Here is a 115,343-nt window from a genome sequence, read left to right as displayed (position 1 = left end):
ACTGCGTCTTAACATCGATATCATCAAGATTGATGGCAGCCTGGTCCGGAATCTGGATCAGGATGAAACCGCCTTCGTGGTCACCAACGGCATTGTCCAGTTCGCCAAAAGCCTTGGCATTCGGACGGTAGCGGAATTTGTACACAGCGAAGCGGTGCAGGCAAAAGTGCTCGAGCTAGGTATCGATTTTTCTCAGGGTGAGTATTTCAGTATGCCGGGGCCAAGAATTCTGGCGCAGAAATCCGGCGTTGCGCATTTGCAAGTGATCGACAACCGTTGATGACCTGCAAAACCAACGCTTACCCGGCTCAATCCGGCCAGCCATAGGGCTGGCCTTTTTTATCAGTAGCTTCTGGTTTTCCCCTCAGGACGAAATCCTGATAATCTGGTTGCCTTACAAAACCAATATTCCAATAACCGTGTTTAAAAGCGGAGAGAACACCATGGAGAACGGCACCCATTACCGCACCTGTCACTTGTGTGAGGCCATGTGCGGCGTGGCCATTGAAATGAAGGACGGGCGCATCGAGGCCATCAAGGGGGATGAGAACGACCCTCTGAGCCACGGCCACATCTGCCCCAAGGCCGTTGCACTGCAAGACCTCCATGACGATCCGGACCGCCTTAAAAAGCCCATACGCCGCACGGCCACCGGCTGGCATGAAATGGAATGGGAACACGCTTTTGATCTCGTGGCCGAGCGCCTGCATCAGGTCCGCAAGGAGCATGGCAACAATGCCATCGGGGTGTACCAGGGTAATCCGAACGTTCATAACCACGGCGCCATGGTAGCCTCATTACCCTTTCTGCGGGCTATCGGCAGCCAGAACCGTTTCTCCGCCACCTCCAACGACCAGCTCCCGCACATGCTTGCGAGCCTGGAGATGTTCGGTCACCAGGTGCTCTTCCCGATTCCGGATATTGACCGCACCGATCTGTTCATGTGCATTGGCGCCAACCCCATGGCCTCCAACGGCAGCCTGATGACGGTGCCGGATATCCGCGGCCGGCTCAAGGCGCTGAAGAACCGGGGCGGAAAACTGGTGGTGATTGATCCCCGTAGAACTGAAACCGCCAAACTGGCGGACGAGTTTCACTTTGTGCGCCCCGGCACTGATGCCCTGCTGTTGATGGCCATGGTCAACACCCTGTTTGCCGAGGACAGGGTCGACCTCGGCCACGCCGAGCCCTGGACACGGGATGTGGATCTTGTACGTCTCGCCGCCCTGCCCTTCACACCAGATGCTGTCAGTGCCCACACAGGCTTGAGCCCCGATGCCATCAGGGGGCTTGCACGCCAGCTTGCCACCACCCAGAAAGCCGCTCTATACGGTCGTATCGGCACCAGCACCCAGGCCCATGGTGGCGTCGCAACCTGGCTCATCTACGTGCTGAATATTCTCACCGGCAAGCTCGATACCACAGGCGGCGTGATGTTTACCCAGCCGGCGATTGATATGGTCGAGCTCGGAGCCATGTCCGGCCAGAAAGGCCATTTCGGTCGACGGACCAGCCGGGTCAAGGGCCTGCCAGAATTTGGCGGCGAGTACCCGTCGAGCACCATCGCGGATGAAATTCTGACGCCGGGCGAGGGGCAGATTCGTGCTTTCGTTACCGTGGCAGGCAACCCCCTGCTCTCCAGCCCCAATGGCGGCCGCCTCGAAGAAGCCTTCAGCGGGCTGGAATTCATGGTCTCGGTGGATTACTACCTCAATGAAACCACCCGCCACGCAGACATCATTCTACCGCCGACCGCCGCCCTGGAACGCAGTCATTACGATCTTATCTTCAGCATGTTTGCAGTGCGCAACATCGCCAAATACAGCGAAGCGCTGTTTGACCCTGGCCCGGATACCCGCCATGACTGGCAGATCCTGCTGGAGCTTGCGCATCGTCTGGAGAAAAAGCGCAAGGGTGGCCGGCTTACGATACGTGCTGAAGCCGGTTGGCGTGCGTTCAAACAGATCGGGCCCGATCCGCTGCTGGATATCATGCTGCGAACCGGCCCTTATGGGGCTGACCTGGGGCCAGCAAAGACACTAATGCAACCTGCCATAGACCTTATTATGGGCGTATTACCACCAGGGCACCCCCTGCGCGGCCTGGCCCGACTGAGCCCGCTGGATCGCCGCTGGCGTGACCTTCCCAAAGGGCTGTCACTCTCAGCGCTGAGAGCAAACCCCAGCGGTATCGATCTCGGCCCCCTGCGGCCCTGCCTGCCGGACCGTCTCTATACCCGGGATGGCAAGATCAATCTCGCACCCCGTCGTTACCTGCGGGATCTTGATCGCCTGCTCGCCCGTCTCGACACCCCAGTGTCCGACGAACTCCTGCTGATTGGCAGACGCCATGTGCGCAGTAATAATTCCTGGATGCATAACAGCCAGCGCCTGGTCAAAGGCAAGGACCGCTGTACCATGATGATTCATCCGAACGACGCTTCACGCTTCGGGCTTATGGAAGGTGATGCCGCCGAACTGACCACCGACGCGGGCCAGATCGTGGTGCCGGTAGAAATCACCGATGACCTTATGCCCGGGGTGATATCCGTTCCCCATGGTTGGGGACACTCCCGCAACGGTACCCGGCAGGCCGTCGCGGAAGCTCATGCAGGTGCCAGCATCAACGACATCATCCGGGATGACCAGATTGACCCGCTGAGTGGCACCTCGGTACTGAATGGCCAGCATGTTCGGGTTAAAGCATGGAAAACCGAGGGTAGTCGGAAGCGGGCCTGACAAAGCCCCCGGCGCGTCCCGGTTTGAGCAACTGACCTGAATGTCATCTGTCCTGCGGGAGACACGTAATAAACTTTGTTATGCTGACGGCCCTTAAGCGCTGTTTTTTTGAACGACACACGAGGAGTTTCTGACATGCCGGTCTGGTCGCAATGGATACTGATTTTCGCGGGTGTAGTAGCGATCGTGCTTCTGGCCCTGTTCATTAACCGCCAGACCAAAGTGCTCAAACGGGACAAGGCCACGGCTAACAAGACCAAAGTATTTCAGGACGAACGCCGAACCAGCATGATCGAGAGCATTCGCGTGCTGGCAATGGCGATTGAGCAGGACCAGATCGAGTATTCCGAAGCCTGTTTGCGGATAAAGGGATTATTGGACCATGTGGCCCCGGACCTGCTGAAGCAGACGCCGTATCGGATTTTTCTGGAAATGCACGAGCACATGGAACACATGCCCACCCATCAGGCTCGTCAGGATACGGATGCGAGGTTTGTCGAGAAAATGGACAAGGAGCGCTTTGCCCTGGAGCAGCAGCACTCTGACGCCATTCGGCGTGCGGCAACGGCCATCCGTCACCATCACTTTTAAAGCTCGCAGCAGCCCGCAGGGCCTGGCGGCGCTATTTTTGTAATTTTTTGTAATCGTAGACCGACCGCTCAAATGTGATTTCTATGTAAAATCAATCCTCTCTGGACCAATCGGTAGCATGACGTCTCAGTCAGAGATTATATGCCGCTTATAAGGCCTTATTCTTTTTCCCAGTTTGTCTAAATTAAAACCAAAGCAAGCTACTGGTTATCGTAGCATCTGGCTTGACCGAGTATATGCTGAGGGTCCGATTAAAGAATTGCTCAAAGAGTAGGTGTTTGATCTGCAACAAGCGGGTGAGCTTGCCGGCCCCAGGGCCGGCCTTTTTTGATCTTGAGCCAACACCCCGTTCCGCCCATCAGGATTGCATCATGCCCGCCATTGCCATGATGCTTGCTTTGCTCTGCACCAATTCATCGAATTGTTCTTCCACCAGCTCGCGATTCAAACCCAGTTCCACGAACATTGCATCAGGCACACTTTCCCCGACCCCGAGCGGAATACCCCGAGCGGTCAACAATTGACGGCCGAGCCAGAGTAGCTTTGGGTAGACTTGGTGCGGCCCAGCATAATCGGGGTCTTTCTGATGCCGGATTGCGGTGTTGATCTCATCCGGCATACCCCAATTGCTCATCAACTGAGCGCCAATCTGTTCCCGGGTCACACCCAGCAGATGGTGTTCGATTATGGCGGTATCAAGATGTGAATTGACCTCCCAGGCACGACAGGCCAGTTTGAAATGCGGAGGAAACACCTGAGCCAGAACCAGATAGCCAAAATTGTGAAGTAACCCGGCAAGATACGCCAGACCAAACGCCGGACGTTCGCCCCGACGCATCATGCTGGCGAGAATACCGGCGGATTGCGCCTGCCAGATGGCCTGTTGCCAGTAGCCGACATAACCTTCGGGCTGATCACTGGGCTGTTTCAGGGCGCGACCAAGAGCCAGGCCCATGGCTAGATTCATGACCAGATCAAACCCCAATACCCGGGACACCGCATCATGGACCGAGCGCACCTGGCCTGCAGCCGCATAGAATGAAGAGGAGGCCCAACTGACCACTTGGGCCGCCAGACTGGGATCACTCTCAACCACATCAACCAGGTCCCCCATAACGGCATTCGGATTAACCCGGAGATGGATGATCCGCTGGGCTGTTTCCGGTAATGGCGGCAACTCAAGAGTGTCGTCAAGGCGCTGCTGGATTCGCAAACCCGTAAAACGCTTCAGGGCTGACTGCAACTGCGACTGATCGTCTTCTGGTCTGTTCAGATTAACCGCAATATCAACCGCAGCGACACTGAAAGCACCTCGTTCAAAACCTGCCGTTAGCGCTCCGAATGCCTTACGGTCCAGGGTAAGCCGCTCTGACGTCTGACTGTCTACATAGATACAGACCGTTGACAGGTCATCGACAGCCTTATCGATGTATGAGGGCAAGCCCGTCAGGGCGGGCAGAACCGGCAAGGTTTTAATGCCAAGTCGGTCCCGTAAACGCACCTGGTGATTGATGGGCATCAAGTGGAGATCACGCCCCATTTGTTTGTTGAGGGCTGAAATGTCGAATAGGTCCTGATGACGAAAAACAACCTGAACCTGGCCCTGGTCATCGATGAGGAGCACCATCCGGAGCACATCGCTCACATCGGCACTGGCCTTTCCCAACGTCCAACCGGGCGCAGTCTCTTCCAGCAGCTGCCGGACTGAGACGGGTAATTCCATGATATCCCCCTATGGTGGCGGTCAGCATCGCGCTCGCCGGCGCCCTCCAACCAAAAGTAAATGACTGGCTACAGTCTAGCTGATACCGGCGGCAAACTCTGATGATTTACTGCTGGCTGGTCGACACTTCTGAAACCGGCGTAACCCTTACACGTCACCGTAGCGAAGGCGCTCACCCAGCCAGCGGCGAATGAGGGCATCCACGACGGTTTTATCATGCATTAACGTGGGCGCAATCCCCCGGACTGTTTCAATCCAGCCCTTGTCCCGCTCAAAATCCGCCAGTCTGAACTGCATCATGCCGGTCTGGCGGGTACCTAACACCTCGCCCGGGCCCCGGATTTCCAGGTCTTTTTCAGCAATCACAAAACCGTCCTGGCTTTCCCGCAGCGCCTGTAACCGCGCTTTGCCATTCAGGGACAGGGGCGGATGGTACATCAGCACGCAGAAACTGGCCTCCTCACCCCGCCCGACCCGCCCACGCAACTGGTGCAGCTGCGCAAGCCCGAGGCGCTCGGGGTTTTCAATAATAATCAGGGACGCGTTCGGAACATCCACGCCCACTTCGATAACGGTGGTCGCCACCAGCAGGTCCAGCTTTCCGGTCTTGAACTGGCCCATCATGTCGACTTTCTCGGCAGCCTTCAGGCGGCCATGCACCAGCCCCACGTTCAACTCTGGCAACCGGTCCGCCAGCGCCGCAGCCGTGACCTCGGCGGCCTGGCATTGCAGCGCCTCGGATTCCTCAATCAACGTACACACCCAGTAAGCCTGTCGGCCCGCCTTGCAGGCATCCCGCACGCGCTCAATGATGTCGTCCCGACGGCTGTCCGGAATCGCTATGGTTTCAATCGGTTTACGCCCGGGGGGCAGTTCATCGATGACCGAGGTGTCGAGGTCGGCATAGGCGCTCATGGCCAGTGTGCGTGGAATCGGGGTAGCGGTCATGATCAGTTGGTGCGGCGCGAGCTGACCGACTGCACCTTTATCCTTTAGTGCCAGCCGCTGGTGGACGCCAAAACGGTGTTGTTCATCGACGATCACCAGCGCCAGGCGGTCAAATATCACGTCGCCCTGAAACAGGGCGTGGGTGCCTACCATCATCCTGGCCCCGCCGCTGGCAACCGCTTCCAACGCCGCCACCCGGGCTTTGCCCTTGATCTTTCCTGACAGCCAGGCCAGCCTGATATCCAAGGGCTCCAGCCACTCCCTGAAATTATTGAAGTGTTGCTCCGCCAGAATTTCGGTCGGCGCCATCAAGGCCACCTGAGCTCCCGCTGCAATCGCCTGTAGTGCAGCCATGGCCGCAACAACGGTTTTGCCAGAACCCACATCCCCCTGAACCAGCCGCAACATGGGCAGGGGCTGGCTCAGGTCCTGACGGATTTCCCGGCACACCTGTTCCTGAGCACCCGTCAGTCTGAACGGCAGACTCTCCCGGAAGCGTTCAGGCAAATCTCCGCTGGGCAGCAACGGCAAAGCCTGTCTGGCCTGAATCTGCTCTCTTACCCGCAATAAACTGAGCTGGTGCGCGAGCAGCTCCTCCATCACGAGGCGTTGCTGCGCCGGATGACGGCCCTCCATCAACAGATAGACCGGCGCATCGGCCGGCGGCGCATGCACAAGTTCGACGGCGGCAGAGATGTCGGGCAACTGATAGTCCGCCAGCAAGGCAGGTGGCAGCCAGTCACGAATCGGGTAGCGCTTCAGATAGCCAAGAGCCTGCTGACAAAGCCCCCGGACCCTGGGCTGCTGAATACCTTCGGTCAACGGATAAACAGGGGTTAGCGTGGCTTCGCCCTGAGCGGGCATGGCAGGCGGATTGACCTGGTACTCCGGATGGTAAAATTCATACCCGGCCCGGCCGGGCCGGACCTCACCGTAACAGCGCACCCGTTGACCCTCGGCAAGCTGGCTTTTCTGGGCGGCATTGAAATGGAAAAATCGCATCACCAGAAAGCCGGAACTGTCCTTCAGCGTCACCTGCAAGCTTCGACGGCGCCCCATGACAAGGTCTGTTTTGACCACTTCTCCCTCCGCCACACCCACATCCCCGACCCGCAGACTCCCCATGGGAATAATCCGGGTACGATCTTCGTAGCGGTGGGGCAGATGGAACAGCAGGTCCTGCAGGGAATGGATACCCAGTTTCGCCAAGGTTGCGGCCAGGGCTGCACCGACACCTTTGAGAGTGGTTACCGGGATGTCGTCCAGTGACGTCATGGCATGCTCAGGCGCTGGCTTTAGCGGGGGGTTTAACTTTGCCCGATTTTTCGATAACCCGACACTGGCTGGCGGCCAGCGACAGGACGTCAATGGCTTTTGGTCGTGGGAAGGTCACCCGCCATGCCAATGCCACGGTACGAGAGGGAACCGGGGCAACAAAAGGTCGAACCACAAGGATATCCTCGTGGTACTGCATCGCGGTTGCCGCCGACAGCGGCAGTACTGTAATCCCCAGCCCGGACGCCACCATATGACGAATGGTTTCAAGGGAGCTGCCTTCCGTTACCAGCGAGGGGCCCGAGGTGGCTGTCGTGGCCCGGGTGGTTACGGCAGCCACCAACGGCGGACAGGATTCAAGCACCTGGTCCCTGAAGCAATGCCCTGGGCCGAGCAGAAGTAGCTGTTCCCGGGCCAGCTCCTCGGCTGTCAGCGCCTCTTTGCGAGCAAGCGGGTGCTTCGCCGGCAGCAGCACCACGAATGGCTCATCGTAAAGCGGCAGAGTAACCACTTCAGGCTCGGTAAACGGCAGCGCGATGATAATGGCGTCCAGTTCTGAATGACGTAATTTCTGACGCAGGTTAGCGGTATAGTTTTCTTCGATAAATAATGGCATATCCGGTGCGCCCCGGCGCAATTCCGGAAGTAAATGCGGGAACAGATAAGGCCCGATGGTATAAATGGCACCCACTTTCAATGGCGAGTTGAGCTGGTTTTTACCATCCTGGGCCATGTCCTTGATCACACTGACCTGATCAAGCACCCTCTGGGCCTGGTCAATGATGCGCTGTCCGGTCTCCGTCACACGTATACTGCTTTTACTGCGCTCGAACAGTGGTATGCCGAGCTCGTCTTCGAGCTTTTTAACCGCCACACTCAGAGTAGGCTGACTGACATGACACCTCTCTGCAGCCCGGCCGAAATGTTTCTCGCGGGCCAGGGTAACAATGTAACGTAATTCGGTAAGGGTCATGGGCAGCTCCGTTCAGTGTCCGAACTTATGGTCTACAGAATAAGGATTGATATTGACTATGGCAATCACAGAACACAGAAACCGACCCCGTATTCTGGTCGCTGGCTGCGGCTCACTGGGCGGTGTGATCGCGCGCACCCTGTGTGAAGACGCAGAAGTGTACGGACTGCGACGTAATGCAGATGCCATCAAGGCACCCGTTTTGCCCATTGGCGCTGACTTGCTGAACCCCTCTGCCCTGGCCTCGGCAGTGCCAGAGAACGTGGACGCTCTGATCTATTGCCTGACGCCGTCCAGTTACGATGACGCCGGTTATCAGGCAGCCTATGTGACCGGATTGAGCAACCTGCTTGCTGCGCTGGATGGTGAGAGCCTTTCCCGGGTGATATTCATCAGCAGCACCAGCGTCTATCATCAGGATGACGACAGCTGGGTAGACGAAACCAGCCCCACAGAGCCCGAAAAATTCAGCGGCCAAAGAATTCTGGACGGCGAGGCGGTGGCCCTGAACAGCGGAGTACCCGCCACCATTGTCAGGCTCAGCGGAATCTATGGCCCCTCAAGACACCGTTTTCTGACTGCGGTAAGGCGGGGCGAAATGAACCCGTCAAAGCCGGCGCCCTACACCAACCGGATTCACGAAGTCGATGCGGCCAACGCGGTGGTTCATCTGATGCGGTCGTCGTTGCAGGGGGAAGCGCTGGCCGAGCATTACATCGCCAGCGACTGCGAGCCGGCCAGACTGGACGAAGTCATCGCCTGGGTCCAAAGCCAGACGCCCTGCGCCCAACCGAGAGCGGGGGCAAGAACCGGTGGACGCGCTGGCAGCAAACGTTGCCGGAACCAGCGGTTGCTGGATTCCGGCTTCTCGTTCCGCTATCCGGACTACCGATCAGGATACAGCGAAATGATTCAGGAGATTTCCTAGCTCAGCACCATGACCGCTTCCATTTCCACCGGTACACCTTTCGGCAAGGCGGCCACACCCACGGCAGCCCGGGCGGGGTATGGTTCCTGGAAATAGGTCGCCATGATCTCATTGACGGTGGCGAAGTTGCTCAGGTCCGTCATATAGATATTAAGCTTTACAATATCCTGCAGGCGACCGCCCGCTGCCTCGCACACGGCTTTCAGGTTTTCGAACACCTGCCGGGTGTTGGCGGCAAAGTCGCCAGCCACAAGTTCCATGGTTTCCGGCACCAGCGGAATCTGTCCGGACAAATAAACGGTGTCCCCGGCTTTGACCGCCTGGGAATAGGTACCTATCGCCTGAGGGGCGTTTTCTGTCTGAATCACTGATTTGTTCGTCATGATGTCAGAATCCTTATCTTGACGTTTTAGAAACGGGAAACCGTAATCCTGTCCCCTGCCCGGCAGTACTGTCAACCTTCATCCGGCGGGGCACTAGTGACGAACCCGGCTGATGTGGGTCACGGCTTTGACATTTCGTACTCGCCGCATCACCCGCGCAAGATGGCGACGACCGTTTACATGGACCACCAGGCTGACAATACCCAGGCGCGCGTTCTGCTCCTCGACGTTGATGCGCTCTATGTTACCGTCGGCAACGGCAACCGCATTCGCTACCTCAGCAATTACGCCGCGCTGACGCTCCAGCTCAACCCTGAGCTCCACTGAAAACTCGTCGGTAATGTCCTTGGCCCATTTGAGGTGCGTAAGACGCTCTCTGGCTTCGCTACCATCCGGAAGCCTCGGGCAGGTATCACTATGAATTACCAGGCCTTTTCCGGAGTCCATTACACCCAGCACCGGATCACCGGGAATCGGCTTACAACAGTTGGCAAAACGAACCAGTAACCCTTCGGTACCCCGGATGGTCACCGGGCTACCCGCATGTTTTCCGCCGGGCTGGCTGAGGTCGGGTAACGAGTTTTTGTCATCGTTGACAGCGCCGCTCAACAATTGGCGCGCCACCAGATAAGCCATTCGATTTCCCAATCCGATCTCGCACAGCAGGTCGTCAAAACTGCTGACCTGGTTGTGTGAGACCACTGCATTGATCTGACCTTCACTGATTCCCGACAGTTTCTGATCGAACCCATTGAGAGACTTTTTCAGCAGGGTCTTACCAAGCTCCAGAGACTCGGCTTTCTTCTGGAACTTCAGGACATGGCGAATACTGCTGCGGGCTTTGCCGGTGACCACGAAACTGAGCCAGGCTGGATTGGGACGAGCTCCGGGGGCAGTGATAATTTCAACGGTTTGCCCGCTCTGTAGCGGCTGACTGAGGGACGACAGGTTCCGGTTTACCCGACAGGCCACACAGGCGTTGCCGATATCCGTGTGAATGGCATACGCAAAATCCACCGGGGTCGCGCCACCGGGAAGCTCCAGGATCTTGCCCTTGGGAGTGAATACGTAAATTTCATCCGGGAACAGATCGACTTTGACGTGTTCAATAAACTCCAGCGAGTCGTCAGCCCGTTCACGCATTTCCATCAGGCCTTTCACCCAATGGTCAACGCGCTTCTGATTAACAACGGACACCTCGGACTGATCGTTCTTGTACATCCAGTGGGCAGCAATACCGTTATTGGCGATCTGCTCCATTTCTTCGGTGCGGATCTGGATTTCGATGTTGACATGCATACCGAACAAGGTGGTATGGATCGACTGGTAGCCGTTGGCTTTGGGCATTGCGATGTAGTCTTTGAAGCGCCCCGGCAAAGGCTTGTAGAGGCTGTGGACGGCGCCCAGTATGCGATAGCAGTCGTCTTCAGTGTCGGTGACGATGCGAAAGGCATAAACATCCATAATTTCATGGAACGATTTGTGTTTGAACTTCATCTTGTTATAGATGCTGTTCAGGTGCTTTTCACGCCCCAGAATCCGGCCAGGCAGACCGCGTTCAGTCAGCTTCTCTTCCAACCGGCCGCGAATCTCTTCGATAATCTCGTGGTGGCTGCCACGGAGCTTGCTGACGGCCTTGGATATGTAACGGGAGCGCATCGGATAAAGCGCGGCGAAACCAAGGTCTTCGAGCTCAGTGCAAACACTGTGCATACCCAGTCGATTGGCGATGGGCGCATAGATATCGAGGGTTTCATTGGCAATACGCTGGCGTTTTTCATAAGGCAGCGGACCCAGAGTACGCATGTTGTGCAGACGGTCTGCAAGCTTGACCAGGATTACCCGGATATCCCGGGCCATCGCCAGGGTCATCTTCTGGAAATTTTCGGCCTGCGCTTCGGCACGGGTCCGGAACTCAATCTGGGTCAGCTTGCTGACCCCGTCCACCAACTCGGCCACCGGCTCACCAAATTGCTCTGACAGGGCATCCTTGGGTATACCGGTGTCTTCGATGACATCATGGAGCATGGCGGCCATCAGGCTCTGATGGTCGAGCCGAAGGTCGGCAAGTATATGGGCGACGGCTAGCGGGTGGGTAACATAGGCTTCGCCACTGCGGCGTTTCTGCCCCTCGTGGGCTTGTTCAGCGTAATAATAGGCCCTACGCACCTGATTGATGCGCTCGACGTCCAGATATTGACTCAGCTGGCTAGCCAGCCCTTCCACCGTAGCCTCTGCTGACACCTAGCCCCCACCGACCGATAGAAATAAATCCGACAAAAAAACCCGAATGCGTACATTCGGGTCCTTCCGATGCCCTGACAGACAGAAGTAACTGCCTGTCTTGCCAACTACTATAAAACCGTCAGGGCAGAATACCAATGCCGCAAAGCGGCATTCGCAATGTTTATTTATTCGTCGTCTTCAATCTTCAACAAATCGCGACTGACCAGACCCGCTGCAATTTCACGCAGGGCAATAACAGTCGGCTTATCATTTTCTTCAGGGACCATCGGCTCAAAACCTTTGGTTGCTATCTGGCGGGCACGTTTGGTTGCCAACATCACCAACTGAAAACGGTTATCAACGTGTTCCAGACAATCTTCAACGGTTACTCGTGCCATACTTTTCCCCGACAGTGATTTCTTGAGAATACTTGCGTATTGAATCTTTCAGATGCGTTTCTGGATGCAGCTTTAAGTAGACCGCGTAGTGTAATCGCCGGCGATCAATTTGTATACATTCATTCCATCCTCCGGGGCCGTACCCGACGCCATAACTACAGCCCGTTACCCGCCACCAGTTCGGCCAGCAACTCGGCATGACGTGCCTCCTGGGCTGAGACCCGAAGCCGCTGGGCTGTCACGATTGCCATCAGGTCCGCAAGCGCGACTCCGAAGTCATCGTTCACCACCAGGTAATCAAACTCCAGCGCGTGGCTGCATTCTTCCCGCGCCTCGTTCAGCCGACGCTCAACGACTTCCGGCGCATCGGTCCCCCGACCGGTAAGACGCGACCGCAAAGTAGCTGCAGACGGCGGCACGATGAAGATGCTGACGCACTCAGGCATCAACCGCCGCACCTGCACCGCACCCTGCCAGTCGATTTCGAGAATGACGTCCCGGCCCTCGGCCAAAGTCTGATCTACCCAGGGCTGAGAAGTGCCATAGTAATTACCGAACACATCCGCGTGCTCAAGGAATTCTCCACGTCCGATCATCGCCTCGAAAGTCGGGCGGTCAATAAAGTGATAATTCTCGCCATCCTCCTCGCCCGGGCGCATACCCCGGGTGGTGTGGGATATCGATACACCCAGCATGGGATCCTGTTGCAGCATGGCAGTTACCAGACTGGTTTTGCCTGCCCCCGAAGGGGCTGAAATGACGTACAACGTGCCTTTTTCCACAGCCTGGCTCATGGCTCGCACTACTCCGGGGCTTGATAGGTTCGGATTGATTATTCGAGGTTCTGCACCTGCTCACGCATCTGCTCGATCAACACCTTGAGATCGACTGCAATGCGGGTGACGCGGGCATCAATGGACTTACTGCTGAGGGTATTGGCCTCCCGGTTCAGTTCCTGCATCAGGAAATCAAGCCGGCGACCGATGGCATCGCCACTATCGAGGGTGCCGGTTACTTCGCTGATATGGGCATCGAGCCTGTCCAGCTCTTCTGCAACATCCGATTTCTGGGCCACCATGACCATTTCCTGAGCAACCCGGTCGGCGTCCAGTTCCACTTTAGCCAGCGTGAACCGCTCCCGAAGGTTGCGCTCTTGCGCCGCCAACAGTTCCGGCATCAGCTTACGGACCGTTGCTAGCTGCTCTGCCATGGTCGCGAGGCGGTCATCGAATAAGGGTCTCAAACGATCACCTTCGCGCTCCCGCACGATCACCAGTTCATTCACAGTACGCTCGAACAATTCCGCAGCAACAGCCTTGACCGGCTCAAGGTCGCGCTCAGTCGTTTCCAGTACGCCCGGCCACCGCAGGATGTCGATTGCATTGATATGGGCCGGGTTATCGAGAATCCGGTTGACGTGATTGGCTGCGCTGTTAAGCGCTTCTGCCAGCTTGTCGTTGATCTGAAGTCCCTGACCAGAAGACTCTGCCAGCTGCAAGCGCATGCCCACATCAACCTTGCCCCGCTTGAGCTGACCCCGAAGCTGTTCACGGAAGCTGTTTTCGAGTTCCCGAAGCACCTCCGGTAACCGGAACGAGGGTTCGAGGTAGCGATGATTGACGGTCCGGATCTCGCAAGTCAGCGTACCCCAGTCGCCTTGAGTGTCCTGGCGTGCAAAGGCGGTCATGCTTCTGATCATAACGACTCCATCATCGTTTGGCGTTGAGCGGGTCAGTTTAGCAGGCGGATGGGCTCCCAGGCGACCTCGACCACAAGCCCGGGCCAGCCGTGGTATACTTCGCGCCACTCAGGGACACCCTTTTACCTTGCTACCGCGAGGTGGCCTGACCATTCATGATCAACTTCAGGAAAAAATATGCGTCCTAGCGGAAGAGCCCCGGAACAACCAAGAGACATCAGGATCACCCGACACTTTACCCGGCATGCCGAAGGGTCTGTACTGGTTGAGTTCGGCGACACCCGTGTCATCTGTACTGCCTCGGTAGAAAACAAGGTACCGCCGTTTCTTCGCGGCGAAGGCAAAGGCTGGATCACCGCCGAGTATGGCATGCTGCCGCGCTCCACCGGCAGCCGAATGGGCCGGGAAGCTGCTCGTGGCAAACAGGGTGGCCGTACGGTTGAAATCCAGCGACTGATCGGTCGCTCCCTGCGAGCAGCGGTTGACCTGTCCAAACTGGGCGAACACTCCATTACCATCGATTGCGATGTCATACAGGCGGATGGTGGCACTCGCACCGCTGCCATAACCGGCGGCTGCGTTGCACTGGTCGACGCACTGAATACGCTGGTTGAAAGCGGGCGCCTCGGTCAGTCCCCGCTGGTGCAGATGGTCGCCGCGGTATCCGTTGGTGTCTACAAGGGAACGCCGGTGGTTGACCTGGATTACCCGGAAGATTCCGAAGCCGAAACCGACATGAACGTGATCATGACTGACAAGGGTGGTTTCATCGAAATTCAGGGAACTGCCGAGGGCGCGCCGTTCGTTCAGGACGAACTGGACAGCATGTTGTCGCTGGCCAAAAGCGGCATTAGCCAATTGTTCGAGATTCAGCGAGCTGCGCTGACAGATCAGTAAGAGAAATGCGCCTGCCGGGGGTTAAGGTTAAGTGCCCCGGCGGCACAGAATGCCTTGGTCAATATCCGATTTCGATGTTGTAGTCCATGATCACAGGCGCGTGGTCAGAAAAACGCGTACTGTTGTCAATCCAACCGTCTGAAACCGTTTTCCGGATACCCGGAGTAACCAGCTGATAATCCGTGCGAATGCCCGCATGGCGGCGCCAGCCCTCGGCCCATTCCGGCCACCAGGTATACTGGTTGCTCTGCTTGTTGATCTCGCGGAAAGCGTCAATGCAACCCATTTCATCAAACAGTCGGTCCAGCCACGCCCGCTCATGGGGCAGAAACCCCGAAACGTCCAGCTTGTGATAGCGGGAACTGGCATCGGTGACATGGTGTGCGGTCTGGAGATTCGCGCAGATGATAAATTGGCGGCGTTTGCGCAGGGTCTTTAGCATATGAAGGCCGAAGGCTTCCATAAAATCATCCTTGTGATCCAGCACCGTGAGGTCGTCCTCACCCAGCAATTCATCTTCCCGGCCTAAAGCAGAGGGCGCCAGTACGCAGGCAACACTGACCTTGTCGAAATCAGCCTGAATAAAACGGCCTTCCCGGTCGGCCTGTTCGCTGGCAAACCCATACATGATGGCCTTGGGGAAATGACGGGTGTAAATTCCTACGCCGCCGTCCTCATTACGCTCGCCATCAATGAAATACGCTTCATAACCGTCTGGAATGAGGCCAAGATCTTCTATTTCATGGGCGCGCATGCGGTGATCCTGAACGCAAACAACGTCTGCATCCTGCTTGGCCAGCCAGTCAAAAAAGCCTTTGTCGATGGCCTGGGCCAAACCATTAACGCTGATCGAAACTACCCGCATACATGTTCCCTGATTCGCTTTGAGTGTATGATACCGGTTTTACACGTTATTAAAAGAACCATACCCGCCAGAAGCCTTGCCATGCACGACTATCAGCACGATTTTATAGAATTTGCCATTGCCCGGGACGTACTCCGTTTTGGGGAGTTCACCCTGAAATCCGGCCGCACCAGCCCCTACTTTTTTAACGCGGGGCTGTTCAATACCGGTGACGACCTCCTGCAACTCAGTAAAGCCTACGCCGCGGCATTGAAACGCAGCGGCCTGAATTATGACATTATTTTCGGCCCTGCCTATAAGGGCATTCCGTTGGCCACCGCCATTGCTATGGCCCTTGCTGCCGAAGGCGATAACCGGCCTTACGCCTTCAACCGCAAAGAGAAGAAAGCTCACGGTGAAGGCGGCAATATTGTAGGCGCCCCATTAGCAGGCAAGGTCCTGATTGTTGACGATGTCATTACCGCAGGTACCGCCATCCGCGAATCCATCGATCTGATCAAAAGCGCCGGCGCAGAGCCCGCCGGGGTGCTGGTTGCCCTTGACCGCCAGGAGCGTGGAAACGGCGAGCTCTCGGCCATTCAGGAAGTGGAGGCCGAATTCGCTATTCCGGTTATCAGCATCATCCGGCTCGAGCAGGTACTCGACTACCTTCAAAGCTACGCCGGTTTTGACAAGCATGCCCGCAGCGTCGCCCGGTATCGGGAAACGTTCGGCGTCTGACGGTGCTGCACAAACCGGTAACAATATGACGTGGTACCCGGCGGCAGGTTTGGTATGCTCGGAAAGCAATGTCGCCTGAAACCGCTGGAGCTTCTCTGTCATTATCATGAATCGTCCAACTCAAATCAGCGCCTGCGTACTCTTCGCGTCTCTTTTCCTCGCCAGTACGTCACTCCAGGCTCGCATGTATCGCTATGTGGATAAAAGCGGCCAGATGGTGATAAGCAACACCGTACCCCAGGAAGCCTCAACCCGGGGCTATGACATCCTCAATGACCAGGGCAGGGTCGTTGAAACCGTTGCCCCCGCCCCGACTGCAGCAGATCTTGCGGAACGTGCTGCCAGCAAGGAACGCGAGCAGAAAGCTCAGCAACAGCGTCGGGCAGATGCAAAACTGCTGCGCCGCTACAGCCACCCGGATGATGCCGTCCGGGCGATGCACCGCAAGCTGAATGAAATGCAAAGCCTGAGCCAGCTCAAGCAAGGCAACATATCTGTGATCGTGAACCAACTCGACGAAGAACAATCCCGCGCTGCCGATATGGAGCGCTCCGGCCGCGACATTCCGGAGGCGACCCTGAACAAGATTGATCGCCTTCAGAGCCAGGTGCGTGATATCGAGCGAGAGATTGCCATCCAGAAATCCGACGTTGAAACGGTACGCAAGCAGTTTATGGGTGATATACGCCGGCTCGAGAAAATCACCGGTAAAGAGCGCACACTTTCTCTTGAACCTCCGCCGCCGGCAAGCAATTCCCAGAGCTGATACCCCGTCACGCCCGCCGAGTACAGAGCTTCAGGACGGGACAAAGATAAAAAAAGGCCGCCATCAGGCGACCTTTCTTGACTCAACGATGCTGCGTTCAGGCAGAAGCAGTGTTCGTTGTCTTCGTAGCCGTGCTCTTACGAGCAGTCGGCTTTTTGGTATCAACCTTGTGCTTGGTTGACTGTGCCACGCTGGTTACATCATCAGCAGCGTCGGATACCGCGTCAGATACCGCCTCGGTACCTTCAACCGCTTCTTTTTCAAGCTTTGAGACGACATCGGCCGCAAAACCACCAAGACGAAGGTTCAAACTGCGAAGTTGCTCGAAAAGCGTTTCGCTGTAACCATAGTAACGCTCGCGCAATGATTTGACACTGTATTCACGAGCACCTGATTCCAGCTTCTCGGCGTACTCGAAAGGCTTGGCAGAGAGCTTTTTTTGTTGCTCTTCTGCGGCATTGATACCTTTCTCGACGATTTCCTGGATCTGTTCCTGATATGTCTTGAGTTTACCCATTTTGGTTCTCCTGATTGCCAGTGATCACTTTGATTAACGAAGGATTCACCAAGCGAATTGGTCGATGGAGATATCCATCGAACTTTGATTTCAGGGCCTAGAATACGGTTAAAAATTAGAGTGTTCATACTAGAGCGCAAAAAAATCTGAAATAATCGATTTTATGATTTCAGTGCGCCACAACGATGCTCAGACCCGGACTACCACCGGAAGATGACCCAGCTGGGCACCAGTATCTGAGGCTCATCCTGCCGAATCCATCCACCTCCGTCAGCGGGCACCAGGTAATATTCCAGGCCGATCGATGGCACCACCTTGATCTCTACCAGTTCACCATTTACGCGATATTCGTAGATGGTCGAGTCCTCCCCTGACCGGATAATAATCTGGGGTTCGAGGGGGTCCGACTGGTAATCCGACACCACCACAGGCTCTCTTGGCAACTCAGCTTCTTCCGCCGTAACCGGGGCTACGGCCAGGCACATCAGAACAAGCAATCCGGCGGCACTTTTCATTTTCGTGATAACCTTTGCGTTCAACTATGTACCCAATATTGCACACGGTAATTCACACTTCAATCTGAACCCAGGCCCGATTTGATATGAGTCAGCAGCAAACTCCTCCGATTGTTCTCGTGGATGGTTCATCCTATCTATTCCGCGCGTTCCACGCGCTGCCACCCCTGACCACCAGCAAAAACCATCCCACCGGTGCCATTAAAGGTGTGATCAGCATGATCCGCCGCCTGGAGCAAGACTTTCCGGCCTCCAAAATCGTGGTGGTGTTCGACGCCAAGGGCAAAACGTTTCGCAATGATCTTTACCCTGAATACAAGGCCCACCGACCGCCGATGCCGGAAGACCTCGGCTGTCAGATTGCTCCTATTCACGACATCATCAAGGCCATGGGGCTTCCGTTGCTGATCGTTCCGGATGTCGAAGCTGATGACGTCATCGGTACTCTTGCCCACGAGGCCACCAGCAAGGGTATAGAAGTGGTTATCTCGACCGGCGACAAGGACATGGCACAACTGGTCAGCGACCACGTCACGCTGATCAACACCATGACAGAAACCCGGATGGACCGTGAGGGTGTGATCAGCAAATTCGGCATTGCACCGGAGCAGATCGTGGACTATCTCGCCCTTATAGGCGACACCGTCGATAACATTCCTGGCGTTAATAAATGTGGTCCGAAAACGGCGGTCAAGTGGCTCCAGCAATACGACAATCTCGACAACGTGATGGCCAATGCCCACGAGATAAAGGGCAAGATTGGTGAATATCTGCGAGAGGCGTTAGACAAGCTGCCATTGAGCCGCCAATTGGCGACCATCAAAACCGACGTGGAGATGGATTTCGGCATTCAGGAACTGAAGCTGGCACCTCAGGATGACCAGAAGCTGCTGGAGCTGTTCAAGGAATACGAGTTCAAAAGCTGGGTCGCGGAGCTCAGCCAGGCCCCATCCGCTACCGAGACCAGCGACCATGCGCCCTCCCGTGACGACCCCTCCAAGCCCGCCCGGGTTGAGCGACACTACTCGGTCATTACCGATCAGGGCGAGCTGGACCAGTGGGTGAAACGGCTTGAGACAGCACCACTGTTCGCTTTCGATACCGAGACCACCAGCCTGAGCTATATGAAGGCCGAGATCGTGGGGGTGTCATTCGCTGTTGAGGCTGGCGAAGCGGCCTATGTGCCCCTGGGCCACGATTACATGGGCGCCCCGGAACAACTCGACCGCGACGAAGTACTCAAACAACTCAAGCCCTTGCTTGAAAACCCGGACCGCCCAAAGCTCGGCCAGAACCTGAAATACGATAAGAACGTGCTGGCCAACCATGACATCTGCCTGGAAGGCATCGCCGAGGACACCATGCTGGAATCCTACGTGCTGAACTCCGTAAGCTCCCGGCACGACATGGACAGCCTGGCGTTGCAACATCTTGGCGAGCAAACCATCACCTTCGAATCCATCGCCGGGAAGGGCGCCAAGCAGCTGACGTTCAATCAGATCGACCTCGCTCAGGCCGGCCCCTATGCGGCTGAAGATGCCGACATCACGCTACGACTCCATCAGGTGCTGCGGCCAAAGCTGGCCGAAACCGGCAGACTCAAGGCGGTTTATGAAGAGATTGACCTGCCGCTGGTCCCGGTACTGTCGCGCATGGAGCAGCGCGGGGCGCTGATTAATGCCGGCACGCTGAGGCGCCACAGCCAGGAGTTGGCTGAGCGTATGGCAGAGCTCGAAAAGGAAGCCTATGACCAGGCCGGCGAGACCTTCAACCTGGGTTCCCCCAAGCAGCTCCAGGCCATTTTCTACGACAAACTTGGCCTGCCGGTCATCAAGAAAACACCCAAAGGCCAGCCTTCCACGGCAGAACCCGTGCTGCAGGAACTTGCTCTCGACTACCCCCTGCCCCGGGTGATTCTCGAGCACCGCAGCCTGAGCAAACTCAAGTCGACCTACACTGACCGGTTGCCGGAAATGATCAACCATCGCACGGGCCGCGTCCATACCTCCTACCATCAGGCGGTCACTGCCACCGGGCGCCTGTCCTCCTCCGAGCCCAATCTGCAGAACATTCCCATCCGAAGCGAGCAGGGTCGTCGCATCCGGCAGGCCTTTGTGGCGCCCGAGGGATTCAAGTTGATGGCGGCGGATTACTCCCAGATTGAACTGCGCATCATGGCTCACCTGTCCGGCGACAAAGGCCTGCTGACGGCGTTCGGTAAAGGCGAAGACATTCACCGAGCAACCGCTGCAGAGGTGTTCGGCACCGGGGTTGAGTCGGTGACGGCGGATCAAAGGCGCAGTGCCAAGGCGATCAATTTCGGACTGATCTACGGCATGTCGGCCTTTGGTCTGGCCCGCCAGCTTGGGGTTCCCCGAGGAGAGGCCCAGCAGTATATCGACCGTTACTTTGAGCGTTACCCGGGTGTGCTGAGGTATATGGACGCGATCCGGAAGCAGGCCCATGACGACGGTTTTGTGGAAACCCATTTTGGCCGCCGGTTGTATCTGCCGGAGATCAACGCCAAAAACAAACAAATGCAGCAGGCCGCAGAGCGCACAGCCATCAACGCACCCATGCAGGGCACCGCTGCCGATATCATCAAACGCGCAATGCTGACCGTGGAAGACTGGCTGCTACGCGAGCACGGCGAGGATGCCCGCATGGTCATGCAAGTTCACGATGAGCTGATTCTTGAGGTTCGTGAATCCATGGTCGATACGATTCGGGAAGGGCTCATAAGGAGAATGTCAGCTGCTGCGAAACTGGACGTACCACTGCTGGTTGAAGCTGGCACCGGGGACAACTGGGATCAGGCACACTGATCTGCTGCGTCGCGGGCAGTTTTGGTGCAACGCTCACCCGCCACGACCCGGTTTGGTACGTCGCTAGCTCCTGAATTGCGGTAATAATGATACCAAAGCGCCCAGAGCTGCGGTCATGATTGGCCTCCAGCTGGACAACCCATAAACGGCATGAAATTAGCAAGTACTGAGAATGTCGGTTCCTCTGACCTTGCTTATCCGGCGGGTCAGTGGGACCAGGTTATGACATTTCTTCCGTGAGGCAGTAAACATGAACTCAATGGCATCCGAACGCAGTTGGCTGCTGGACCCTGGCCTGCTCAAGCTCGTACATCAGTGCCGTCGCCTTATCCACTCCGAATTCGGAGTCAAGCTCCACCTGACAGAAGCACTTCTGGAACAACGACTTGCCACCTATGCTGAACAGTCCCGCTCCACAGACCTCTCCAGAACTTGGAAAGCCCTGAAAGAACAGGTACCCGGGCTTGAAGCCTTATCCGAGGTACCTGGCAAACGCAATTACCGAGGTCAGCAAATTGCTGATGCTATGTCGAGTATGGGCAGTGCGGACGATGAGCACGTGAATCACAAGACCAAGACCATAATCTATCGCGGACAGGTGATGACTCAATAGTGAAAAGGCCCTACCAAACCGGTAGGACCTTTTTTTACCCCGGCATATCAATAAATGAATACGCGCCCTTAAAACGATTTACTGATCTGCAGCGCAGCACCCCACGCATCAAGCTCATAGGTGCCGGAAACGTTTGATGGCCCGCCCACAGGCTCGTCTTCGAGGGTATACTCCACTTCGTTCAGATCAACATCATCGATCAGCAGGATCCCAGCCGCCACGTCTACCGTCCAGCCAGATGGCTGATCCGCATATTGCGCACCGAGGGTCAGCCAGTGACGGTCGTCGGAGGGTATCCGTGCAGTTCGGAAATTCTCATTGACCGGCGACTCATCAAACGCGTAACCCGCTTTGAACGCCCAGGCGGAAGTTGCCTGCCAGACAGTTCCCAATGAAGCCGACCAGGTGTCTCTCCAGTTTTCTGCTACGTGCCCGATAGTGCCTTCGCCACCGAATTTACGTTCGCCCAGAAAAGAGATGGTCTGATTGGGAGTACCGGCGTTGGACTGACGACTGAACACATCCAGCGCCTCGAAGCGGCTCCATTTTGCCCAAGTCGCCCCAGCCAGCAAGGTGACCGAGTCGGTGAACTGGTGCCGGGCACCAAAGGTGAGACTTTCCGGTATTTCCAGGGGCACCCGGGCTTTCTCGCTCAGGGTCTGCGTCTGGCCGGTCGGTCCGGTGGCGCCGAACACCGGCACGTTAGTCATGATCGCATCTCCGTCAAGCTCAAGCTCGGTGCCGGAGCGGAAACTCAGGCCGAAGTCAGTACGATCACTCGGGCTGTACAGGATGCCTGCGGTGAAGGTAACGGCAATATCATCACCTTCGATATCGATATAGCCCTCCTCGGACTGGCCGAGGGCGGAGAAATCCTGGAACTTGGAGAGTCTGCCGGTGGCGTACATAAGGTTGACACCAAAGCCGGCGGAAAATCCATTATTGTCGTTGAAGGCTATGGACGGGCTGAAACTGATAACTTCAAGTTCGGTTTTATCTGCATAGAAACGACCTCTGAAATCGTTATCGTAATCCGCCTTCAGGCCATAAGGTGCATGCAGGCCAAAACCGACGTCGACGGTGTCGTTCAGTTCATGAGTCACATATAGATTGGGCAACACGGCAAGAGGCACAAAATCGCTGCCATTTCCGCCCTCGACCGGCGAACCATCATAGCGGGTGGCACTGCCTTCAAAATCTCCGGTTATGTCCAGCACGGCCGCCCCAAACGACAGATTTGTGCCCTCAAGGTGACTCATGCCGGCGGGATTGAAATAAACCGTGGTGGCGTTTTCAGGATTGGCCGCTGCACCGGCATTGGCCACGCCCATCGCGCTGGCGCTCTGCTCATTCAAGGCAAAGCCGCCAGCAAACAGCGACGCTGGCGTGGTGGCCAGGACTACCGATAAAAAGCTGCACGTGCGAAAAGGTGCGCAGGATGTTTTGTTATACATAGATCCCCCTGGGTTAGGGGGCACAGTATACGCGTCGTTATACTTTAGTCTCAATTGTCAAATCAACAAATTTGCTTTACCAACCAATTGAAAATTAACGAATGTTAACTCTATCGACCGGATCTTCCAGACCTCCACCTTCGCATCAGTCGCTCTGGATCGATAACTTGTCAACGCTGGAAGACAGCGTGTCGGCACCGTGGGCATCGGCGCCCAGCTTGATCATCAGTCGCAGGTCGTTCGCCGAATCGGCGTGGGCCAGGGCATCTTCGTAGGTAATCGAACCTTCGGCATACAACTTGTACAGCGCCTGGTCGAAGGTCTGCATGCCCGACTCGCCGGACCTGGACATCAGTTCCTTGAGCTTGTGCACCTCGCCCTTACGGATCATATCCGCTACCAGCGGCGTATTGACCAGCACTTCGATAACCGCCCGCCGACCTTTGCCGTCCGGTGTCGGTATCAACTGCTGGGCGACAATGGCTTTCAGGTTAAGCGATAAATCCATCCATATCTGATTGTGCTGATCGGGGTGGAAAAACTGGATAATCCGGTCAAGCGCCTGGTTGGCGTTGTTGGCGTGGAGCGTCGCGAGACACAAGTGACCCGTTTCCGCAAACTGTACCGAGTACTCCATGGTTTGCTTGGTACGCACCTCACCAATCAGAATAACGTCCGGCGCCTGCCGAAGTGTATTTTTCAACGCCACATCAAAGCTCACGGTATCAATACCCACTTCCCGCTGGGTGACGATGCAACCCTGGTGCTGATGAACGAATTCGATAGGGTCTTCGATGGAGATAATATGGCCACGGCTGTTGCGATTACGATGACCAATCATCGCCGCCAGCGAGGTCGATTTACCGGTGCCGGTAGCGCCCACAAACAGAATCAGGCCCCGCTTGGTCATCGCCAGATCCTTGATGATCTCAGGCAGCTCAAGCTCGTCCAGCTGCGGAATCTTCACCTCGATCCGCCTCAGCACCATGCCGCACATATTGCGCTGAAAGAAAGCGCTGGCGCGAAACCGCCCGATGCCCCGGGCGCTGATGGCGAAGTTACACTCATGGGTCTCATCGAATTCGGCACGCTGTTTATCATTCATGGCACCGTAAACAAATTCCCGCGTCTGCTCCGGTGTCAGCGCGCTCTTTGTTACGGGCAGAACCTTGCCATTCACCTTCATGCTGGGCGGGACGCCGGCGGTAATAAAGAGGTCGGACCCTCCCTTCTCAACCATCAGACGAAGAAGCTTGTCGAATTCCATCAGAGCACCTGTTCCTGGACGTTACGCATTAATAGAGATCTACCAGACCTGGGCTAGAAATTATCTGGCATCTTGGCTTTCATCCGTGCCGACTCCCGGGAGATCAGACCTTTCTGGAGCAGTTTCTGCAGGGTCTGGTCCAGCGTCGTCATGCCTAGTTGGCCGCCGGTCTGGATTGCAGAGTACATCTGGGCGACCTTGTCCTCACGAATCAGGTTCCGGATCGCCGCCGTACCGATCATGATTTCATGAGCAGCGATCCGTCCGCCGCCCATTTTCTTCATCAGAGTCTGGGACACAACTGCCTGCAGCGACTCGGACAACATCGAGCGCACCATGGATTTTTCCTCGGCCGGAAATACGTCCACGATCCGGTCAATCGTTTTAGCAGCCGAAGTGGTGTGTAGAGTACCGAAAACCAGGTGGCCGGTTTCCGCTGCTGTGAGCGCCAGACGGATGGTTTCCAGATCTCGCAGCTCACCTACCAGGATGATGTCAGGGTCTTCCCGCAGTGCCGAACGCAGCGCCTCGTTGAATCCCAGGGTGTCTCTATGAACCTCGCGCTGGTTAATCAGGCACTTTTTTGATTCATGCACAAATTCGATGGGGTCTTCTATGGTCAGCACATGCTCGTATCGGGAGTCATTGATATAGTCGAGCATGGCGGCCAGCGTGGTGGACTTGCCCGAGCCTGTCGGCCCGGTGACCAGTACCAGCCCGCGGGGTACAGAAGACACGTCCTTGAAGACCTGGCCCATGCCGAGATCTTCCATGGTGAGAACCTTGGAAGGGATGGTCCGGAAGACCGCACCTGAACCACGGTTCTGGTTAAACGCGTTAACCCGGAAACGTGCCACACCGGGTACTTCGAAAGAAAAATCGGTTTCGAGAAACTCCTCGTAATCCTTACGCTGCTTGTCGTTCATGATGTCATAAATCAGCCCGTGGACTTCTTTGTGTTCCATCGGGGGCAGATTGATGCGACGCACGTCACCGTCGACACGGATCATCGGAGGGAGGCCAGCTGACAGATGCAAGTCAGACGCACCCTGTTTTGCCGAGAAGGCCAGCAGTTCAGTAATATCCATAAAATTCCTCGGAGGGCTTTCTTATTCAGACCGAAAACGTATTGGCATTTCAGTGGCCTGCGGGTAACGTGTCAGCCAGCAAACAGCCGCATTGGGCACCGGATTAACATGGCGATTAGCATAGCAGACAACCTCGGGAGCGTAACCCGACGCATACAAAAAGCAACAATGGCGGCAGGCCGCGAACCTGGCGCCGTACGGCTTCTCGCCGTCAGTAAAACCCGCTCATCCGATGACATCCGGGCGGCGGTATCCGAGGGCGTGCACGCGTTTGGCGAGAACTATCTCCAGGAAGTTCTGGACAAAATGGCTGAACTGCAGGATGTACCGGAACTGGAGTGGCATTTCATCGGCCCCATCCAGTCCAACAAGACCCGGGCGATAGCCGAACATTTTGACTGGGTACACAGCGTTGACCGCCTCAAGATTGCCAAACGCCTGAGCGACCAGCGACCCGATACCCTGCCCGCACTCAACATCTGCATTCAGGTAAATGTGGATGGCGAAGCCAGCAAAGCGGGCTGTGCACCTGACGAGCTGCCGGAGCTCGCCCGGCAGCTTGCTACGTTGCCCAGACTTTGTTTGCGGGGCCTGATGGCAATACCCGATCCCGACCAGTCAGATGCCCAGTTACAACATAGCTTCAAGACCCTGGCGGAAGCCCTCAAGGCCATGAGAGCGGACCTCCCCCAGGCGGAGGCACTGGACACGCTTTCGATGGGCATGTCCGGCGATCTTGAACTGGCCATAAAGGAAGGCGCCACCTGGGTTCGCATTGGCACCGCCCTGTTTGGAGAAAGGCCGGCGAAAAGCTGAATTGACACTATCCTGTTATCATTGACGCAATTACGTTCATTCGATCTGTCGGAGTCTATTGTGAGCACATCAGCAACCATTTCATTCATTGGCGCGGGCAATATGGCCACCGCCATCATCGGGGGCATGCTGGCTAACGGCTTCACGGCCTCCAACATCTGGGTAAGCGCACCGGATGACGATCATTTGCAAACCATCCGTCAGCGTTTCGGCGTCAGCGTGACCACCGACAACCGCCACTGCGCGCAGCAGGGGGATATGGTCGTGCTGGCGGTCAAACCCCAGGTCATGCGGGACGTCTGTGATAGTATCGCCCCGGTGGTCCAGAATACCCGGCCCTTGGTGGTCTCTATTGCTGCAGGGCTTGAAACGTCCACTCTCGATGGCTGGCTGGCCGGTGGACTGCCGCTGGTTCGGGTTATGCCCAACACGCCGTCGCTGGTCGGAAAAGGCGCAGCCGGGCTGTATGCTAATGACGCGGTGACCGCCACGCAGAAGAAGACCGTCGAATCCGTATTCAGCAGCATCGGCATTGCACTGTGGGTGGAAGAAGAAAAACTGCTTCACGCAGTGACTGCCCTTTCTGGTAGCGGCCCGGCTTACTTCTTCCTGATGCTCGAAGCGCTCGAAGAAGCCGCCACCGAGGCCGGCATTGAGAGCGCCACGGCGCGCAAGCTGGCCATTCAAACGATGGCAGGCGCGGCAGAAATGGCTGCCCAGAGCGAGTTTGACCCGGCCCAGCTCAAGCGCAATGTGATGTCACCCGGTGGAACCACAGAGCAGGCTATCAACAGCTTTGAAAAAGGCGGCCTGCGACATCTGGTTAAAGATGCGTACGGCGCCGCCTTCAAACGCTCCGGAGAAATGGCAAAAGAACTTGCCTCCCCCGACGCCGGTCGCTGATTTGTTGCTGCTCACAGGGGTGGAAATCCGACCTGGCCACCCCTACTAACCACATCATGGCTCTCAACGGAGTAACCGTTTTATGCTGTCGCAGATTCTCATTACCACGCTGCAAATTGTCTCGACGTTTTACCTGACTATCGTATTGCTGCGCTTTCTGCTGCAACTGGCAAAAGCGGATTTTTATAACCCGATCTCACAATTTGTGGTTAAAGCCACCAACCCGCCTTTGAAACCGCTGCGCAAAATCATTCCCGGCCTGGGTGCTGTGGATGGGGCTGCTCTGGTGCTGGCCATTCTGGTTCAGATGCTGGCCTTCGTGCTGATCCTGATGACTATCAGCAGTGGCATTCCAGCCATCAACCCCATTACCTTGCTGGCCTGGTCGGTGATCACCGTGCTCGGGCTGATCGTGAAAATCTATTTCTGGTCAGTGATCGCGGTCGTCGTGGTGAGCTGGATTGCTCCCGGCAGCAACCATCCGGCGATCCAGTTGATTGCACAGATTACCGAACCGGTGATGCGTCCGGTCCGCAGAGTGATGCCATCCATGGGCGGGCTTGACCTCTCCCCCATTGTCGTGTTTTTGATCCTTAACATTCTGTCCGTGGTGATCAACCACATGGCCGCCGCAGCGGGTCTTGGCAGCATTGGCGTAGCTCTGTGAGCTACGCCCCGGCTTTTACCCTGGTTACAATTCACCAACGCAAAGAAACATTCGCCACCCAAACTCCACTCAATTGATTACGATAGATTTTTTGATCATTCGCGGCCTCCCTGCTATATAGATATGTCCTGAATGTAAACAGGTTCACAGATCCCACATCAGGAATGACCTACCCTCTTCAGTTACCCGAATTGTATTCAGCGGAATAAAAAGGCCGGCGCAATGAATGCTTCAGGAAGCTTGTCTCACCAGGTTGAGGCATATCACTCATGGAAAAAGGAACTTATCCGACAAATCAGCCGGTACCGACTCTGGTTGCAGGATAACGATCTTTTTTCCGAAGACATCAGCAGCCGTATACGGCGCGGCCTTGAGCTGCTCGTTGAAGACGAACTGACTATTGCGTTTGTCGGCGAATATTCACGTGGCAAGACCGAACTGATCAATGCGCTGTTTTTCGCCGATTACGGTCAACGGATGCTGCCATCCGAGGCCGGGCGCACCACGATGTGTCCCACAGAGCTGTTTTTTGACCGTGTAGAGAATCGTAATTACCTGCTTTTGCTGCCTATCGAAACTCGCTGTGAAGACCGCTCACTGCAACAGCTGCGCAAAGATCCGTCTTACTGGACCCGCTACGAGCTGGACGAGCACGCCCCTGATATCATGCGGGACGTACTTGCGGAAGTGGCAAAGGTCAAGAGCGTCCGGCCGAATGAGGCTCGGGAGCTCGGCTTTCACGAAAGCATGCTTGAGCCTGATCACAATAGCCCCGGTCATGTGTTAATACCGGCCTGGCGTAATGCCCAGATCAGCATCCGTCACCCGTTGTTCGAGCGCGGCTTGCGTATACTCGACTCTCCGGGGCTGAATGCCTTGGGTTCTGAACCGGAACTCACCATCAGTATGCTGCCAGCCGCTCATGCCATTATTTTTCTGTTAAGCGCAGATACCGGCGTCACCGCCAGCGATATGACGATATGGAATGACTACATCGCCACCGACAACGCCGACCATCGGGCCGGTCGCTTCGCGGTGCTCAACAAGATCGACGTGCTCTGGGATGATCTCCAGGGTGAAGCGCATTTCAATGACTCGATCGGTCGCATTCAGCAATACACCGCTGACCATCTGGGCATCCGCTCCAGCGACGTCATCCCGGTGTCGGCAAAACAGGCGTTGCTGGCCCGCATCCGTCTGGATGATGAACTATTTGAGCGCAGCCATCTGGACGAACTTGAGCGGCTGATCATTGATCGCATCCTGATGCACAAGGAACAGTTGATTACCCAGAGCCTGATCAATGACCTGCTGGGCATGTTGCAAAATAGTCAGGCGGCAATGCAGTCCCGGCTGGATGGGCTGCAGGATGAACTTGATGCCTGTTCGGAAACCCGAATGGACCGTGACGCCCTCGGAAGGCTGGCAGACCGCGCCCAGAAAGATTACGAATTTTATTACAAGAAACTTATTACCCTGCGCTCCAGCCGTCGCCTGATGCAATCCCAGAGTGATATGTTGCTGGACATGGTCAGTGAAGAACGCTTTGAAGGCCATGTCGAGAAGGTTCGCGGTTTGCTGACCAAGAGTTGGTCGACAGCCGGGATGAGCCGTGCCATGAACCATTTCTTTGAGCTTATAGAGGATGACCTCAGCAACCTCATGTCCGAAGGACGTCTGGCAGAGAAGATGGTCAGCGCCATCTATCGTCGTTATAACGAAGACACCCGCGCCCGGCACCTGGAGGCCATTCCGTTACGAGCCGGACGCCATGTCATTGCCATTCGCGAGCTGCGCAAGAAAGCCAACCGTTTCCGGCGCAATCCCGGGAACATGCTGACCGAGCAGACCCTGCTCATTCGGCGATTCTTCAATGTCATGGTGGGTGAGGCCCGCACACTGCACCAACGGGTGCGCAAGGACGTTGAACGCTGGCCCGAGGAAGCCCTGCTGCCTATCATGCAGTATTCCATGGAGCAAAAGCGGCTGCTGGAGCATCAGATCCGCCGTATCCGCGATATGGTCCGCAATGACCGGGGCTCGAAAGCGGAGCGCCAGCGGCTGCAGGAGAGCATCTCTGACCTGCGTCGCCAGCTGGAACTGGCGGGCAACATGCACCGCCAGATCCGCAAACCGGCCCCAACCCTCATCCAGCAAAAAGTCGTCAACATTTCCGGCATTGCCTGATACACCAACCGGCTCCCGGGCCGGTTGCAGCTCTGCAGTCTCGCCATTAAACTGCAGGGCTGGCACGATGGCGGCTTTCGGTTCATTATCGTGGTCCAGAAAACATCAAAGCCGTTTTGCTTCCGGCCCACTGTCGATCTTATTCAGGATACTGTCGCGTCAATGCCCGATTTCCATTCGCCGGACTCTGTTGGAGTTGTCACACCGCAGACGTTGCACTTTGGCGACCCCATCACACTCGCCTGCGGCCAAACACTCCCAGCCTATGACCTGGTGGTGGAAACCTACGGCGAACTCAATGAAAACGCCAGCAACGCCATCCTGATCTGCCATGCGCTCAGTGGGCACCACCACGCAGCAGGTTATCACAGTGAAGAAGACCGAAAACCCGGATGGTGGGACAGTTGTATCGGCCCCGGCAAGCCCATCGATACCTCACGTTTTTTTATCGTCAGCCTCAACAATCTCGGTGGCTGCAACGGCAGCACGGGCCCCGGCAGCATCAATCCGGAAACCGGCAAGGCTTATGGTCCCTCCTTCCCGGTGATCACCGTAAAAGACTGGGTTCAGAGCCAGGCGCTGCTGGCCGACCGGCTCGGCATACACTGTTGGGCCGCAGTGGTCGGAGGCTCTCTCGGCGGCATGCAGGCACTTCAATGGAGCCTGTCCTATCCGGACCGCTTGCGACATGCAGTCGTTATCGCTTCGACACCAAGACTGACCGCCCAGAACATCGCCTTCAATGAAGTTGCTCGAAAGGCCATCACATCGGACCCGGATTTTTACGGCGGACGTTTCTACGATTTCAACACCATTCCCCGGCAAGGCCTGATGCTCGCCCGCATGGTTGGCCACATCACCTATTTGTCCGATGCCTCCATGGGGGAAAAATTCGGTCGGGAACTCAGGGATCAGGCCTTCAAGTTTGGCTACGACGCTGAATTCCAGGTCGAGAGCTATCTGCGCTATCAGGGTGAACGATTCTCCGAAACCTTTGATGCCAATACCTATTTGCTGATGACCAAGGCACTGGATTATTTCGATCCCGCCTACGAGTTCGACGACAATCTGGCCGCAGCTTTGAAGCAATCCAGCTGCGAGTTTCTGGTGTTGTCATTCAGTACCGACTGGCGCTTCACGCCGGCACGCTCGGAAGAACTGGTAAACGCCATGATTGCCGCCCGCTGCAAGGTCAGCTACGCCGAAATAGATGCGCCCTGGGGCCACGACGCGTTCCTGATTCCGACGCCCCGGTACACCGACATTTTTACCGCGTATCTGGGCCGCGTAGCACGGGAGGTGGGCGCATGAGGGCGGACCTGGAAATCATCGAACAGTGGATCAAACCCGGCAGCCATGTGCTTGACCTGGGCTGCGGCGACGGCACTCTGCTGGACTATTTACAGCGGGAAAAACAGGCCACCGGTTTCGGTCTTGAAATCAACCCGGAACATATTACCAGCTGCATGGGCCGTGGCGTGTCGGTCATCGAGCAGAACCTGGACACCCAGGGGCTCAAGAACTTCGAGGACCAGACTTTCGACGTGGTCCTGATGACACAGGCCTTGCAAGCCGTCAGGCGGCCCGACGTGGTATTGGATGAAATGCTGCGCCTGGGGCGCGAGGGTATCGTCACCTTTCCCAACTTTGCCTACTGGCGTCTGCGCTGGTATCTGGTTTGGCGAGGCCGTATGCCCGAATCCGAAACCCTGCCGTATAAATGGTATAACACGCCTAATATCCACTTATGCACATTCAAGGATTTTGAGGCGCTGTGTCATCGGAAGAAGTTCCGGATCAAAAACCGAACGGTGGTAGACGGTGAACACCAGGACCGCTGGTTCAGCGCCCTGTGGCCCAATATGTTGGGCCAGACTGCCATCTACCGAATCACCCGGGAGTAAGCTCATGTTCAGAACCTACCGCATAGCCGCAAGTGTGATCAGCGCCGTGATCGCAGTGTTACTGACTCCCTCGGCCGCTGCCGAATACGTTGATTTTGGCGACTATCAAGTGCATTACAGCATCTTTGCCAGCAGTTTCTTACGGCCAGAGATAGCGGAAAAAAACGGCCTTAACCGCAGCAAATCCATTGGCATTATCAATATAAGCATTATGGAAGAAACCGGGGACGGCGGGTTGAGAACGGTGAGTGGCCAGGTTGAGGGCAAAGTACTCAACGATATCCAGCAGCAACGTTTTCTGGGTTTTCGGCGCATTTCAGAGGGCGATGCGGTTTACTACATTGCTGAATTTCAATACCGGAACGCCGAGCTGCTGACCTTCCAGGTTACCGCCCGACCCCAGGGGGGAGGTTCCGATCTCCCCATTCGAGTTGCCCATGCACTTTATAATGATTGATTATGACGACGCACCAGAAACTGGTTATCGCCAGCAATAACCCGGGCAAACTCGCTGAGTTCCAGGACCTGCTCATACCCTTGGGCATTTACCCTGTAGCTCAAGAGGAACTCGGTGTTAGCGAAGCCGAAGAGCCCGCTGTCACCTTTGTTGAAAATGCCTTACTGAAAGCCCGGCATGCCGCGCAGGTGACCGGGTTACCGGCACTGGCGGATGACTCGGGCCTGGCCGTGGACGCGCTCGGCGGACTTCCGGGCGTCAGATCCGCTCGATACGCCGGCCCGAACGCATCTGATCACGACAACCTGACAGCCCTGCTGGACGCCCTGAAAGACGTTCCGCCGGAACAGCGCCAGGGGCAGTATCATTGTGTGCTGGTCTATCTGCGTCACGCTGACGACCCCACCCCGCTGATTTGCCATGGCCGGTGGCATGGCCGCATTCTGACCTCCCCTCAGGGCGAGGGAGGCTTTGGTTACGATCCGATTTTCTGGCTTCCGGAGCATCACTGTACGGCCGCCGAACTGACGAAAGCGGAGAAAGGGCGTCTGAGCCATCGCGGCCGCGCCCTTCAGTCGCTGATCGGACAGCTGAAAGAGCAGCCCTCCCGCCCGTGACCATTATAAACGCAAGCGGGGTGACCGCACTGCCCCCGCTGAGCCTCTATATCCACGTACCCTGGTGCGTGCGCAAGTGCCCTTATTGCGATTTCAACTCCCATACGTTCACAGGCGACCTACCGGAAACGGCATATCTGGATGCCATCATGGAAGACCTTCGCCATGATCTGGATCTGATCGGCGGCCGGCCTGTCCAGACCGTCTTTATTGGGGGTGGTACGCCCTCCCTGATGTCACCGGAGTTTTACCACCGCCTGTTTGCCAGGCTGGCGGAGCACCTCAGTTTTGCGCCGGATGCCGAAATCACCCTTGAGGCCAATCCGGGCACCGTGGAGCAGCAACGCTTTGACGGTTTTCGGGCTGCAGGCATTAACCGCCTGTCGATCGGCATCCAGAGCTTTGCCCCCGAAAACCTGAAAAATCTTGGTCGCATCCACGATGACCGGGCCGCTCACCGGGCGATTGACGCAGCATTGAAAGCCGGCTTCAACAATTTCAATCTGGACCTCATGCATGGCCTGCCTGGCCAGACGCCGGCATCAGCGGTCGCGGACCTTGAACTCGCGTTAGCCTGGAAGCCACCCCATATATCCTGGTATCAGCTGACCCTGGAGCCGAACACCGAATTCTATAGCCGGCCACCGGTGTTGCCTGACGATGAGCGGCTTTGGTCGATCTTTGAAGCCGGCGCCGAAACTCTTGGCAATGCGGGCATGTCAGCCTATGAAGTGTCCGCCTGGAGCCAACCGGGCAAAGCATCTCATCACAACCTCAATTACTGGACCTTCGGAGATTACCTTGCGTTGGGCGCCGGAGCTCATGGCAAGATTACGCGCCCTTCGGGCGAGGTCATCCGGTACTGGAAAACCCGACAGCCGGACGCCTACCTCCGGCGAATTGGCAGCCGTACCTCCGGAAGCCAGATCATTGAGCCGGAGGAGATGGCACTGGAATTCATGATGAACGCATTACGTCTCAACGAAGGTGTTGAAGAGCGATTGTTCACAGAACGTACAGGTTTACCTCTTACACAGGTTGCGGCAATATTAACGGGTCTAAGGAAAGATCAGCTGCTACAGCCCGGCCGTCTGCAAACGACCGACCTGGGCCAGCGCTACCTCAACAGTTTGCTGGAGCGATTTCTCTGATGAGCCTGTCCACCACGCTTCCACCTGCCCCGCCCGCCCTTAAGTGGTCAGCCTTGCTGTCGATTGTACTCTTCCTGGCGTTGATGGCTGCCAACCAGGTACTGATTACTGCCCAGGCTCCCCAGGGGCTGATCAGTTTTCAGTTAGCAGCGACGGCGCTGCAAAGCCTTTCGATTATTTCAAGCTGGGGCAATTCGGGCCAGACCTGGGCAGTTAGTGTGCTATGGCTGGATTTTATCCTGATTGCTACCTACGTGGTGGCTTTGCTTATGCTGGTGAACTATCTGATGAGTGACCGGCCGGGGGTGAGAGAACAAAAACTCGGCCGAGCCATCAAGGCACTCTTCTTAGCGACCGGCGTGAGCGATCTGAGCGAGAACGTGCTGCTGCTGAACAATTTTTCGCCACCAACCGACAACATCAGCCTGGCAGCGTCCGTCTTCGCATTGATCAAGTTCACCGGGCTGGTCGTCGGAACGGCGGGTCTCGTCATTTTGCGGGCGGCGCGGAGACGCCCGCTACAACATTGACCCGAACCCTGATTGAGCAGCTGCTAACGGCGCCCAGAAACTGTGCACGCACCGTTGGGATGGGGCTGTTAAGCAATCCCCAATACTTTTTTACGCTGCTCTGCCCAAGTATGTATCAAATGGTCTACTGCGAGACCGATAAAGGCAACGCATAAGCCGAGCACAATGCCTTGGCCCATGCCGTTGGCTTGAGACAAAGATTGCATGATGAGCTGACCCAGGTCGTCGGTGCCGATAAACGCGCCGATGATAATCATGAACAACGAGAAGATAACGGTTTGGTTAATGCCCAACATGATGTGGGGGAACGCCAGAGGTAGTTCAATTTTCAATAAACGCTGCAGGCGGTTAACCCCTGACATGGAGCCGGCTTCTTGCAGGGTTTGAGGCACGTTACTCAACCCTTCTACGGTGTAACGTGTGGCAGGGATTGTGGCGTATACGATCACCGCAATAAGCACGGATAAATCACTCACACCAAACAACATGATGACGGGAATCAAGTAGACGAACGATGGGAATGTCTGAAACGTGTCGCAAACCAGTAAGATAACTTTGGTTGCCCGGGGGCTTCGAGAGCACAAAATACCGACACTGCAACCGATAATAACGGAACTGATAACTGCGAAAGTGGCCATATAGGCTGTAATGAGGGCGCGGTCCCACCAGGGTGTCAAGGCAATAAAGCCAATAAAAGCGGTCACAATAATAGCAGAGCGCAGGCCACCGACAATGTAACCGGTGCCGGCAACCAGAAACAGGGTGGCGGCGACGGGCATCGATAAATAAGCCTCTTTCATGGGCATCAAAATTGAGGTGGTCATGAAGAAGTTGAAGCTCTGCACGCTGTTGTACGTGTTGGTGATGAGCCAGTCAACGATAAAGTCCCAGAACCTTTCGGTACTCAACCCTTGTGATTCATGAATGAAGTAGAGGTAATTAGCCTTGTCTGGGAAAACCATCGACGCAAGGTAGGCAATAACAGACGTGACGATCAAAATCCCCAGGAAGGCCAGCGAATACCTGTGACGCACATGGAATGGCCGGTCAGCAAGGTAATCGATCTGCTTGTTGGCCCAGGCCAGGGATAACCTGTCCAGAACCACCGCAATCAATACTATAGAGACACCAAGTTCCAGAGCCTGACCTATATTGAGGGAGTTCAATGACACCAGTAATTCGTAGCCCAACCCCCTTGCCCCGATAAAGGAGGCGATGACGGCCATGGCCAAGCACTGCATGATGACCTGGTTAACGCCGATCAGAATGTCGTGACGCGCTGACGGGATGAGCACTCTAAACATGAGTTGGCGTGAGTTGCAGCCACTCATCATGCCCGCCTCCAACACCTCGGGAGAGACTTTTTTAAGGCCCAGAATGGTTAAGCGGATCATTGGGGGGGTAGCAAAAATAACTGTTGAAATAGCCCCGGCATGGTCACCAATGCCAAAGAACACCACCACCGGGATCAGGTAAGAGAAGTGGGGCATGGACTGGGCCACGTTTAACAGTGGCGCCAGGATGGCCTCGAAGGTTTTGCTCTTAAAGGCAATGGTCCCGAAGACTAACCCCAGGACAAACGATAAGGGCACCGTCACTAAAACAAATGACAGGGTTTGCATGGCGGGCGTCCACTGACCGAATACCGCAATGTAAATGGTGCTGGCGCCGGCTAAAATAGACAGATTACGGCCACCAAGATAGTGGCCTGTTAAAAAGGCACCCGCCGCAACCGCCGGCCAAGGCAGCGCAGGGATGCGAGCCCACTCGTTGGCGCTGATAAAGTCCCAGCTGGTAAAGGCGACAACGGTTTTAACGCCACCTAGCAGAAGCTCACGAATCAGATTAATGCTAAAGAGAACCACGCCAGACAGGCCGCGCGTAAACTCTTTCATCATGGTCGATTCTTCGGTGAGGTCTAACTCAGCATCGTAAACCTCGACGACCCAGAAGTCATTGATGAGGAACTTGAGGCCGTCGTTGACAACGTCAGGCAACAGCCAGAACCTGGTCTCCTGAAGGCGCCACAAGTTGCCACCGGTGGCTGGATCGATGGCCATTACAAGGGCATAGAACACCGCCAATAAGGCGACAAACTGAATCCATTTATGTTCGGTAAAATATTGCATCAGGTTTGGCTCACAACTTAGGTATTAACTGGCAGGCTATTAGTGTCACCAAACAAGACGTCTATCATGATATTGCTGTTTAAAACGCCAACAATCTTGCCTTCGGCATCCGTGACAGCCACTGGTTTTTGCTCGGTTAGCACGGGTTCTGCTACGGTTTCGATAATCGCGTCTTCAGATACAGTAATGGCACTCAACTCTGCAGAGGCATCGTATTTTGCCATGATGGTCTGGCAGGAGAGTACGCGCTCGCGTGGCACCTCACGGGTAAATTTGGCGACGTATTCCGTGGCTGGGTTGAGTACGATGTTGGCGGGAGTATCAATTTGTTCGATGACGCCGTCTTTCATAATGGCGATGCGGTCGGCAAGGCGTAGCGCTTCATCAAAGTCGTGGGTAACAAACAGGATGGTTTTATTTAAGACACTTTGTAAACGTAAGAACTCATCCTGCATTTCCCTGCGAATCAGCGGGTCCAGGGCTGAGAATGGCTCATCGAGGAACCAGATATCCGGTTCCACCGCCAGTGAACGAGCAATGCCGACACGTTGTTGTTGACCGCCAGAGAGCTGGCGCGGGAAGTAATTTTCGCGACCTGTGAGTTCTACCAGGTTTACCATGTCGATCGCACGGTCCATGCTGTCGCTGGTGCTCATGCCTTTCACCTGTAATGGTAAGGCAATGTTTTCCAACACTGTTTTGTGAGGCAGCAGGGCAAAATTCTGGAATACCATGCCCATCTTGTTACGGCGAATGTTGATGAGTTCTTTGTCATTCATGGCAAGCAGGTCTTCGCCATCAATAAAGATATCGCCTGCAGTGGTGTCGATCAGGCGAGAAATACAGCGCAAAAGAGTTGATTTGCCAGAGCCTGACAGACCCATGACGACGACTATTTCACCTTTGTGAACTTCAAAAGAGGCATTGTTGACACCAATGACACAGCCTGCTTCAAGTAATGATGCTGTTTCTACTTTTCCGCCTGACTGTTCCAGAATTTTTACCGCATTGTCACCAAAAATTTTATAGACAGACTCGCACTTGATGACGGGCTGAGTTGATGTCGACATAATTAAATTCCTATAAAAAAAGAGGTGCTTAAACGATGGGTTTGTAGGCGCCAGATCAATGGATTTGTAGATTTTGGGTCGCTGTTCGTGTGTTGAATAACGAACCACAAGGACTGACCTGAATGCAGCGCACTCAGGTCAGAGGGGTTTGGCTTAAAGCCAGTTTTTCCAGGTTGCTTCGTTGTCAGCCAGCCATTTAGCAGCGGCTGCTTCGTGGCTCATGCCATCGACGTCAACCAATGCGGCCATGTTGCCGATATCGCTTTTGGTAAAAGAAATGTTGTTAAAGATTTTGTAGGCTGCCGGCCATTTTTTAGGCATTTGATAGTGAGCTGCCTTCTTCAACCAACCTGCTGGTGGAGAACCACACTTGCCATCACCGCCATCTGACTTCTTGCAACCATCAGTATAGGCGGGGAACTCAACGAAGCTGCCACCGGCACCGGCATCGGTGAAGTTAGGTGACCAGTTAAATACGACGACTGCCCGGTTATCTTTAGCCGCTGACTCCAGTTCAGCCCAAAGTGCACCAGAAGACCCGGCAAACTTAGCGGTAAAGTTCATGTCAAGCGCTTCGATGCGGTTCAGGGTTTCCTGGCCATGCCAATCCATAGGGCCGTCCAGGTAACGACCTTTGCCGTCACTGCCTGCTGTTTCAAACAGGTGAGCACAATCGTTCAGTGCTTCCCAGGAAGGTAGGCCGGGGCATAGATCGCCCACATAGGCAGGATACCACCACTCTTCTTGCGTAACAGAAGCGTGCGTGCCCACATCGATGATGCCGCCAGCATCTAAAGCGTTGTTGAAAGACTTACCAAAAGTAGACTGCCATACTTCGTGAGCAATAGTGACGTCACCGTTACGAATGGATTCGTAAACCGCTTGGCTATCAGCCGGTACGTAAGAAACATTATCGCCAATGCTTTCAAAAATACCGCCAATAACATACGCCATGGTGATTTGGCTGGTCCAGTTATGGGTAGGAATTACAATAGGCTCTTTCGAGTCCGCCTGGGCTAAAGTAGCGCCAAGTGCGAGTGAACTAACTGCAGCAGCAGTAGTGAGTTTGTTTAAGAATTTCATGTTTATCTCCTGATAGTATTCTTATCGGTAGTTAATCATTACTTACTTCCTTTGATTTCAGGCAAAGTCCTGTTTCGTTATCTGACGCAAGATCTGACCCGGCAGCTGACCCGAAGCTAAACGTTGTATCGTGCGCCAGAGAGAGCTGTTCGGGCGACGATTGAAAGCGGACAATAGCGCAGCTCTGACCGGCAACAATAAAGCCATGAGGCTCCACGGTGAGACGCACCACACTCGGGTTAACCGATGGCGCAATAGGGTGAAAGCAACATCTGTGGGGAGAAACAGAAGGCCGGGGGCGGGCAGACCACCCATCTGAACGCGAGATTTCGAGAAAACGCCGGAGGGAGACGCTCGAATGGCTCAAGTATAGGAAGAATACTTGGTAGCTCGCATGTCAGGGGGGTACCCTAACACATTTGAGGCCTTGGCGTTTTTGCCGCCCTCGGGAGCGTCAGGGCGGCGTTTGTCAAAGGCCGTGTGTGCCAGAGCAACATGAGCAGCATTGGCTAAAGACCCTTGCCCTTCACCGGGCGCTTCTAGTTAGTACGCCGAAACACCAGATCCCAGACGCCATGCCCCAGGCGCTCGCCACGCTTCTCGAACTTGGTGACCGGGCGGTGGTCCGGCTTCGTCGAGAACGCGCCATCAGCCTCCGCGTTGGCAAAACCCTCAGACGCGCTCAGTACCTCCATCATATGCTCAGCGTAATTTTCCCAGTCCGTCGCCAGATGAAAGATACCACCCACCCTTAGCTTGTGCCGGATGCGCTGCACAAATTCTGGCTGCACCAGACGGCGTTTATGGTGGCGCTTCTTATGCCACGGATCCGGAAAAAACAACATGACCTGATCCAGACTGGCATCGGGCAGACAGAAATCAATCACCTCGTTGGCGTCAATGGCATACACCCGCACATTATCCAACCCACGATCTTCGACTTCTTTCAGCAAAGCACCAACACCCGCCAGGTGCACCTCAACGCCGATAAAGTCCTGCTCCGGCGCCGCCTCAGCCATGTCGGCCAGGGATTGCCCCATACCAAAGCCGATTTCCAGATTGAGCAGTGCCTCACGGCCAAACACTTGTCTCGGGTCAATCATGCCGTGCTCACGGGTCAGGCCGAACTTCGGCCAGCAACGCTCGTAAGCATTTTTCTGGCCGGCCGTCATCCGCCCCTGCCGCAGGACAAAGCTGCGTATACCACGTCGGGTGGTCACCTTGAGTGCCTCAGACTGTTCTTGCGGGTCTGTCATTACATTACCTCGCCACAGGCTGGCTGAGATGCCAGCAATTAAGGGTCTAAAACTCGGTTTCTGGGAGTAGTCTAGCAAACACTCGCGCCAGATCGGAGCCTTCAGGACTGCGGATACGAAGTTCTGACCTGTTGCCGGTCAAGTTTACGATACCCCAGCGCTTCCACAAGATGGCCAGGTGCAATGACGTCCTTGCCGGCCAGATCCGCCAGGGTTCTGGCCACCCGGAGGATGCGGTGCAAGCCTCGTGCGGACAGACCGAGCTTTTCCATTGCCCGGGACAGCAACGCCTCACCTTCCTTACAGGGCTGACAGAAATGGTGCATGGCATCGCCCGAAAGTTGTGCGTTCACGGCACCACGGGACAATTGGACCGCCCGTGCGTCCTTAACCCGTGCACGCACCAGAGCACTGGCTTCAGCCTCGGTCTGACGCTTCAACAACACATCTCCGCCCTGCACAGGCACTTCCACATGCAAGTCAAACCGGTCCAGAAGGGGCCCGGACAACTTTGACTGATAACGCATGACTTGCTGCGGCGTGCACTGACAGTCGATGCCCGGATGCCCGCGATAGCCGCAGGGGCAAGGATTCATGGCAGCGATGACCTGAAACCGGGCCGGGTAGGTAACCTGCCGGGCAGCGCGGGAAATCACAATCTCCCCGGACTCCATGGGCTCCCGGAGCACTTCGAGCACCCTGCGGTCAAATTCCGGCAACTCGTCCAGAAACAGAACACCCTGGTGGGCCAGCGAGATTTCACCGGGCCGCGGGCTGCTGCCACCGCCCACCATGGCTACGGCAGAGGCGGTATGATGAGGGGATCGATAGGGAGGTTGCCGCCAGAGCCCATGGCGCACCGGCAATCCCGCGACCGAATGCACACTGGCGACTTCCAGGGCGGCCTCGTTGGTAAGCGGCGGCAGAATGCCCGGCAAACGACTGGCCAGCATGCTTTTACCAGTACCCGGTGGGCCGAACAGCAGCAGGTTATGGCCACCGGCGGCGGCAATCTCCAGTGCCCGTTTCGGGACATGCTGCCCCCTGACATCGGCAAGATCCGCGGTATCGAACTCCGGTACAGCGTCCGCCATGGGCGGCAGCGGCTGCAGACGCAGAGTGTCCGTGAGGTGCTCACACACCTCAAGCAGGTGTCCGGCCGCGAAAACATCGTCAGCAGCGGCCAGGGAGGCCTCCTCTCTGTTGGCGGAGGGAATCAGAAGTTGACGGCCAGCCGCTCGAGCGGCGATGACCGCCGGCAGCACACCGCGAACCGGGCGTAACGCGCCATCAAGGGATAATTCGCCCATACATTCAAGCTGGTGTAATCGTTCCGCCGGGATCTGCCCTGAAGCTACCAGAATGCCCAGGGCAATTGGCAAATCAAACCGGCCGCCCTCCTTCGGCAGATCGGCGGGCGCGAGATTGATAGTGATACGTTTGGCGGGGAACTCGAACCCGGCATTGAGCAGCGCACTGCGAACGCGGTCCTTGCTTTCCTTGACGGCGGTTTCAGGCAGACCCACGATGGACAGTGCTGGCAGGCCATTGGACAGGTGAATCTCAACGGTCACCGACGGTGCTGACACGCCCAACCGGGCGCGGGTATGGATAGTGGCAAGCATAACAACCTTCCTTGGCCTGACAGGAGCCGTTTCCGGTGCCCCCTTTTTTATTCCTAGCCGACTCTTTTCTCAAGTTCAGCGACTGTCTTTTCCAGAGCCTCGACCTTCTCGCGGGTACGCATCAATACCGCCTGCTGGGCGTCAAACTCGTCCCGGGTGACCAGATCAAGCCTGGACAATACGGCCATCACGGTCGCTTTGGCCTGGTTTTCAAAATCGTCTTTCGCAGCTCTGGCCATATCTGGCACGAATTGCCCGAACTGGCCTTGCAGTTGGGAAAAGAAATCCTGCGGTCCTTTCACAAAACACCTCTCGACGCTTGGTACGGGTATGGGTATCTTCCGGTAGTTCAAGAGTGTAACACACCCTCGCTCCTGCCATACTGGGGTGGGTGGCTCAGCATTATGGCAATGGCCGGGCAAGACAATCAGAGGCTGCAGGACATTACCCGGCATCGTCCTGCACCATAATGGGTCAACCAATAATCCAATGCTCTGTAATGAGGCATAGACTCGTACCTTTTTGGAGCTTAAGTTAATCAAAGCATTGTTTTAAATAACTTTTTTTGCGTTGGCACATACGATGCAAAGCACCTCCTACGCAATCCGCACAATTGGTGTGTGAGGTGGCAAGCATCCCGAACTCAATACCGGTATCTCAGGATCAGAAGTATTGAGGCGGCTATACCAAGGAGAAACCAATGAAACTTGTGACTGCGATCATCAAGCCTTTCAAGCTGGATGATGTCCGTGAGGCTCTATCCGAGATTGGCGTTCAAGGCGTTACCGTGACTGAAGTGAAGGGCTTCGGACGGCAAAAGGGGCACACTGAGTTATACCGTGGTGCTGAATATGTGGTGGATTTTCTGCCCAAGGTCAAAGTTGAGGTCGCCATTGGTGACAACCTGCTGGACCAGGTAATTGAGTCCATCACCAAAGCGGCAAATACCGGCAAGATCGGCGACGGCAAAATCTTTGTGACTGAGCTCGAGCAGGCTATTCGGATAAGAACCGGAGAAACCGGCGAAGAAGCGGTCTGATCTAACCATCTGACCCGATAAAACAGCCAGCGCAAAAACCTTTAACCCTGATAGGCCTCGTGCGGAGGGCTTCCCATGGAAAGTAATATCTTTCATTTGCAGTACGCTATAGATACCTTTTATTTCCTCGTTTGTGGTGCATTAGTCATGTGGATGGCAGCCGGTTTTGCCATGCTCGAATCCGGTCTGGTGCGCGCCAAGAATACTACTGAAATCCTGACCAAAAACGTGGCTCTGTACGCGGTGTCCTGCACCATGTACCTGATCTGCGGTTATGCCATCATGTACGGGGGTAACATCTTCCTGTCCGGTATGGGCGAGGTCGACACAGCCGCCGTGCTGGGGGACTTTGCAGCCCGTGAAGACGGTTTCGAAGGCGGCTCCATATACTCGGGCGCTTCCGACTTCTTCTTCCAGGTTGTGTTCGTGGCAACGGCCATGTCTATTGTGTCTGGTGCGGTTGCCGAGCGCATGAAGCTTTTTGTGTTCCTTGGCTTCGCAGTTGTCATGACTGGCTTTATCTACCCGATGGAAGGTGCCTGGACCTGGGGTGGCGCTTCTGTTTTTGGCATGTACACACTTGGCGATCTTGGCTTCAGTGATTTCGCCGGCTCCGGTATTGTGCACCTGGCCGGTGCCACGGCAGCGCTGGCTGGAGTTATCCTGCTGGGTCCTCGTAAAGGCAAGTACGGCCCCAACGGCGAAATCCGTGCCTTTCCCGGCGCCAACCTGCCGCTGGCAACTCTTGGTACCTTCATCCTGTGGATGGGCTGGTTCGGGTTCAACGGCGGCTCGGTTCTGAAACTGGGTGATATCAGCAGCGCCCACTCGGTGGCGATGGTCTTCCTGAACACCAACGCGGCCGCCGCCGGTGGCGGTATCGCAGCGTTGATCACTGCGCGCCTGATGTTCGGCAAGGCCGACCTGACCATGCTGCTGAACGGCGCACTGGCCGGTCTGGTTACCATTACCGCGGAGCCGTCCACGCCTACTGCCCTGACAGCAACCCTGTTTGGCGCTCTGGGCGGCATCCTGGTGGTCTTCAGCATCGTCACTCTGGATAAACTGCGTCTTGACGATCCGGTCGGCGCCATCTCTGTTCACGGTGTCTGCGGTATTCTTGGCCTTCTTCTGGTGCCCATCACCAACAGCGACGCCAGCTTCTCGGGCCAGATCATCGGCGCCCTGACGATCTTCATCTGGGTATTCGTCGCCAGCATGATTGTCTGGGGTATCCTGAAAGCCGTCGTCGGGATCCGGGTTACTGAAGAAGAAGAATACGAAGGTGTTGACCTGTCTGAGTGCGGAATGGAAGCCTACCCTGAGTTTGTCAGCAGCAAGTAAGCACTGGCATGGCTCGAAATCTGAGCCTCAGGTCATGAAAAGGGCGCCCATGGGGCGCCCTTTTCGCTTCAGTGGATATCAGTCTTCGAGGATATCCAGCATGAACTGCGGCATCGCCAGCGCCCCCCGGTGGACATCGTCGTTGTAATAACGAGTGACGAAAGGCCGCTCTGCGGCATCTTCCTCCCGGAAGTACTTCAGGGGTTTTTCTTTGCCACCCATGGTACAGCTCCACCAGCCGGTAGGATAAACAGGCTGGGGAAACGGCAGGGTCTGAACGTGATCAAAACCGGCCTTTTTCATATCCCCATGAATGGTTTTGATGATGTTACCGGTGTGCAATAATGGTGACTCGCTTTGCTGTACCACAATACCCCCATCCCGCAGCGCCAGCATACAGTCCCGATAGAAATCCGCAGCAAACAGGCCTTCTGCTGCCCCCACCGGATCGGTGCTGTCGACAATGACAATATCGATGCTGTTAGGCTCCACATCGCGCATCCACTGGATACCGTCACCGAAGAAGAAATTGGCTCTGGGGTCTTCATTGGATTCACAGAGTTCGGGGAAATATTTTTCAGACAAGCGGGTAACTCTTTCGTCAATTTCAACCTGCCAGGCCTCTTCCACATCCGGATGCTTCAGAACCTCTTTCAGTGTGCCACAATCACCACCGCCAACAATCACGATCTTTTTCGGTGATTTATGGGTAAACAGGGCAGGATGCGTCATCATTTCATGGTAGAGAAAATTATCCCGGCTGGTGAGCATCACGCAGCCATCGAGCACCATCAGGTTACCGAACGTTGCCGTCTCGTAAATTTCCAGCTTTTGGAATTTGCTTTGCTCTTCGTGAAGTTTTGACTTCACTTTCAATGAAAACGCAGTGCCTTCATCCTGGAATATCTCGGTAAACCAGTCTTCGTTCAATGAACTCATACGCTGTCTCCAAACCCAGTGAATTGCCCCGATGGCCGGGCGATGTTGTCTGCCCGCTATTGTAGGTGCCCGGTGCCCCGAGCTAAAGCACCGGAGTCGGGGAATTTTCGCGAACCGGCCTTTTAGCTGTGCCAATGAACTCTTACAATGTGCGATTGCATGCTGGTATAGCCAGCGGCTCGCCTTACCACAGGGACACAACCATGATTGAGCTTCCCGGCGCCAACGCCCAGAAGGTATACAACATTCCTCACTGGAGTGATGGGTACGTTGACGTCTCGCCTCAGGGCGACGTGTTGATCCGTCCCGACCGCGGCCGTTCTGGTGACGATATCAACTTGCCCGAACTGGCCCAGAAACTGGTGGCGCGCGGACTGCAACTGCCCGTGCTGGTCCGCTTTACCGATATTCTCCATGACCGGGTCAACAAACTCTGTGGCGCCTTCAACAAAGTGGCCGCCGAACAGGGGTACGAGGGCGGTTATACAGCGGTCTACCCGATCAAGGTCAACCAGCAGCGCCGCGTGGTAGAGGAACTCATTCGTGCCGAACCGGCGGCCAGCCAGCAACAGATCGGGCTTGAAGCCGGCAGTAAACCCGAGCTGATGGCAGTGCTTGCACTCTGCACACCCGGTTCCGTTATTGTCTGTAATGGCTACAAGGACCGTGAGTATGTGCGGCTCGCGCTGATTGGCCAGAAGCTTGGACATCGGGTGTTTATCGTGGTGGAAAAGAAGTCTGAGCTGCCACTGATCCTGGCGGAAGCAGAAGCTCTGCACGTTGAACCATTAATCGGGGTTCGCGCGCGCCTGGCCACCATCGGCAAGGGCAACTGGCAAAATACCGGGGGAGAGAAATCCAAGTTTGGCCTCTCCGCCAGTCAGGTTCTTGATGTAATAAAACAATTACAGGACGCGGATGCTCTCGGCTGTCTGCAACTGCTGCACTTTCACCTGGGATCACAGATCGCCAATATCCGTGACATCCAGACCGGTCTGCGCGAGTGCGCACGCTTTTACAGCGAGCTGCGGCACATGGGTGCGCCCATTACTACCGTCGACATCGGAGGCGGGCTTGGGGTTGACTACGAAGGCACCCGGTCCCGCAGCAATTGCTCAATGAACTACAGCGTGTTCGAGTACGCCTACAATGTTATTCATACCTTGCAGATTGAGTGCGACCGCGCGGGTATTCCGCACCCGGATCTGATCAGTGAATCCGGCCGTGCCCTTACCGCCCACCACGCGGTTCTGGTGACCAATGTTATTGACCGGGAAGCTCCGGAGAGCCGCAGCCCGGCGGCACCGGCAGCCCAGTCGCCAGGCCCCCTGCACGATTTATGGCGGGATTACACCAGCCTGCAGGATGATGGCAGCCCGCGCTCACAGATCGAGATCTATCACGACGTTCTGCACGCCATGAGTGATGTTCATGCCCAGTTCGCACACGGGGTGCTGTCACTCGCTAACCGGGCGGATGCCGAGTGTCTCTATACGGCTTGTTGTCGGCTCCTGAGGGCCCAGCTCAATACCGCAAATCGTGCTCACCGGGAAGTGATCGACGAACTGAATGAAAAGCTGGCAGAAAAACTGTTCGTGAACTTTTCGCTGTTTCAATCATTGCCTGACGTCTGGGGCATCGACCAGATTTTCCCGGTGTTGCCGATTTCAGGCCTGAACCGCTCTCTGAGCCGGAGAGCGGTTATCCAGGACATAACCTGTGACTCCGACGGTCGCATTGACCGCTATGTGGACGGCCAGGGCATCGAAACCACCCTGCCGCTACCCGAAGACGACCCGGCCAAACCCATGCTGATGGGCTTTTTCATGACCGGCGCCTACCAGGAAATTCTCGGCGATATGCACAATCTGTTCGGAGACACCCATTCGGTCGACGTGAAACGGGAAAGCAGCGGCGGCTATCGCATCAGCGATGCGATTCAGGGTGATACGGTGGCCAAAATCCTGCGCTATGTTAACTTCGAACCCGACGACCTGGTCAGAGCCTACACCCAGAAATTTGAAGCCAGCGCCATGGCTCCCGTCGAGCAGGCAGCATTGCTGTCGGAGCTGACCGGTGGCCTCAATGGCTACACCTATCTGGAAGAATAGCTCCGCACTTCGCCTCGCCTTTCGCCTGCCAGGGCGGCAGGTAGAAATCAAATTTACAAAGCGTCGCAATTAAGTTCCAGGTTTACTCATCCAGGCCAACAACCCGAGCGTAAGTAGAGAACTGACAAACCGGTGACGAGTGCCTAAAATGATTAAACAACAGAATCAAATGCACGCCACGATCAAGGAGCGTCCGGTGAGTACACTGGATCAGAAGCCAGCACGCGCCGAGGGTCGTAAAGACCCCTGGAGTCAAATGCTGGAGAAAGTGGGGAAAAGTCAGGATAGGGAAGCTTATCATGCGCTTTTCCAGCACTTTGGCCCCCAGATCAAGTACTACGCCATGGCAAATGGCCTCTCCAGCCATGCCGAAGAACTCGTTCAGGAGGTTTTTGTCTCAATCTGGCGCAGATCCTGTTTGTACGATTGGCGCAAGGCGGCAGCCTCTACCTGGATTTTCACCATAGCCCGTAACCAGCGCATTGATATGTTGCGCAAAATGCGGCGTCTCAGTGCTGAAATGCCGGTCGAGACGGAAGACCTGTGGCAGATTCCCGGTGACAACGAAGACGAGCCCGTTACCTCATTACATCGTTTGATGTCGGAGCGACGCATTCGTGAGTCCCTGAGCCTACTGCCGGAAGAGCAGACGACGGTGATCGCCAAGGTTTATATGGAAAACAAATCGCACCAGATGGTGGCGAATGAGTTGAACATACCTCTTGGCACCGTGAAAAGCCGTGTACGCCTGGCGTTAAACAAGTTAAAAGTGATTTTGCAGGATCAGAACGTATGACCCAGCACCACCCTGACAGCCTGACTCTGATGGAGTTCAGCGCCGGTAACCTGACGGAGCCCCATGCCCTGTGTATCCGGTTGCATCTGGATCAATGTTCCCATTGTCGCAGCAGAGTCGATATGCTCGACAGTCTTGGCGCTGTGATGATGGAACAGCAACCGCAGGTTACGGTTTCAGGTTCCATGTTCGACTCCATACTCTCCCGTATTGATAGCGAACCCGCCGTTCAGGATCTCTCTGGGATGCGTAAAAATCGTGTAGGGCCGCTGGAAAAACTGCTCGGAACCGATTTGAATGCCCTGCCCTGGAAACGCCAGTTGGGCGATCTAAGTGTGCTGGACATCAGCGACCGGTTCCCCGGCCAGTCCGAGCAGGTCGTGTTGCAAAAATTGACGGCCGGTGGCAAGGCGTTGGCCCATACCCACCGGGGTGAGGAGACCACCATCGTCCTGCAAGGCGCGTTTTCGGACAAGAAAGGCGTTTTTAACCAATGGGATTTTGTGGTGCTGAACCAGCAGGATGAACACAAACCGGTAGCCCTTGAAGGGGACGACTGCATCACCCTGTCAGTGCTCAGCGCTCCGGTCAGGCTGACGGGAACATTCACCCGCATGCTTAATCCGTTCATCCGATAACGCAGGTGTGCAGTCAAGAGCCCGGCAACAGCCCGGGCTTTTTTTGGTCTCACGTTTCCAGCTTACCAGGGTAAGTCCTTACCATCCCAGTTGATAAAACGACCATTGTCCTGGTCTGACAACGACTGAGCCACCCGAATCAGATTGCCAGCCGTGTCCGCTGGATCATGGACATTCAGTTGTGTCAGCGACTGCTCGAACGGAGCACTGAGGCGGGTCCGCGTTGTTCCGGGGTGCACCGCGACACAGGCAACCGGCCGACACCTGCGGGGCAGCTCGATGGCGAGGTTTCTGACCAGCATATTGAGCGCTGCCTTCGAGGCACGATAGGCGTACCAGCCGCCCAGGTGGTTGTCGCTGATTGATCCCACTTTAGCGGACACTGCAACAACCCGTTTGAGCTCCCGGTGCCGAAGCCAGGGCAGTAAAGCCTGAACCAGGAGCGGAAACGCTGCTGCATTAACCTGAAATGCATGCACCAGTGCCCCGGGGCTGATATCTTCAATCCGCTTCTCGGGCTGCAAAGCCTCACCGTGGAGTATTCCTGCGGCGTAAACGACCGTATCAATCGTCAGGTCTGCAGGCAGGTGTTCAGCCAGCCTCTCGGCTAACCCATGGGGCTCCAGAGCCAGAGCATCCCACGGAATCAAGTGAATCCGTTTCCTGTCGGTCGCAGGGAAGCGCACTGCCTCAGGGTGTCGACACAACCCCCATATCTGCACTGCCTCATCCCCCTCAAGCAACCATTCTGCAAAGGCACTACCGATGCCGCCAGAAATACCGGCTATTACGACGTTTCTCATAATCCGCTCCGGGTCAGATCTTTATCAATGGCCGGACAATGTACGCCGTAGTTTCTGAAAATGACCATTGCAAACATGAACCACCGAATTAAAACGGTCGTATGAACTTCGACTTTAGTTTAATGCCGGCAGTTTTCGGCCAGGCGTTCAGCGCCGAAGTGACAACTGACTAACCCAGCGAGAGATACCATGCAATATCAAGCGCCTACCAACGATATCCGTTTTCTCTTGTTCGATGTCCTGGGCATGGACAAGATTCATGAGCTCGAAAAATACGCCGACGCAACACCCGATCTGATCACAGCGGTTATCGAAGAAGCCGGCAAACTGGCGGCGGAAGTGATTCAGCCCACCAACAAAACCGGCGACCAGCAAGGCTGCAAGTATGACCCCAAGACCAGGTCGGTGGTAACCGCTGACGGTTTCATTGACGCCTACAAGCGTTTCACCGAAGGGGGCTGGACCGCCCTGGATGCCCCCCTTGAATTTGGCGGCCAGGGCCTGCCCCACACCCTGAAGTTCGTGGTCGACGAGATGGTGTGTTCCACCAACCTGTCCCTGGGGATGTACCCGGGGCTGACCCACGGCGCCATCAGTGCGCTGTACGCCCACGGATCGGAAGACCTGAAACAGACCTATCTGGAGAAGCTCATCAGCGGTGCCTGGACTGGCACCATGTGTCTGACCGAGCCCCAGTGTGGCACCGATCTTGGTCTGATCCGCACCAAAGCCCTACCGAATGACGACGGCTCGTTCGCTATTGAAGGTACCAAAATCTGGATCACCGGCGGCGAGCACGATCTGACCGATAACATCGTTCACCTGGTACTGGCGAAGCTACCCGGCGCACCCGATACCACCAAAGGTATCTCGCTGTTTATCGTGCCCAAGTTTCTGCCGGAGAGCGGTGAGCGCAACCCGGCTTTCTGCGGGGGCCTTGAGCACAAAATGGGCATCAAGGGCTCAGCAACCTGTGTGATGAATTTTGAAGGTGCCAAAGGCTGGTTGGTCGGTGAGCCGAACGACGGCATGCGCTCCATGTTCACCATGATGAACGAGGCCCGCCTGATGGTGGGCATGCAAGGCCTGGGCCTGGCCGAGATGGCGTATCAGGAGAGCCTTGGCTTCGCACGGGAGCGCTTGCAGAGTCGCTCTCTCAGTGGCCCCAAGAACCCGGCCGGGCCGGCGGACCCGATCATTGTGCATCCGGATGTGCGTCGCATGCTGATGCGCCAGAAGGTGCTCAACGAAGGCATGCGGGCGCTGGCGCTGTTTACCGGCCGTCAGCTTGACCTGTCCGTCGCACACCCGGACGAGTCTGTGCGTGAAAACGCGGATGATCTGGTCCAGCTCCTGACTCCGGTGGTCAAAGCCTTTTTGACCGATGAAGGCTTCAACAACAGTAACATCGGCTTGCAGGTACTCGGCGGTTCCGGCTTTACCGCGGACTGGCCCCTGGAACAGTTGGTCCGCGATGGCCGTATTGCACGCATCTACGAAGGCACCAACGGCATCCAGGCCATGGACCTGGTAGGCCGGAAGCTCAGCATCAAAGGCGGCCAACTGGCAAGAGCACTGTTTACCGAACTGACCGGTTTCCTCAAAGACAACGGGGATGCACCTCACGCTGAAGCACTCAAGGGCGCCATCACCGCCCTGGAAACGGCTACCTATTGGCTGGCCACCAACGCTCCCGATGATCCTGAGCAGGCCGGAGCGGCAGCAACGCCTTATCTGCGCCTGATGGCCCTGACTACTATTGGCTACCTCTGGTCGCGTATGGCAAATGTGGCCCAGCAACAGCTTGATGCAGGTACCGGCAACACGGCGCTGCTCGAGAGCAAACTGGTGTCCGCCCGTTTCTATTTCGAGAAACTGCTGCCTGAAACACAGTGGCTATTGCAGGATATCGTCAGCGGCAAGGCCGCTATCATGGACTTTGCTGACGACCACTGGGCCGCATAGCCGGTCAACCGCGCGCAATGACCTTCCTGCCACGCATTTGCGGGGCTTTTATATGCCCGCTGTCAGACTGCGTCTTCTCCGGTACAATTGCGCTTCGCTCTTTCTCTGATCGCGCACGGGATACTGTATGACCCAGGACGACTTCAATTTCCGGTTTGGTGGCATCGAACGCCTGTACGGCCGCCAGGCCACTGCCGCCTTCCGGGACGCCCACGTCGCGATTGTCGGGCTGGGCGGGGTGGGTTCCTGGGCCGCAGAAGCGCTGGCACGCACCGGTATCGGCCGGCTGACGCTGATTGATATGGACGATGTCTGCGTCTCCAACACCAACCGGCAATCCCATGCTCTCGACGGGCAGTACGGCAAAACCAAAACTGACGTGATGGCCGAGCGCCTGAGGGCCATCAATCCTCACGCGGATATTCGTATTCACTTTGGTTTTGTGACTCCGAAGAACACCGCGGAGCTGATCACCTCCGAACTGGACGGCGTCGTGGATGCCATCGACAGTGTCAAAGCCAAAGCCGCGCTGATCGCCCACTGCCAGCGCCAGAAAATCCCCCTGGTCTGTGCCGGAGGAGCCGGGGGCCAGCTCGACCCGACCCAGATCCAGGTGACCGACCTGAGCCGCACCACCCAGGACCCCTTGTTAGCCAAGGTACGTAACCTGCTGCGAAGAGAGTACGGCTTCTCCCGCAACCCCAAGCGCCGGTTTGGCATTGAGGCCGTATACTCCCTGGAGCAGCTGACGTATCCTGCTGGCGATGGCGAGGTGTGCCTGCAAAAGCCTGCAGGCGACGGCCCTGTCAGGCTCGATTGTGCCACCGGTTTTGGCGCGGCCAGCCCGGTTACTGCGAGTTTCGGTTTTATTGCCGCCTCTCGTCTGATCAACAGGATTGCCCGAAAAGCCCGGAGCCAGGACCTGGTCCACCTCACTCAATCGTCTCAACGGACCTGAGCCCTTTATGTCAGTCAGCATCGCCCTTCTCCTTGCCAGCATCGGGATACTCTCTCTTTTTTGCCAATGGCTCGCCTGGCGCTTGCGAGTGCCGGCCATTCTTTTCCTGCTGGCCGGTGGCATTGCAGCGGGCCCGATGTTCAACTGGCTCGACCCCCAGCAACTGTTTGGCGACCTGTTATTTCCGGTCATTTCGCTGGCTGTCGCCATCATTCTGTTTGAGGGCAGCCTGACCCTGAAATACGAGGAGATCAGGGGCCATGGCAAGATGGTCCGCAACCTGATTCCGGTCGGGACCATTGTGACTGCCACCATTGGCACACTGATCGCCTACTGGGCTCTTGATATTTCTGTCGAAGTCGCCCTGTTGTTCGGCGCAATTTCCATCGTGACCGGGCCCACCGTGATCGCGCCGCTGTTAAGATCGGTCAAACCGGCGGCCCGTCTGGCCAACATCCTGCGCTGGGAAGGCATTATTATCGATCCGGTCGGAGCCCTGCTTGCAGTGCTCGTTTTTGAGGGTATTGTGTCCTGGGGTCAGGGCAACGTGTTTGGTCACTCGCTGTTAATTTTTGGCAAAACCCTCGCCATCGGTTTTCTGATGGGCGCCGCCGCTGGCTGGCTGAACGGCATCGTGCTTCGCAAGCACCTGATTCCACAGTATCTGCACAATGCCGGCACCTTGAGTTTCATGCTGGGCGCTTACGCGTTATCCAACGAGATGGCACATGAATCGGGGCTGCTGACGGTCACCATCATGGGTATCTGGATGGCGAATATGAAGCAGGTACCCATAGAAAGTATTCTCGAATTCAAGGAATCCCTGAGCGTATTGCTGATCTCGGCGCTGTTTATTATCCTAGCCGCCCGCATTGAATTTGCCGCCATTGCCGACCTGGGCTGGGGACTGGTGACCGTGCTCGTGGTACTGATTCTGGTCGCCAGGCCGCTCAGCATTTTCCTTTCCGCCATCGGCACCACCCTGACCTGGCGCGACAGGCTGTTCCTGAGCTGGGTGGCCCCCCGGGGGATTGTAGCGGCTGCGGTTTCCGCTCTGTTTGCCTTCCAGCTCCAGAGCCTCGGGTATGAGAGCGCCGGCATGCTGGTACCGCTGGTGTTCATGCTCATTATCACCACTGTCACCATTCAAAGCCTGACCGCCCGCCCCATCGCCCGGCTATTAAACGTGGCGGAGCCTGCGGATTACGGCTTTCTGATCCTCGGAGCCAATCAGGTCGCCCGTCAGATTGCTACCGTGTTGAAAAAACTGGACGTTCCGGTCGTTCTGACCGACACCAACTGGGAAAACGTGCGGCTGGCCCGCATGGAGAATCTGCAAGTGTATTTCGGAAACCCGGTGTCCGAACACGCCTCCACCCATCTTGACCTCACCGGCATCGGCAATCTGCTGGTCATCTCGCCCTACAAGCAGATGAACTCGCTGGCGTCCTATCACTTCCTGGACTGGTTTGGCGGCGGGTGCGTGTACGGCCTGTCAGAAGGCGACCATGATCAAAAGTCCCGGCATCAGACCGCCGAGAAAATTCAACAAACCCGGGGGCTGTTCGGAGACATCAGCTACGCCAAACTGGCCAGTCTGTCGAGCCAGGGCTACAAGGTGAAAACCACCAGTTTCAATGAAGCCTTCACCTACGAGGATTTTCAGGCGCAGTATGACCAGCAGGCCTTGCCACTGTTTACCATTGACCAGAGGGAGCACATTCATGCCGTCACGGAGACAACCGAGCTGAAACTGGACAAGGGCTGGACATTGATAAGTCTGGTGCCACCCCAGCCCCCGAAGCAGCGCAGGGAAAAGGACAGTGGGGCAAAGCCGGAGCCTGCACCCGCACCAGCCTGAACTCTACAATCCGCCCATCTTGGGCCGGCAGCGGCAGGCGGGGTACCGCTCGCCTAGCCCGCGTCCCGGCAGTCCAGCACCAGCTTGCCCCTGACATGGCCGGTTTCCAGCAGGCGGTGGGCATCAGCTACTTCGGAGAGCGGGAATGCCCGCTCGATGTGTACCCGGACATCGCCATCCTCAATCAGCTCGGCAATTTCGTCCAGGTGAAAGACATCGGGCCGGACAACCATGCCATGAGCTCTGAGGCCAAGACCCTCGGCGGCGGTTATAATCTCGTCCGCGGTTGCGGTCGGGATAGTCACTAACACACCGTGCTCACTGAGGGTATGAAGGGAGCGTTTGCCGGTGTCGCCACCGACCAGATCCAGCACCACATCGAGACCGTAGCATTCCTCGATGAAGTCCGTCGTGTGATAGTCGATCACTTCGTGGACACCCAGTTCAGCCAGAAAATCCCGGTTACCCGCTGAGGCCGTGGCAATGACGTGGGCTCCGTGGACTCTGGCAAATTGCACGGCAAAATGGCCGACTCCGCCGGCGCCTGCATGGATGAGAATTTTCTGGCCCGGCGCCAGTTCGGCGACTTCAAATAAAGCCTGCCAGGCGGTGAGTGCCGCCAGTGGCAGGGCGCCGGCAGTCATCAGATCGAGTTCCTCCGGCACGATCGCCAGCTCGTCGCTTTTTGCCAGCACGTAGTCGGCGTAACCACCCCCCTTTACCGGAAACCCCACCATACCCATCACGCGGTCGCCCGGGGCCAGGGTCGTGACGCCCTTCCCCACTGACACCACCTCACCGGCGACATCGTAGCCGGGGATCCAGGGCAACTGGTCTTCGATCTGCTTGGCTGCAAAGCCCAGCCCACGACGGGTTTTCCAGTCAATGGGATTCAAGCCAGCACCACTGACCCTGACACATACCTCATCTGCGCCTGGTTGCGGGCTTGAGCCGGCAGTATCAAGACGCAAAACATCGACATCACCGAACTGATCAAACACGACTCGTCTCATGGCAGTTTTCACGGCAGCTTCTCCCGGTTCGTGTATTTGGCGGACTTCAATCGAACGTGTTCAAGGCACGAACATTCAGATTAGCAGAAATAGCGGACGGCGGGACCAGATTAGACCCTCAGGTCAAGGTCAATCAGACACCAGCCCGTCGGTAATGACAGCCCCACCCAGGATCTGGCTGTATTCCTTTGGCACCCGGGCAGGACGCTGGGTTTTGAGATCCACACAGGCGTGATAGGACATCGCGCGCGCCAGCACCTTGCGATCTGCCAGGCGGATGAGCTGGAACTGCCGGGAGGAGCGGAAGCGACCGTCAAAGCTGACCAGCCAGGTTGCCATCATCAGGCGGTCACCGGTATTGGCCGCGGCCAGGTAGTCAATCTCGGTACGGGTGATTGCCATCGCTTTGCCGGTGGCCTCGTGGCGCTCCCACGTCATTCCCAGATGCTCGATATGTGCCCAGCTGATGTCCTCCAGCCAGCGCACGTAAACCACGTTGTTAGCGTGCCCGAGCCGGTCGGTGTCCGCAGGGGTCACCTCAAACGTTAACGTGAACGGATCGGGGCGATCCCAGGTTATATCGGTTGTCTCGATAGCACTCATTACTCATCGGCTCCAGGCCCCGAAATGGCTTTCAACGTTAGCCTACCGATGCGGCTGTTGTGAAGTGAACCAAAGTATAGGTAGCCGGTTCACCTTAAAAAGCGTCGGCACACGGCAGCGAAGTCGTCGGCTTTTTCAGCATGAAGCCAGTGACCGGCGCCCTCAATCACCTGCAGCTCCGCGTTGGGGAACAGCTTGTTGATCTGGTCACGGTGCTTATCCTGGATGTAGGCGGAATCGGCCCCCTTGATGAACAGCGTGGGACCTTCAAACGGCCCGGTTGCAGAAGGCGCTTCCGCCAAGGCAGGGTAGCAGGCCTCGATAACAGGCAGGTTGAGGCGCCATCGGAATCGGGCGCCATCGCCTTGCTCCCGCTCCTCCTCCGGGATGCGGACCAGGTTTTTCAGCAGGAACTGCCGCACTCCCAACAGCTCCACAAATTCACTCAAGGCCTTGTCTGCCTGCTGGCGACTCGAAATCTGGCTCAGATCAAGATTTCGCATACCTTCGAGAACCGAATCATGCCGGGGTTTGTAGTCGACCGGCGAGATATCCGCAACAATCAGATGATCGACTCGCATCGGGTTGGCAAGAGCCACTTGCATTGCGGTTTTACCCCCCATGGAATGTCCAAGCAGGGCCGCTCGCTCGAGACCCCGGGCATCCATATAAGCGATAACATCGTCTGCCATGGCAGCATAGTCCATGCTGTCTATATGAGGGGACTTGCCGTGGTTACGCAGATCCAGCGCATGAATCTGCCACTCGTCCTGCAACCGCTGAGCGGCCCCGCCAAGATTTTCCAGCGAGCCAAAAAGCCCGTGCAGCAGAATGAGGGGTTTGCCTGCTCCGGTAATACGATGATTCAGTACAACGCTCATGCTTTGCTCCCAACACCAAAAGTTATAACCAGGCCCGTAGTTCTCCGAGCGCGGTAGAATTCATAAGATACGGAACCTCATGTGTCACAGCCAGTGTCTGAATGTCCAATGCCAGACTGACCAGATCCTCAGTCTGCGGGCTGAGCTTTGAGTGCCCGGACACATAACCCCACATGTGCTGGAACGAATTCCTGAGACCCGCTTTGGCGGGCGCCACCCGGCTTGCACTGACCATGCTGAGCCAGAGTTGATTCACTGGAATCGATCGTGACGCAACGCGCTGGCCAAATGCCGTGTAGGCTTTGGTATTTCTCGCCAGCACACTGTACTTATAGGTTGCCCAGAGTTCGTGATCGTTTTTTGGCAGGCGAATTCGTCCCCGCTGATCCTGCGCCAAACGAGCCGTCAGGTAAGCAAGTTGCTCAGCCAGCGCCCCGGCATCCAGGGTCGGCCAGAGAATCGCCTCCTCCGTTACCGGCACATTGCCCGGAACGGCATGACCGCGCAATCTCATTTCTTCCATCAGTTGATTCAGCTTTAATGCGAGCGCGTCTTCATGTCCCTGCCAGGCCAGCGGTGCATGGCGGGCAATCGGGTGCGCCCGGTCGGCGTTCAGCAAACCGGAAACCAGCCGCATCTGTTCCGCGAGCAGTTGATCATCCAGCAGTCCGGCATCAACATCAAAAACCGAATTGTTCGGAAACACGTAAAACTCCTAAAGGCTCTTTCAAAGAACGAGGGTCAAGCCACGTCGGCCACCCGGATTGCGGATCACATTACCACCGAACTCAACCGAGTACTCGTCGCCAGGTCACGGGCGTGGCTCAGATCACAGATACGGGGTTATTGTCCTTTCGTGAACCACCTCTTGATTCGGTGTCATTCCAAAATCCCGACACTACCGCTACGCTAATGACAACCCCTCGGTACGCCGTCTCAAAGACGCTTGGGGGAATTGCATTTTAAGCCAGATTCTCCAAACTTAGCGCCTTCAGTCGGGTTTCAAGCGCTGGACCGGTGTGGCCCCGGCCCGGTATCGGGCTCGACATCAGCACCAGGAGCAATGAGATTGCCTGATTTATCGTTTATTGCCCAGGCGTTGATCGTCATCTACAGCCTGGCGCTGTTTTGCGTCTATCGTGTGCTGCTGACCTATCGCACCGCCCAAGGCGCGGTTGCCTGGATTGTGGGCCTGCTGGGATTCCCCTATCTGGCGTTACCGCTATTTCTGTTTTTTGGGCGCAACCGTTTTTCCGGGTATGTCCGCGCCCGGCGTCTGGGCGATCGCTCTGTCAACTACCTGCTACAAGAGTTCGAGCAACAGGCGACTGCGATCCCCCAGCCTGCGCGTGAGCATTTCAATGATGAACTGCAGGTTCTGAGCAATCTTGCCAGGCAACCGTTCACCGCCGGCAATCGATGCACGTTGCTGAAAGACGGACTCGCCACCTTCAACTCCCTGTTCGATGCCATGGAAGACGCCCACAGCTATATTCTGATGGAGTTTTACCTTATCCGCTCTGATCGCATCGGCCAGCGCATCAAAACCATTCTGAAGCGTAAGTTGGCCCAAGGGGTCAGAGTTTACTTCCTGTTTGACGATATCGGCAGCGCATGGCTGCCGAAAGGCTACCTGAGGGAGCTTCGCAAAGCCGGTGCTCAGGTTGCGTCGTTCGGTGACGGTAATATTCGCCGCCGTCGCTTCCATATCAACTTTCGCAATCACCGCAAAATTCTCATTTGCGATGGCCATACCGGATTTGCCGGCGGCATCAACCTGGGTGACGAATACCTCGGCACGGAAGTTGATCAAGGTCGTTGGCGGGACACCCATTGTCGCATTGACGGCCCGGCCGTGATCGGGCTTCAACTAGCCTGGCTGGAAGACTGGAACTGGGCAACTAACGAAACCCCGGAGTTGCACTGGCACCCTCAGGAGCCGCCTCCCGGTGAGCAGGAAGTCCTCATCATCCCGAGTGGGCCAGCCGATACCTACGAAACCTGCACGCTGTTTTTCCTGAATTGCATCAACAATGCCCGGCAGCGGTTGTGGATCGCATCACCGTATTTCGTGCCGGACTTTCAGATTATCAATGCGCTCCAACTGGCGGCGCTGCGCGGTGTGGATGTCAAAATCATCATTCCCGACAAATCCGATCACAAACTGATCCGGATGGCAGCCTACTCCTACCTCGTAGAAGCCAGCCGCGCTGGCATTGGTATTTATCAATATGAGCCCGGCTTTATGCACCAGAAAGTGGTACTGGTGGACAATCGCTATGCCGCCATCAGCACCGCCAATCTGGACAACCGGTCGATGCGTCTGAATTTTGAAGTGACCGCCCTGGTGACGGCCACGGAATTCGTCAGAGACGTCGACGCCATGCTTGCGGAAGACCTGCGGAACTGTCGGCGGATGACCGAAAATGACTACAAGGACAGAGCGCTGCTGTTCCGCCTTGGCTGTCGCGCAGTCCGCCTCGCAGCCCCCCTGCTCTGACCGTTTTCCGGGGCGGCGGAATGTGAGACGATGAGCGCCCATCACGTTGTTGCCACCGGTACCGCCATGACTGCCTTCAAGCCCCGAGAAACCCTGCCGGTACAGGTCCTGCTGCCGGTCGATAAAGGCTCCTTGCGGGCTCTCGGCCTGGCGTTCCTTGTGACCTTCCTGAGCGCATGCGCTTCCAGCCCGCCAGAGGATGTACCTTTGGTTATCATTCCCGAGCAGCCCTTGCCTGAGTCAACGGAAGCGTCTGATCCCGAACCGGAGCGAGCACCAGCGCCGGTGCGCCCGCAGCGCCCCACACAACCTCGGGAACCCGACAAGCCATGTGCCTGGAGCCAGACCCGGGGCGTTGCCACGTTAACAGCCATAGCGCAAAAACACGGTGTCGCTGAGGGAACCTGGCTGTTTTTCCCGGGCGATGAGGTGGTGTTTCATCCGGTGCCCGATGAAGCCCGCAAGGGTGATGAGTACAAAGCCTTGCTGCGCCGCCCGTTGAACGGGAATTGTGAGCACCCACAGCTGATTATCGTGTCTCCGTTGTGATGCCAGGAGTCAGTCGAATAACCGCTCAAGGGAAAACCCGATATTGAGATAGGCGGTCCAGCGGTCCTGATTACTGTAGGCGGTGGCCAGTTGTACTGGACCCATAAATGTATCGATACCCGCAAACAGGCTGTAGGACCGCAACAAACCAGCCCAGCGCGCATCCCGGATATCGGGGAACGCATTTCCTGTTTCAAATCCCGCACCGGCAAAAAATGGCATAAACGGTCCACCAAAGGTGCGATAGCCATACACTGACAGCAACGCTGCGTCCGGCCCGCTCACTTCGCCTCTGGCATAGGCCGACAAGCGCCGGAAACCACCGAGGCTGACAAAATTATCGACGCCGGCCCTGCCCCGAGTCACCACATCGGCGTAGGCCTGGCCCAGGATCACAAAACCCCGCCAGCTTGTGGTACCCACCGCCATGAAGGTGGTGCGATCGAAGTCACTGTCGGAGCCCATATTCGGGCGTTCAAACCGCCCCTTGAGGCCAAAAAATACACCTTCGTCGGGTAAAAACGGGTCATTGAGAGAATCATGAACAAACCTCAGATTCCAACCACCAAGGTTCAGATGCTCCTCGTCAATATTGGCCTGTCCAACCTGCTCATCCACGGTGGCATACCCCCGTTGCACGCCACCACGTACTTCTTCGTTGGTGCCCAGCTCCATCCCGAACGAAAGATCGACCTGGCGCTGCGTCACGTCGACCTCGGCAATTCGCTCGCCAGCATCATCAAAGACACTGAAGGTGTCGCGCTGATACTCGATACCCGATAGCATAAATCGCCGATAGCCATAATCCAGCGGCTGGAACCATTCGGTGCGCACGCGTGGCTCGGTGCCCAACTGCAGCCCTGTGTTCCATTCGCCCCCCAGTGCATTCAGCTCTGTCATTTGAAGAGCGGCGCCCACATTGAAACGGGTATCACTGTTAAAATTGTCCTCATAGCCAAGGCCAAAACTGAGGTAGTTCGGACCCCAACTCTTCTCGTCCACCTGGACGTCGAGAATGGTGCCGTTTTCCGAGGGTGTCAGACTGTAAGTAACGGTTTCGTAGTAGCCCAGGCCGTAGATTCGCTTGAGGTCTGACTCAAGCCGGGGCACATCCAGAGGTTCGTTAGATTGCTGCCGGATGCGGGATCTCAAAAACCGTGATGACAGTTTCGAATCCATATTCACGCGCACCTGCAAAATATCGCCGGCACTGAACTGACGCTGACTGCGCCTGTCCTTGTAGGCCTGCCACTGCAGTTCATCGACCTGTAATGAGCGGAGCTCACCGGCTTTATTGCGGGCTGCAGTGGCGCCCACTTCTATAATCAGCGGCGCCTGAAAGAAATCAGCAGACGTCAGTTCTTCCAGGTCCGGCCGGACAAGAACATCATCATCGGTAAGCCGTGCAAGTTGGGCATCCACATTTGCGCGGGTAACCAGCGTGGTCAGTTGTCCGACCACGTTAAACGCCTCGGTCAGCCCTTCACCCTCGCTGAGTGAGTCGCTGATATCGACGGCAATGATAATATCCGCGCCCATTTTCTGAGCCACACTGACAGGTATGTTATTCGACACACCGCCGTCCACCAGCAGCTTGCCGTCGCGTTCCAGCGGCGCATAAACCCCGGGGATGCTCATGCTGGCGCGAATGGCCTCGGACAGGCTGCCATCACTGATGATCACTTCCTCACCGGACTCCAGGTCTGTTGCCACTGCCCGAAACGGGATGGGAAGCTGGTCAAAGTCCCTCACCAGAGCCGCCTCGCGGGTCAGCTCGTTGAGGATAAATCCGAGATTCTGGCCACTGATCAGACCCCGGCCAAGATGGATTCCATCAAGCCGGATACCAAGCCCCGGATCAATGGGATAGCGCCAATCTTCGCTTTTCCTGCGCACCGGTTTGAATTCACGGCCGGTGCTATCCCGGAAGCTATCAAGCCAGTTCATATCCAGCATGCGTTGCTCGATCTCATTCACCGGCATGCCCAGTGAATACATGGCTCCCACCGCTGCGCCAGCACTGGTGCCCACCACCATATCCACTGGCACATGAATTTCCTCCAGCACCCTGAGCACGCCAACATGGGCTATGCCTTTTGCGCCGCCACCACTGAGCACAAGAGCCACCCTGGGGCGCGATTCCGTGGAATCGATCGTCGCCTGGGCAAGACTGAACGAAGCATGGCCACTGACAGACACGATCAGGGCAAGCAGAGAAACACGCATCAGCATGGTCACGCTGGTATTCTCCAGACGGGGCAAAAACTATCGGCAAGGATGACGGACAGCCTGGCTGGCTGCCCGCCCTGGAGCTTTAATGTTCTTTCCGGTTCTTGTCCTGCAACGAAAGATGCGAGACGTCGGGCACAACAGGCGGTGGCAGATCTCGCTTAACACCCAGCTCAGAGCCCGGCGGTGCCAGTGTCCAGTCAGCCAGATGCTGGAACATCGGCGCTTCAACCTCCTTGTGGGTCATCAGGGTGACGCCGACCGGGTCAAGGGCAAGCCCGGACCCTGCCAGAATTTCATCCACTTTATCCCCTGCCACCGATAGCCGCTCGCCAGGCTCCGTGGCGGGTAGTCGGGCGGCATTGCCAACCGGCTTTTCAGGGGGCCGGAATTCCGCTGCCCGGGCTGGCGCAGGGTCTGCGGGCGCATTTTCGGGCGATCCGGTTGCCGGAGCTCCGGCCATAGGCTCAACGTAGGCGATCATACCGTGCTTGTGCAGAACCGCCCGGTACTTCTGGGCCTGCGGCTCATCCAGCTTGTTGCGGATAACAACCGGTCGGCCACTGAACATACGGTCAACCTGTTCCATGGATGCCTTGAACAGTGAGCGTGCGTTATTCCGGGCGGCATCCAGATCCGTGCCCGACGTACACTCCCCTTTAAAAACCAGTTGAAACATGGCGTTTTCCTCTCAGTCCCTGCGCTCAGCGTTCATCATAGTTGATCTGTCTCCCGACAGAAACGTCCAGGCACAAAGACCTCACGCACTCACTCTGCAAACAATTGAAAAATGATCATCAAGACGGGCGCACTGAACACTGGACTCTGCAATAATTCCCGGTAACATATTTTTACTATAAGTTACATAGCCCTACTACTCCCAGAGAACACTGCCGCTATGAACATCAGATTTTTTGCCACCCTGGCCGCCCTCCTGTCTACGCTGGTCGCGCCTTCCGCCCAAGCGGAAAACATCGACGTGGTCATGAATGACGTGTTTCCCCAGCGACAGCCAGTTTACATCGGGTTTGACAGCATTGAACGCAGTGACATACCCGCAGCGTCCCGGGTTGACCGCAAATACATTATTGTCGACTTCCGGTTCCAGAGCATGCCTGCACAGGAACAGCTGCAGGCCAGCGTTCATCAGATCTGCATGGCGCTTCTGCGTGACCGCGATCTGATCCAGTCCCTCACCAACAGTGGCTACGACATGGTTGCTGTCGCATTCGACAAATCGTCCCAGTACGACTGCCTTTGAACTGGCTTTATGCCTGGGCGGGCGCCTGTCCAAGCAACAGTGGAAAAACCTCCAGCGCCCGATTTACCGCGTCCAGGTTGAAGGCATCCACATCGGCTAGCAACTTCTCACCGTATTGACTGACCAGCTGTGAGCGATAACGCTGCCCCCACTGCACCAACCGGTTCGCAAAGTCCCGCATCTGCTCCGGGTCGCCACTTTCCCTGACCACTTTCCACTCATCACCAAAGTCCCGGGAAAGCTGGTCGTGAAGCCAGCCCCGCTCCTGCATGTTCAGAGTTTCAATCATCGGCCGCTCGGCAATGGCGGGCTCGGCGTCCGACCCGGCAACAGCTTTGGTGGCTTTGACTCCCGGCAACCTGAGTGTAAAGGTTGAGCCCTTGCCGGGCTCACTCACTACGGTCAGTTCACCCCCCATCATGCCCGCAAGCTTGCGGCTGATCGCAAGGCCCAGGCCAGTCCCGCCGTACTTCCGGCTACTTTGGCCCTCCTGCTGCTCGAAGGCATCGAAGATATGCTCCTGTTGATCAGCGGCAATACCAATACCGGTATCGGTTACGGTGATCATCAGTTCGTAACGCGTGCCCTCGCCAGGCTGGGCTTGTTCTGGTCGGACGTTGGCCGTTACTTCAACGCGGCCCTCATGAGTAAATTTGATGGCATTACCCACCAGATTGAACAGCACCTGGCGAAGACGAGTTTCATCCAGCACCATGGCAGGTGGCATGTCCGGTGCCACGGTGACGACAAGATCAATACCCTGCTCACGGGCCCGCAGATCAAATATGTGCCGCACATCGTCAAGCAGGCGCTGGACCGCCAATGGCGCGAATTCAAGCCGCATTTTTCCTGCTTCGATACGCGACAGGTCAAGAATATCGTTAATCAGCATCAGCAAGCTGCGGCTACCAGCACGAATGGCATCAAGGTAATGACGGTGCTTAGGGTCGGTGACGCTGTCGCCCAGCAAATCACTGTAGCCGATCACGGCGTTCATCGGGGTGCGGATTTCATGGGACATGTTGGCGAGGAACTCACTCTTTGCCCGGTTGGCGCTGTCGGCCTCCTGCGCCAGCCGCTCCGCTTCCAGCTTGGCTGCTCTGAGATTGTCTTCACTGCGTCTCAAGGCATCTTCGGACCGGATACGCTCGTCTATTTCCCGCGATAACTTGCGGTTCCAGTACAGGAAAATCAACACCACCACCACGGCAATCAGAATCACCCGTCTGACGGCGGTGTAATCAGGCTCCTGCTCCACATCAAGATTGATCCAGCGATTGTATATGGTGTCCGTCTCAGTACTGTCCAGGCTGCCCAATGCCTTGTTTATGATGCGCATCAGTTCCGGTCGGTCTTTTCGTACCGCGAGCCGGAGTTCGTATTGATAGGGCGTGATACTGGTGATGCGGAGATTGGAAAGACCAAGCCGGGCGACGGTATAGCTGACACCCGGAATGTGGGTCAGCATGACATCGAGGTCACCGTTTGACAGCGCCAGCAAACCTTCCTGAATGGAATCCACCGGATAGAGGTCGAGCTCCGGGTGGTTAATCAACAGATACTCATGGCTGGCTTGCAGTCGCACCGCCCCGACCCTCTCCTCTCGTAACTCCCGAAGATCGCCGATAAACCGGCCATCGTCTCGGATAACCAGCGCGATGGGCAGGCTCAGGTAAGGCCGACTGAACAGAAACTGACCTTCACGTCGCGGCGTTCGAGGCAAGGCTGGCAAGATATCAATCTCACCCTCACGCAGGGCCGTTTCAGCTTTCTGCCAGTCGTCTATAACCTGCTTGTTAAAACCGGTTTCCAGCTGGGTTTCCAGCCGGCCGACAAGGTCCGGTACCAGGCCGCGAAGCTCCTCGCCCTGACGAAACTCGAACGGAGGCCAATCGGCCCGGAAGGCCACCCGCAGACCCGGATTGTGCTTCAGCCAGTCAAGCTCCGCACCGGTCAGTTGGATATTGGACTCCAGGCCCGCTTCCGGCACCTGGAAGGGCAGCCAGGCCTGGCGCACCGCCCGATGTTCATTATGAGTCAACGACTTTATCGCCTGGTGGAGTACACGATACTGGTGCGGCCGGTCTTCGGGGACTGCCAGCACCACTTCAACAGGCGAATCATTAAGCAGGGTGGCGACGCCGATACCGTTGATGAGCGCTGCTTGCAGATAATCCGCCACCACCGGCACCGGGCCGAGAAAAGCATCAGCCTCACCGGACAAGACTGCACTGACCGCTTCACTTACGTTCCGGACCGGCACCGGCGTAAACGACTCTACCGGTTCCAGCAACAGGTATTGATTGCTGTCGTCCGCCACCAGTGCCAGCCGGCGCCCTTCCAGGTCAGACAGTTTACGAATACTGGCATCACCGGCATCAACGAACAGGCCATAGGTCAGAGTCATAAACGGCTCTGTTGCGAGCAAGCCTTCCGCCAGCCTCTGCCCGGGCAACCGGGTCATGAGAACGGCGCTGAGCTCATCACGGAAAAGCTGTGACTCGAGCTCAGCCCCGGTACCTGCCGCCAGCGTTACCGGCTTATCAAGCTTATTGCTGAGCAGTTTCAGGTAATCAATGTAGGTGCCGACCAGGGTTTCATCCGCAGTTATAAATGCCAGAGGCACCTGGGCAGGGCGGACACCGATGGTAAACGCGGATTGTTGCTCAAGCCACGCCAGGTCCTCGCTGCCCAGCACCGGCGCTGGGGATTCCATCGGCGGATCAGCGCTCAATGCCACCGGGAGCATAGCCCACAACATGCCACAAAGCGCGACCACAAGGCGCCTGGTCATTGGCTATCTCCGGCACTTTGGTTACAGTAATCATCGGACTGCATCAATATACCTACCCGGTTACTTGCAGGTGGTTTTGGAAGCACACACCAGTCAGAGAGCATTTGCCATGGATACCAGTCAACATACCTTTACCACGTTGTTCGAACAGCTTGGTCTGCCCGAAGACAACGCCAGCGTAGAGCAGTTCATCGTCGAACACTCACCGCTGGAACCCTCAATAAAATTACCCGACGCCCCGTTCTGGAGCGAGTCCCAGTCACAATTCCTGCGAGAAGGCGTGGCGGCTGATTCGGACTGGGCCGAAATCATTGACGAACTGGACGCCCAATTGCGTCATTAGAGTTCGGCCCGTAGGGGCGCTAACCGGCAGAGCTCTGCCCGGCCGAACAGTGCGCATTTGCCTACACGAACTATAAACATTCCGGCGTCAGCCATCGAGTCGGAGTTTATCGATCGTCTTCCGTTTTCTGGCCCGGGCGACGACGGGCCCGAGGATGGCTCTGGTCATAAACCTTGGCCAGATGCTGGAAATCAAGATGGGTGTAGATCTGGGTCGTCGCAATGTCTGCATGGCCGAGCAACTCCTGGACGGCGCGCAGATCCCCACTGGACTCCAGCAAGTGACTGGCAAAGGAATGCCGGAGCAGGTGGGGATAAAGCCGCTGATCTGCACCTTTCGCAATGCCCCAGCGACGCAGTCGAACCTGGACCGAACGGGTGCTGATGCGATCTCCTCGCTGACTGACAAACATGGCCGGCTGGCCCTCAGCTGCCAGATTCCCCCGCTGGTTGAGCCAGTCCTGCAAGGCCTTGAGTGCCTGCCGCCCGACCGGCAAAATGCGCTCTTTGCCACCTTTACCCAGTACCCGAACCTCGCCGGCGCTCATATCAATGGCGCTGCGGTCAAGGCCCACCAGCTCCGACAAGCGCAGGCCGGATGAGTACATCAACTCGAACATGGCGTGATCACGTACTTCCAGCAGGTCATCGGACTCGGCGTTCAACAGGTGGTTAATCTGGTCGACGTCAGCCACCCCCGGTAAGCGTTTCGCAGATTTGGGTGCACGTACATCCAGAGCCGGATTGTCACGGACTTGCTTTTCCCGCAACAGGTAATCATAAAGACGCCGGATGGAAGACAGGTGCCGGGCAATACTGCGCCCCCCGAGACCGGCCCGACTGAGCTCGCCGACATAACGTCGGAGCCGCCCCAGGTCCAGCTCTGACCAATGGACGACCTGTTGCTGGTGGAGATAGTGAGCGAGCCGGAGGGTGTCGCGCTCATAGTTGCGGCAGGTCTGCAGCGCCTGACGGCGCTCCGAAGAAAGGTGCTCGATAAACTGTTTCAGAGGCTCGCTTAGCGATTGCGGCAATGGCGCCGCACCCTCACTCTCACCAGAGCCACGCCCTGTCACGGTTAGCGGGACTCGGCAACAATATCTGCCACCGACGCTACAGAGGTGTGCTGCTGCAGGATTGGCGGCAACAAACGGCTCAGGGTATCGCTGATGTAGGTCAGGAACAGTGACCCCATACTCTCGTCAAAATAGCCGGGCTCACGACTCCCCACCGCGAAAACACCCATGAGTTTATCGGTACGTAATGGCACCAGTGCCACAGACGCAATTGGCTCTTCCCGGCCGGGAAACAGGAACGCCCGCTCACTGTCCCGGAACTGGCCACAGACTGCCCGCTGGCCGTCCAGCAGGTTGCCGAGGCGCTTAAGGGCAACATCCGGAGCCACTACCTGCAGTGCGCCTTCCGGACTGGCGGGCAACGTGGCATTGGTAAACAAAATGACAGAGGACGCGTCGAGCCCGAAATCACCCCGGATACTGTCGTCAATGGCAGCCGCCATATCATTCAGCGAGCGCGCTTCGATGATCAGCATCAGCAGGCGCTTGCTCTTTTCGAACAGGCGGTCGTTATGGCGGGCAATCGAGACCAGCTCTACCAATTCGTGACGCAGCGTGTCCCGCTGTTCCCGAAACAGGTGTACCTGGCGTTCAACCAGTGAAATTGCCCGGCCGCTGTCATGGGGCAACGTCAGACTCCGCAGCAACTCGTCCTGCTCGACAAAGAAGTCAGGGTTCGAACGCAAATAGTCCGCCACCTGTTCCTGTGTCAGGGCCTCGGCCTTCTGGTGGGCCGTTGGTTCTGTCATGCTGTTCTCCTTCAGTCGCTACCTGTCTGGCAGGAGCCGTTGCGCAAGCTCGATTGCCTGCGATTATCGGGAAGTCTGACCGGAGCGGGGTGGTCTGCGCCCTCGCCTGGCTGCAGAGTCTCCGGGCAGCCGGATCTGACCGTCGTATACCCGGGCAGTCGGCCCCTCCATCATAACAGCGGCTCCCTCACCCTGCCATTCAATGACCAGATGGCCGCCCGGCAGCGCCACATCTACACGCTGGTCCAACAATCCCAGCAGGCGGCCAGCCACTACCGCTGCACAGGCGCCGCTGCCACAGGCCAGGGTTTCACCGGCACCGCGTTCGAATACACGAAGACGGGCATGGCTGCGGTCAACGATCTGCAAAAAACCGATATTGGCCCGGGCCGGAAACCGGGGGTGTTTTTCCAGAGCCGGGCCCAACGTAAGGACCGGTGCGGTGTCGACATCCGGCACCAACAGCACCCCGTGAGGGTTGCCCATCGAGACCGCGCAAAGCTCGTAGGAGCTACCCGCCACCTCAATGGGGTAGCTCGGCTGTCGCGAATCGGCGGCAAATGGAATGGCCGGCGGATTGAGCTCCGGCACCCCCATGTTGACAGTCACCCAGCCATCCCGACCAACGCGCAGCTCCAACACGCCTCCGGCGGTCTGAACCCGGATCACCTTTTTGTTGGTCAGTCGCTGATCCCGGACGAAACGGGCAAAACAGCGGGCCCCATTGCCACACTGTTCGACTTCCGTGCCATCGGCGTTGAATATGCGATAGCGGAAATCCACGTCCGGTAGCCCGGGCGGCTCCACCACCAATAATTGATCAAAGCCAATACCGAAATGCCGGTCTGCCAGGCTGCGAATCATCTCAGGACGCAAACGGAACGGCTGACTGATGGCATCGACCACCATAAAGTCGTTACCCAGACCGTGCATCTTGGTAAAGCAGAGAAGTAAACCCTGCCCGCGGCGCGAATCACTCATCCCGGCATCGCTCATTCCGGCAGGCTGACTTCGAGACGCAGTTGATCGTCCAGGGTTTCGCGCTGCCGGACCACATGCACCTGGTCGCCGTCCACCATCAGTTCCGGCGGGCGATTACGGGTGTTGTAATTGGAGCTCATCACGAAACCATAGGCACCGGCAGAACGAACCGCAAGCAGATCGCCGGCGGCCAGCCGCAAGGGCCGGTCCTTACCCAGAAAATCACCGGTTTCGCAAACCGGGCCGACCAGATCCCAGATCTTCTCTTCAGCATCCGCCCGGGGCCGGACGGGCACGATGGCCTGCCAGGCACTGTATAGCGCAGGCCGGATCAGGTCATTCATGGCAGCGTCGATGATGGCAAAATTCCGGTGCGAAGTGCATTTGAGTAACTCTACCCGGGTCACAAGAATACCGGCATTTGCAGCAATGGAGCGGCCTGGTTCCATGATCAGCTCAACGGAGCGGTCACCCAGGCGTTCACTCAAGGCAGTCACGTAATCAGCGGGCTGGGGCGGCGCTTCCTCATCATAGGTAACCCCCAGGCCACCGCCCATGTCCAGATGCCGGATAACAATGCCCGCGGCCGCCAGCTGGTCAATCAGCGCCAGCACACGGTCCAGGGCATCCAGAAACGGCGTAACCGTGGTCAATTGCGACCCTATGTGGCAGTCCACCCCGACCACCTCAAGGTTTGGCAGCGTGGCGGCGCGGGCGTAAACCGCTGGCGCCTCGTTGATATCGATGCCGAATTTGTTCTCTTTCAGCCCGGTCGAAATGTAAGGATGCGTGCCTGCATCCACATCGGGGTTGACCCGAAGTGAAACCGGCGCTCGCACACCCATCTCACCTGCTATGGCGTTCAGGCGATCCAGTTCCGTGTCCGATTCCACATTGAAACAGCGGACACCCACCTCCAGCGCGCGACGCATTTCCCAGGGTTGCTTTCCGACCCCGGAAAACACCACCCGGGCGGGGTCACCACCAGCCCGGAGCACCCGCTCCAGCTCACCGGCAGAGACGATGTCGAAACCGGCTCCCAGGCGTGCCAGAACATTCAGAACCGCCAGATTGCTATTGGCCTTGACCGCGTAACAGACCAGGTGAGGCCGGCCCGAAAGGGCGTCATCATAAGCCCGGTAATGGCGCTCCAGAGTCGCTCGCGAATAGACATAGGCTGGCGTGCCAAAACGCTCTGCGATGTCTGCAACGGGAACGTCTTCAGCGTAAAGCTGCCCGTCACGGTAGTTAAAGTGGTCCATCCGGTTTCCTGTAAAAAGTGGCAGAGTGTTCGCACAACGCAAGTCAGGCTGGGTCGCAGCTACCCCGGTTCCCGCTCGTCAGCGGTTTGCCCGCCAACGGCGGGCTCTGCTGCTGCGGGGGGCAGATCAACCGGGACCCCCCGGTAGAGCGGACCTTTCTGCCCGCACCCCCCAAGAAGGCCCGCTGCCAACAGCACTAAAACCAGTGTTCCTCGCGCCAACATGGCAACTATCCCTGCAAATAAACGTGCCAGAAGTATACCCGACACCGGCCCCGGGACGCGAGATCAGCGCTGGCGCGCCACTGCCTGATTCAGCGCACGCTCCAGTTGCAATCGGTAATACAGGTACTGGGTGGTTTGCAGGTCCTGCTGATAGCCATAGGGATCCAGATCATGGGGCAAGTGGAGGTCAGTCAGGTAAATCGGATAGCTCTCCCCGGATTGGCGCAAAGAACGGATATAACGGGCAACGGCAGGAATCAACTGATCACCGTATTCCTGCACGCTGAATTCCTGAGCCCCGCAAAAGATATCAAAACGGAGATGGCTGCCGCCTTCCTGGACCCCCACCGCCTGCACGTCGAGGCCATCCAGAGGAACGTCTTCATCAACCGCTGGCCTGCGCTCAACCTGCCACTGGCCCGACTCCAAAACCACCTCATAGCAAAGACACTCTGCAAGGCCTCCGGCCAGACCCGAGGCAAACCGCAATTGGCGCCGCTCGATGAGGTTGCCGAAGAACCGCAACAACGGCGCCAACAGGTGGCGCCGACTGGTGAACGCCTGCTGCCAGCACGCCACTGAACCCAGTTCATCCACTACCCACAGCGTCGCCCGGGCACCGGCGATCTGGAAGAAAACCTGCACCGTTTCGGGTTGGCTGGCATGGCAAACGGCTCTCAACACCGGGTCTTCCGACATGGCGTAGCGGTCGAATACCACCGGTGTGTATTGCTGCTGGGGCCGCTGGATAAAATTCAGCAATTCGGCACGGCTCTCCACACCGACGAAACCCGGTTCGTTGGCGGTAAACTGCAGCACGAAAAATCGACGATCCATTTCAATCACATAGCGCAGTTGATGCGGCCCGCTGCCGCCAGCAAAGAACGTCGCCTGCACGTCACTGAACAGCTCCTGAACCCGCCGGGCAATGGTGCTGCCGTGTCCGAGGCTTTTACAATGCACTGACAACCGCGGCAATTCTGACGGCGAACCCACCACCGTCGCCAGATAGTTCTTCAGGCACTGAATCAGCGTATCACCCGCGCTGTAGTGGTGAAGGCTTACCTCATGCCAACTATTCAGGGTGATCTGGTCGATGCTGTGCACCAGGTTTTCACGTCCGCCACTGAACCCGAGCGAGTCATGGCGTGAACTGAGCTTGTGTAGCCCGCGTTCGGTCAGGTGAGCCTGGGGGTCAATGGCGACATTCACGAACAGCAGTGTCCGCAATGGTCGGGCAGGCGCCTGCAGGGCGTCACGGCCGGCAGGCTCAACAGGCACAGGAAGACCCGTGCCAAGTGCTTCGATCAGTTCCTTGAGCTCACCGACGGTAATTGCGCTTGTTCCCGCCCGCACATTCAGGCGGGTCGACCGGGTCAACAAGCCGTTGCAATAACACCACACCAACATCTCGGTCAGATTATTGGAGCGCCGGATCACTGGCTGCCAGAAGGCATCGGAGGGGGCTTCCAGATCCCGGTAGAGCAGCCAGCCCTCGGCAGCGTCCTGCCCGGCCTGCTCTGACTGGTGGTAGAACGCCAGGTTTTCCTCCGCCAGCGATGGCGCCAGATTCGGATTGATGAGTTCAACTTTGCCCGCCTTGCGCTGGAACGCCGCATAGAGCTTGCGCCCCAGCAAGCCCATATCTTCGGCGCTGATTGCCGCTTTGCCCGCCTGGGTGCGGGCCAGTCGTGACAGCAACCGGTAACTGTGAGTCAGCTCATTGACCATGGCGCGGCGCAAAGTCTGCACCTCCCCGGCTTTCCAGTCTTGCCGGTTGTCCAGGGATTTCAGGACCCCTGCCTCCCAGCCCCAACCAGCCACCAGATCACCCAGCAATCTGCCCCGCCAGGTATCCGCAGCCGCTTCGGCGCGACTCAGCGGCAGCCCTGCTTTCAGATACAGGCTCTTGCGTATCAGTTCCAACCGGTCCGGCGCGGAAATCGACAGCAGCCAGGCCTCCAGCCGCTCGTACAGCAACACATAGGGATCAAGACGGTCGGCATTGGTCTCGCCCCGATATACCGCCGCCTTGAACGCCAGCGACAACGGGCCACCGGACCGGTCCCGGGCATAGCATTCAATCAGCAACAGCTTCAGCAGCGATTTCCAGGGCGAGTCAATACCCTTATAAAGCTGCCATACACCAGCCCCGAGAAATTCCTCCTGGGGAATTGCCGGCACCGACCCGAAATCGATGTAATGCTCGGCGCGGATAAACCGGCACTCGATCAACTGTCTCGCCCGGGCCTGATATTGCGGCTCATCGGACACCGGAATCAGCCACCAAAGGGGGTAGCAACCACCCAGATGAATGCCGGTACGATAAAACTCGTCCAGCAGCAGGTAATGCTGGGCACTGCCGCAGTTCTCACCGTTCACTTCCGCACGCTGCCGCCCGGCACGCCAGTCGGCCGCCGAAAATACGAACACATGCAGTTCAAGACCGAGCGAGGACGCCCAGGCAGAAACCTGGGTGGATTTTTTCTCCAGGCGCCGGATGCCAGCCTCGTTCAGGTCGTTCCGGTGGCACAACCATACGTCCAGGTCACTGGCCACCGAATGGCCCAGGGTGCCGGGGCTTCCCATCAGAAACAGCGCCTCAATGTCCGGTTTACGCTTGCCCGTGTCCTTCAGGGCAAACGAGCGGGCAAGACGTTGGGCGGCACTCAGGACCTCGGCAGAGGGCTGATAATTGGACACACCGAAGGGGCAATCGTAATCAAGGTAGCCCGGCAATGCCGGGTGATTAACATGGAAAATCAACGGCAGCACATCCAGAAGCGCTTGCTGGCGATGGGCCAGCGCCGACCGGGCACGCTGCCAGCGGGCGTCGTTGATATGCAGGAAGCGCCCACAGAGTTGCTTGAGCGTCTTGCGATCCAGGCCCTCGTCAAAGTCGAGGGTAATCGGTGCAGCCTGAACAACCACGGAGACTAACCCGCCAGGTTGTTGCGAGCCCGAGCGACCGCAGCCCGCACCTGCCGGGGCGCGGTTCCGCCAAGATGATTCCGGGCCTGAACCGAGCCATCCAGGGTGAGAACATCAAACACGTCCTCGCCGATCACATCGGAAAAGCCCGTCAGTTCCGCCAGCGTCATATCGGAAAGGTCACGGGACTCGGCCACCCCGAACGCCACCGCCTTGCCGACAATCTCGTGAGCATCCCGGAACGCCACACCCTTCTTGACCAGATAATCCGCCAGATCTGTCGCCGTTGAGAAACCGCGCTTGGCAGCGATCCGCATGTTCTCGGTCTTGGCACGAATAGCAGGCACCATGTCGGCATAGGCCTTCAGGCAACCCTTGACCGTATCCACGGTATCAAACAACGGTTCCTTGTCTTCCTGGTTATCCTTGTTGTACGCCAGGGGCTGGCCTTTCATCAGCGTCAGCAGGCTCACCAGATGACCGTTGACCCGGCCAGTCTTGCCCCGCACCAGCTCCGGTACATCCGGGTTTTTCTTCTGGGGCATGATCGAGGAGCCTGTGCAGAACCGGTCCGGCAAGTCGATAAAATCAAATTGCGCCGAGGTCCACAGCACCAGCTCTTCACTGAAGCGAGACAGGTGGGTCATCAACAGGGCGGCAAAACTGCAGAACTCGATGGCAAAATCCCGGTCACTGACGGAATCCAGCGAATTTTCACTGGCCCGGTCAAATCCCAGCAAACGCGCTGTCATGGCCCGGTCAATAGGATAGGTGGTGCCCGCCAGGGCAGCAGCCCCGAGGGGCATGATGTTGACCCGCTTGCGGCAGTCCTGCAGGCGCTCACCATCGCGCACCAGCATTTCGTACCAGGCCAGCAGGTGGTGACCAAAAGTTACCGGCTGGGCAGTCTGTAGGTGGGTAAAGCCGGGCATAATGGTGCCCGCCTCACGCTCGGCTAGGTCCAGCAGACCAGCCTGAAGGCGGGCCAGTTCGTCAGCGATCACATCAATCTCATCCCGCAGGTACAGCCGGATGTCGGTGGCGACCTGGTCATTACGGCTGCGACCGGTGTGGAGTTTTTTGCCCGTAATACCAATGCGGTCGGTTAACCGGGCCTCAATGTTCATGTGGACATCTTCCAGGCTCACCGACCATTGAAACCGACCCGCTTCAATGTCCGCTTTTACTGCCGCCAGCCCCTCGATAATCTGGGTTTTCTCTTCGTTGGTGAGCACCCCGACCGCTGCCAGCATGGTGGCATGGGCAATGGAGCCGGTAATATCGTGGTGGTAGAGCCGCTGATCAAACCCGACCGACGCTGTGAACCGTTCCACAAATGCATCAGTCGGTTCGCTGAACCGACCGCCCCAGGGTTTTTCGGAGGTCTTGTTCTGATCAGTCATGGTCTATCTTTCCTACTGGCAGCCCGGCATTATCTGACGGACCTGAATGAAATGAGGCCAGCATTATAACACTGTCTGAAGGACTCTCACCCCATGCAGAACCTCATGCAAAATCCCATGAAGAATCCTGTTAAGAGAAACGGTGACCGAAACCGGACTCCCAGAGCGCCAGCAGCAGTCTCGGAAGATTTTTTCGTGCCGGATCTGTGTCGCGTCAGGGCCGTTTTCACCCTGTTGGTCACCAGCGAACTGATGGTTCTGTTACTGGCGGTCATGCAGGCTGAGCGCCAATGGATCGACTGGAACTACTTCGGCTTACTGTCACTGTTCGTGCAATGGACCGTGCTGACCAGTACCGCATTAATCTGCCTGATGCGACGCTGGCTGCAACACTTTCGAGTCAGCCGGGCTACCCTGGCAATAACGCTGCTGGTGATGCTGGACGTGCTGTTCTTCAGTCTGTTCGCAGACCAGATGCTGAATCCGGGGCTTTCACCCGCCGGCTGGCAGGCAATCGGCAAAAACCTGTTGCTGGCGATGATCATCACCCTGATGGTACTGAGGTATTTTTACCTGCAACACCAGTGGCAACAGCAGCGCCAGGCCGAAATGCAGTCACGCCTGACCGCATTGCAGGCCCGAATCCACCCGCATTTTCTGTTTAACAGTATGAACACCATTGCCAGCCTGATCGCTACCCGGCCGGAGCAGGCCGAAGACGCCGTGCTGGACCTGTCGGAGTTGTTCCGGGCCAGCCTTCGCACCCAGGACCGGCTGATCCCGCTGGAGGAAGAGCTCGACCTGTGCCGACGTTATCTGATGATTGAAGGCCTGCGCCTGGGCGATCGGTTAAACGTCGTCTGGGCGGTGGAGGATGGCCTGATGATGCAGGCAATCCCCCCGCTGACACTGCAACCTCTGGTGGAGAATGCTATCTATCACGGTATCCAGCCACGACAAGAGGGTGGCACGGTACGCATAGAAGGGTACCGAAAAGGCGACTATGTTTACCTGATGGTGCAAAACCCGCGCCCGGGTCCGGGCGAGCAGAATCACGAAGGCAATCGTATGGCACTGGACAATATTCAGGCACGTCTGCGAGCCTTGTTCGGCGAACCTGCGGTGCTCAAGAACAGCCAGCAAAACGATATCTACACAGTCACAGTCCGTCTGCCCTGGCAGCGGGCCGGCACCATGAAACCAATTTTTTCGGATCCGCAATCATGATTGACCCTGCACGTCAGAAGGTTCTCATAGCCGATGACGAACCGCTTGCCCGCGAACGTATCCGCCGGCTCATGGACGCACTGGATCGCTATGAAGTCTGCGGCGAAGCGAATAATGGCGATAGCACATTGAAGGCCGTTGCCAGCCTGGAACCGGACATCGTATTGCTTGATATCCGCATGCCCGGCATGGATGGCCTGGACGTTGCCGAGCAGCTCAACACCGTCCACAATCCTCCGGCGATTATTTTTTGTACCGCGTACGATCACTACGCCATCGCCGCCTTTGAAGTTCACGCGGTGGCTTACCTGTTAAAACCCGTCCGCCGCGAAGCACTCAGCGACGCCCTGGCCCGGGCCGGGCGGATCAACCGGGTTCAGCTCAGGGCGCTGGCGTCAGCGCCGGATGCCGTCAGTAATCAACTGGCTGTCCGTACCCATCGTGGCACGGAGCTGATTGAACTCAGCCGCATTCATTTCTGCGAGGCCGACCAGAAGTGCGTCACGATTTACCATGACCGGGGCGAAACCGTAACCGACCACACCCTCAAGGAACTCGAACACACCTACCCCGGGGAGCTGCTCAGAATCCACCGCCACACGTTGGTTGGCGTCCGCTTTATACAGGGTCTCAAACGCACTGGCGATGGTCATTACCAGCTTGCCCTGCGGGATATTCCAGTCACCCTCAGTGTGAGCCGGCGCCATGCCACCGCGGTGCGGCAATGGCTGAATGATCTCCAACCGGGTTAGCTGGTGGAGCTATCCCGGGCGGGACATTTGCGCCCTCACAAGGTACGCTAAGGCCACTCATTTTTAACCGTGGCAACGCACTGAATCATGGCAAAACGCACACTTCGTATCGCAACCCGTAACAGCGCCCTGGCTTTGTGGCAGGCAGAATTCATCAAGTCTGAACTTGAGCGCATGCACGACCACATTACGGTGGAACTGCTCGGTATAAAAACCCAGGGCGACAAGATTCTTGACGTGCCCCTGGCCAAGATCGGCGGCAAGGGTCTCTTCGTCAAGGAGCTGGAAGAAGCCATGCTTGACGGCCGCGCCGACCTTGCCGTGCACTCCATGAAAGATGTTCCGATGATGTTCCCGGACGGGCTCGGGCTGGTGGCGATCTGTGAACGGGAAGATCCGACTGATGCGTTTGTCAGCAATAACTTCAAGAACGTCGATGCCCTGCCCCGGGGAGCTGTTGTCGGCACCGCCAGCCTGCGCCGGGAATCCCAACTACGGGCCTACCGCCCTGACCTGCAGATTCGTACCCTGCGCGGCAATGTGAACACCCGGCTGGCAAAACTCGATGCCGGCAATTACGACGCCATTGTACTGGCCAGTTCCGGCCTGAAACGCCTGGGCTTCGATGCCCGTGTGCGCTACAGCATGCCTGACACTATTTCCCTGCCGGCGGTTGGCCAGGGGGCTCTTGGCATCGAATGCAGGCTGGACGACCACGAGCTGGTTGAGATGCTCGCGCCGCTCAATCACACCGATTCCTCCGATCGGGTAAAGGCTGAAAGAGCCCTGAATCGCCGCCTTGAAGGAGGCTGTCAGGTGCCGATCGCAGCCTATGCCTTGCTGGAAGAGAACGACATCCTATGGCTACGGGGCCTGGTGGGTGCGGTCGACGGCACAGAAATATTCCGGGTGGAAGGCCGTGCGCCTCGCGCCGAAGGTGAACGCCTGGGTCGCGAGTTGGCCGAAGAGTTACTGGCATTGGGTGCAGACCGGGTTTTGGCGGAGATCTATGGTCACACTCCAACCTGAGTTGCCCCTCGCGGGACGGCGTATCCTCGTTTGCAGGCCGAGGCCGGAATCCCAACGGCTGAGTGAATACCTGCGGCAAGCGGGCGCCAGGGTCAGGGAATTTCCGCTGCTGGAAAGGCGAATATTGGACGAAACACCGGTGCAACGCACGCTGATTCAGAACCTGGATCAGTTTGCCCACGTGATTACCGTCAGTCCGTTTGCCGCGCGGCTGTTGCTGGAACGTATTGACGCCTGGTGGCCACAGCCACCAGTGGGAATCAAATGGTACGGGGTTGGCGCCGCAACCGCCGATACATTGGCAGCCGCCGGTCTCGAGCCTCAGACCTCTACCACCGGCTTTACCAGCGAACATTTACTGGAACTGTCCGACTTGGCAGCACCCGCGGGCGAACAGGTTCTCCTCGCCTGTGGGGAGCAGGGCCGTGAGCTGATCCGCGATACGCTGAGACAGCGCGGCGCAGAGGTTACCGAGCTCGCGCTCTACCGTCGTCAGTGCCCGGCTTACAGTAACGCTGAGCTGGAAGACGCCCTGAGCACCTTCAGCCCGGACGTGGTTATCACTCTATCGGGGGAAACATTGAACAATCTCGTCGCGCTGAGCCAGAATACCAACCATAATCTTCAACAACAGCTTCTCGTGGTGCCCGTTGAGCGCATAGCCCAGCAGGCCAGAGCTGCCGGTTTCCGATGGGTCGGTTTGCCAGCAGCGCTGGATGATAATGCTATTCTGACCTGTATTGCCGACCAACTGGCGCATTCCGGCCAGAACACAACAGATTAAATAACAGCCCAGTAAGGACGCCTGTGACTGACTCAAAAGCTCAACTGCCCGCCACGGTAGAAAAATCCTGGCCTGCGCGCCCCCGCCTCTGGCCCCTCTGGCTGACAGTAGCGGTAGCTCTGATCCTCACCCTGGTGCTGGCACTCTGGAGCTGGCAACAATGGCAAACCCAGCAGGCGCTGCAAGAAAGCGTTGCCTCAGTGGATAACAATACCGAGCGACTGGAGCGCCTCTACAGCCAGACCGATGGCCAGCAGGCGCAGCGGATCCAGGCCATGGAGGAGGTACTCGAATCCCAGCGGGAACAGCTCGCCACCCAGCAACGCCAGATTGACCACAACGCGCGGGAGATGCTGGAAGCGGGCAACCGCACCCGCACTGACTGGTTACTGGCCGAGGCCGAGTATCTGCTGCGTGTTGCCAACCAGCGGCTGCTGATCGAAAAAGATTTCAAAGGTGCCCTCGCGGCTCTGCGCTCAGCCGATGAAGTTCTCACCGAAACAGACGATGTCGGGGTTTACCCGGTCAGGGAGCAACTCGCGAAAGAAATTCTGGCGCTTCGTGGCATCACTGGGGTTGATCGTACAGGTCTTTACCTGCAGCTCGAAGCCGCTATTTCCAGTGTTCACGAACTCACCGACAGTGCTCTGGCAGGCAATACTCCTCTCGCGCCGGCCAGTGACGACGACGTTCAGGAAGAGGCCACCGGCAACCCTTTACAGCGAGCGTGGCAGCAAACCCGGGACACCCTGAACGACGTCATTGTGGTCCGACGGATGGATGAAACGATCAAACCACTGCTGTCCCCAGACCAGAGCGCCTATGCCCGACTGAACATGCAACTGATGCTGGAAGAAGCCGAACTCGCCGTACTTCGGGGTAACCAGACGCTGTACGACCGTGCTCTCAGCAAGGCCATAACCGCGCTGACCGACTGGTATGACGGCAGCGACGATCGCATCAGTGGTTTGAAAGATTCATTAGAGGAGCTCAAGGGCAAAGCGATCGACCCGGACCTGCCCGACATCAGCCAGTCGCTGGCTCTGCTCAAAGCACGCATCGCCGGCAGAACCGGCGAACCGGAGAGCAAGACGCCAGCCCGGGATGAAGCGTCATGATCCGGCTGCTACTGATAGTCCTTATTGCCCTGCTGATTGGGGCCGGTCTCAGCATGGGGCTGCAATACGACCTGGGCTATATTCGCATCAGCCTGGGCAACTACCTGGTGGAAACCAACTTCTGGATTGGCCTGCTGGCTCTGACCATTCTGGTGGGCGCAATTTTGCTGACGGTGGGTTTGATCCGCCGCGTCTCGCGGGGTGCGGGCGTGATGTCCAAGTGGATCGCCCGCGGCAACGAGCGGCGCGCGCGGCGCCGTACCACCCAGGGTCTGCTGGCGCTGGCAGAAGGCAACTGGCCCCGGGCTCGTAAACTGCTGGAGGCATCCGCCAGCAAGGCCGACACCCCCCTGATCAATTATCTTGCGGCGGCCCAGGCAGCGTTTGAGTCCGGTCAACACGAAGCGGTTGATGAATTGCTGCGCAAGGCCTTCGAAAGCACCCCCGGCTCCGACATGGCCGTCGGAATTACCCAGGCCCAGCTGCAGTTGGCAGGTAACCGTCTGGAGCCGGCGTTGGCGACGCTGATTCGCTTGCGAAAGCGGGCACCCCACCATCCTTTTGTGCTCAAACTTCTGAAGAACACCTATGTCCGGCTGGAAGACTGGCGGGAGCTGTCCAAATTACTTCCGGAACTGCGCAAACGGGACCTGATTCCCAAAGAAGAGCTTAACCAGCTCGAACGTACGACCTGGCAGAATCTGCTTTTGCGTGCGGCTGAAGACTGCAGGCGGCAGTCCGAGAGCGGCAATGCCTCCCTTGAGCCACTCACCAAACTGTGGGATGAACTGCCGGGTTCTGTCAGGCGAGACGAGCATAGCATCCACGAATACGCCCGACTGCTTGCGGCATTGGGAGATGAAGCCCAGGCAGAGACACTGCTCCGCAAGGTATTGAAAAATCACTGGAGCGACGAGCTGGTCAATCTTTATGGACGCCTCAAGGGTCTGAAGCCCGATGAGCAGTTGCTGATCGCTGAACGCTGGCTAAAGGACCGCCCCAACAATCCTGAGCTGTTGTTGGCGCTGGGGCGACTCAGTCTCCGTAATGAGCTCTGGGGCAAGGCCCGGGAGTATTTCGATACCAGCCTGCGACTCAGGCGCAGCCGGGAAACAATGGCGGAACTGAGTCGGCTGAATGCCCATATGGGAGAAGATGAAACCAGCATGAAACTGCTTATGCAGGGGCTGGTCAGAGACAGCGGGCTGCCGGACTTGCCAATGCCCAAGGCCTGAGCAGCCCGCGATGGCAGTCGGTGCGAGGGCGCCCGCTCTATGGGGCGGGCTTATTTCCGGGGCGCGTACTCCAGCACATCAGAGAAAAAGGCATCCTCCGGCAAGCCGGCCGCCAGCAAGGCATCCATGAGGGTATAAACCATCACCGGTGATCCGCTGGCCATCACCTGGACGTGGCTCCAATCCTGTCCTGTCGCCAGCACCGCCCGCACCAGTTGGTCATGGTGACCACTCCAGTCGTTGTCCTCATTATCCCCGACCACTGGCAAAAAAGTGAACGGCGGCCATTGCTCATGCCACTGCTGCGCTAACGAACGCAGATACATATCCTCATGACGTCGCACGCCCCAAAACAACTTTACTGGCTGCCTGTAATCTGTGGTTTGCAGGTAGTCCACCATACTTTTCATCTGGGCAAACCCCGTGCCCGCCGCCACCATCACCAAGGGTTTGACGGGAGCTGCCGCGAGACACGCACCGCCGTGAGGCATATCCAGAGTGATCGATGATCCGGACTTGATGGCATCGATCACCTTCTGGGCTGACACCCAGTCCGGCGACGCTTGAATATGCAACTCCAGGTTCTGCTCCAGCGGGCTGCTGGCGACCGAAAAATAGCAGGGATCTGTGTCCGGCAGGATAATCGACAAATACTGACCGGCATGGAACGACAACTCCCGACGACGGGGGAGCTGCAACTCAACCCGGAACACATCATGACTGATGGGACGGACATCCACGACGTTCGCTTGAAACTTCCGGGCGGTATTCTCTCCAGCTGCCATAACGCTTCCAATCTCCAATTCCAGGGGGCCAAGCGCCAAGGTGCGGCAAAGCACCAGACGCCCGGTCTCAGATACAGTCTGTTGGCTACGGGTATTCAAAGCCGGCCCCACCAACAGGGTTGCCTCACACAGTTCACAAACCCCGTTGCGGCAAGCGGATGGCACCGCGATGCCGGAACGGGCGGCGGCAGACAGCAGGTCTTCGTCCGCTCTGGCAATGAAAACCAGGCCGGACGGCCGCAAGGTCACGGGGCACTCCGGGCTATCGTCCCCGGACGCCTCCGGCCCTTCCCCGGGCACTGACGTCAATCGGGGCCACCAGCATCGGTTTCAATCCCCAGGCTCTGCCAGATCTCATCCACCCGTTGGCGCACCTCATCCGACATGGTGATCGGTGTGCCCCACTCCCGGGTGGTTTCGCCGGGCCACTTGCTGGTGGCGTCGAGACCCATCTTGGAGCCCAGCCCGGCCACCGGCGAGGCGAAATCCAGGTAGTCGATTGGTGTGTTCTCCACCAGCGTCGTGTCCCTCGCCGGGTCCATCCGGGTGGTTATCGCCCAGATGACGTCTTTCCAGTCGCGGGCGTTCACATCGTCGTCTGTCACGATCACAAACTTGGTGTACATGAACTGCCTTAAAAACGACCATACACCCATCATCACCCGCTTGGCGTGGCCCGGGTACTGCTTTTTGATGGTGACGATGGCCAGCCGATAGGAGCAGCCCTCAGGGGGCAGATAAAAATCGACAATCTCCGGATACTGCTTCTGCAGAATGGGAATGAAGACTTCGTTCAGCGCCACCCCGAGAATTGCCGGCTCATCCGGCGGACGGCCGGTGTAGGTACTGTGGTAAATCGGATCACGGCGATGAGTCAGGCGCTCCACGGTGAACACCGGAAACTGCTCCACTTCGTTGTAATAACCCGTGTGGTCACCAAACGGCCCTTCCGGTGCCGTGTCGTCGGGGTAAATAAAACCCTCAAGAATAATTTCGGCACTGGCTGGCACCTGAAGTTCACTCAAATGAGCTTTGACCAGCTCGGTTCGCGCGCCTCGCAGCAGGCCGGCGAAGGCGTATTCAGACAGGGAGTCCGGAACCGGCGTCACTGCCCCGAGAATAGTCGCCGGGTCAGCACCCAGGGCAACCGCCACTGGAAACGGCTCACCCGGATGGGCCTTCTGCCACTCCAGAAAGTCCAGCGCTCCACCCCGATGACTCAGCCAGCGCATGATCAGCCGGTTTTTGCCAATCAGTTGCTGGCGGTAGATACCCAGGTTCTGGCGTTCTTTGTGGGGACCTCGGGTTATCACCAGAGGCCAGGTCACCAGCGGACCGGCGTCCCCTGGCCAGCAATGCTGGACAGGAATCCGGTTGAGGTCGACCTCGTCTTTCCCGTACACCACGTCCTGACAAGGCGCCGATCGTAAAATTTTCGGACTCATCTTCATGACCTGGCGAAACACCGGTAATTTCTCCAGTGCATCCCGGAACCCTTTCGGGGGATCCGGTTCTTTCAGGAAGGCCAGCAGCTTGCCCACATCCCGCAAACTCGCGACATCATCCTGGCCCATCCCCATGGCAACACGCTTGGGCGTGCCAAACAGATTGGCCAATACCGGCATGGAATAGCCTTTCGGGCGCTCGAATAACAAGGCCGGCCCACCGGCGCGGAGGGTGCGATCGCAGATCTCCGTCATTTCCAGATAGGGGTCAACTTCCACGGTAATACGCTTGAGCTCGCCCTGCTTTTCCAGCTGGTCGATAAAATCACGCAGATCGTTGTATTTCATGGGGTGCCCCGTGGTGGCGTGTCAGGAAGACGTTTACGAGGGTACTGGCAAAGCGGATTCAGGCGGGGCTTCAGAGAAGCCCCGCCTGACAGGTTCAACCCGATGAAAGCAGTCGATTAACGACGCTTCATCGACTGGAAGAACTCATCGTTGGTCTTGGTTTCGCGCAACTTATCCAGCAGAAACTCCAGCGATGCGGTGTCGTCATCCATGGAGTGCAGCAGCTTGCGCAGAATCCACACGCGCTGGATATCCGCTTCTGCCATCAGCAGATCTTCCCGGCGGGTACCTGAGCGGCGAATGTTGATAGACGGATAAACCCGCTTCTCGGCAATCTTGCGGTCCAGATGAACTTCCATATTACCGGTACCCTTGAACTCCTCGTAGATCACCTCGTCCATTTTCGAACCGGTATCCACCAGAGCCGTTGCCAGGATGGTCAGGCTGCCGCCCTCTTCCACATTCCGGGCCGCGCCGAAGAAACGCTTGGGCTTTTCAAGAGCATGGGCATCCACACCACCGGTCAGTACTTTACCGGAAGACGGAATCACCGTGTTGTAAGCCCGGGCAAGGCGGGTGATGGAGTCCAGCAGGATGACCACATCTTTCTTGTGCTCCACCAACCGCTTGGCTTTCTCGATCACCATTTCAGCTACCTGCACATGGCGGGCAGGAGGCTCGTCAAAGGTGGAGGCGATAACCTCGCCGCGCACGGTGCGCTGCATCTCGGTAACTTCTTCCGGGCGCTCATCGATCAACAACACCATGACATGGCATTCAGGGCTGTTGCGGGTGATGGACTGGGCAATGGTTTGCATCAGCACCGTCTTACCAGCCTTCGGTGGCGATACAATCAAGCCGCGCTGGCCCTTGCCGATGGGCGCCACCAGATCCAGTACCCGGGACGAGAGGTCTTCGGTACTGCCGCTGCCGGCTTCCAGGGTAAGACGTTCGTCCGGAAATAGCGGGGTCAGATTCTCGAACAGGATCTTGTTGCGGGCATTGTCGGGTTTGTCGAAGTTAATCTCGTTAACTTTCAACAACGCGAAATAGCGCTCGCCATCTTTGGGGGGCCGGATCTTGCCCGCCACCGTGTCACCAGTCCGAAGGTTGAATCGGCGAATCTGGCTTGGCGAGACGTATATATCGTCTGGCCCAGCCAGGTAGGACGCGTCAGCGGAACGCAAGAAGCCGAAGCCGTCCTGGAGAATTTCCAGCACACCATCGCCGTAGATGTCTTCGCCGCTTTTCGCATGTTTTTTCAGGATCGCGAAAATGACGTCCTGCTTGCGCGAACGGGCCAGGTTGTCGAGGCCCATTTCCTGCGCTATGTCGAGCAGTTCGGGTACGGATTTCTGCTTAAGTTCAGTAAGATTCATAAGTTATTAGATATTCAGGAATGGAAGTAGACAGGGTTTGGGTAGACAGGGGCAATGCCCTGGCCATGTAGTATTAGTATTAAAGGTGCTTATTTCAGTTTGGGACAGAAACTACCTGGCGGGCGCCGGGCCAAGCTTCTCTTCAGATTACTGATTCGTTGACATTACTGATTCGTAGAAACTAAACCTTGGGGTCGCTAGCTGGAGAACAACAGCTCGCCTAACGAATGCAGATAGTTGTACAGGACTGGACGGATGTCAAGCCAGACAATTCACATTTCGCGCATTATAACAATAAATCGGCCCAATACCAGCCCTTCCCAAAGCACGTCTTCGGCAGGATACTGGGCAGATAACACTTTCTCGCCCCTTTCAAAAAAGAGTGGACCAACGGCATGACCATTAGCACCGACGTAACTCGCCTGAATCTCGCCCTCCTGACGGTTTCCGATAGCCGCGGCCCGGATCAAGATACTTCCGGCCAGTATCTTGAGGATCAAATGCTCAAGGCCGGCCACACACTTTATGCCAGACGGCTGCTGCCCGACGATGTGTACCTGATTCGTGCATTGATCTCCCGCTGGATCGCCGACCCTGCCATTCACGGCATTCTGATCACCGGCGGCACCGGCTTTCACGAGCGAGACAGCACGCCGGAGGCGGTGCGCCCGTTGTTCGACAAGACCATCGATGGCTTTGGGGAAGAATTCCGCCGACTCTCGGTGACCGATATCGGCTCATCCACCGTCCAATCCCGGGCTTTGGGTGGTCTGGCCAATTGCACCGTGATCTTCTGCCTGCCGGGCTCGACCGGGGCGTGTCGTACCGGCTGGGAAGGCATCTTGCTGAGCCAGCTCGACTGCACCCACGAACCCTGCAATTTCAGCGACCTGGTCCTGCGCAAGCCTGAACGTCCCGTGCAACGGCTGGACGAACGGGTTGGCAACTCAGGTCGTTTCTGATGGCTGAGGAACTGATCCCCCTGGAGCGGGCTCTGGAACACCTGTTGAGCGCCGCGTTACCGCTGGAAGAAACAGAGAGCGTGCTGATTGCACAAGCACTCGGTCGGGTATTGGCCTCGGACCTGACGGTGTCTGCGGATGTACCTCCGGCCGATAACAGCGCCGTGGACGGTTATGCCCTTTGCTGTACAGACCTTGCCAGTGGCATGGCTCTGCCGGTGTCTGCACGGGTCACGGCGGGGCAGCACCCCGCCCCCCTGAAACCCGGCACAGCAGCGCGGATTTTCACCGGCGCCAGCCTCCCGCCGGGCGCTGACGCCGTGGTGATGCAAGAGAATGTAACCATCACACCGGAGGGCATCCGCGCGCCGGATGAAACCGCCCCGGCGCAGAATATCAGACGCCGGGGTCAGGATCTGGAGGCAGGAAGCCCGGCTCTGGCCAAAGGCACGCGCCTCAGGCCTCAGGAAATGGGGCTGATTGCATCACTGGGGCTTGACCGGGTGCCTGTCTATCGAAAATTACGGGTTGCGGTACTGACCACCGGCGACGAACTGGTGGACCCCGGGCAGCCTTTGCTACCGGGGCAAATTTATAACACCAATGCGTCTACCCTGCGGGGTCTGTTGGCCCAGATGAGCTGTGATCTGGTGGTGTGTGAAACCGTCAGGGATACTCGCAAAGACACCGCCGATGCGCTGAAAAAGGCCGCAAAGCAGGCAGATCTGATTGTCACCAGCGGAGGCGTTTCGGTGGGCGAAGAAGATCACATTCGGGCGGTACTGGAAGCGAATGGCGAATTGACACTGTGGCGCCTGGCGATCAAGCCGGGCAAGCCGCTGGCGTTCGGGCAGCTGGACGGCACACCGCTACTGGGATTACCCGGCAACCCCGCTGCCGTGCTGGTGGCGTTTCTGATGGTGGGCGTACCCTACCTTCGCCGCCGGCAAGGTGACCTCACCTCACCCGCCCTTGGCGAACGGCTGCCCGCGGCTTTTACCGTGGCGACGCCATCGGTACGGCAGGAATTCATGCGTGCCCGCAAACAACGGCTCAATAACGAGGACGTTGTGACGGTATACCCGAACCAGAGCTCCGGAGTGCTTAGCTCTGCCTGCTGGGCCAACGGCCTGGCGGTGATCCCGGCGAACACCACGGTCACACCGGGAGCGTCGATAACGTTCTTCGGATTTCACGAATTAACAGGATAATGCCATCATGACTGCCAGCAATATCACCGTCTCGGTGCGATTCTTTGCCCGATTGAGGGAGGCTCTCGACACCGACCAGCTCTCGATGGAGTTGCCTACCGGGAGTAACGCCGGACAGGTGCTCGAAACATTGGCCCGGCGCGGGGGAGAATGGAGCCAGCTAACCGGCGGCACGCCCCTGATGATTGCGGTAAATCAGGCGATGGCACGCCCCTCCACGCCATTGAACAACAACGACGAAGTTGCTGTTTTTCCCCCTGTTACCGGAGGCTGACATGGTTTCCATACAACCAGAAGACTTTGACGCGGCTGCCGAGTACCAGGCCCTGCGGGACTCCGGCGCAGGCACCGGCGCTATCGTGACGTTTACCGGACTGGTACGGGACAGCGGAGACAAACCAGATGTCCGGGGGCTTTACCTGGAACACTTTCCCGGCATGACGGAGGCGGTCATCGAGGATGTCATCCAGCAGGCAACCGCGCGCTGGGACATACGCGAGGCTCGGGTAATTCATCGGATCGGACACCTTGAACTGAGTGACCAGATTGTCTTTGTGGGGGTGGCCAGCGCCCACCGAGGCGACAGTTTCCGGGCCTGCCAGTTCATCATGGATGCCCTGAAAACCTCCGCACCCTTCTGGAAAAAAGAACTTATGTCTGAGGGGGAACACTGGGTCGAACAGAAAGCTTCTGACCGCCAGCAAGCCGACCAGTGGCTTGATCAGGATTCGGACCGCGAGAGCTGAGCCGTAAGCAGCCCGGCTGGCCCTCACGCTTGTCCTAAAAAAGCCGCCCGTGAAACGAGTTCAGGGGCGGCGTTTTCATCGGAAGCATCCCGCTTCGGGACGCAGCCGATCAGAGGTTGCTGTCCAGGAACGCAGCCAGCTGTGACTTGGAAAGTGCACCTACCTTGGTCGCATCCACATTGCCATTCTTGAATAGCATCAGCGTGGGAATACCACGAATATTGAACTTGGGAGGTGTCTGCTCATTCTCATCGATATTGAGTTTGCAGACCTTGAGCTTGCCTTCGTATTCTTCAGCGATCTCTTCCAGCACCGGCGCAATCATCTTGCACGGACCGCACCATTCCGCCCAGTAATCGACCAGTACTGGCGTGTCGGATTTCAGAACGTCCTGCTCAAAAGACGCATCACTCACGTTTACGATATTTCCGCTCATTACATTTTCCCGATTCTGGCAATCGCAAGGCCTGACATGGCCCGGCGTGCACTTGGATCTGTTTCCCAGTGACAGGCCTGCGCCCGCCACCCTGATAGTTTCCGTATCAATACCGGATACTTTACGCGAAGACTCCGTACTCTGTGAAGCAGTTCCTTACGACGCACCGCCGCATCAAGCCCCAGACTCAATCGACAAAACGACGTTGCTGACATTCCGGCAATTTTTCGCTTATAGTGGCCGAGACTTCGAAGACTGCCGTGGTCAGCTGCCCCGTCGAGGTCTGTCTTCGGACTGGAAGGGCCTGACTGATCCGGTCTGTCAGGACCTCCATGAACGCCTGAATCACTATAAGGCCAGACAGAAGGAATTCAAGACACGTGACGGTCGCAACCTCCGCCACCCCGCCCGAGTTGCTTGCCGCTATCGATATGGGCTCGAACAGCTTCCATATGGTGGTCGCACGCCTGGTCCATGGCGAAATACGGACGCTCGAGAAAATGGGCGAAAAAGTCCAGCTTGGCGCGGGCCTGGATGCCAATAACAACTTGACTGAGGAGGCTCAGCAACGCGGACTGCTGTGTCTGGGCCGCTTCGCACAGAGACTCAGCGGCATGCCCCCGGAGGCCGTGCAAATTGTCGGCACCAACGCCCTCAGGGTCGCCCGCAATGCGCATCAGTTCATGGCCCGAGCCGAGCAGGTGCTGGGCTATCCGGTTGAGATAATCGCGGGCCGGGAAGAGGCACGCCTGATATACCTGGGCGTCTCTCACACGCTGTCCGATGACACCGGCCGCAGGCTGGTCATTGATATCGGCGGCGGCAGCACCGAGTTCATCATCGGTGAGCGGTTCGAAGCCCAGGAACTGGACAGCCTTCACATGGGTTGCGTCTCCTTCCGCAACACGTATTTCCCCGATGGCAAAATTAGTCGCCGACAAATGGACCGCGCGGTCACCCATGGAGCCCAGGAGTTGCTGAATATCCGGCACCGCTTCCGCGCACTTGGCTGGCAGAGTGCCGTCGGCTCCTCCGGTTCCATCAAAGCCATTTCCACCGCACTGTCAGCACTCAAATTAACCGATGGCTCCATCACGCTCAAAGCCATGAGAGAGTTGCGCCAGCGCCTGATCGACATGGGCTCCGTTCAACGCCTCGGCGAGCTGGGTATACGGACGGATCGTCAAAGCATTTTCCCGGCCGGTTTTGCGATCTTGCTCGCCGCGTTCGAATCCTTGGGTATCGAGAAGCTGACCTATGCCGACGGCGCCTTGCGGGAAGGTTTGCTGTACGACATTGCGGGCCGCATCCAGCATGAAGATGTGCGGGATCGCACCATTCAGGCACTCCAGGAGCGGTACCACGTCGACCAGAGCCACGCCCGGGCCGTAGAGGAAACCGCCCTGGCAGCTTACGAGCAGGTCGCTGACGCCTGGAAGATTCGCACTCCGGTGGATGAAGAAGTGTTGAGCTGGGCCTGCCGTTTGCACGAGATCGGCCTGACAATATCCCATAGTCAGTACCACAAACACGGCGGGTATCTTTTACGGTACTCGGATCTGGCGGGCTTCAGCCAGCAATTCCAGAACGATCTGGCGACTCTGGTCCGGGGACACCGCCGCAAGTTTTCACCCGCCATCTTTGAGGGCCTCACCCAGGAGGACATCCCGCGGCTCACCTACCTGTGTGTTCTGACCCGGCTGGCAGTGCTGTTACAGCACCCTCGCAATCACGAAGCACCGCCTGAGTTTGAACTGGAGGCCGGTGACAACCGGCTTACCATCCGGTTTCCCGAAGGCTGGGTGAATGAACGCCCATTGACCCTGGCTGACCTGGAGAACGAGAAAGACTATCTTGCACGGCAGAATTTCAAACTGACCATCACCACCTGAGGAGCGCGGGCGCCCCGGCGCTGACGCGGCCAGAGATCACGCCATCTGGGCTTCAAGATCCTCAACTCTCTGACTGACCTCCAGCCACTCCGCTTCCACGTCCTCAAGCCGGCCTTTGCACTGGGCCTGACGAGACAACAGGTCTTTCATCCTCGCCTTATTGGCATCGTCATAAAGCGACGGATCTGCCATCAATTGCTCCAGCTCCGACAATTCAACCTGCAACCGGTCCATCGCTTTTTCCAGCGTGGCCTGTTGCTTGCGGTACGGGCTGATACTCTGACGCAGCGAAGCTTCGGCACGCTTGCGGGCTTTGCGATCCTCTGCGCTCTCTGCTGCACTCTCTGCGGCATTCTCTGCCATATTCTCAGCCGGGGCCCCGGTGGTGCTCTGAGCACTGCCATCCTGAGCCAGAAGCTGGCGCTTTGGCGCGGCGGACTCGTCGACACGACGATCCGCCAGCCAGCGTTCGTAATCTTCCAGGTCGCCGTCGTAGGGCTTGACCCGGCCATCGTTGACCAGCCAGAACTCATCCACGGTGTTGCGCAGCAAGTGCCGGTCGTGGGAGACGATAACAATGGCGCCATCGAACTCTTGTAACGCCATGGTCAGGGCCTGGCGCATTTCCAGGTCAAGGTGGTTGGTGGGCTCGTCCAGCAACAGCAGGTTTGGCCGTTGCCAGGCAATAACAGCAAGCGCGACCCGGGCCTTCTCTCCGCCAGAGAAGGTACGGATACTCGACAACGCCTCCGCGCCATGGAAATTGAAACCGCCCAGAAAATTACGGATTTTCTGCTCAGAAGCTTTCGGTGACAGCCGTTGAAGGTGAACAAACGGGCTGGCGTCCAGATCCAGCGATTCCAGCTGATGCTGGGCAAAATACCCAATCGCCAGATGCTCCCCGGTGGTGCGCTCACCGGACAAGAGCGTGCTCTCGCCCCGGAGCGCATCCATCAAGGTGGACTTACCGGCGCCGTTCGGCCCCAGTAATCCTATGCGGCTACCCGGCGGCAACGTCAGGTTCAATCCGGCGAGAATGGTGGTTTCCCCGTGACCCGCCGCACCTTTGCGGATCGACAACAACGGATTGGAAACCTTGTCCGCCACCGGAAATTCAAAATGAAAGGGCGAATCAATATGGGCCGGCGCGATTCGCTCCATCCGTTCCAGTGCTTTCACCCGGCTCTGGGCCTGCCGGGCTTTGGTAGCCTGGGCCCGGAACCGGTCAATAAACTTCTGGATCTGGGCAATCTCGGCCTGCTGCTTCTCGAATCCCGCCTGCTGCTGGGCCAGCCGTTCGCTGCGTTGCCGCTCGAAAGCCGAGTAATTGCCGCTGTAGGTATCCAGCCGGTGCTGGTCAAAATGCACCACGTGGGTTGCCACCCGATCCATGAAATCCCGGTCGTGGGAGATAAAAAGCAGCGTGCCCGGATAGCGCCGCAACCAGTTCTCCAGCCACAGGCAAGCATCGAGATCCAGGTGGTTGGTAGGCTCGTCCAGCAACAACAGATCGGAGGGTCGCATCAGGGCCTGGGCAAGGTTGAGCCGGATCCGCCAGCCACCGGAAAAAGCAGAGACCGGCCGGTCCGCATCGGCATCGGAGAACCCGAGACCACGGATCAGTGATTCTGCCCGACGGGCTGCAGACCAGGCTTCGTGTATATCCAGCTCACCGTGAATCCTGGCCTGGGCATTATCGTCACCGCGGGCCTCTGCCGCGCCAAGCTCGGCTTCCAGGCGGCGCAACTCGATATCGCCATCCAGCACAAAGTCACGGGCGCTGCGTTCTGAAGCTGCAACTTCCTGGGCCATGTGCGCTATCCGGCAACCGCCGGGCAGCGAGATATCGCCACTTTCCGGCGACAGCTCCTTCAGCAGCAACTGAAACAGGCTTGATTTGCCAGCACCATTGGCGCCGACAATCGCGACCCGTTGGCCAGATTGAATGGTAATGCTGGCGCGTTCTAGTAACCACACGCCACCACGTTGTAAACTGAGTTCGGAGATCGTTAGCATGGCCGCATTCTAACAGGGAAGTTTCAACGGGGTATGACAATGACAGGGCAGCCATCATTAAATTCAGCGAACCTCGATTCACCCCTTTGGCAGTTCGCCCTTGATTTTTGGCGCGTTCCAGAAGCCGAAGCGCTTTGTCTGGCGCTGCAGACCAAAGGCTGGAGTGTGACCCGCATTCTGTGTGCCAGCTGGCTGGGCACCTTGGGCAAGGCCTATGTGGATGAGCCCGAAGAGCTCTGTCAATGGCGCGAGACCATGACAGTACGCTTGCGATCCATGAGACAAAAACTCCCGAAGGACGTACCCGAGTTGTCAAAGCTGAGGCAACAACTCGCCGCTACCGAACTGGAAGCAGAACGGGTGGAACTGGCACTGGCGTTCACCGCCCTCAACCCGGACAATGACACTTTTGCACCATCCGAAGAGGTTGCCTACACATTGTTTCAGTGTAACCTGTACGCTGCAGCACCGAATGCACAAGCCATTGACCAGGAGACCAGAGGTTTGATCGATTCACTGACTGAACTGCTGGCAAGGCATGCCATACGCCCCGCGGAGTGCTCGCTGTGATTATTAAGTGGCTGATTCGCCTCGCCTTTCCTGCGCTCGGCTTACTCTTGACGCTGATCTTTTTTGGCATCAATGACACCGACGGACAGGCAAAAACCAGCGACAAAACACCCGAACTTGCAGAAACGATACCGTCTTTTGAAGGTGTCGTGTCGACACCGGTGCCCGAAAAGGGTCCAGATATCGTATTCAAATGGCAAGACCGGCAGGGCAATTGGCATTACGCTGACAAACCCCCAAAACAAGGGGCGTGGAATGCCTTGGCCGTCGAGCCTGCCAATCAGGGTCTGGATACCTCCGCCTCTAATGGCAGTTTCGACGATGACTGGAGCTCGCCTTATGCAGCACCTTTCTCCCTGGACACCAACACGCCCCGAAACGACAGCTGATTACCACCAACCTATCTAAGGACGCTTGCATGAAAAAGACGTTTTTCGCCATTGCTATTGCCGGGATTATCACGGGCTGTTCCAGTGACTCCAGCACCCAGACAGCAACCGACCCCTTATTGGAGACCTCTGACCAGAAAGTCAGCTACGGCATGGGCCTGGTCCTGGGCGAGCGTATGAGCAACGACCTGCCTGAGCTGCAAATGGATCAGTTCCTTCAGGGCATCCAGCATGGCCATGCTGGCGGTGAGGAAGCCCGAATGACACCGGAAGAAATTCAGTCCGCCCTGCAGGAGTACCAACAGACCATGCAGCAGGAGCAGGCCGCTAATATGGGAAAGATGGCCGAAGCCAACAAAACGGCCGGCGAGACCTTCCTTGCGGAAAATGCTGAGCGGGAGGAGGTCATGACGACGGAGTCCGGCCTGCAATATGAAATTATTGAAGAAGGCGACGGTGAGAAGCCAACGGCAAGCGACCAGGTAAAGGTTCACTACACTGGCGAATTGCTCAACGGTGAAGTGTTTGACAGTTCCCGCGAGCGTGGAGAGCCGGTGACCTTCGGCCTTTCTCAGGTGATTCCGGGCTGGACCGAGGGCTTGCAATTAATGCCTGAAGGCAGCCGTTACAAGCTTTATATTCCTTCCGATCTTGCCTATGGCCCAGGCGGTAACCGCTCCATCGGTCCCAACGAGACTCTGGTTTTTGATGTTGAGCTGCTGGAAATTAACCCCTAGGAAAATTTCCGCTCATAAAAAAAACCGGCGCATCCCTGTTAAGGGTCGCCGGTTTTTTTTGGCATCAGCAATGGTGAACTGACGCAACACACAACCCGGGTCAGGCTGAGGACATCACTTTCTCGCCGTGCACTGTGTGCAAATGCTCAATCAGGAAATCTTCAAGCTCAAACCGTGTTTCAAGGTTTTCGCCCAGCCTGGACAGTTCGTCAAACAAACTCGCCAGACTGTCTTTATCAAGCTGTCCCCCGTCCAGTTTGTCGTTGAAGTTCAACGCCACTTCGGTGGTCTTCTCAATACGGGGATAAACCTTAGCTGCCAGCTCAATGCCCCCGTCGTCAAATTCTTTAGCCTCGGTGATCAGCTGCTCGTAGATTTCAAAATGGCCAGCTGAAACGTAATCAAGCAGGACCTCGCACAGCTGGGTGAACCTTTCGTTCAGTGACGCATCACCGCGCGCAGCTTCATCTACACTTGATATATCCATGTAATGAACAATCAGTTGTTGACGATCCTTGAGCCAACGATCAATCAGATCGCTGACGCCACCCCAACGTTCCCTGGCATTGTGGCAGTTCTCTAACATGATGCCTCCTGACTGGCACGGTTGCTTCTCGTTTATTCGTTGTTCAAGTTACCCCATGGCGCGGTCTTACAGCAACCACTCAAAGGCCTCAGGCCAACTTTTTAATACATGCCAACCGCCGCATCACTGACGCTGGGCCTTCTCCAGGGCACCGAACAGTAATCCGAGCCCCAGCACAATCAGAACACTGAAGAACACCGCGGTCCAGCCCGCAATACTCAAACCCATAAACGTCCACAACACCTTGGCGCAATCACCGGTCCCCTGGATCGCGGTTTTCAGCACGTCCAGCCAGGGCAGCACATCCAGCATGTACTCAACGGACGGACCACACGCAGGAACCTGATCTTCCGGCAATGACTGCAACCATAGTTGCCGACCCGCCAACGCCAGGCCGGTTGCCGAGAACAGCCCCAGAAAAAGCCCGTAGATCCGACCACCCCAACCGGCCGGGTTGTGCAATGCTCCGATCAGGCTGACGATACCTATCGCCATGAACGCATAGCGCTGCAGCCAACACAGTGGGCAGGGCTCCAGGTTCATGACGTACTCCATGTAGAAAGCCACTGCCAACAGGGCGGCGCAGATGAGGAATACAAGAAAAAAAACGATTCGGCGGCTCAAACGGTAACCTCATTGATAACGGGGGGTGAACAGGGAGCATCGTACAAGCTGCAACCCGGCCTCGGGCCTGTTATTCTCAGAACATCCGCAAGGCCACCAGTGCCCGCCCACTTAACCGCAAACACTGAAGAAGTTCAAGCCTATGATGTTACTGATCACGCGCCTGAATACCGTTCTGCTGCTGCTTTTGGTATGGCTTCCAGCCGCCACGCTTCAGGCGGAGGAGAACGATGCAACAACCGAAGTGGCACAAAGCGAGGAAGACGAGACGGAGCCCGCCATTACCCTGTATGTCGAGATGGGAAAGCCGTTCATAACGCACATCGGCAAACCAGCCAGCACACTGGCCTACCTGAAAGCCAATGTGTCTCTTCGGGTGTCATCGGACGCTGCTCAAACTGCCCTGGTAACCCATATGCCCCGTCTGCGCCATGAACTGGTCATGCTGTTTGGCGAGCAGTCCGACGTCAGTAACCTGGCCTCAACACAAGCGCAGGAGGCACTCAGAGCAGAAGCGCGGGCGCGGATTAACAACGTGCTGACAGACCAGCAAACGGGCAATGAAGTGCAGGACGTGCTATTCACCACCTTCGTGGTTCAACGCTAACCCCCTATCAAGCCTCGAGGTAATCTGCGAGGAACGCGTCGAACGATTGAGTGTCTGCCTGCTCGATAGCTTCTTGTTCGGCCAGGGACTCCTGACTCATACGTTCAAAAGCCAGCCTTGTGGCCTCGCTCAGGCCTTCCGCATTCAGTGTTTGTTGATGGGTACGGGACATTTCCAATGTCCATTCCCGATGCCCCTGACCTGCGTCTTTCATGGCGTGTAACACCTTGACGGAAGGCATCTCGTTGTGATCATCCAGTTTTAGCTGCTGGGCTGCCAATGCCCGCCGATAAGCGGTTCCACCCGACCAGCCATCCAACTGGTCTGCCAGCGGAGCCAGACGGCCCATCAGCTCCTGGCCGGCTTCACGCAGAGGCGTCGTCCCGTCACACAAAGACAATTCAAGGTTCTCCCTGGCACCGTGCTTGATCACCGCTTTGTAGTTACGGTCCAGACGACTGCATTCATCGTCACCGATTGCGGAACTGTCCGACAGCAAGCAGTCAAGCAGGAACAGATCGAGGAAATCAACTTGCGCTTCATTGACCCCAATCGGCGAAAACGGATCGAGATCGAGACAGCGAACCTCGATGTACTCAACACCGCGCGAACTCAGGGCTTCAATCGGCTTCTCGCCAACATGGGTGGTGCGCTTCGGACGCACGGCGCTGTAGTACTCGTTTTCAATCTGCAGGATGTTGGTGTTGATCTGGATAAATTTGCCATCCCGACGGGTTCCGATTTTTTCATAGGGCGGCCAGGGGGTGTGGATGGCTCTTGCCAGGGTATCGGTGTAGGTACTGAGCTCGTTGAAACAGATATCCAGCGATGACTGGGCATTGTTGTGATAGCCGAGATCGCCCATCCGCAGGGAAGTCGCCTCCGGGCCGAACCAGGTCGTATCATTGAAGCGGGACAGATCGTGGGACACGCCCTTTACAAAACTGGCATCCAGCGCTGGCGACGCTCCGAACAGGTACATCAGCAACCAGCTGCGGCGGCGAAAGTTCCGCACCAGCCAGAAGTACTGATCCGACTTGAACTCCTGCAGGCTTTGCTGATTACCCAATGCGCCCTGCCAGCTCAGCCAGAAACTGTCGGGAAACGACAAATTGTAGTGGGTGCCGGCGATACTCTGCATCATGCGGCCATAACGAACCGCCAGGCCCTGGCGGTATACATGCTTGAGCTGACCAATATTCGAGGTGCCGTATTCCGCAATGGGAATACTCTCATCCCCATTGAGCTCACAGGGCATGCTGGCCGACCAGAACACCTCATCCCCCAAGTACGATTGCACGAACCGGTGAATATCGGTTAGCGATGCCAGCATGGATTCGGTGCTGTCGCACACCGGCGTAATCAGCTCAAGCAGAGACTCCGAATAATCGGTAGTGATTCTGGGGTGCGTGAGCGCGGACCCGAGGGCTTCCGGGTGTGGGGTCTGCGCGATAAAACCGTTACGGTCCACCCGCAGCCCTTCTTTTTCGACACCCTTCCGGAAGCCGTCCCATTGTTGCGACGTAAACTGCCCGAAAAGCTGCTGCCGGGATGCACCCATGAGTCACTCCTGTTCTGCCGGCGTGGCGTCTGCACCACGTTCCGGAATGTCGCTGGAAACACCGAGCCCTACGAGCGCTCTAGCGTTTGTCTTTGCGGGCCGATGCCATGGCCTGGGCCAGTGCTCCTGCCATAGCGCCCTGGGGCGCGCTGTCCTGCTTTGCAGGGCCAGATGGTCGACTCTCCTGCCTGGCACTCGATCCCGACCGGGACTGGCGCTGGCTTTTCTGGTCAGGTGCCCCGGGCTGATCGTCCATCCGCATGGTCAGCGCAATGCGCTTGCGAGGAATATCCACGTCCATAACCTTGACCTTGACGATGTCACCCGCCTTTACCACCTCACGGGGGTCCTTGATGAACTCGTGAGACAGTGCGGAAATATGGACAAGTCCGTCCTGATGCACACCGACATCCACAAAAGCCCCGAAGTTGGTCACGTTCGTGACGGTGCCTTCAAGCACCATGCCCAGCTCCAGGTCTTTCAGGGTTTCCACCCCTTCCTGGAAACTGGCAGAACGAAATTCCGGACGCGGATCCCGTCCGGGCTTTTCCAATTCCGCAAGGATATCCTGAATGGTCGGCAGACCAAACTGCTCAGTGACAAAATCCTGTGCATTCAGGGTACGTAGAAACGCGGAGTCCCCGACAATCTGGCGGATGTCCCGCCCGCTCTTTTTGGCGATCGCCTGCACCACACCGTAAGCTTCCGGATGCACCGAGGAGCGGTCCAGCGGGTTGTCACCGTCCGCAATGCGCAGGAAACCCGCGGCCTGCTCGAATGTGCGAGCGCCCAAGCGGGCGACGTCCAGCAGCTGCTTGCGGCTGCGGAAGGCGCCGTGGCGGTTACGGAATTCTATGATGTTTTCCGCCAGCGTCTGGTTAAGACCGGCGACTCTGGCCAGCAACGGTATGGATGCCGTATTGAGGTCAACCCCGACACCGTTGACACAGTCTTCCACTACGGCATCGAGGCTTCGGGCCAGCTGGACCTGTGACACATCGTGCTGATACTGCCCAACCCCGATGGATTTCGGCTCGATCTTGACCATTTCAGCCAGCGGATCCTGCAGCCGGCGGGCGATGGACACGGCGCCTCGGATGGTGACATCGAGATCAGGCAACTCACGGGAAGCGAATTCGGACGCCGAATAGATCGAGGCGCCCGACTCGCTGACGACAATGCGAGCCAGGTTCAGGTCCGGATACCGTTTGATGAGATCTGCTACCAGCTTTTCAGTCTCCCGAGAGGCGGTGCCGTTGCCAATCGCAACCAGCTCAATGCGGTATTCCCGGCTCCATTTTGCGAGCTGCTCAATGGATGCGTCCCAGTTGTTCCTGGGCGCATGGGGGAAAATGGCACCGTGGCCGGCGACCTGACCGGTGCCATCGATGATCGCTACCTTGACCCCGGTTCGCAGGCCCGGATCCAGACCCAGGGTCGGGCGCGGACCTGCCGGTGCCAGTAACAGCAAGTCTTTCAGGTTGGCGGCAAAGACATTGATCGCCTCGGTTTCTGCCGCCTCACGCACCTGGGCCATCAGATCGGTTTCAATCTGGGTAGAGAGTTTGACCCTCCAGGTCCAGCGCACCACCTCCGATAACCACTTGTCTGCCGCCCTGCCCTGGTCACGGATCTGCCAGTGCGCAGCAATGCGCTGCTCGGCCGGGTGGGGCTGACGGCGGTCCTGCTCGCTGTCTCCCACCGCAAGGGCGTAGCTCAATATACCCTCATTACGACCGCGCAGGATGGCCAGCGCCCGGTGAGACGGCACCTTTTTCAACGGCTCCACATGCTCAAAATAATCCCGGAACTTGGCGCCCTCGTTTTCCTTGCCCTCGATCACACTGACCTTCAGCTGCGCTTCCTGCCAGATAAAGTCCCGCAGTCTGCCCAGCAACTCGGCATCTTCAGCGAACCGCTCCATCAGGATATAGCGGGCACCTTCCAGAGCCGCCTTGGTGTCCGCGACGCCGGCGTCTTCGCTGAGGTAGCCACCAGCCAGGGTATCAGGATCGTTGCGCGGATCAGTAAACAGCGCATCCGCCAGCGGCTCAAGACCCGCCTCGCGAGCTATCTGGGCCTTGGTGCGGCGCTTGGGCTTGAACGGGAGGTAGAGATCTTCCAGGCGGTTCTTGGCATCAGCTGCCTCGATGGAGGCGCGCAGCTCATCACTCAATTTGCCCTGGTCCTCAATGCTCTTGAGAATGGTGGCACGGCGATCTTCCAGTTCCCGCAGGTACCGCAAACGCTCTTCCAGAGCGCGCAGCTGGATATCGTCGAGTGAGCCGGTGACTTCCTTACGGTAACGGGCGATAAAAGGCACCGTGGCGCCGCCATCCAGAAGCTCAACCGTCGCGTTAACCTGTTGCTCCCGGACACCAAGTTCATCCGCAATGCGCTTTGAAATACTGTTCATGCAACCTCGTTCTCAACACGGTAGAGGAAGCGCGAGGACAAAAAAGGCGCGCCTCCGGAAAAAGCTAAAGCGCAAAGGTACAGCGGCTTATTGCTGCAGGCAAGCGAGGCGGTTGCGCTCTTCGAGGAATTCAATCAACTGATGCCAGGGCATCGGACGAGCATAATAGTACCCCTGAACTTCGTCACAGTGCTGCTGACGCAGGAACTCCAGCTGGCCTTCGGTCTCCACACCTTCAGCCACCACACTCATCTGTAAACTGTGGGCCAGGCTGATAATCGCCCGGATAATGTGCTCGGCGTCACCGGAGGCGCCCAGTTCCTGCACAAACGACTTGTCGATCTTAACTAATGAAATCGGCAAATGCTGCAGATTACTGAGAGAGGAAAAGCCGGTACCGAAATCGTCCAGGGCAAAACTGATTCCCAGCTGGTTGAGCTCCCGCAAGCAACGCTGGGCGTATTCAGGGTCGTGCATCATGGCGCTCTCTGTCAGCTCCAACTCCAGCAGGCTGGTATCGACATTGGCATTGTAGATGATGCGGAAAATGGTTTCGGTCATCTTGCGGTCGTGAAACTGCCGGAACGACAGGTTTACGGCGAATACCAGGTCCGGATGACCCAGCGCTGCGGCTTCGCGCAGTCGCTCGCAGGCCTGCTCGATCACCCAGTACCCGATCGGCACGATGAGCCCGCTCCGCTCCGCCGCCGGAATAAATTCATCCGGGGGCACCAGGGTGCCATCCGGGTGGTTCCACCTCAGCAGGCACTCCACCCCCCGAACCTCCTCGGTCACCAGATCCACCCGGGGCTGATAGTAGAGTTCCAGCTCGCGGCCCCGAAGGGCTTTACGGAGGTCAGCCTCAAGCTTGAGTTGCCGGCCAGCGGTAATGTGCAGTTGCTGATTGTAGAAACGGTAGCTGGTGCCGGTATCCAGCTTGGCCTCGAACATGGCCCGGTTAGCCCGCCGCAACAGTGTTTCCGAAGTGTCACCGGCCTCGGGATAGGTCGCCACACCGAGACTGGCAGTGATCTCGAGGCTGTTGCCGCCAACCACCACCGGGTCGTTCAGCGCCTGAACCACCTTGCGGATGATCTGAGTGATATCGAGGGAATCTTCCACCCGTTCAACAATGATGGCAAACTCATCCCCGCCAATACGCATAAGAGCGTCTACCCGTCGTAAAACCTGCCGCAGGCGCTCCGCCAGCTTGAGCATTAGCTGGTCACCCATCTGATAACCCAGGCTTTCATTGACCGAACGGAAGTCGTCCAGATTGATGTGCAGGAGGGCCAATTGGGTTTCGCTACGCTCTGCGCGTAGCAATGCTTGCTGCAAGCGGTCAAAAAACAGATCGCGGTTGATGAAGCCACTGGCGACTTCACAGCCGAGCCGGCCATTGGCGGAATCCGCCACCTGATCAGCGTACCAGGCACAGCGCACAGCGCGACCGAGCGACCAGACATCAAGGCCGCCTTTGCGGAGATAGTCTGCCGCGCCGTTAATCAACATTTCAGGGGTTCGTTCTGACTCGGTCTCCGCACTGAGGGCGAGTATGGGTTTACCGCTGCCCGACACCGAGAGGTACTGCAGAAATCCCACTTCGGAACCGCCGTGGAGCGCGCAATCCCAGACAATGACTTCGAAGGTGGTATTCCGGATCAGGTCGTCACAGTCAATCAGATCGGGGCACCAGGTGGTGTCCGGTAATATTTCGAAACAGCCACGCAGCAGGGACACATACCAAAGGTAATCGGTATGTTCGGGCGTCAGAATCAGTATTCGGACACTTTTGCGAGTCATGGAGTCCATCATATCTTTCATGGCTGACAATACGCATCCTTTCGGAATTTGAGTTTGTGAGCGAGTATCTCAGTTTTCCGCACTTGACACACGGCACTGTTGAAACGGCTACCGGTGAAGAACAGCTTGAGGAACCACAAGGTACAGAAAAGCTCACTGGTGTAGAATAGCGCCTCCAATCCTTTAAAGCAGGTTCCTTGTGGCCCAACTCAACCCCCGCCAGCGCGAAGCCGTTCGTTATGTGGAAGGCCCACTGCTCGTGCTGGCCGGCGCGGGCAGCGGCAAAACCAGCGTCATTACCCGCAAGATGGCCTATCTGATCGAGCAGGTCGGGATTCCCGGCCGTCATATTGCCGCCCTCACCTTTACCAACAAAGCCGCCCGGGAGATGAAAGAGCGGGTCGGCAAGCTGGTCGACAAAAAACTTGCCCGGGGACTGACCGTGTCGACCTTCCATAACCTGGGTCTGAACATCATTCGTGAAGAGCATACCCACCTCGGTTACCACCCCGGATTCTCGATTTTCGATGCGGAAGATGCCAAGGCCCTGCTGCAGGACCTGATGATGCGTGAAGCCAGCGCCGATGCAGGTGACGAGCTTTCCGATATCCAGATGACAATCTCATCCTGGAAGAACGCCATGCGCAGTCCGTCAGAAGCACTCAGTAAGGCGTCGGATGAGCGGGAACAGCGGATCGCCCTGGTGTATGCCCGGTACACCGAATACCTGAAAGCCTACAACGCGGTCGATTTTGACGATCTGATTCTGTTGCCAGTGCAACTGTTTCGCAGCCAACCGGAAACCTTGCAGAAATGGCGGCGCAAAATTCGTTACCTGCTGGTCGACGAATACCAGGACACCAACCTGTGCCAGTACGAACTGGTCAAACTTATTGTGGCGGAGCGCGTCGCCTTCACGGTAGTGGGAGATGATGATCAGTCGATCTACGCCTGGCGGGGTGCCCGGCCTGAAAACCTGGCCCAGCTCAAAGACGATTTCCCGAGCCTCAAGATCATCAAACTTGAGCAGAATTACCGCTCCACTGGCCGCATTCTTCGCAGCGCCAACACTGTGATTGCCAATAACCCACACGTGTTTGAAAAGGCACTCTGGAGCGACCATACCATCGGTGACGAAATTCGCGTGGTGCGTTGCCGGAATGAGGATGCGGAAGCGGAGCGGGTCGCCACCGAGATCCTTGACCACAAACTCAAGAAAGGACTGTCTTTCCGGGACTTTTCAGTGCTCTACAGGGGCAATCATCAGGCCCGGCTACTGGAGATGAAACTGCAGGCGTACCAGATTCCCTATCGCATCTCCGGCGGCCAGTCGTTTTTTGCCCGTAACGAGATCAAGGATGCCATGGGCTACCTGCGCCTGCTGGCTAACCCGGATGACAATGCGGCGTTTTTGCGGGTGGTGAACGTGCCACGGCGGGAAATTGGCCCACGCACGCTGGAGCAGCTCAGCCACTATGCGCGCTCCAGGGATGTCAGCCTGTTCCGGTCTCTCGGCGACATGGGCGCTGAAGCTCACGTTACCGAGAAAGGCCTTGACCGTTTGCGCCGCTTCGCCCACTGGGTGAACCAAACCTGTCAGCGGCTGCACCAGGAAGACCCCGTTCCGGTTATCAAACAGCTGTTTACCGATATCGAATACGAGGAATGGCTACGCCAGCACGCCGGGTCGCCAAAGCAGGCCGAACGACGGATGGAGAACATCTGGTACCTGGTGGACTCCATCCAACGCATGCTGGAAGACGGCAAGGGTACGGCGGACGAAGTGGGCATCGAGGATGCGATCAGTAAGCTGATTCTTCGGGACCTGATGGAACAACGGGAGGAAGAGGACGACAGTGACAAGGTGCAACTACTGACCCTCCATGCCTCCAAGGGCCTGGAGTTTCCTCATGTTTTTATCATGGGTCTGGAAGAAGAGATACTGCCCCACCGAAGCAGTATCGAAGAAGGTAACATCGAAGAAGAGCGACGGCTGATGTATGTGGGCATTACCCGGGCCCGGGAGACGCTGACTCTGACCTTTGCCGGTACCCGCAGGCAGTATGGTGAAAAGCTGGAAACCATCCCGAGTCGTTTCCTGGACGAGCTGCCGGAAGAGGACCTCAAATGGGAAGGCATGGGCGATCTGGATGTGGAAGCCAACACCAAAAAAGGTAAGGCTACCTTGAGTGCGCTATTGGGCGATCTTGGCGCCTGATCGCGCTGTTACAGCCAAGCGCACCGCCATTTGCCCAGAAAAAAACCGGCGTTCAAGCCGGCCTTTCACAGAGCGATGGAACGTTGATCTTATTCCAGCTCACTGACCATGTATTCAACCGCAACCTTGATATCTTCGTCAGAACAGTTGCCACAGCCGCCTTTCGCTGGCATGGCGTTGTACCCCTGGATTGCGTGAGTGACCAGGGTTTCCAGGCCTTGATCCACCCGTCCGGCCCAGGCGTCCTGATCTCCGACAATCGGTGCACCGGCCGCGCCGCTGGCGTGACATGCCTGACATGCCGCGGTGTAAACCTCATCGCCACTACGGGGACCACTGCTGGCCTGAGCCGGTGCGGCTGAGGTCGCGATATCGCCACAATCTTCACCGGTGACACATACCGAACCCACAGGCGCAATCCGCGACCGGATCTGGTCTTCCACGCTGGCCATAACAGCACCCGCCGTCAGACCGAACCCGAGTAATACCATAGCCAGGATTTTCATCATCTTCACAGTGCACCTCATCAGAGCGTTATAATTCCATTTGCCGCATTATAGCGACTGGGGCAGGCCAAAAAAACCAACGCGGCATTTTACGCCCTCTTTTCCGGGTAAAAACATTACCCGACCATTAATTCAGGGTTTTTGCGGTAACCCTAACCTACGGAAACCGTTACTATATCCCATGTTTCCAATGGAGCACCTCATGCCAGACCGTTCGCAAAAAAATAACTTGCCGAGTCATCCCTGGCGAGTGCCATTGCTGATAGCGGAATTTTTTGCCCTGGCCATCTTGCTGGGCTCCATGTTCATCTTCAGCGGCCTGGCTCGCGACGGCGCCACCTTCGATACCGGATGGCTGCTGATCCCCGCCGTCGCCAGTCTGGTGGTTTTTGTCAGCTTTATCGGATTGATGTACCTGCGCTGGGTCGCCGCGTCAGAAGCAGGCTCCGGAACCAGACAAAAAGTGGTATTTGCCCTTTTGACACTGACACTCCTGGGGATCTGGGCATTCAGTATTGTCCAGACCTGGTCAAGTATTACCGCAAACTCCTGACTTCAAACTGGACACCGTCATGATTCTGACCCGAAGCTGGCTGCTCACTACTGCACTTTTGCTAACATCAACCGCAACTTACAGCCAGGCACAAACCGGTCAGCGAGACGATCTCAACCCGCGAGACTGCGCGCTGATCCAGGACGGTGTCAAGCGGCTTGCCTGTTACGATGCCAACTTCGACCCCCAGCGGGCTCGGGAAAGGGCCAGCGAACGGGAAATTGAAGCCACTGAAACCGCGACGGAGATTCTTGAGACCGACGAGAACGGTCGAACCCGCCTGGCAGCTGAATCCGACGACGCCTCATCGGAAGACCCGGAGGCCGGCGAAGACACCGGCTTCATGAAATCCCAGATAAACCGTTATGTGGCCGCGGAGAAAGCCCTGTTCTCCTTCTCCGGTGGCTTTCTTTCCCACCGCCCCATGTATCTCATGCCTGCCACCTGGGCACATGAGCCTAACCAGACCCCCTTCAGCCCACGAACCGGGACGACCACCTACGACGACCCGCTGGAAAATGAGGAGGCCAAATACCAGATCAGCTTCAAGGTACCGCTGCTGACCGGCATTTTTGACGATCGCACCACATTCTGGTTCGGTTACACCCAACTCTCATTCTGGCAGATATACAACACGGATAACTCGGCCCCGTTCCGGGAGACCAACTACGAACCCGAGCTGTTTCTGAGGTATGACGCCGACCTGGACGTTGGACAAGGCACCTTCAATAGTATCTCGCTTGGCTTCAATCATCAGTCCAATGGACGTTCTGAGCCCGAGTCACGGAGCTGGAACCGGATTCTGAGCACCGTAACGTTCAGCTATGACCGCTGGCTGTTTATTGTATCGCCCTGGTACCGTATTCCCGAAAGCGAAGACGACAACCCGGATATTGAGCAGTATCTCGGCTATGCCGATTACTGGGCCATCTATAAATGGAACGACGACAGGACTGTTTCCCTCAAGTTGAGGAACAACCTGAAATCATCTGACAACCGGACATCGTTCGAGCTCGGCTACAGCTTTCCGATGGGTGGTGACCTGAAGGGCTACATCCAGTATTACAACGGTTACGGCGAAAGCCTGATTGACTACAACGAACGCATTCAACGCATCGGTATCGGCATAATGCTCAACGACTGGTTTTAACGCCAGCGTTGAGCAGAGGGGAACAGCTGAGCGATCAGCCTCCCCTTTTGTCCATCAGGCCTGATTCAGCCGATCCATTTCCGCCAGCAACTCTGCCGTTTTTGCTTTCATCAGCGGGATATCCGCACGGGACTCTACATTCAGGCGCACTACCGGCTCGGTGTTGGACATGCGAAGGTTGAAGCGCCAATCAGCAAATTCCACACTCAGACCATCAATATGGCTGACGGATTTGGCACGCGGCCCGTAAGTCGACTCGATGGCCGCAATCACCATGGCAGGATCATTGATAGTCCGGTTAATCTCACCGCTGGCAGGGTATGCCTCAATACGGGCGTCGATCAGGGAAGACAACGGCTGGCCCGACTGACATAGGCGCTCGGCAATCAGCAGCCAGGGAATCATTCCGCTGTCGCAGTAGGCAAAGTTCCGGAAGTAGTGGTGGGCGCTCATTTCACCCCCGTAAAGCGCGTCCTCGTCGCGCATCCGCTGCTTGATAAAGGCGTGACCGGTCTTGCTCTCGATGGCAATACCACCCGCAGCTTTCACCAGATCCTGGGTATTCCAGATCAGGCGGGGGTCGTGGATGATCTTGCCGCCGCCGGCCTTGCGCAGGAACTGATCCGCCAACAGGCCAACAATGTAATAGCCCTCAATAAACCGGCCGTTCTCATCAAAGAAGAAGCAGCGATCATAGTCCCCGTCCCAGGCAATGCCCATGGCGGCCTTGTTGGCAATCACTGCGTCTGCGGTCACCGCCCGGCTCTCTTCCTTAATCGGGTTGGGAACACCATTGGGAAAGTGGCCATCCGGCTCATGGTGCAAACGGATGTACTCGAATGGCAGGTGGGGCTCGAGCGCGTCCACGACCACGCCGGCACCACCGTTGCCAGCGTTAACCACAATCTTCAACGGTTTTAGTGAATCGGCGTCGATATAACCGAGCAAATGGTCGATGTAGGCGGCCTGGACTTCCAGCACCTCACTCCGGCCTTGCTCGGGAGCATCGGCAAAGGGCTCGAGAACGCGATCACGAATGGCATTCAGGCCATTGTCAGAACTGATCGGGCGGGACTCCGGCCCTACCATCTTCATGCCGTTATGATCCCGGGGATTATGGCTGGCGGTCACCATGATGCCACCGTCCATACCGTAATGGGACGTCGCGAAGTACACCTGCTCGGTGCCACACAGGCCGATATCGAAAACGTCCGCACCGGCCGCCATCAGCCCGGAACTCAGTGCTTCTGCAATTTCGGGACTGGAGAGACGGATGTCATACCCGACAATAACCTTGCGGGCACCGGTAATCTCCACATAGGCCCGCCCGATGAGTTCGGCCAGTTTCGGATTCAGTTGGTCAGGTACACGACCACGCAGGTCATAGGCTTTGAAGCAGGACAGGTCCATCACAATCTCCTTTTGACGCCCTTGGATTACGGAACGTGCTTTGAAAAAACGTGTCGGTATTATAGCTGCTCAGGCCGTTAACCGGATGTGAGGGTTATGTTAGGCATAGCGGCGGGACAAATGTGCACAGCTGAAGGGCAAACGCCGCAGTATGGCGCATACCCCCTCACCTGAGTTTTTGCTTACTCTGCGGCCGAGGACTGCAGCTGGACATAATTCTCGAGGCCCATTCTATCGATCATATCGAGCTGGGTTTCCAGCCAGTCGATGTGCTCTTCTTCACTGTCGAGAATGCCTCTGAACAATTCGCGGCTGGTGAAATCCTTTACGGTTTCGCAGTGGATAACCGCTTCTTTCAGATCTTTATGGGCGATCATTTCAAGGTTCAGATCGCATTCGATCATTTCCTTCACGTTCTCGCCAATCAACAACTTGTTGAGGTCCTGCAGGTTCGGAAGACCTTCAAGAAACAGGATGCGCTCGATCAGTTGATCCGCATGTTTCATTTCATCAATGGATTCTTCGTACTCTTTCGCTGCAAGCTTGGTGATGCCCCAATCCTTGTACATGCGCGAGTGCAGGAAGTACTGGTTGATGGCGGTCAGTTCATTGCCAAGTACCTTATTCAGGTACTGTATGACTTTCTTATCACCTTTCATGGTCGTCTCTCTCTCATTATCCCGATATTTTCACTAGGGTATCCCTATTCGCCGCGATAAAAAACCGCACCGGTGAACGATTCACAGATGAGAGCAGAACACGAAGAAAGGCTGTGCTGGAGGGAACCAAGGCTGAGAAGCGCTCAGAGACGCTTTTCAGGCTGGCTGGGCAAGCAGATTCGCAAGGCTCAGATAGTCCTGGGGCTGCGATTCCCGCAGAATTTCCCGGGCCATACAGGCACACCGACCGCACTGACGACCAACGCCCAGATCTTTGCCTAGCTGGCGCATGGATTGACAGCCATTTTCTGCTGCGTCACGAATCTGATGGTCGGTTACACCCGTGCAAAGACATACATACATAAGAAGACTCACTGGCCCCACGAAATGTATTGATAATTATTGTCATTCGCATGCAAGAATTCAAGTGCTTTGACGTAAATTAACGCAATTTCATAAAGCGAGCCGAAAAGCCAACGGCAACATCAGTGCGGTGAAAATACCGGTCAGCCCCATTCCCAGGGAAGCAAACGCACCCGCTGCCGGACTGATCTCGAACGCTCGGGCCGTACCAATGGCGTGACCGTTCAAACCCAGCGCCAGGCCCAGAATGCGCTCATCGGCAATCTTAAGCCATCGCCCCAGGAAATCGACACAAAGCGTAGCCACTACCCCGGTCACCAACAGACCACCCATCATCAGTGGAACCGAACCACCCAGCTGCTCGGTGATGCCAATAGCAATCGGCGCCGTAACCGATTTAGGGGCCAGCGAAGCCAGTACTTCCGGAGACGCCCCAAAAATGGCCGCCAGCCCCAATGCATAAAGTGCAGCCAGAGTAGCCGCCAATGGCAAGGTAAACAGGATGGGACGCCACAGGGCGCGGATATGATGTATTTGCTGGTATAACGGCACGCCCAGAGCAACGGTGGCGGGGCCAAGCAACACTGTCAGCCACTGGGCTTGTCCCCAGTAGATATTATAATCAACACCTGCCAGTGCCAGGCTGCCGGCCAGAAGCGTGGCCGAGATCAGTATCGGTGGTGTCCAGACCGGGCTGCCAAAAAGGCGAAACAGATAAATGCCTGCGAAATAAGCTGCCAGCGTCAAAGCAATGGCCAGGGAGGGACTTTGCAATAACGCCTGGGCCAGCAGATTAAATCTTTCCACCCAATCACTCACCGGTGTCACCCCCTGAAGCCGCGGGGGCAAAATGCCGCATCAGCAGTAATGTCGTCAGCACACTGAGAAAGGTGCCCAGTAACAAAGCCACACCAATCGCCAGCCACATGCCCGCAAAGACATCCGCCAGAAAAAACACCCCTACTACGCCCGGCATAATCAACAACACCAACACCGAGATGAAGGACTCACTGGCCACCGCGAGGCTGTCGCTGACCCGCCCCCACACCATCAGAAAGCCGGCGATCAGGATCATCCCCAACACACCCGCACTCACCGGCAAGCCAAAAAGCACCCGCAGGGCCTCCCCGAACAGGAAGAAAACCATCAAAACCAGAAAACCGCGCAACATCAACATAAGTGTTTTACTCTGCTGGCCCCATTAATTGCTTTACACTGCTCAACTAAACAGATTCACCCCAATGCAGGAAGCCCTATGGCGCTCAAAGCCACCATCTTCAAGGCAACGCTCAATATCGCCGATATGGACCGACACTACTATGGTGATCACCAGCTAACGTTGGCACGACATCCCTCGGAAAACGACGAGCGCATGATGATTCGCCTGCTGGCCTTCCTGCTGAACGCCAGTGAGGAACTGGAATTCACCAAAGGCATCAGCACCGACGACGAGCCGGACCTGTGGCAGAAAAGCCTCAGTGACGAAATCGAACTCTGGATAGAACTCGGCCTGCCCGATGAAAGCCGCCTGCGCAAAGCCTGCAACCGCGCCCGCAAAGTCATCCTTTATACCTACGGCGGCCGTGGTGTACCAGTATGGTGGGAAAAGCACCAGAGCAAGTTGAGCCGTTTTAACAACCTCAACATCATCAACCTGCCCCCGGAGGCCACCGAAGAACTCGCCAAATTGGCCGAACGCAACATGAGCCTGCAATGCACTATCCAGGATGGGGTAATCAGCATTGGCAACGAAAGCGCCCTGGTCTCCATCACCCCGGAGCAGCTTTACCCGCGCTGAGAAACAACCTCCGAGGGACTGGACAGCCACCCCCTTCGCACGTAAGATTGCGCACTCGAAATTGATGCAACAGTTTCACGCGCCCGTAGCTCAGCTGGATAGAGCGCTGCCCTCCGGAGGCAGAGGTCAGAGGTTCGAATCCTCTCGGGCGCACCATAATTATGAAGGACTTGCGTGAAAACGCAGGTCCTTTTTTATTGGCTGTGTCCAAATTGTGTCCATGGTGTGTCCAAGAGATTAGCCATGTTTCCTTCAATGGAATAATTCTGACCGTTGGCCTGAAACCAGAAACAGGTCACTTGGACACAAGTCAGCTGAGGTTTTCGTGATCCGGCCAACCTCGACCATATTCTCTTAGCTCCTCTGAACTGCAAACAACGGTCAAGCAACTCCCTTCCGGATGACGCTTGAGTCTTGTAAGGCCAGTGTAGAGCAGGGCCAAAGATTTTGAGGAGACCCGTTCGCCAACATAGATAACCAAAGAACGAGACTCCCAGCCCTTGAAGCTGTGCAGAGTGGTTGCTTTTACCCGTGCATCACCCATGTAAAATCCAACCTTTTGCCGCCGGCTCTCCTGATCATCCTGGTCATATGTATGAACCACCCGAACCCCTTTGCTCCCCAGCTTTTTGACTACCTTCAAACCGACTGAGCGGTTATTGCAGAGGAAGGTCGCGTCTGCGAACGCATAACTTTCACGTCCTCCATCTGTGAACATTCTCAGCAGCTCGTCTCTGCAGATATCTTCGGCATTGAGCTGGTTAGCTTGCACCCACCTGAGATCACAATGCTCAAGACCAAGATCAATCTGATCGTTCTTTGGCAGTATTCGCTCAGCCTCAGGTAAATATTGTTCAGCGAATGAGGCCGCCGTCTCCAAAGCTAAGCGAGGCATCCGATAACTAACGTCTAGCTCAGCCCACTTACCCAAAAAGCCTGCGCCCTTCATAATCTCATCCGTCCATGCACCTGCGGTCCCGTATATATCCTGTGTAGCGTCAGCCACCAAGAGCATTTCACCACCGGGTTTACAGACCTTTCGCAATGCAGACCACCACTCAGGACGAAAATCCTGGCCCTCATCCACCAAAATCGCGTCGTACTTTGGCGGAATAGAGTTTCGATCAAGCACGTCAACCACCAGAGATGGCAGCGTTTCGTTAAGCACGTCCTGCGGACTCGCATTGCTCCACAATGCCGAATACTCTGCTTCAGCATCGTTCTGTAGGCAGATCCTTTTACACCAGTGGTGAAAGTTCAACCACGTAATGTCAGAGCGCGTTTTACCCTGAGAGGTTGGCCAGCGAACAGCCACATCCATCAGGTAGTGCAACAAAGTGATATTGAAAGTCACAACCAGGACCTGTTTCCCTTGGCCCAGCAGTTCCGAAGCGCGGGCGGCTAACACCAAAGACTTTCCTGACCCGGCAGCTCCACGAATGCGTCGGTACCCGGAGTCTGTTCTACTGGTCACAAAGGCTCGCTGGTTCTTATCCAGTTCGATGGGCCGCCGTTGAGTTGAGGCAGCATCGGGTTCGATTAGCCAGTTCCGAAAATCCCTCGTGAGATCCTCATTCATCTGATAGGAAAACTTTCGATAGCTTTCTGGGAAGACCGCCTCAACATCACCCAACTCAAGGGGTTCAGCCCCTGAAATCGGATTGTAGGCTGGTGCCTCATGCATATTGCGGTATTCGAGACTTTTCTGGAAAAGCGCTTTAATGCGGGTATCACTGGCGTAAGGGAAAATCACCCCTGCTGTGATCGCCGCATAACCAGAGCGTTGTTTTAACCTTGGGCAGTAAAGATTGAAGATCTCTTCTTTGTACTGACGGATCTTTTCGATTGGGTTGTCGGACTGTCTGGAAAATCGTCTCCCATCTTTCTGGGCAAGCAGAATCGGAGATTGAAGGCCTCCCCTTTCCTCTACCCAATAATGCATGGCATCTAGGTTCCAGTCTTTCACCTCGAAAACGGCAATGCCAACATTTGGATTCAGTAGGACAAAGTCCGGCCTCAAGCCATTCAGGTGAGGCTGGATATAGATTTCCCACTCGATATCCAGATGCTCATCGAACAACTGAAAAACCTTCTTTTCGCCGGGCGTTAATGGCTGCCGAAGCTTTTCAAATTCTCGGCGTGGAGGTGATATGAAGCGGCTAGTTGTGCTCAAAACGCATCCTTACGAATAAAACAACGACTCAGGAAGTTTACGAGATACTAAATTCCTCCTCGAGACGCACTCCCTGAAGCTCTACGAATTGAGAAAACCGCTGTCGATAAACGGCCTCACCCAACAGATTCAGGTCGTCATGCTCGTGTTCGTTGCTTTCTTCAAATCCGTGACCAATCGACACTCCTCCCAATTCACTCAGTAAATAGCGATTATGGATGGCAGATTTACCCGTCTCCTGTATCTCTTTGAACGTAATTCTAGAAAAACTTTTCGCCAGGTCTGGTTGTTCTTCTATCAATTTTGTAGCCAAATACTTACATGAACGCGCGGTTTTTTTACTTCCATCGAAAAGAACATCGAAAGCTTTGTTTGGTGTTGGAGAGGATTCTAGACTTGCTTTGAGCAAAAGAATGAACGTTTTCCACATCCCCGCCTGGGTTCCAAAGTAAGGGTCAATCAACGTAATTGAGCTCGACAACCTTACAAACTCCCGTAGGTTTTGAGAAAGCTCTTCGGCAGTCCTCCTAACCGAAACCTGTGTCACAGAAGGGTCGAAACCCAGCTCGAAATCTTCTATACAAACCACCTTTGAATCCAAGGGTACTGGTGGCTTTCTATCCAGCAAAAAATGAATGCCAGAGAAGAAATTATTCTCAGCATTCTTCAGGTTTTCATGAAAGCTAATGGTCCCATCGAAAGCCAGCGATCTCTCAACTCGTCGCTCGCTTAACAATCCCAGCAGCTCCAAGAGCCTCATCTGGGCATGCTCTGAAGCGTCAGCCGATTGTTTGCTCAGAACCTGTTTGCGAAAACTTTTCATCTTTGGAAAGTTCCCTGCCACCCGCGGCGAAGGCAGCGAAAACTCCCTTAATAAATCCTTGTAATCTCTGCGAGTTTCGGCAACTTTCAATAGAAATTCTGGCTCGATCAGGTGTTCTACTATCATTAGAGAAGCTCCTCCCTTCTCTCAGGGAAAAAGCCCTGTGGCCAGCGAGATTTAAACTCACCGTCCTCGTCAATTTGGATCCGACGAATAGAGACTCCGTCCTCACCCGGCTCCAAATAAATGATCGAAATATCATCAGGCTCGACCGGTGGCATATCGTCCGGCAATCTGTTTTCTGTTGTTTCCCGAATTCGGCGAAGCAAGCGAAGAACCAGATGTTCGCTGTGAGTCTCAATAAGAAAGCTTGTTTTTTCAGTAGCGTGCAAAAGCATGTCCCCGATTGCCACCTGAACTCTTGGGTGAACATGAAGCTCTGGCTGTTCGCACGACACTAGACCGCTCTTGGCGATAAACGAAGCTACAACTAGGGGGAGCAATTGCGAAACGCCAACACCAATGTCAGAAGGCGCGACCTCAATTTCGTTAAGACTATCCCACAAAGTCAACGAGGTGGTCTGCGAGGAGGTTTCACCATAGTCGGGATCTGCTTTTTTTATCGCATAACCCGCCTCATTTATTTTTTCTAACAAAACGCCCATTCTTGTTTTCGTCGATTCGTTGGGGTTCTCCCCCAACTTCTCAGCCAATTCTTTTTCAAATGAACCGTCATTCCATGCCTCGGATATCTCTTGTAACTTTTCCAGACTACTGACCTTCCTGGCCGCTACAAACTTTGCTTTTTGCTCAATCATTTTGTAAACCAGCTGGTACCCCAAGTTCAATTTGTCAGCGTCAGCTATCCAATGATTTATCAAAGTATCTCTTTCAGGATCCTTTGCGGCGAGGACATCCCAGCAGGCCTTACCAGAATACCAATCTCCCTGAACTGGGTAGGCGCTAGCCTGGTAGGTCGAATCAGTAATGTGCCGCAAGGGGCCTATACACAGACTCTCATCGAGCAAGTCCAGAAGATTGTCGAGAGGTGCAACTAAAATGTCGCTGAGTATCTCTTCGACCACTCGGGTGTTCATGTCATCACTCAGGGAAAGACTGGTCTCTAAAGAACGCCCAAGCCTGGGAAGCGCCCCCACAAAGCCTTTAATGCCGAGTGTCTTAAATGAAGCAGGAGCGATACTGGAATCATCATTCATCGATGCTGATTCGTGCGACTTTGACACCATCGGCTGTATCTGGGTTAACTCATGAAGCTCGCTTTGAGGCGCTTCCTCGGAATAAGCCAACTCATCCAGATCAGGGCCCTCTTCATCTTCATTTTTAAGCACGTACTGAAGTAACGACGGATGAATAGCATGGCCCTGCTCAATTTGTTCAGACACCCATTCTTCAATCTCGTCATGGCTGAGCAACGGATGTTGGTAATTCAGGCCTGTGATCATGGGCTGTTTCAATCCCGAATCGCTGGTGACCTCCGCCATTTCAACACCATCAAACTCAACCGTATAACACGACACGTAAGCTGTATTTTTCGGATGAGACCAACTTAAATCCAATGTGACTTTCATCGTCTTAGCACATTGAGCAAGACCGATTAAATTACCGATCGGGCCAATTTCGCTGATGACCAAATCACTCACTTCGGAATAGGAAGCACCCAACTTCTCACCCAACTCAAACTCAATTGCGATCCGAAGCGTTTCGTCCAACCGTTTACCGCGCACCAGGTGCCGGAAGCCGCCCACGAAACGTTCCCCCATCGCATCGATTCGCTGGGGGTCGCACTGCCCTTTCGCCAGGATCTGCTGGACGTAAAAAAGCGCCATCAGAACCGTTGACCTGCTCCCCTCTGGCTTAACCATTTTCAGCTTAGTAATGTTCATCACAGCAGAGGACGATGAACATGAAAAAGCGATTTTCAGACGAGCAGATCATCAGCATTTTGAAGGAGGCCG

Annotated in this window: 106 protein-coding genes and 1 tRNA gene (1 of these 107 running past the window's edge); 51 read left to right on the top strand and 56 right to left on the bottom strand. The window is 56.6% G+C overall.

Annotated features, from left to right (window positions below; genetic code table 11):
• Positions 1 to 280, top strand: the end of a protein-coding gene (locus tag F6Y09_RS19280) for a bifunctional diguanylate cyclase/phosphodiesterase (RefSeq protein WP_152208576.1). Its footprint begins 2,138 nt before the window's first position; the window shows 280 of its 2,418 coding nt (coding positions 2,139-2,418); its start codon lies off the left edge, out of view; the stop codon is at positions 278 to 280.
• 28 nt (positions 281 to 308) lie between these two features.
• Here the strand turns inward: F6Y09_RS19280 and F6Y09_RS20215 are convergent, their stop codons facing one another.
• Entirely contained in the window at positions 309 to 461 is a 153-nt protein-coding gene (locus F6Y09_RS20215) for a hypothetical protein (RefSeq protein ID WP_179959473.1), read from the bottom strand.
• Between F6Y09_RS20215 and F6Y09_RS19275 the strand changes: the two genes are divergently transcribed.
• Together F6Y09_RS19275 and F6Y09_RS19270 are read left to right on the top strand one after the other, a co-directional pair.
• Entirely contained in the window at positions 444 to 2,738 is a 2,295-nt protein-coding gene (locus F6Y09_RS19275) for a molybdopterin-dependent oxidoreductase (RefSeq protein ID WP_152208575.1), read from the top strand. The genes F6Y09_RS20215 and F6Y09_RS19275 overlap by 18 nt on opposite strands.
• A gap of 135 nt (positions 2,739 to 2,873) precedes the next feature.
• Complete coding sequence (locus F6Y09_RS19270; RefSeq protein ID WP_152208574.1) at positions 2,874 to 3,329, top strand: DUF2489 domain-containing protein; 456 nt, start codon at positions 2,874 to 2,876, stop codon at positions 3,327 to 3,329.
• Between the two features lie 358 nt (positions 3,330 to 3,687).
• Here the strand turns inward: F6Y09_RS19270 and F6Y09_RS19265 are convergent, their stop codons facing one another.
• From F6Y09_RS19265 to F6Y09_RS19255, 3 genes are all read right to left on the bottom strand, one after another.
• Positions 3,688 to 5,052, bottom strand: a complete 1,365-nt coding sequence (locus F6Y09_RS19265) for an HDOD domain-containing protein (protein WP_152208573.1) — start codon at positions 5,050 to 5,052, stop codon at positions 3,688 to 3,690.
• A gap of 147 nt (positions 5,053 to 5,199) precedes the next feature.
• Positions 5,200 to 7,275, bottom strand: coding sequence for an ATP-dependent DNA helicase RecG (recG, locus tag F6Y09_RS19260; RefSeq protein ID WP_152208572.1), 2,076 nt, complete (start codon positions 7,273 to 7,275; stop codon positions 5,200 to 5,202).
• Between the two features lie 7 nt (positions 7,276 to 7,282).
• Positions 7,283 to 8,248 (bottom strand): hydrogen peroxide-inducible genes activator, encoded by a 966-nt coding sequence (locus tag F6Y09_RS19255; protein WP_152208571.1) that lies wholly within the window; start codon positions 8,246 to 8,248, stop codon positions 7,283 to 7,285.
• A 58-nt stretch (positions 8,249 to 8,306) separates the two neighbouring features.
• Here F6Y09_RS19255 and F6Y09_RS19250 point away from each other — a divergent pair, with 58 nt between their 5' ends.
• Complete coding sequence (locus F6Y09_RS19250) at positions 8,307 to 9,176, top strand: NAD-dependent epimerase/dehydratase family protein (protein ID WP_152208570.1); 870 nt, start codon at positions 8,307 to 8,309, stop codon at positions 9,174 to 9,176.
• On the opposite strand, the gene F6Y09_RS19245 is transcribed toward F6Y09_RS19250, so the two are convergent.
• The 5 genes from F6Y09_RS19245 to F6Y09_RS19225 all read right to left on the bottom strand — a co-directional run bounded on the left by F6Y09_RS19245 (position 9,173) and on the right by F6Y09_RS19225 (position 13,882).
• Entirely contained in the window at positions 9,173 to 9,559 is a 387-nt protein-coding gene (locus F6Y09_RS19245; RefSeq protein WP_152208569.1) for a RidA family protein, read from the bottom strand. The genes F6Y09_RS19250 and F6Y09_RS19245 overlap by 4 nt on opposite strands.
• A 93-nt stretch (positions 9,560 to 9,652) precedes the next feature.
• Positions 9,653 to 11,803: a RelA/SpoT family protein gene (locus tag F6Y09_RS19240; protein ID WP_152208568.1), complete on the bottom strand. Its 2,151-nt coding sequence runs from the start codon at positions 11,801 to 11,803 to the stop codon at positions 9,653 to 9,655.
• Between the two features lie 167 nt (positions 11,804 to 11,970).
• Complete coding sequence (rpoZ, locus tag F6Y09_RS19235; protein WP_152208567.1) at positions 11,971 to 12,183, bottom strand: DNA-directed RNA polymerase subunit omega; 213 nt, start codon at positions 12,181 to 12,183, stop codon at positions 11,971 to 11,973.
• 155 nt (positions 12,184 to 12,338) lie between these two features.
• Positions 12,339 to 12,977: a guanylate kinase gene (gene gmk, locus F6Y09_RS19230; protein ID WP_152208566.1), complete on the bottom strand. Its 639-nt coding sequence runs from the start codon at positions 12,975 to 12,977 to the stop codon at positions 12,339 to 12,341.
• A 38-nt stretch (positions 12,978 to 13,015) separates the two neighbouring features.
• Positions 13,016 to 13,882: a YicC/YloC family endoribonuclease gene (locus tag F6Y09_RS19225; RefSeq protein ID WP_152208565.1), complete on the bottom strand. Its 867-nt coding sequence runs from the start codon at positions 13,880 to 13,882 to the stop codon at positions 13,016 to 13,018.
• Between the two features lie 177 nt (positions 13,883 to 14,059).
• Here F6Y09_RS19225 and rph point away from each other — a divergent pair, with 177 nt between their 5' ends.
• Positions 14,060 to 14,779 (top strand): ribonuclease PH, encoded by a 720-nt coding sequence (gene rph, locus F6Y09_RS19220; RefSeq protein ID WP_152208564.1) that lies wholly within the window; start codon positions 14,060 to 14,062, stop codon positions 14,777 to 14,779.
• Positions 14,780 to 14,837: 58 nt separating this feature from the next.
• Here the strand turns inward: rph and F6Y09_RS19215 are convergent, their stop codons facing one another.
• The gene (locus F6Y09_RS19215) at positions 14,838 to 15,644 is read right to left on the bottom strand and encodes an exodeoxyribonuclease III (protein WP_152208563.1); all 807 of its coding nucleotides are present in this window, start codon (positions 15,642 to 15,644) and stop codon (positions 14,838 to 14,840) included.
• Positions 15,645 to 15,725: 81 nt separating this feature from the next.
• On the opposite strand from F6Y09_RS19215, the gene pyrE reads away from it, so the two are divergent.
• Positions 15,726 to 16,364 carry an orotate phosphoribosyltransferase gene (pyrE, locus tag F6Y09_RS19210; protein ID WP_152208562.1) on the top strand — a complete coding sequence of 213 codons (639 nt, stop codon included), beginning with the start codon at positions 15,726 to 15,728 and terminating at the stop codon, positions 16,362 to 16,364.
• A 106-nt stretch (positions 16,365 to 16,470) separates the two neighbouring features.
• Positions 16,471 to 17,130: a DUF4124 domain-containing protein gene (locus F6Y09_RS19205; protein ID WP_152208561.1), complete on the top strand. Its 660-nt coding sequence runs from the start codon at positions 16,471 to 16,473 to the stop codon at positions 17,128 to 17,130.
• 97 nt (positions 17,131 to 17,227) lie between these two features.
• Here the strand turns inward: F6Y09_RS19205 and F6Y09_RS19200 are convergent, their stop codons facing one another.
• Positions 17,228 to 17,647, bottom strand: coding sequence for a hypothetical protein (locus F6Y09_RS19200; protein ID WP_152208560.1), 420 nt, complete (start codon positions 17,645 to 17,647; stop codon positions 17,228 to 17,230).
• A 200-nt stretch (positions 17,648 to 17,847) separates the two neighbouring features.
• Positions 17,848 to 18,162: a DUF2782 domain-containing protein gene (locus F6Y09_RS19195; protein ID WP_152208559.1), complete on the bottom strand. Its 315-nt coding sequence runs from the start codon at positions 18,160 to 18,162 to the stop codon at positions 17,848 to 17,850.
• A gap of 86 nt (positions 18,163 to 18,248) precedes the next feature.
• Here F6Y09_RS19195 and polA point away from each other — a divergent pair, with 86 nt between their 5' ends.
• Entirely contained in the window at positions 18,249 to 20,987 is a 2,739-nt protein-coding gene (gene polA, locus F6Y09_RS19190; protein WP_152208558.1) for a DNA polymerase I, read from the top strand.
• A 250-nt stretch (positions 20,988 to 21,237) separates the two neighbouring features.
• Complete coding sequence (locus F6Y09_RS19185) at positions 21,238 to 21,600, top strand: hypothetical protein (protein WP_152208557.1); 363 nt, start codon at positions 21,238 to 21,240, stop codon at positions 21,598 to 21,600.
• Positions 21,601 to 21,668: 68 nt separating this feature from the next.
• Here the strand turns inward: F6Y09_RS19185 and F6Y09_RS19180 are convergent, their stop codons facing one another.
• From F6Y09_RS19180 to F6Y09_RS19170, 3 genes are all read right to left on the bottom strand, one after another.
• Positions 21,669 to 23,054 (bottom strand): OmpP1/FadL family transporter, encoded by a 1,386-nt coding sequence (locus F6Y09_RS19180; RefSeq protein WP_152208556.1) that lies wholly within the window; start codon positions 23,052 to 23,054, stop codon positions 21,669 to 21,671.
• A 145-nt stretch (positions 23,055 to 23,199) separates the two neighbouring features.
• Entirely contained in the window at positions 23,200 to 24,321 is a 1,122-nt protein-coding gene (locus F6Y09_RS19175; protein WP_152208555.1) for a PilT/PilU family type 4a pilus ATPase, read from the bottom strand.
• 53 nt (positions 24,322 to 24,374) lie between these two features.
• Positions 24,375 to 25,409 carry a type IV pilus twitching motility protein PilT gene (locus F6Y09_RS19170; RefSeq protein ID WP_152208554.1) on the bottom strand — a complete coding sequence of 345 codons (1,035 nt, stop codon included), beginning with the start codon at positions 25,407 to 25,409 and terminating at the stop codon, positions 24,375 to 24,377.
• Between the two features lie 108 nt (positions 25,410 to 25,517).
• Here F6Y09_RS19170 and F6Y09_RS19165 point away from each other — a divergent pair, with 108 nt between their 5' ends.
• The 10 genes from F6Y09_RS19165 (at position 25,518) to F6Y09_RS19120 (ending at position 34,641) form a co-directional block, all read left to right on the top strand.
• On the top strand, positions 25,518 to 26,225 hold the full coding sequence (locus tag F6Y09_RS19165) for a YggS family pyridoxal phosphate-dependent enzyme (protein ID WP_152208553.1): 708 nt from the start codon (positions 25,518 to 25,520) through the stop codon (positions 26,223 to 26,225).
• A 60-nt stretch (positions 26,226 to 26,285) separates the two neighbouring features.
• Positions 26,286 to 27,128: a pyrroline-5-carboxylate reductase gene (gene proC / locus F6Y09_RS19160; protein ID WP_152208552.1), complete on the top strand. Its 843-nt coding sequence runs from the start codon at positions 26,286 to 26,288 to the stop codon at positions 27,126 to 27,128.
• Positions 27,129 to 27,210: 82 nt separating this feature from the next.
• Entirely contained in the window at positions 27,211 to 27,795 is a 585-nt protein-coding gene (locus F6Y09_RS19155; protein WP_152208551.1) for a YggT family protein, read from the top strand.
• 222 nt (positions 27,796 to 28,017) lie between these two features.
• Complete coding sequence (locus F6Y09_RS19150; RefSeq protein WP_152208550.1) at positions 28,018 to 29,982, top strand: dynamin family protein; 1,965 nt, start codon at positions 28,018 to 28,020, stop codon at positions 29,980 to 29,982.
• Between the two features lie 162 nt (positions 29,983 to 30,144).
• On the top strand, positions 30,145 to 31,293 hold the full coding sequence (gene metX / locus F6Y09_RS19145; protein WP_152208549.1) for a homoserine O-succinyltransferase MetX: 1,149 nt from the start codon (positions 30,145 to 30,147) through the stop codon (positions 31,291 to 31,293).
• Positions 31,290 to 31,886: a methionine biosynthesis protein MetW gene (metW, locus tag F6Y09_RS19140; protein WP_152208548.1), complete on the top strand. Its 597-nt coding sequence runs from the start codon at positions 31,290 to 31,292 to the stop codon at positions 31,884 to 31,886. Before metX ends, metW begins: the two co-directional genes overlap by 4 nt.
• A gap of 4 nt (positions 31,887 to 31,890) precedes the next feature.
• Positions 31,891 to 32,343 (top strand): DUF4426 domain-containing protein, encoded by a 453-nt coding sequence (locus tag F6Y09_RS19135; protein WP_152208547.1) that lies wholly within the window; start codon positions 31,891 to 31,893, stop codon positions 32,341 to 32,343.
• A gap of 2 nt (positions 32,344 to 32,345) precedes the next feature.
• A complete protein-coding gene (gene rdgB / locus F6Y09_RS19130) occupies positions 32,346 to 32,960 on the top strand; it encodes an RdgB/HAM1 family non-canonical purine NTP pyrophosphatase (protein ID WP_152208546.1) in 615 nt (204 codons plus the stop codon).
• A 2-nt stretch (positions 32,961 to 32,962) separates the two neighbouring features.
• Positions 32,963 to 34,111, top strand: coding sequence for a radical SAM family heme chaperone HemW (gene hemW / locus F6Y09_RS19125; RefSeq protein ID WP_246180609.1), 1,149 nt, complete (start codon positions 32,963 to 32,965; stop codon positions 34,109 to 34,111).
• The gene (locus F6Y09_RS19120; protein ID WP_152208545.1) at positions 34,111 to 34,641 is read left to right on the top strand and encodes a hypothetical protein; all 531 of its coding nucleotides are present in this window, start codon (positions 34,111 to 34,113) and stop codon (positions 34,639 to 34,641) included. The genes hemW and F6Y09_RS19120 overlap by 1 nt, the downstream gene beginning before the upstream one ends.
• Positions 34,642 to 34,709: 68 nt before the next feature.
• On the opposite strand, the gene F6Y09_RS19115 is transcribed toward F6Y09_RS19120, so the two are convergent.
• The 6 genes from F6Y09_RS19115 to F6Y09_RS19090 all read right to left on the bottom strand — a co-directional run bounded on the left by F6Y09_RS19115 (position 34,710) and on the right by F6Y09_RS19090 (position 42,106).
• Complete coding sequence (locus tag F6Y09_RS19115) at positions 34,710 to 36,770, bottom strand: ABC transporter permease (RefSeq protein WP_152208544.1); 2,061 nt, start codon at positions 36,768 to 36,770, stop codon at positions 34,710 to 34,712.
• A 17-nt stretch (positions 36,771 to 36,787) separates the two neighbouring features.
• Positions 36,788 to 37,840 (bottom strand): quaternary amine ABC transporter ATP-binding protein, encoded by a 1,053-nt coding sequence (locus tag F6Y09_RS19110; RefSeq protein ID WP_152208543.1) that lies wholly within the window; start codon positions 37,838 to 37,840, stop codon positions 36,788 to 36,790.
• Positions 37,841 to 37,993: 153 nt separating this feature from the next.
• Positions 37,994 to 38,923, bottom strand: coding sequence for an ABC transporter substrate-binding protein (locus F6Y09_RS19105; protein WP_152208542.1), 930 nt, complete (start codon positions 38,921 to 38,923; stop codon positions 37,994 to 37,996).
• 539 nt (positions 38,924 to 39,462) lie between these two features.
• On the bottom strand, positions 39,463 to 40,179 hold the full coding sequence (gene trmB / locus F6Y09_RS19100; protein WP_152208541.1) for a tRNA (guanosine(46)-N7)-methyltransferase TrmB: 717 nt from the start codon (positions 40,177 to 40,179) through the stop codon (positions 39,463 to 39,465).
• Positions 40,180 to 40,280: 101 nt separating this feature from the next.
• Positions 40,281 to 41,804 (bottom strand): YifB family Mg chelatase-like AAA ATPase, encoded by a 1,524-nt coding sequence (locus F6Y09_RS19095; RefSeq protein ID WP_152208540.1) that lies wholly within the window; start codon positions 41,802 to 41,804, stop codon positions 40,281 to 40,283.
• A 53-nt stretch (positions 41,805 to 41,857) separates the two neighbouring features.
• Positions 41,858 to 42,106, bottom strand: coding sequence for an accessory factor UbiK family protein (locus F6Y09_RS19090; protein WP_152208539.1), 249 nt, complete (start codon positions 42,104 to 42,106; stop codon positions 41,858 to 41,860).
• A gap of 398 nt (positions 42,107 to 42,504) precedes the next feature.
• Between F6Y09_RS19090 and glnK the strand changes: the two genes are divergently transcribed.
• Together glnK and F6Y09_RS19080 are read left to right on the top strand one after the other, a co-directional pair.
• A complete protein-coding gene (gene glnK, locus F6Y09_RS19085; protein ID WP_004578958.1) occupies positions 42,505 to 42,843 on the top strand; it encodes a P-II family nitrogen regulator in 339 nt (112 codons plus the stop codon).
• A 75-nt stretch (positions 42,844 to 42,918) separates the two neighbouring features.
• Entirely contained in the window at positions 42,919 to 44,187 is a 1,269-nt protein-coding gene (locus tag F6Y09_RS19080) for an ammonium transporter (protein WP_152208538.1), read from the top strand.
• Between the two features lie 78 nt (positions 44,188 to 44,265).
• Here F6Y09_RS19080 and speE read toward each other — a convergent pair whose 3' ends face one another.
• Positions 44,266 to 45,126 (bottom strand): polyamine aminopropyltransferase, encoded by an 861-nt coding sequence (gene speE / locus F6Y09_RS19075; protein ID WP_152208537.1) that lies wholly within the window; start codon positions 45,124 to 45,126, stop codon positions 44,266 to 44,268.
• A 203-nt stretch (positions 45,127 to 45,329) separates the two neighbouring features.
• Here speE and speA point away from each other — a divergent pair, with 203 nt between their 5' ends.
• The 3 genes from speA to F6Y09_RS19060 all read left to right on the top strand — a co-directional run bounded on the left by speA (position 45,330) and on the right by F6Y09_RS19060 (position 48,671).
• The gene (gene speA / locus F6Y09_RS19070) at positions 45,330 to 47,237 is read left to right on the top strand and encodes a biosynthetic arginine decarboxylase (RefSeq protein WP_152208536.1); all 1,908 of its coding nucleotides are present in this window, start codon (positions 45,330 to 45,332) and stop codon (positions 47,235 to 47,237) included.
• A 196-nt stretch (positions 47,238 to 47,433) separates the two neighbouring features.
• Positions 47,434 to 48,033, top strand: a complete 600-nt coding sequence (locus F6Y09_RS19065; RefSeq protein WP_152208623.1) for a sigma-70 family RNA polymerase sigma factor — start codon at positions 47,434 to 47,436, stop codon at positions 48,031 to 48,033.
• Positions 48,030 to 48,671, top strand: a complete 642-nt coding sequence (locus F6Y09_RS19060; protein ID WP_152208535.1) for a ChrR family anti-sigma-E factor — start codon at positions 48,030 to 48,032, stop codon at positions 48,669 to 48,671. The genes F6Y09_RS19065 and F6Y09_RS19060 overlap by 4 nt, the downstream gene beginning before the upstream one ends.
• Before the next feature lie 62 nt (positions 48,672 to 48,733).
• On the opposite strand, the gene F6Y09_RS19055 is transcribed toward F6Y09_RS19060, so the two are convergent.
• Positions 48,734 to 49,474 carry an SDR family oxidoreductase gene (locus tag F6Y09_RS19055; protein ID WP_152208534.1) on the bottom strand — a complete coding sequence of 247 codons (741 nt, stop codon included), beginning with the start codon at positions 49,472 to 49,474 and terminating at the stop codon, positions 48,734 to 48,736.
• A gap of 189 nt (positions 49,475 to 49,663) precedes the next feature.
• Here F6Y09_RS19055 and F6Y09_RS19050 point away from each other — a divergent pair, with 189 nt between their 5' ends.
• The 3 genes from F6Y09_RS19050 (at position 49,664) to F6Y09_RS19040 (ending at position 54,258) form a co-directional block, all read left to right on the top strand.
• Positions 49,664 to 51,439 (top strand): acyl-CoA dehydrogenase C-terminal domain-containing protein, encoded by a 1,776-nt coding sequence (locus tag F6Y09_RS19050; RefSeq protein WP_152208533.1) that lies wholly within the window; start codon positions 49,664 to 49,666, stop codon positions 51,437 to 51,439.
• Positions 51,440 to 51,566: 127 nt separating this feature from the next.
• Positions 51,567 to 52,397, top strand: coding sequence for a tRNA cyclic N6-threonylcarbamoyladenosine(37) synthase TcdA (tcdA, locus tag F6Y09_RS19045; RefSeq protein ID WP_152208532.1), 831 nt, complete (start codon positions 51,567 to 51,569; stop codon positions 52,395 to 52,397).
• 7 nt (positions 52,398 to 52,404) lie between these two features.
• Positions 52,405 to 54,258 carry a cation:proton antiporter gene (locus tag F6Y09_RS19040; protein ID WP_152208531.1) on the top strand — a complete coding sequence of 618 codons (1,854 nt, stop codon included), beginning with the start codon at positions 52,405 to 52,407 and terminating at the stop codon, positions 54,256 to 54,258.
• 53 nt (positions 54,259 to 54,311) lie between these two features.
• Here the strand turns inward: F6Y09_RS19040 and F6Y09_RS19035 are convergent, their stop codons facing one another.
• From F6Y09_RS19035 to F6Y09_RS19020, 4 genes are all read right to left on the bottom strand, one after another.
• Positions 54,312 to 55,271: an NADP-dependent oxidoreductase gene (locus F6Y09_RS19035; protein ID WP_152208622.1), complete on the bottom strand. Its 960-nt coding sequence runs from the start codon at positions 55,269 to 55,271 to the stop codon at positions 54,312 to 54,314.
• A 129-nt stretch (positions 55,272 to 55,400) separates the two neighbouring features.
• On the bottom strand, positions 55,401 to 55,874 hold the full coding sequence (locus F6Y09_RS19030; RefSeq protein ID WP_179959472.1) for an acyl-CoA thioesterase: 474 nt from the start codon (positions 55,872 to 55,874) through the stop codon (positions 55,401 to 55,403).
• 89 nt (positions 55,875 to 55,963) lie between these two features.
• On the bottom strand, positions 55,964 to 56,755 hold the full coding sequence (locus F6Y09_RS19025; RefSeq protein WP_152208530.1) for an alpha/beta fold hydrolase: 792 nt from the start codon (positions 56,753 to 56,755) through the stop codon (positions 55,964 to 55,966).
• A 22-nt stretch (positions 56,756 to 56,777) separates the two neighbouring features.
• Positions 56,778 to 57,461: a hypothetical protein gene (locus tag F6Y09_RS19020; protein ID WP_152208529.1), complete on the bottom strand. Its 684-nt coding sequence runs from the start codon at positions 57,459 to 57,461 to the stop codon at positions 56,778 to 56,780.
• Between the two features lie 363 nt (positions 57,462 to 57,824).
• Here F6Y09_RS19020 and cls point away from each other — a divergent pair, with 363 nt between their 5' ends.
• Both cls and F6Y09_RS19005 read left to right on the top strand, forming a co-directional pair.
• Positions 57,825 to 59,255, top strand: coding sequence for a cardiolipin synthase (gene cls / locus F6Y09_RS19010; RefSeq protein ID WP_152208528.1), 1,431 nt, complete (start codon positions 57,825 to 57,827; stop codon positions 59,253 to 59,255).
• A gap of 30 nt (positions 59,256 to 59,285) precedes the next feature.
• Complete coding sequence (locus F6Y09_RS19005) at positions 59,286 to 59,804, top strand: hypothetical protein (protein WP_152208527.1); 519 nt, start codon at positions 59,286 to 59,288, stop codon at positions 59,802 to 59,804.
• 9 nt (positions 59,805 to 59,813) lie between these two features.
• Here F6Y09_RS19005 and F6Y09_RS19000 read toward each other — a convergent pair whose 3' ends face one another.
• Both F6Y09_RS19000 and F6Y09_RS18995 read right to left on the bottom strand, forming a co-directional pair.
• The gene (locus tag F6Y09_RS19000; RefSeq protein ID WP_246180608.1) at positions 59,814 to 62,036 is read right to left on the bottom strand and encodes a patatin-like phospholipase family protein; all 2,223 of its coding nucleotides are present in this window, start codon (positions 62,034 to 62,036) and stop codon (positions 59,814 to 59,816) included.
• 82 nt (positions 62,037 to 62,118) lie between these two features.
• Complete coding sequence (locus F6Y09_RS18995; RefSeq protein WP_152208526.1) at positions 62,119 to 62,712, bottom strand: hypothetical protein; 594 nt, start codon at positions 62,710 to 62,712, stop codon at positions 62,119 to 62,121.
• Between the two features lie 219 nt (positions 62,713 to 62,931).
• On the opposite strand from F6Y09_RS18995, the gene F6Y09_RS18990 reads away from it, so the two are divergent.
• Positions 62,932 to 63,294: a hypothetical protein gene (locus tag F6Y09_RS18990; RefSeq protein ID WP_246180604.1), complete on the top strand. Its 363-nt coding sequence runs from the start codon at positions 62,932 to 62,934 to the stop codon at positions 63,292 to 63,294.
• A 7-nt stretch (positions 63,295 to 63,301) separates the two neighbouring features.
• Here the strand turns inward: F6Y09_RS18990 and F6Y09_RS18985 are convergent, their stop codons facing one another.
• Positions 63,302 to 66,088, bottom strand: a complete 2,787-nt coding sequence (locus F6Y09_RS18985) for an ATP-binding protein (RefSeq protein WP_179959471.1) — start codon at positions 66,086 to 66,088, stop codon at positions 63,302 to 63,304.
• 109 nt (positions 66,089 to 66,197) lie between these two features.
• Between F6Y09_RS18985 and F6Y09_RS18980 the strand changes: the two genes are divergently transcribed.
• Entirely contained in the window at positions 66,198 to 66,431 is a 234-nt protein-coding gene (locus F6Y09_RS18980; RefSeq protein ID WP_152208525.1) for a DUF2789 domain-containing protein, read from the top strand.
• A 106-nt stretch (positions 66,432 to 66,537) separates the two neighbouring features.
• Here the strand turns inward: F6Y09_RS18980 and xerC are convergent, their stop codons facing one another.
• The 7 genes from xerC to argH all read right to left on the bottom strand — a co-directional run bounded on the left by xerC (position 66,538) and on the right by argH (position 75,056).
• Positions 66,538 to 67,464: a tyrosine recombinase XerC gene (gene xerC / locus F6Y09_RS18975; RefSeq protein ID WP_152208617.1), complete on the bottom strand. Its 927-nt coding sequence runs from the start codon at positions 67,462 to 67,464 to the stop codon at positions 66,538 to 66,540.
• A gap of 44 nt (positions 67,465 to 67,508) precedes the next feature.
• Complete coding sequence (locus F6Y09_RS18970; protein WP_152208524.1) at positions 67,509 to 68,255, bottom strand: DUF484 family protein; 747 nt, start codon at positions 68,253 to 68,255, stop codon at positions 67,509 to 67,511.
• Positions 68,256 to 68,318: 63 nt separating this feature from the next.
• Positions 68,319 to 69,236 (bottom strand): diaminopimelate epimerase, encoded by a 918-nt coding sequence (dapF, locus tag F6Y09_RS18965; protein WP_152208523.1) that lies wholly within the window; start codon positions 69,234 to 69,236, stop codon positions 68,319 to 68,321.
• A gap of 11 nt (positions 69,237 to 69,247) precedes the next feature.
• Positions 69,248 to 70,498: a diaminopimelate decarboxylase gene (gene lysA, locus F6Y09_RS18960; protein WP_152208522.1), complete on the bottom strand. Its 1,251-nt coding sequence runs from the start codon at positions 70,496 to 70,498 to the stop codon at positions 69,248 to 69,250.
• 59 nt (positions 70,499 to 70,557) lie between these two features.
• Positions 70,558 to 70,722 carry an LPS translocon maturation chaperone LptM gene (gene lptM / locus F6Y09_RS18955; RefSeq protein ID WP_152208521.1) on the bottom strand — a complete coding sequence of 55 codons (165 nt, stop codon included), beginning with the start codon at positions 70,720 to 70,722 and terminating at the stop codon, positions 70,558 to 70,560.
• A 63-nt stretch (positions 70,723 to 70,785) separates the two neighbouring features.
• Entirely contained in the window at positions 70,786 to 73,653 is a 2,868-nt protein-coding gene (locus F6Y09_RS18950) for a class I adenylate cyclase (RefSeq protein WP_152208520.1), read from the bottom strand.
• Between the two features lie 5 nt (positions 73,654 to 73,658).
• Positions 73,659 to 75,056, bottom strand: a complete 1,398-nt coding sequence (gene argH / locus F6Y09_RS18945) for an argininosuccinate lyase (RefSeq protein WP_152208519.1) — start codon at positions 75,054 to 75,056, stop codon at positions 73,659 to 73,661.
• 117 nt (positions 75,057 to 75,173) lie between these two features.
• Between argH and F6Y09_RS18940 the strand changes: the two genes are divergently transcribed.
• The 6 genes from F6Y09_RS18940 to F6Y09_RS18915 all read left to right on the top strand — a co-directional run bounded on the left by F6Y09_RS18940 (position 75,174) and on the right by F6Y09_RS18915 (position 81,201).
• A complete protein-coding gene (locus F6Y09_RS18940; RefSeq protein ID WP_152208616.1) occupies positions 75,174 to 76,283 on the top strand; it encodes a sensor histidine kinase in 1,110 nt (369 codons plus the stop codon).
• Positions 76,280 to 77,035 (top strand): LytR/AlgR family response regulator transcription factor, encoded by a 756-nt coding sequence (locus F6Y09_RS18935; protein WP_152208518.1) that lies wholly within the window; start codon positions 76,280 to 76,282, stop codon positions 77,033 to 77,035. Before F6Y09_RS18940 ends, F6Y09_RS18935 begins: the two co-directional genes overlap by 4 nt.
• 87 nt (positions 77,036 to 77,122) lie before the next feature.
• Positions 77,123 to 78,064, top strand: coding sequence for a hydroxymethylbilane synthase (gene hemC / locus F6Y09_RS18930; RefSeq protein WP_152208517.1), 942 nt, complete (start codon positions 77,123 to 77,125; stop codon positions 78,062 to 78,064).
• A complete protein-coding gene (locus tag F6Y09_RS18925) occupies positions 78,045 to 78,848 on the top strand; it encodes a uroporphyrinogen-III synthase (RefSeq protein ID WP_152208516.1) in 804 nt (267 codons plus the stop codon). Before hemC ends, F6Y09_RS18925 begins: the two co-directional genes overlap by 20 nt.
• Positions 78,849 to 78,871: 23 nt before the next feature.
• Entirely contained in the window at positions 78,872 to 79,966 is a 1,095-nt protein-coding gene (locus F6Y09_RS18920; protein ID WP_152208515.1) for a uroporphyrinogen-III C-methyltransferase, read from the top strand.
• Entirely contained in the window at positions 79,963 to 81,201 is a 1,239-nt protein-coding gene (locus F6Y09_RS18915) for a heme biosynthesis HemY N-terminal domain-containing protein (RefSeq protein WP_152208514.1), read from the top strand. The genes F6Y09_RS18920 and F6Y09_RS18915 overlap by 4 nt, the downstream gene beginning before the upstream one ends.
• 50 nt (positions 81,202 to 81,251) lie before the next feature.
• On the opposite strand, the gene F6Y09_RS18910 is transcribed toward F6Y09_RS18915, so the two are convergent.
• From F6Y09_RS18910 to rho, 3 genes are all read right to left on the bottom strand, one after another.
• Complete coding sequence (locus tag F6Y09_RS18910) at positions 81,252 to 82,235, bottom strand: 2Fe-2S iron-sulfur cluster-binding protein (RefSeq protein ID WP_152208513.1); 984 nt, start codon at positions 82,233 to 82,235, stop codon at positions 81,252 to 81,254.
• Between the two features lie 56 nt (positions 82,236 to 82,291).
• Positions 82,292 to 83,779 (bottom strand): 4-hydroxy-3-polyprenylbenzoate decarboxylase, encoded by a 1,488-nt coding sequence (gene ubiD / locus F6Y09_RS18905; protein WP_152208512.1) that lies wholly within the window; start codon positions 83,777 to 83,779, stop codon positions 82,292 to 82,294.
• 116 nt (positions 83,780 to 83,895) lie between these two features.
• On the bottom strand, positions 83,896 to 85,158 hold the full coding sequence (gene rho, locus F6Y09_RS18900) for a transcription termination factor Rho (RefSeq protein WP_152208511.1): 1,263 nt from the start codon (positions 85,156 to 85,158) through the stop codon (positions 83,896 to 83,898).
• A 395-nt stretch (positions 85,159 to 85,553) separates the two neighbouring features.
• On the opposite strand from rho, the gene moaB reads away from it, so the two are divergent.
• Genes moaB through F6Y09_RS18880 form a run of 4 tightly spaced genes read left to right on the top strand, consistent with a single transcriptional unit; the run spans position 85,554 to position 88,077 of the window.
• A complete protein-coding gene (gene moaB / locus F6Y09_RS18895; protein ID WP_152208510.1) occupies positions 85,554 to 86,120 on the top strand; it encodes a molybdenum cofactor biosynthesis protein B in 567 nt (188 codons plus the stop codon).
• Positions 86,117 to 87,331, top strand: coding sequence for a molybdopterin molybdotransferase MoeA (locus F6Y09_RS18890; RefSeq protein WP_152208509.1), 1,215 nt, complete (start codon positions 86,117 to 86,119; stop codon positions 87,329 to 87,331). Before moaB ends, F6Y09_RS18890 begins: the two co-directional genes overlap by 4 nt.
• 7 nt (positions 87,332 to 87,338) lie before the next feature.
• A complete protein-coding gene (gene moaD / locus F6Y09_RS18885; RefSeq protein ID WP_152208508.1) occupies positions 87,339 to 87,605 on the top strand; it encodes a molybdopterin converting factor subunit 1 in 267 nt (88 codons plus the stop codon).
• Position 87,606: 1 nt separating this feature from the next.
• A complete protein-coding gene (locus tag F6Y09_RS18880; RefSeq protein ID WP_152208507.1) occupies positions 87,607 to 88,077 on the top strand; it encodes a molybdenum cofactor biosynthesis protein MoaE in 471 nt (156 codons plus the stop codon).
• A 109-nt stretch (positions 88,078 to 88,186) separates the two neighbouring features.
• Here F6Y09_RS18880 and trxA read toward each other — a convergent pair whose 3' ends face one another.
• Positions 88,187 to 88,513 (bottom strand): thioredoxin TrxA, encoded by a 327-nt coding sequence (trxA, locus tag F6Y09_RS18875; RefSeq protein WP_152208506.1) that lies wholly within the window; start codon positions 88,511 to 88,513, stop codon positions 88,187 to 88,189.
• A 380-nt stretch (positions 88,514 to 88,893) separates the two neighbouring features.
• On the opposite strand from trxA, the gene ppx reads away from it, so the two are divergent.
• The gene (gene ppx / locus F6Y09_RS18870; RefSeq protein ID WP_281348232.1) at positions 88,894 to 90,405 is read left to right on the top strand and encodes an exopolyphosphatase; all 1,512 of its coding nucleotides are present in this window, start codon (positions 88,894 to 88,896) and stop codon (positions 90,403 to 90,405) included.
• A gap of 36 nt (positions 90,406 to 90,441) precedes the next feature.
• Here ppx and F6Y09_RS18865 read toward each other — a convergent pair whose 3' ends face one another.
• Positions 90,442 to 92,421, bottom strand: coding sequence for an ATP-binding cassette domain-containing protein (locus F6Y09_RS18865; RefSeq protein ID WP_152208505.1), 1,980 nt, complete (start codon positions 92,419 to 92,421; stop codon positions 90,442 to 90,444).
• A gap of 39 nt (positions 92,422 to 92,460) precedes the next feature.
• Here F6Y09_RS18865 and F6Y09_RS18860 point away from each other — a divergent pair, with 39 nt between their 5' ends.
• From F6Y09_RS18860 to bamJ, 3 genes are read left to right on the top strand one after another with little or no spacing between them, the layout of a single operon-like run.
• Positions 92,461 to 92,991 carry a DUF2390 domain-containing protein gene (locus F6Y09_RS18860; RefSeq protein ID WP_179959470.1) on the top strand — a complete coding sequence of 177 codons (531 nt, stop codon included), beginning with the start codon at positions 92,461 to 92,463 and terminating at the stop codon, positions 92,989 to 92,991.
• Positions 92,988 to 93,380, top strand: coding sequence for a DUF4124 domain-containing protein (locus F6Y09_RS18855; protein ID WP_152208503.1), 393 nt, complete (start codon positions 92,988 to 92,990; stop codon positions 93,378 to 93,380). The genes F6Y09_RS18860 and F6Y09_RS18855 overlap by 4 nt, the downstream gene beginning before the upstream one ends.
• A 29-nt stretch (positions 93,381 to 93,409) precedes the next feature.
• Positions 93,410 to 94,117, top strand: coding sequence for a BamJ family beta-barrel-assembly machinery protein (gene bamJ, locus F6Y09_RS18850; RefSeq protein WP_152208502.1), 708 nt, complete (start codon positions 93,410 to 93,412; stop codon positions 94,115 to 94,117).
• Positions 94,118 to 94,217: 100 nt separating this feature from the next.
• Here bamJ and rsd read toward each other — a convergent pair whose 3' ends face one another.
• Entirely contained in the window at positions 94,218 to 94,703 is a 486-nt protein-coding gene (gene rsd, locus F6Y09_RS18845; RefSeq protein WP_152208501.1) for a sigma D regulator, read from the bottom strand.
• A gap of 123 nt (positions 94,704 to 94,826) precedes the next feature.
• Positions 94,827 to 95,327: a disulfide bond formation protein B gene (locus tag F6Y09_RS18840; RefSeq protein ID WP_152208500.1), complete on the bottom strand. Its 501-nt coding sequence runs from the start codon at positions 95,325 to 95,327 to the stop codon at positions 94,827 to 94,829.
• 142 nt (positions 95,328 to 95,469) lie between these two features.
• Between F6Y09_RS18840 and F6Y09_RS18835 the strand changes: the two genes are divergently transcribed.
• Complete coding sequence (locus F6Y09_RS18835) at positions 95,470 to 95,934, top strand: flagellar basal body-associated FliL family protein (RefSeq protein WP_246180603.1); 465 nt, start codon at positions 95,470 to 95,472, stop codon at positions 95,932 to 95,934.
• Between the two features lie 7 nt (positions 95,935 to 95,941).
• Here the strand turns inward: F6Y09_RS18835 and gshA are convergent, their stop codons facing one another.
• From gshA to F6Y09_RS18820, 3 genes are all read right to left on the bottom strand, one after another.
• Positions 95,942 to 97,495 (bottom strand): glutamate--cysteine ligase, encoded by a 1,554-nt coding sequence (gene gshA / locus F6Y09_RS18830; protein WP_152208499.1) that lies wholly within the window; start codon positions 97,493 to 97,495, stop codon positions 95,942 to 95,944.
• A gap of 79 nt (positions 97,496 to 97,574) precedes the next feature.
• On the bottom strand, positions 97,575 to 99,911 hold the full coding sequence (locus F6Y09_RS18825) for a Tex family protein (RefSeq protein ID WP_152208498.1): 2,337 nt from the start codon (positions 99,909 to 99,911) through the stop codon (positions 97,575 to 97,577).
• A gap of 87 nt (positions 99,912 to 99,998) precedes the next feature.
• A complete protein-coding gene (locus F6Y09_RS18820; protein WP_152208613.1) occupies positions 99,999 to 101,735 on the bottom strand; it encodes a GGDEF/EAL domain-containing response regulator in 1,737 nt (578 codons plus the stop codon).
• Positions 101,736 to 101,913: 178 nt separating this feature from the next.
• Here F6Y09_RS18820 and rep point away from each other — a divergent pair, with 178 nt between their 5' ends.
• Positions 101,914 to 103,932 carry a DNA helicase Rep gene (gene rep / locus F6Y09_RS18815; protein ID WP_152208497.1) on the top strand — a complete coding sequence of 673 codons (2,019 nt, stop codon included), beginning with the start codon at positions 101,914 to 101,916 and terminating at the stop codon, positions 103,930 to 103,932.
• 89 nt (positions 103,933 to 104,021) lie between these two features.
• Here the strand turns inward: rep and F6Y09_RS18810 are convergent, their stop codons facing one another.
• Positions 104,022 to 104,441, bottom strand: coding sequence for a c-type cytochrome (locus F6Y09_RS18810; RefSeq protein WP_152208612.1), 420 nt, complete (start codon positions 104,439 to 104,441; stop codon positions 104,022 to 104,024).
• 199 nt (positions 104,442 to 104,640) lie between these two features.
• Between F6Y09_RS18810 and F6Y09_RS18805 the strand changes: the two genes are divergently transcribed.
• Positions 104,641 to 104,991 carry a hypothetical protein gene (locus F6Y09_RS18805; protein ID WP_152208496.1) on the top strand — a complete coding sequence of 117 codons (351 nt, stop codon included), beginning with the start codon at positions 104,641 to 104,643 and terminating at the stop codon, positions 104,989 to 104,991.
• A 19-nt stretch (positions 104,992 to 105,010) separates the two neighbouring features.
• Positions 105,011 to 106,141: a phospholipase A gene (locus F6Y09_RS18800; RefSeq protein WP_152208495.1), complete on the top strand. Its 1,131-nt coding sequence runs from the start codon at positions 105,011 to 105,013 to the stop codon at positions 106,139 to 106,141.
• Positions 106,142 to 106,195: 54 nt separating this feature from the next.
• On the opposite strand, the gene F6Y09_RS18795 is transcribed toward F6Y09_RS18800, so the two are convergent.
• From F6Y09_RS18795 to F6Y09_RS18775, 5 genes are all read right to left on the bottom strand, one after another.
• Positions 106,196 to 107,551 (bottom strand): phosphohexomutase domain-containing protein, encoded by a 1,356-nt coding sequence (locus F6Y09_RS18795; RefSeq protein ID WP_152208494.1) that lies wholly within the window; start codon positions 107,549 to 107,551, stop codon positions 106,196 to 106,198.
• Positions 107,552 to 107,733: 182 nt separating this feature from the next.
• A complete protein-coding gene (gene bfr, locus F6Y09_RS18790; protein ID WP_152208493.1) occupies positions 107,734 to 108,210 on the bottom strand; it encodes a bacterioferritin in 477 nt (158 codons plus the stop codon).
• 156 nt (positions 108,211 to 108,366) lie between these two features.
• Complete coding sequence (locus F6Y09_RS18785; RefSeq protein WP_152208492.1) at positions 108,367 to 108,573, bottom strand: bacterioferritin-associated ferredoxin; 207 nt, start codon at positions 108,571 to 108,573, stop codon at positions 108,367 to 108,369.
• 90 nt (positions 108,574 to 108,663) lie between these two features.
• Positions 108,664 to 109,392 carry an LrgB family protein gene (locus F6Y09_RS18780; protein ID WP_152208491.1) on the bottom strand — a complete coding sequence of 243 codons (729 nt, stop codon included), beginning with the start codon at positions 109,390 to 109,392 and terminating at the stop codon, positions 108,664 to 108,666.
• Positions 109,385 to 109,750, bottom strand: a complete 366-nt coding sequence (locus F6Y09_RS18775; protein WP_152208490.1) for a CidA/LrgA family protein — start codon at positions 109,748 to 109,750, stop codon at positions 109,385 to 109,387. The genes F6Y09_RS18780 and F6Y09_RS18775 overlap by 8 nt, the downstream gene beginning before the upstream one ends.
• Before the next feature lie 78 nt (positions 109,751 to 109,828).
• Between F6Y09_RS18775 and F6Y09_RS18770 the strand changes: the two genes are divergently transcribed.
• Together F6Y09_RS18770 and F6Y09_RS18765 are read left to right on the top strand one after the other, a co-directional pair.
• Complete coding sequence (locus F6Y09_RS18770) at positions 109,829 to 110,371, top strand: YaeQ family protein (protein ID WP_152208489.1); 543 nt, start codon at positions 109,829 to 109,831, stop codon at positions 110,369 to 110,371.
• 79 nt (positions 110,372 to 110,450) lie between these two features.
• Positions 110,451 to 110,527, top strand: a tRNA-Arg gene (locus tag F6Y09_RS18765).
• Between the two features lie 154 nt (positions 110,528 to 110,681).
• Here F6Y09_RS18765 and F6Y09_RS18760 read toward each other — a convergent pair.
• Genes F6Y09_RS18760 through F6Y09_RS18750 form a run of 3 tightly spaced genes read right to left on the bottom strand, consistent with a single transcriptional unit; the run spans position 110,682 to position 115,214 of the window.
• Positions 110,682 to 112,544: a nuclease-related domain-containing DEAD/DEAH box helicase gene (locus F6Y09_RS18760; RefSeq protein ID WP_152208488.1), complete on the bottom strand. Its 1,863-nt coding sequence runs from the start codon at positions 112,542 to 112,544 to the stop codon at positions 110,682 to 110,684.
• A 37-nt stretch (positions 112,545 to 112,581) separates the two neighbouring features.
• Positions 112,582 to 113,493, bottom strand: coding sequence for a hypothetical protein (locus F6Y09_RS18755; RefSeq protein ID WP_152208487.1), 912 nt, complete (start codon positions 113,491 to 113,493; stop codon positions 112,582 to 112,584).
• Positions 113,493 to 115,214 (bottom strand): DUF3696 domain-containing protein, encoded by a 1,722-nt coding sequence (locus F6Y09_RS18750; RefSeq protein WP_179959468.1) that lies wholly within the window; start codon positions 115,212 to 115,214, stop codon positions 113,493 to 113,495. Before F6Y09_RS18750 ends, F6Y09_RS18755 begins: the two co-directional genes overlap by 1 nt.
• Positions 115,215 to 115,343 lie beyond the last annotated feature (129 nt).

The organism is Marinobacter changyiensis, assembly GCF_009193265.1.
In the GTDB taxonomy this organism is placed as follows: Bacteria; Pseudomonadota; Gammaproteobacteria; order Pseudomonadales; family Oleiphilaceae; genus Marinobacter; species Marinobacter changyiensis.
Note: the sequence above shows the minus strand (reverse complement) of the source record. Positions and strands in the feature narration are given on the sequence as shown.

Bases quoted from the DNA above. Each gene is read 5' to 3' on its own strand.
- F6Y09_RS19275 (WP_152208575.1), top strand. From the start codon at position 444: ATGGAGAACGGCACCCATTACCGCACCTGTCACTTGTGTGAGGCCATG.
- F6Y09_RS20215 (WP_179959473.1), bottom strand. From the start codon at position 461: ATGGGTGCCGTTCTCCATGGTGTTCTCTCCGCTTTTAAACACGGTTAT.
- F6Y09_RS19270 (WP_152208574.1), top strand. From the start codon at position 2,874: ATGCCGGTCTGGTCGCAATGGATACTGATTTTCGCGGGTGTAGTAGCG.
- F6Y09_RS19265 (WP_152208573.1), bottom strand. From the start codon at position 5,052: ATGGAATTACCCGTCTCAGTCCGGCAGCTGCTGGAAGAGACTGCGCCC.
- recG (WP_152208572.1), bottom strand. From the start codon at position 7,275: ATGACGTCACTGGACGACATCCCGGTAACCACTCTCAAAGGTGTCGGT.
- F6Y09_RS19255 (WP_152208571.1), bottom strand. From the start codon at position 8,248: ATGACCCTTACCGAATTACGTTACATTGTTACCCTGGCCCGCGAGAAA.
- F6Y09_RS19250 (WP_152208570.1), top strand. From the start codon at position 8,307: ATGGCAATCACAGAACACAGAAACCGACCCCGTATTCTGGTCGCTGGC.
- F6Y09_RS19245 (WP_152208569.1), bottom strand. From the start codon at position 9,559: ATGACGAACAAATCAGTGATTCAGACAGAAAACGCCCCTCAGGCGATA.
- rpoZ (WP_152208567.1), bottom strand. From the start codon at position 12,183: ATGGCACGAGTAACCGTTGAAGATTGTCTGGAACACGTTGATAACCGT.
- gmk (WP_152208566.1), bottom strand. From the start codon at position 12,977: ATGAGCCAGGCTGTGGAAAAAGGCACGTTGTACGTCATTTCAGCCCCT.
- F6Y09_RS19225 (WP_152208565.1), bottom strand. From the start codon at position 13,882: ATGATCAGAAGCATGACCGCCTTTGCACGCCAGGACACTCAAGGCGAC.
- rph (WP_152208564.1), top strand. From the start codon at position 14,060: ATGCGTCCTAGCGGAAGAGCCCCGGAACAACCAAGAGACATCAGGATC.
- F6Y09_RS19215 (WP_152208563.1), bottom strand. From the start codon at position 15,644: ATGCGGGTAGTTTCGATCAGCGTTAATGGTTTGGCCCAGGCCATCGAC.
- pyrE (WP_152208562.1), top strand. From the start codon at position 15,726: ATGCACGACTATCAGCACGATTTTATAGAATTTGCCATTGCCCGGGAC.
- F6Y09_RS19205 (WP_152208561.1), top strand. From the start codon at position 16,471: ATGAATCGTCCAACTCAAATCAGCGCCTGCGTACTCTTCGCGTCTCTT.
- F6Y09_RS19200 (WP_152208560.1), bottom strand. From the start codon at position 17,647: ATGGGTAAACTCAAGACATATCAGGAACAGATCCAGGAAATCGTCGAG.
- F6Y09_RS19195 (WP_152208559.1), bottom strand. From the start codon at position 18,162: ATGAAAAGTGCCGCCGGATTGCTTGTTCTGATGTGCCTGGCCGTAGCC.
- polA (WP_152208558.1), top strand. From the start codon at position 18,249: ATGAGTCAGCAGCAAACTCCTCCGATTGTTCTCGTGGATGGTTCATCC.
- F6Y09_RS19185 (WP_152208557.1), top strand. From the start codon at position 21,238: ATGAACTCAATGGCATCCGAACGCAGTTGGCTGCTGGACCCTGGCCTG.
- F6Y09_RS19180 (WP_152208556.1), bottom strand. From the start codon at position 23,054: ATGTATAACAAAACATCCTGCGCACCTTTTCGCACGTGCAGCTTTTTA.
- F6Y09_RS19175 (WP_152208555.1), bottom strand. From the start codon at position 24,321: ATGGAATTCGACAAGCTTCTTCGTCTGATGGTTGAGAAGGGAGGGTCC.
- F6Y09_RS19170 (WP_152208554.1), bottom strand. From the start codon at position 25,409: ATGGATATTACTGAACTGCTGGCCTTCTCGGCAAAACAGGGTGCGTCT.
- F6Y09_RS19165 (WP_152208553.1), top strand. From the start codon at position 25,518: ATGGCGATTAGCATAGCAGACAACCTCGGGAGCGTAACCCGACGCATA.
- F6Y09_RS19155 (WP_152208551.1), top strand. From the start codon at position 27,211: ATGCTGTCGCAGATTCTCATTACCACGCTGCAAATTGTCTCGACGTTT.
- F6Y09_RS19150 (WP_152208550.1), top strand. From the start codon at position 28,018: ATGAATGCTTCAGGAAGCTTGTCTCACCAGGTTGAGGCATATCACTCA.
- metX (WP_152208549.1), top strand. From the start codon at position 30,145: ATGCCCGATTTCCATTCGCCGGACTCTGTTGGAGTTGTCACACCGCAG.
- metW (WP_152208548.1), top strand. From the start codon at position 31,290: ATGAGGGCGGACCTGGAAATCATCGAACAGTGGATCAAACCCGGCAGC.
- F6Y09_RS19135 (WP_152208547.1), top strand. From the start codon at position 31,891: ATGTTCAGAACCTACCGCATAGCCGCAAGTGTGATCAGCGCCGTGATC.
- rdgB (WP_152208546.1), top strand. From the start codon at position 32,346: ATGACGACGCACCAGAAACTGGTTATCGCCAGCAATAACCCGGGCAAA.
- F6Y09_RS19120 (WP_152208545.1), top strand. From the start codon at position 34,111: ATGAGCCTGTCCACCACGCTTCCACCTGCCCCGCCCGCCCTTAAGTGG.
- F6Y09_RS19115 (WP_152208544.1), bottom strand. From the start codon at position 36,770: ATGCAATATTTTACCGAACATAAATGGATTCAGTTTGTCGCCTTATTG.
- F6Y09_RS19110 (WP_152208543.1), bottom strand. From the start codon at position 37,840: ATGTCGACATCAACTCAGCCCGTCATCAAGTGCGAGTCTGTCTATAAA.
- F6Y09_RS19105 (WP_152208542.1), bottom strand. From the start codon at position 38,923: ATGAAATTCTTAAACAAACTCACTACTGCTGCTGCAGTTAGTTCACTC.
- trmB (WP_152208541.1), bottom strand. From the start codon at position 40,179: ATGACAGACCCGCAAGAACAGTCTGAGGCACTCAAGGTGACCACCCGA.
- F6Y09_RS19095 (WP_152208540.1), bottom strand. From the start codon at position 41,804: ATGCTTGCCACTATCCATACCCGCGCCCGGTTGGGCGTGTCAGCACCG.
- glnK (WP_004578958.1), top strand. From the start codon at position 42,505: ATGAAACTTGTGACTGCGATCATCAAGCCTTTCAAGCTGGATGATGTC.
- F6Y09_RS19080 (WP_152208538.1), top strand. From the start codon at position 42,919: ATGGAAAGTAATATCTTTCATTTGCAGTACGCTATAGATACCTTTTAT.
- speE (WP_152208537.1), bottom strand. From the start codon at position 45,126: ATGAGTTCATTGAACGAAGACTGGTTTACCGAGATATTCCAGGATGAA.
- speA (WP_152208536.1), top strand. From the start codon at position 45,330: ATGATTGAGCTTCCCGGCGCCAACGCCCAGAAGGTATACAACATTCCT.
- F6Y09_RS19060 (WP_152208535.1), top strand. From the start codon at position 48,030: ATGACCCAGCACCACCCTGACAGCCTGACTCTGATGGAGTTCAGCGCC.
- F6Y09_RS19055 (WP_152208534.1), bottom strand. From the start codon at position 49,474: ATGAGAAACGTCGTAATAGCCGGTATTTCTGGCGGCATCGGTAGTGCC.
- F6Y09_RS19050 (WP_152208533.1), top strand. From the start codon at position 49,664: ATGCAATATCAAGCGCCTACCAACGATATCCGTTTTCTCTTGTTCGAT.
- tcdA (WP_152208532.1), top strand. From the start codon at position 51,567: ATGACCCAGGACGACTTCAATTTCCGGTTTGGTGGCATCGAACGCCTG.
- F6Y09_RS19040 (WP_152208531.1), top strand. From the start codon at position 52,405: ATGTCAGTCAGCATCGCCCTTCTCCTTGCCAGCATCGGGATACTCTCT.
- F6Y09_RS19035 (WP_152208622.1), bottom strand. From the start codon at position 55,271: ATGAGACGAGTCGTGTTTGATCAGTTCGGTGATGTCGATGTTTTGCGT.
- F6Y09_RS19030 (WP_179959472.1), bottom strand. From the start codon at position 55,874: ATGAGTGCTATCGAGACAACCGATATAACCTGGGATCGCCCCGATCCG.
- F6Y09_RS19025 (WP_152208530.1), bottom strand. From the start codon at position 56,755: ATGAGCGTTGTACTGAATCATCGTATTACCGGAGCAGGCAAACCCCTC.
- F6Y09_RS19005 (WP_152208527.1), top strand. From the start codon at position 59,286: ATGAGCGCCCATCACGTTGTTGCCACCGGTACCGCCATGACTGCCTTC.
- F6Y09_RS19000 (WP_246180608.1), bottom strand. From the start codon at position 62,036: ATGCTGATGCGTGTTTCTCTGCTTGCCCTGATCGTGTCTGTCAGTGGC.
- F6Y09_RS18995 (WP_152208526.1), bottom strand. From the start codon at position 62,712: ATGTTTCAACTGGTTTTTAAAGGGGAGTGTACGTCGGGCACGGATCTG.
- F6Y09_RS18990 (WP_246180604.1), top strand. From the start codon at position 62,932: ATGAACATCAGATTTTTTGCCACCCTGGCCGCCCTCCTGTCTACGCTG.
- F6Y09_RS18985 (WP_179959471.1), bottom strand. From the start codon at position 66,088: ATGACCAGGCGCCTTGTGGTCGCGCTTTGTGGCATGTTGTGGGCTATG.
- F6Y09_RS18980 (WP_152208525.1), top strand. From the start codon at position 66,198: ATGGATACCAGTCAACATACCTTTACCACGTTGTTCGAACAGCTTGGT.
- F6Y09_RS18970 (WP_152208524.1), bottom strand. From the start codon at position 68,255: ATGACAGAACCAACGGCCCACCAGAAGGCCGAGGCCCTGACACAGGAA.
- dapF (WP_152208523.1), bottom strand. From the start codon at position 69,236: ATGAGTGATTCGCGCCGCGGGCAGGGTTTACTTCTCTGCTTTACCAAG.
- lysA (WP_152208522.1), bottom strand. From the start codon at position 70,498: ATGGACCACTTTAACTACCGTGACGGGCAGCTTTACGCTGAAGACGTT.
- lptM (WP_152208521.1), bottom strand. From the start codon at position 70,722: ATGTTGGCGCGAGGAACACTGGTTTTAGTGCTGTTGGCAGCGGGCCTT.
- argH (WP_152208519.1), bottom strand. From the start codon at position 75,056: ATGACTGATCAGAACAAGACCTCCGAAAAACCCTGGGGCGGTCGGTTC.
- F6Y09_RS18940 (WP_152208616.1), top strand. From the start codon at position 75,174: ATGAAGAATCCTGTTAAGAGAAACGGTGACCGAAACCGGACTCCCAGA.
- F6Y09_RS18935 (WP_152208518.1), top strand. From the start codon at position 76,280: ATGATTGACCCTGCACGTCAGAAGGTTCTCATAGCCGATGACGAACCG.
- hemC (WP_152208517.1), top strand. From the start codon at position 77,123: ATGGCAAAACGCACACTTCGTATCGCAACCCGTAACAGCGCCCTGGCT.
- F6Y09_RS18925 (WP_152208516.1), top strand. From the start codon at position 78,045: ATGGTCACACTCCAACCTGAGTTGCCCCTCGCGGGACGGCGTATCCTC.
- F6Y09_RS18915 (WP_152208514.1), top strand. From the start codon at position 79,963: ATGATCCGGCTGCTACTGATAGTCCTTATTGCCCTGCTGATTGGGGCC.
- ubiD (WP_152208512.1), bottom strand. From the start codon at position 83,779: ATGAAATACAACGATCTGCGTGATTTTATCGACCAGCTGGAAAAGCAG.
- rho (WP_152208511.1), bottom strand. From the start codon at position 85,158: ATGAATCTTACTGAACTTAAGCAGAAATCCGTACCCGAACTGCTCGAC.
- moaB (WP_152208510.1), top strand. From the start codon at position 85,554: ATGACCATTAGCACCGACGTAACTCGCCTGAATCTCGCCCTCCTGACG.
- moaD (WP_152208508.1), top strand. From the start codon at position 87,339: ATGACTGCCAGCAATATCACCGTCTCGGTGCGATTCTTTGCCCGATTG.
- F6Y09_RS18880 (WP_152208507.1), top strand. From the start codon at position 87,607: ATGGTTTCCATACAACCAGAAGACTTTGACGCGGCTGCCGAGTACCAG.
- trxA (WP_152208506.1), bottom strand. From the start codon at position 88,513: ATGAGCGGAAATATCGTAAACGTGAGTGATGCGTCTTTTGAGCAGGAC.
- F6Y09_RS18865 (WP_152208505.1), bottom strand. From the start codon at position 92,421: ATGCTAACGATCTCCGAACTCAGTTTACAACGTGGTGGCGTGTGGTTA.
- F6Y09_RS18860 (WP_179959470.1), top strand. From the start codon at position 92,461: ATGACAGGGCAGCCATCATTAAATTCAGCGAACCTCGATTCACCCCTT.
- bamJ (WP_152208502.1), top strand. From the start codon at position 93,410: ATGAAAAAGACGTTTTTCGCCATTGCTATTGCCGGGATTATCACGGGC.
- rsd (WP_152208501.1), bottom strand. From the start codon at position 94,703: ATGTTAGAGAACTGCCACAATGCCAGGGAACGTTGGGGTGGCGTCAGC.
- F6Y09_RS18835 (WP_246180603.1), top strand. From the start codon at position 95,470: ATGATGTTACTGATCACGCGCCTGAATACCGTTCTGCTGCTGCTTTTG.
- gshA (WP_152208499.1), bottom strand. From the start codon at position 97,495: ATGGGTGCATCCCGGCAGCAGCTTTTCGGGCAGTTTACGTCGCAACAA.
- F6Y09_RS18825 (WP_152208498.1), bottom strand. From the start codon at position 99,911: ATGAACAGTATTTCAAAGCGCATTGCGGATGAACTTGGTGTCCGGGAG.
- F6Y09_RS18820 (WP_152208613.1), bottom strand. From the start codon at position 101,735: ATGAAAGATATGATGGACTCCATGACTCGCAAAAGTGTCCGAATACTG.
- F6Y09_RS18810 (WP_152208612.1), bottom strand. From the start codon at position 104,441: ATGATGAAAATCCTGGCTATGGTATTACTCGGGTTCGGTCTGACGGCG.
- F6Y09_RS18805 (WP_152208496.1), top strand. From the start codon at position 104,641: ATGCCAGACCGTTCGCAAAAAAATAACTTGCCGAGTCATCCCTGGCGA.
- F6Y09_RS18800 (WP_152208495.1), top strand. From the start codon at position 105,011: ATGATTCTGACCCGAAGCTGGCTGCTCACTACTGCACTTTTGCTAACA.
- F6Y09_RS18795 (WP_152208494.1), bottom strand. From the start codon at position 107,551: ATGGACCTGTCCTGCTTCAAAGCCTATGACCTGCGTGGTCGTGTACCT.
- bfr (WP_152208493.1), bottom strand. From the start codon at position 108,210: ATGAAAGGTGATAAGAAAGTCATACAGTACCTGAATAAGGTACTTGGC.
- F6Y09_RS18785 (WP_152208492.1), bottom strand. From the start codon at position 108,573: ATGTATGTATGTCTTTGCACGGGTGTAACCGACCATCAGATTCGTGAC.
- F6Y09_RS18775 (WP_152208490.1), bottom strand. From the start codon at position 109,750: ATGTTGATGTTGCGCGGTTTTCTGGTTTTGATGGTTTTCTTCCTGTTC.
- F6Y09_RS18770 (WP_152208489.1), top strand. From the start codon at position 109,829: ATGGCGCTCAAAGCCACCATCTTCAAGGCAACGCTCAATATCGCCGAT.
- F6Y09_RS18755 (WP_152208487.1), bottom strand. From the start codon at position 113,493: ATGATAGTAGAACACCTGATCGAGCCAGAATTTCTATTGAAAGTTGCC.
- F6Y09_RS18750 (WP_179959468.1), bottom strand. From the start codon at position 115,214: ATGGCGCTTTTTTACGTCCAGCAGATCCTGGCGAAAGGGCAGTGCGAC.